This window comes from Providencia sp. PROV122 (genome assembly GCF_028482365.1).
GTDB classification, from domain to species: domain Bacteria; phylum Pseudomonadota; class Gammaproteobacteria; order Enterobacterales; family Enterobacteriaceae; genus Providencia; species Providencia stuartii.
In genome coordinates this window covers 1-115,343 of the sequence record NZ_JAMPQI010000018.1, presented here as the reverse complement: position 1 = coordinate 115,343, position 115,343 = coordinate 1, and the positions used below count along the sequence as shown (strand labels likewise).

The window sequence follows — 115,343 nt, the reverse complement described above, 5'->3', positions numbered from 1 at the left end:
CGTCAAAGTGATCACCCACCGCACGGCCTTCTAGCGCTTTTTCCAAACCTGAAATTAAAGAACCACGGCCATGTAGATAGTCGAGTGGCGCATTTGCCGGGGACTCATCAACTAAAACACCGTCTTCTGTTCTTACTTGATAAGCCAAGCTGACTACCAAATCGTTTGCTACTTTCATGACATCTCCTACTACCCATAGAGGGGGAAAAAATTTTGCTAATTGTACCGGAAAACAAGACGGCTGTATTGAGAATTGACAAAATTCTCTTACTCAGGTGTAAAAATTCCGATAACTTGTTCCTGCTTGCGTACATGAGGCGTTGCACTATCGTCAACTTGGCGCTGCTGATCCCCACAATTCACACATTCGACGACATCAATTTTATCTTCACGCCACATCATAAGAGTGTCTTGTGACTGACATTTAGGGCATGTTGCCCCTGCAATAAATCGCTTACGTGTTGACGACATTGTCCTATCCTTTATTCATCATGATTCCAGCTATGAGGCTGGCGGTGCTCTCTAAGCATCTCTTTTTCGAACAGCTCATTTAATTCTCTACGAGCCTCTTTCACACGGGAAATTTGACCACTATCCCCTTCATTTTCAGGGATAATCTCTCTTAATACCCGCATATCTAAGCTCCTAAAATGCTGTTTTGCACGATAGGCTTTATGAGGGTGCATTCCCGTACTGATTAACGCCTTGCTGCCAAGCTCTAGCGCACTGGAGAACGTTTCACGGCTGAAATCTTTAACGCCGCTTTGCAATAATTCATGGGCTTCAACGCGCCCTTTCGCCCTAGCAATAATATGCAGGTTAGGGAAATTTTCTTGGCATAAATGAACAATTTCCATGACCTCTTCGGGAACATCGCTCGTGATCACAATCGCCTTCGCTTTATCTGCCCCAGCAGAGCGTAGCAGTTGTAATTCGCGCGCATCCCCATAATACACCGTATAACCATAACGGCGCATGGTACTAATTGCCGTGACATCCTGCTCAAGTACCGTAATTTTAACTTTGTTCGCCATCAATAAACGCCCGACGACTTGCCCCATCCGCCCAAAGCCAACCAAAATAACGTGTGGGTCGTTATCTTCCACAAAGGGCTTCTCCGTGGACGTTGGCTGTCGATTATAACGGTAGTTGAGGTAGGCATCTATCAACTGCATCACAAGTGGCGTCGTCATCATAGACAAGGTGACGACGACTAACAGTAGATCCATTTGCCTTTCATCAATCACGCTTGCCCCAGAGGCGGTCGCAAAAATAACAAAAGCAAATTCACCACCTTGGCTTAATACCCCTGAAAATTGAGCTCTCGCGCCACCGCGTAATCTTGCTATCCAACTTAAGATATATAAAACCAATGCTTTAACCGTGACTAAAGCCAACACCCCAAGCAAAACTTGCGGTAGGTATGACCAAAGGACTTGTAAATTTAACGACATCCCTACTGAGATAAAAAATAGCCCCAATAATAGCCCTTTAAATGGCTCTATATTGATCTCTAATTCATGACGAAATTCCGTTTCCGCCAGCATTACACCAGCCATAAACGTACCTAATGCCATAGAGAAGCCAAGGCTTTCCATAATCAGTGCAGAGCCAAGCACCACGAGCAATGCCGCCGCGGTAAAGATTTCATGTACGCCAGATTTTGCAGCAAGACGGAACATTGGGCGTAACAGATAGCGTCCTACAACCCAAAGGCCAGCGAATGCCACCACTTTTATCCCTATACGATACCAATCATTACTTGCTGTATCGCCGGCTAACAGTGGGATCAACGCCATTATCGGGATCACCGCCATATCTTGGAATAGCAAAACCGAAAACCCTAGCTGCCCGCTCTCTTTGTTGGACATCCCTTTTTCGTTCATGAGTTGCAATGCCATTGCGGTTGATGACATCGCCATACCAAGACCACCCACAACGGCAGCTTGCCAAGAGAACTTAGCTAAAAAGAGTAAACCTGCCATTAAAGCAGCCGTCACAACGACTTGAGCCGTTCCTACCCCAAAAATTGAGCGGCGTAGCTCCCACAGTTTGGATGGTTTCAGTTCCAATCCAATCAGAAACATCAAAAAGACAACGCCCATTTCTGAGAAATGGAGAATATCGTCAACGTTATGGATAAAGCCAAATACAAATGGCCCGATCACAATCCCTGCGAGAAGGTAACCCAGTACCGCCCCTAAACGAATTTTTTGTGCGATGGGCACCATCACTACACCAGCACACAAGAAAATAATCACAGATTCAAAGATATCGAGTTGCCCCATTAGGATAGCCCTCCAATTTGTAGCGGCTGTTGAATCCATTCGCGATATCCCGCAATAATCTGTTGTAACTGTTTTTTATCTTGCCGACGTGCTGCATAAATCACACTTGGCTCTAACCATTGCATATCACACATCGCTGCCGTTAATTCAAAAGGCCGTAAAATATCGCTCAAAGGGTAATGGTTATACCCTCCGTATTGATAGGCCTCTTGAGGTTCCCCTGTAGTAATAATGGAACGCCAATATTTCCCTTTTAGCTTTTGATATCCCATATCCGTTGCGAAACGGCGAGTTAATACCCTATCAAACCACTCTTTTAATAAGGCCGGACAGCTATAGGTATAAAGTGGGTGTTGAAATACAATAATATCGTGCTGGCATAACAATTTTTGCTCTGCCGTCACATCAATAAAATAGTCAGGATACGTCGCATACAGATCATGAATTGTGACATGTTCTAAATCCTCAACGGCTTTGAGTAAAGCTTTATTGGCGACGGATTCATCAGGATCTGGGTGTGCATAGAGCACCAGTATTTTCAATTTATTTGACATCTTTCCCTCCTCAAAGGCGTGTCAGACGGATAATTTTCCGTTACCATGCAGCTTTTGGTAAAGCGCTTTTATTTTTACGCCCCGTCATTTTCATATGGCCATACGCTTGTTGAAAATCTGAGGGTATTCATTATTTAATTTAACATATTTTCAACTGACGGCTGCTATGATTGTTTTCTCTTCCTTACAAATTCGCCGTGGCGTACGTGTTCTTCTGGACAATGCCACCGCTACAGTTAACCCCGGTCAAAAAGTTGGGCTCGTGGGGAAAAATGGCTGTGGCAAATCCACACTGCTTGCGTTACTCAAAGGTGAATTACAAGCAGAAGCAGGCTCAGCTAGCTTTCCCAGCACATGGTCACTGGCATGGGTTAATCAAGAAACACCTGCGCTGGATGTTCCTGCTCTAGAATATGTCATTGATGGTGATCGCGAATTTCGTGCGCTTGAACAACAGCTACAACTTGCCAACGAAAAAAATGATGGTAATGCAATCGCGGCCTTGCATGGTCAACTTGATGCAATTAATGCTTGGAGCATCCGCTCTCGCGCCTCTAGCCTATTACATGGCCTAGGTTTTAGCCAAAACCAGTTACAAGAGCCTGTAAAATCTTTTTCAGGTGGATGGCGTATGCGCCTTAACCTTGCTCAAGCGCTGCTATGTCGCTCAGACCTCTTGCTGTTGGACGAACCGACCAACCACCTTGATTTAGATGCTGTTATTTGGCTAGAAAAATGGCTCAAAAGCTATCCCGGCACATTAATATTAATTTCTCATGACCGAGACTTCCTCGATCCTATTATCGATAAAGTGCTGCATATTGAACAAGAAACAATGTTCGAATATACGGGCAACTACTCCTCATTTGAACGTCAACGCGCCACGAAACTCGCTCAGCAACAATCTCTCTATGAGAGTCAGCAGGCTAAAGCGGCTCACTTACAAAGTTATATCGACCGATTTAGAGCAAAAGCCACCAAAGCGAAACAAGCACAAAGCCGTATTAAGATGTTAGAGCGTATGGAAATGGTGGCACCTGCACATGTGGATAATCCGTTTCATTTTTCATTCCGCCAGCCAGAGAGTTTGCCAAATCCATTATTAAAAATGGAGAAAGTCAGCGCGGGTTATGGTGATAAAGTCATCCTAAACTCAATCAAATTGAATTTAGTACCAGGCTCTCGTATTGGTTTATTGGGCCGTAATGGCGCAGGTAAATCGACACTGATTAAACTACTTGCAGGTGATTTGCAGCCTCTGCAAGGCGTAGTATCGCTAGCGAAAGGGATTAAACTCGGCTATTTCGCACAGCATCAGCTTGAGTACTTGCATGCGGATGAATCCCCTTTACAGCACCTAGCACGAATTGCGCCACAAGAGACTGAACAACAGTTACGTGATTATTTGGGAGGGTTTGGTTTCAAAGGCGATCAAGTTACTGATCCTAGCGGGCGTTTTTCTGGAGGGGAAAAAGCACGCTTAGTGTTGGCATTGATTGTTTGGCAACGGCCTAATCTGTTACTACTCGATGAGCCAACCAACCATCTTGATTTAGATATGCGCCAAGCCTTAACAGAAGCTTTAATTGATTTTGAAGGTGCATTAGTTGTCGTTTCCCATGATAGGCACTTATTACGCTCAACAACGGATGATTTGTATCTCGTGCACGACGGTTTAGTAGAGCCTTTTGATGGTGATTTAGATGATTACCAGCAATGGCTAGCAGAGCAAAATAAACTGGAGTTGCAGCAGGTTCGTGAATTGCAAGAAAAAGAGCGACCAACCAATAACGCAACGGTCACTGCGCAAGATAGGAAAGATCAAAAGCGCCGCGAAGCAGAGTTTCGTCAACAAACTCAGCCTATCCGTAAAAAATTGATTGAGTTGGAAAAGAAAATGGAGAAACATTCAACGCTGCTAGCAGAATTGGAAGCAACATTATCTGACACTGCAATTTATGAGCAAGAGCGTAAAGCTGAATTGACCGAGTGCCTGAAAAAGCAAACGGAGCAAAAAAACGCATTAGAAGAGGTAGAAATGGCGTGGATGGAGTTGCAAGAGCAGCTTGAAACCATGACTAGCGAATTTGAGGCCAACGCATAATTGTTTGATTAAGATAGCCCATTTAATATCGGGCTATCTTTTATCGCTTATTCGTCACATGTTTTCACACACATCACATAATATTGGCCATCAATAATTTCTGTTCCTTCTGTTTCATGCTCAAACCCGGGAAATTCACTATCCCATGCCTGTAAACTCCGTAGATAATGAATATGCGGGCTATTTTCATCACCAAAGTTCTCCCCCGATAAGAGCATCGGGATCCCCGGTGGATAAGGAATAATCGAATTTGCAGCCACTCTCCCCATGAGCTGATCAACGGGTACGGCTTCAACACGGTTAGCGACTATTTGTTGATAGGCATCGCGTGGAGTCATCATCACTTGAGGTAATTGCGAATAGGCCTGATTTAATCGTGCACCCGGATTATTTTTTTGTAGATAGGCAAACATTTTATCGCCGAGATCACGTAACCCCATTTCACCATAAATTTCAGGTGCTGACGCCACGACTTCGGGTAACACCTTTTTCAAGGCAGTGTTGTTATCATAATGGCGTTTAAAGGAAAGTAACGTATTAACTAATGTTCCCCATTTTCCTTTGGTGATGCCCATGGAGAATAAGAACATAATTTGGAAATCCGTCGTTCTTGTTGGCACAATGCCATAGTGATTCAGCCATGCTGTCACGAGAGCGGCAGGAACCCCTGTATCTAACAGCTTTCCATCGTCTCCCATACCGGGAGCAAGAATACTCACTTTAATGGGGTCTAGCATGGCCCAATTATCAGGAATATCATTAAAACCATGCCATTTATCTTCAGGGTGCATTACCCAACAACTCTGTTCCCTCATCAATAATTCAACAGGTGCATCTTCAAAGGCGTATCGTTTCCCTGTTGCGGGGTCTTTCACCATCTCCTGATTCCAAGGTTTGAAAAACCATTCATCATCATTGAGAAACTCTTTATATAGGTAGGCTAAAGATTGCCTAAAGTCGATAGATTCTCGGATCACTTCATCCGTCAGTGAACGCCCACTATTGCCATCCATCATGTCGGCAGCAATATCATTAGATGCACAAATAGCATATAGCGGTGAGGTTGTTGAGTGCATTAGATAGGCTTGATTAAAACGATTAAAGTCAATGGCGTTACGCCCGTTACGCACATGAATAAACGACGCTTGAGACAGCGCATTGAGTAATTTATGGGTGGAATGGGTAGCGAAGATAGTCGGCTCGTTTTCTGTCCGCTCTTCGTCACGCATGGCAAAGTGGTTACGATAAAGCGGGTTAAAGCGCGCGTAACCATACCAAGCCTCATCAAAATGAATACGGTCTAAAGAGCCATCGAGCAAATCTTGCACTTTACGTGCGTTATAGCAGACACCATCATAAGTACAGTTAGTCACCACACTATAAGCGGGTTTTTGCTTTACTTTACCTTTCGTTAACGGGTTAGCCGCGATTTTAAATTTAATCGCATCTGGGGTCATTTCTTTTGGGTAAATTGGCCCGATAATACCGTAACGGTTACGACTTGGGATCATATAAACGGGTTTTGCTCCCGTTAAAATCAAGCCCTGCTCGATCGATTTATGGCAGTTACGGTCAATCACCACCACATCATCATCGGTCATACAGGCCTGCATAATTGTCCGATTAGAGCCGGACGTACCGACCACCACGGAATAAGATTGGTCGGCGCCAAAAATGCGAGCGGCGTTTTTTTCACACTCACCAAATGCACCGGTATGATCCAGTAGCGATCCCACAGCCACCCGTTCAATACCAATATCTGTACGAAAGAGATTTTCACCAAAAAAATCATGGTAAATACGTCCAGCAGGCGTTTTGGTAAAACCAACACCTCCTTGGTGCCCCGGCGCTGCCCATGAATATTCATGAACATCACTGTATTTAATGAGGCTTTTCATGAGCGGCGGGAGTAGTTGTGAGCGATAACGTTGGATAGCGGCAAGTACTCGACCCGCAATAAAGTCGGCAGAGTCCTCCAATATCCATGCGAACTCGTCAACTTGCTCCATCATATTGCGGTCAAAGGCGACCAATGCCTCTTCACGGTCACTAAGCAAGAAAACCGGTACATCTTCTTGCCTTCGGTGTAATTGCGTAATTAAGCGATGTGCTTGGATTTGTTCGTCACGATCCGACATATCGCGACCGTATAACAAGCAATCAATACTGGTATTTGAACGGATATAAGCGAGGCCATCTTCAAAGTCACGAATAATGACAGTTTCCACATGCTCATCATTCAACTCACTGGCAAGTCTTGCTACGGCATGGCTAATCACGGAATCTTTATCCGTTAGCTCGGTATAAACAATTAATGCCCTCATTAATAATGCCCCTATAAATTACGTCAAATTATTCACTCACTACATTAGTCTTAACGCAAATAGGTACTTTTTGCAAAAACAAGCGGATTACTAATTGATAAAAAACAGCTTTATTTTTATTCATCTAGCCTGTTGATCATGACTCGCGCATTCATCACCAACATTTTCGCCCGTGCTTCACGTTTTTGTAATAGCGCCATAAACAGCAGATCGGTTAAGGTATTTTGTGCCGTGCGTGAGGAAATCGATGAACTGCGCCATTCATTTTCTTCCGCGATACTCTCAAGCACATAATCAGCTAATTGAGCAAGCGGTGACAGCCGGCTACGGGTGATTGCAATCACATTCGCGCCTTGCTTACGTGCAATACTCGCGGCGGTCAGCATGTCTTTACGTTTGCCCGTAAAAGAAATGACAATCTGTGTATCTTGTGGGGTCAATGTCAACGCTGCAGCAATTTGCACATGATGATCGGATTCCACCAATGTGGTAATGCCTATCTTTTGTAATTTATAGCTTAAATCCTTCGCGGTTAACCCCGAGCCGCCAATGCCAACAATTTGTACACGCTGGGATTTATCAATGGCATCCACAATTTTTTCAAACAGTTTGAAATCAATATGGCGAGTTGTTTCAGTAATCGAATAATTTTTTTCTAATGCTAATTTTTGTGCAACTACCATCAAGTTATCATTTTGCGTGATACGGTTATGCAACGCCGTATGCGGATTGGCCTCATCAAATTGCTGCCGTCCGATGATCTCACTTAACGCTAACTTCAATGCTGGATACCCTTTGACACCGACTTTTTGGCTAAATTTCACCACAGCGGATTGGCTCACATTTAATGTTTCCGCTAACTGCTGTGACGATAAGCTCAGTACACGCTCTGGCTTCTCAAGAATAAACTGAGCGATCCTACGTTGGTTTTCCGCAAGTCTTGGCAGCAAACAAGTGATGGTATCCAGTAAAGTCATCCTTAATTCCTTATTTGTTGAATATAATAAAAAATAAATTATTCCTATTAGAATAACTTCATTACTTAGTTTTAATCCTTTAAATTCAATAAGTAATTTATTTAAGCAATCTAAATTATCCGAAAATATTCTTTCATATTGGCAATTCAGAATAGAGAACGCCGTGATCATTATCACATCACTGGAATAAATAATTCCTTAATATCGCCTCATTAACTGAGGTAGGAGTAATTTATTATGACCATTGACTTAAGCAGAATGGTAACTGAAAGCCGTAACGCCGCGAGCACCAATATCGATCAACTGTCGACCATCGATATGTTGCAAGTCATTAATAACGAAGACAAGCAAGTGCCTTTAGCGGTTGAGAAAGTCCTGCCGCAAGTTGCCCAACTTGTCGATAAGGTGGCCCAAGCATTTCTTAATGGTGGCCGCTTAATTTATGTTGGTGCTGGCACTTCTGGCCGTTTAGGAATTTTAGATGCCAGTGAATGCCCTCCTACCTACGGTACACCTCATGAACAGGTGGTCGGCTTAATCGCTGGCGGTCACCAAGCTATTTTTCGCGCTGTGGAAAATGCCGAAGATAAGCCAGAGCTGGGTGAGCAAGACCTGCTTAATATCCAATTTAACGATAAAGATGTTTTAGTGGGTATCGCGGCAAGTGGGCGTACACCTTATGTACTCGGGGCACTGGCTTATGCGCGCAAGGTCGGCGCAGCTACCGCTTCAATCAGCTGTAATCCGAATAGCCCTGTCGCAAATGCTGCCGATATCGCCATCACCCCTATTGTCGGGCCTGAAGTCGTGACTGGCTCTTCACGTATGAAAGCAGGTACTGCACAAAAACTGGTGCTCAATATGATCACGACTGGCGCCATGATCCGTATCGGAAAGGTTTTCGGTAATTTAATGGTGGATGTCGAGGCAACCAATGCCAAATTGGTTGAGAGACAAGTCAAAATTGTCATGGAGGCAACTGAGTGTGACAGGCAAACTGCGGAGCTAGCACTACAACAATGCCAAAGACACTGTAAGACTGCAATTTTGATGATCTTATCTGGGCTTGATGCTCAGGAAGCGCGTCAATTGCTATCGGACAACCAAGGTTTTATTCGTACAGCTCTTAATGTCGCAAAGTCCGTTTAATACACGGGAACTGATAGGGTAAATGGCATGGCTAAAATAACAAAAGAAATGATGCAGGCAATCCTGCAAAATGTCGGGGGTAGTGAAAATATTCGTCATGCAGGAAACTGTATGACACGTTTACGTTTGACCCTCAACAATGACCAACTTGTCGATAAAACAGCAATTAAACAGATCCCCGGCGTTCTTGGTGTGATTGAAAGTGAAGATCAATTGCAGATTGTACTCGGCCCCGGCAAAGCACAAACCGCCTCTGATCTCATGAATCAGCTCTTAGAAAGCGATGAATCTGGTTTCTTTTCTAACATCGATACATCATTAGAAAATAACTTAAATGCCCTCGCTTCATCCAATAAACAGCAAATGAAGCAAAAGCAAACAAGTGCAATTCATCGTTTTTTATCTAAGTTTGCGACCATTTTTACCCCTCTTATTCCGGGCTTTATTGCAGCAGGCTTATTACTCGGTTTTGCTACGTTAGCAACTCAAACCCTTTACCCTGGGGGTTTACCGAAGTCGCCTGAACAACAGACATTCGCAGTTCATCTGATCCTGTATATGTCAGTGTTTAGTAAGGGGCTATTTAGCTTTTTAAGTATTCTGATTGGTTATAACGCGCAAAAAGCATTCGGTGGAAGTGGCGTCAATGGTGCTATCATCGCTGCACTATTCGTCCTTGGTTATGACCCAAATGCCACTTCAGGGGTCTTTTCTGGAATGACCAACTTCTTTGGTTGGGATATCGACCCGCGTGGTAGCATTATTGGCGTGTTAATCGCTTGTATTTTCGGTGCATCGGTTGAAAAACAAGTCCGTAAAATCATTCCTTCTAACCTCGATATGATTTTAACATCAACCATCACGTTGCTTATTGTTGGTGCTGCCGCTTATGTTGTCATTATGCCACTAGGAAGCTGGTTATTTAATGGCATGTCATGGCTGTTTATGCACTTAAACGGTAATCCTTTCGGAACGGCAATATTAGCGGGTTTATTCTTGATTGCGGTGATGTTTGGTGTACACCAAGGGTTTGTTCCCGTCTACTTTGCCCTAGTGGATGCACAAGGCTTCAACTCCCTATTCCCTATTTTAGCAATGGCGGGGGCAGGACAAGTCGGTGCAGCATTAGCGCTCTATGCGAAAGCGAAGAAAGGCTCTATCTTACGTAATCAAATTCGTGGCGCTATCATTCCGGGTTTCCTCGGTATCGGCGAACCGCTGATTTATGGTGTCACCTTGCCTCGAGTAAAACCTTTTGTAACGGCTTGCTTGGGTGGTGCTGCGGGTGGTTTCTTCATTGGGCTAATCGCTTGGATGGGGTTACCTGTCGGGCTTAATACCGTATTCGGGCCATCGGGTCTTGTCGCCATTCCGCTAATGACATCAGCCCAAGGCGTATTTGCAGGAATGGCTGTGTATGTTGGTGGTATTGCTGTTGCTTATGTATGTGGATTTATTTTCACTTACTTATTTGGCAGCAAAAATATCGATTTAACATAAAGCCAATCAATGCAATGGGGGGTTGTCTATCCCCCCTTTTTTATTCGAGCCAAATTAATGGCACACACGCCGCGGTTAATAGCCCCATCACTAAGTTGAAAATAAACCACGCTCTGCGACTTTTTAGAAAATGGCCGATCAACGCTCCGCCCGCCATCCAGATTAGCCCTGCCACAAAATTAACGGTAACCACCGCAATACTCATGATGATAATGGATTGCACAAACAGTTCTCCGGGTAGACTATAGCTCCCCACAGCACCTAACCCCATCATCCATGCTTTAGGATTTAAAAATTGTAACAAACCACCTTGATACCATTTGATATTTTTTGTTGCTGTCGTTTCTGTTTTTAGTGGCGAATAACGAGCCGTAGCGGTTTTCCATGCTAACCACAATAGGTACGTACTACCCGCGATTTTCATCGCCACATGCAAAGCAGGATAAAGCAATAAAAGCGCTGCAACACCGAAAGCGGAGAGGTAAAGTATTGATTGCATGCCTAACATAATCCCTAATAATAAGGGAATACTGCGACGAAACCCATAATTTGCCGTGCTTGATGTTAATAGCATGTTATTAGGGCCAGGTGTTATTGCTGCAATGAATAGAAATGTAAAAAGAGAAAAAACCAGCCCTAGACTCATTTATAATCAATCCTCAAAAATTGAGCATACTTGCATCATAAAAAAATAACAGTATGTTATGTGCCCTACAAGGGAATTACTAAATTAAATTAAGGCTATGTCAGAAAACTTTCGCCCTATTAATTGGGCTAAAAATCCACATCTTCAAACATTATTGCCAAGAATTTTTCGTAGAACGCCGAAAATCAAACCAATTTGGCAACGGCTAGAGCTACCTGATGGCGACTTTATTGATCTTGCATGGAGTGAAGCTCCCGAACAGGCAAGCAAAAAACCTCGTTTAGTCATCTTTCATGGCTTAGAAGGTAACTTTAAAAGCCCCTATGCGCATGGGATGCTTGAAAGTGCCCAAAAGCAGGGATGGCTGGGTGTGATTATGCATTTTCGCGGTTGTAGCGGCGAGCCTAACCGCCAAAAACGGATCTATCACTCTGGCGAAACCAGTGATGCACGTTACTTTTTGCATTGGTTAAAGCAGACTTGGGGGGATGTTCCGACAGCGGCTGTTGGTTATTCTCTTGGTGGCAATATGTTAGCCTGCTATTTAGCGGAAAATGGTGATGACGCCGATATTGATGCAGGTGTTGTTGTTTCCGCACCTTTAATGCTAGAGCCTTGCTCAATCCGTATGGAAAAAGGGTTTTCTCAATTTTACCAACGCTATTTACTTAATGGATTAAAGCGTAACGCAACACGTAAACTCGTTCGCTACCCGGGTTCATTACCGCTTAATTTGCTACAATTAAAGCAGCTAAAACGTATTCGTGAATTTGATGATGTGATCACCGCAAGAATTCATGGTTTTGAGAATGCGACCGACTATTACCAGAAATGCAGTGCATTACCAAGACTGCCTCGTATTACAAAACCAACATTAATTATTCACGCAAAAGATGACCCTTTTATGGCACCTGAAGTCGTGCCAGATATCTCACGTTTACCTGCTAATATTGAATACCAAATGACAGAGCATGGTGGGCATGTTGGTTTTGTTAGCGGTAGTTTAAGAAAGCCAGAAATGTGGCTAGAGAAACGTATTCCACAGTGGCTAACACCGTATTTGGATAAACAATCATGATTATTCCTTGGAAAGATTTAGCACCTGAAACTTTGGAAAACCTAATTGAAGCTTATGTGCTCCGTGAAGGAACGGATTACGGCGAGCATGAAAAGACGTTACAGCAGAAAGTGGATGATGTGAAACGGCTGTTAGTTTCTGGGGAAATTGTGCTAGTCTGGTCAGAATTGCACGAATCTGTTAATTTTATGCCTAAAAATCAGTTTCGCCCGTAACCCCGTTTCGCTCATGGCTTAAACAGCGTGGACGTAACGCAACACAGGGAGTCCACGATGTCAAAAAAGCACCCCATTATTGCAATTACCGGTTCTAGTGGTGCTGGAACCACCTCAACAAGTCTGGCATTTCGTAAAATATTCCACCAATTAAATATTCAAGCCGCAACCTTAGAAGGTGATAGTTTCCATCGTTATACTCGGCCTGAAATGGACATGGCTATTCGCAAAGCGAGAGAGCAAGGCCGCCATATCAGCTACTTTGGTCCAGAAGCCAATGACTTCGCCTTATTAGAGCAGACACTGTTAGAGTATGGCTTACATGGTAATGGTAAATCGCGTAAGTACCTGCATACCTATGATGAAGCGGTACCGTATGGGCTTCAACCCGGTACATTTACGCCATGGGAGTCCCTGCCTGCGAACAGTGATATTCTTTTTTATGAAGGCTTGCATGGCGGGGTGGTGACGCCAGAAAATGATGTTGCACAACATGTTGATTTATTGGTGGGCGTTGTACCAATTGTTAACCTTGAATGGATTCAAAAGTTGATCCGCGATACGACCGAACGCGGCCATTCACGTGAAGCCGTCATGGACTCCGTCGTTCGTTCAATGGGGGATTACATCAACTATATTACGCCGCAATTTTCACGTACGCATATTAATTTCCAACGCGTCCCCACTGTCGACACATCAAACCCATTTTCTGCGAAAGCGATCCCTTCACAAGATGAAAGTTTTATTGTGATCCGTTTTAGGGGGCTAGAACAAATTGACTTCCCATATTTACTGTCCATGTTAAACGGCTCATTTATATCAGCAATGAATACCATTGTTGTTCCTGGCGGTAAATTAGGCTTAGCCATGGAATTAATTATGACACCTCTCGTTGAAAAATTAATAAAGCAGAAACACGATTAAGCGCCGATGATGCTTATTATTATTTAATAAATAAGCATCATGAATTAAAAAAATTATATAATTAATAAATAAATTATTGATTCTGGATTTCAAAACTGTGGGTAACTTTAACCGCTTTTTCTAACATTAAAGAGACTGAGCAATATTTTTCAGCCGAAAGTTGAACTGCACGTTCAACCGCTTTTTCCGTTAAATCCGTTCCAGTTACAATAAAATGTAAGTTGATATGGGTAAAATAACGTGGAGCTTCATCGCGGCGTTGTGAGGTTAATTTAACTTCACAACCTTTTACGTCATGGCGGCCTTTTTGTAGAATAGACACAACATCCACTGAACTACACCCCCCAACCGCCATTAACACCATTTCCATTGGACTTGGAGCTTTATCACCTGAATTGCCATCCATCATAACTTGATGGCCTGATGCTGATTCTCCTAAAAATGAGAGACCTTCAACCCATTTAACTCTTGCTTCCATATTTAATTCCCCTAGGAAAATATTTTCTAAAAGATAACATTGTTGCATAAATACTTTCAATCAAATAGCTGCTTTAAGATGCTGAACCGATAAAAGCAAGACTTTCTCGGTTGAATATGTTACAAACAAAGTTCCACCTGATAGGGTTAAGATCAAAACTCAAGGTTTCAATTGATAATATTATAGTGTTGGTATTAACTTGCTCTATAATGCGAATTAATATGCTAAGCTAGTGACTTTAAAAACCAGCCGTTCTCGTTACAATTAACTGAATGGCTGTATTAACATACAGAGGATAACGCTAATGGTTCTCGGCAAGCCACAAACAGACCCTACTCTTGAATGGTTTTTGTCACACTGCCATATTCATAAATATCCATCCAAGAGCACTCTGATTCATCAGGGTGAAAAAGCAGAAACCCTTTACTATATCGTTAAAGGCTCAGTGGCTGTTTTAATCAAAGATGAAGAAGGCAAAGAAATGATCCTCTCCTATTTAAATCAGGGAGATTTCATTGGTGAACTAGGGTTATTTGAAGAAGGACAAGAACGTTCAGCTTGGGTTAGAGCAAAAAGTGCCTGCGAAGTCGCTGAAATTTCTTACAAAAAATTCCGTCAACTTATTCAGGTCAATCCTGATATTCTTATGCGCCTTTCTGCGCAAATGGCAAGTCGCCTGCAAACCACCTCAGAAAAAGTCGGTAACCTTGCTTTCCTTGATGTGACAGGCCGTATTGCACAAACTCTGCTTAATTTAGCGAAACAGCCCGATGCGATGACGCATCCAGATGGAATGCAAATTAAGATCACTCGCCAAGAAATTGGCCAAATCGTTGGTTGTTCACGCGAAACCGTTGGTCGCATTTTGAAAATGCTAGAAGACCAGAATCTGATCTCCGCACACGGTAAAACGATTGTCGTGTACGGTACTCGTTAACCGATATTAGTCTCACCACTTTGGTAAGACCGCGATTGCATAATGGCTTTATATCTTTGATATAGAGCCATTTTTGCTTCAACATCACCGAAAAACCAGAAAATAGCATTAATATCGTTATTTTATATTATTCATATCTACTAAAAAATAAAATCTAGAATAATTAATATACTATTATTTGAAGGTTTTATTAAAATGAAAATAAGTGAACATCGTCCATCCCTAAAATATATCAACCAAACAATCACGGCTCATGCAGAGATGCTAAAGCGTGGCAATATGACCCCTGAGACAATCTCTGAATCATGCAGGATAAAAAGAAATAATTTAGAGGCAAAATATAAGTTTCTTAACGAAACAAATAGCATTAAGCCAATATCAATCACCTTACCTACACCAGTAAAATTCGATGACAACGCATTTAAAGAGCGACAAGCTAAAATCGATGCGGCAATGAATATCGCCAATATCCTAAAGGAGAGTCAACTCCCTTCTCTGCCCTCATTATCGTTACCATTGAACTATTCATTAAAATCGAAGCATTCAACAAATACGATTAAAGAGCATGATTGTAATATGAGTGGTAACCAGTCAGCTCATTCGTTAAATATACCTAGACCCACAACGGATCTTCGACAAAAACTTGAGCAGTTGAGATCTAAATGTGAGAGGGTTGCTGCTAATTTAGATGCTAATAGTTATTCTGCTGAATCACTAAAGGTGAATTCAATGATCCACCTGAAAAAATTAGAACTCAATGCAAGCCTTATTGGCACTGACTACTCAGAGCTGGATTTAGTATGGTATATGGATAAAAAAGCACAAACTCAATCCGAGAAAGAGGCAATAATTAAAAATTTCACGCCCCCAAAACCAATCGCACATCAAAAAGGAAGCCGAATTCCCCTCAAGATACCGACTATCACTCAGGAATTAGATCAACCTAGAAAAAAACGTTCCATTCATCAGGCTACTGACATTATTTCATCTCATTCTCAGGGCAAGGGGCGAGTAATTATCAATGGGCAGGTAAAAAGAGACCTGAGTGGAATGGCATTATCCCCTTCGACTGCCGATCCGCGCAAAACAAATATCGATAAAATGCCAAAGAAAGAAATTAGCATTAATCATACAAAAAATATCAATACAAAAAGTGCTAGGGCATGTTGACCTTTGCTGTTTATTTTTTAATAAATCATATAGGGAGCCACATGACTGAACATGCTAAGGCAATCATGTTTTCATAATTGCTTGTTAATTTGTGATACCGAGTTACGGCGGCTCGGTATTTCTAAATTTACAGGAAGGCATTTTCAACTACGTGCCAATATTACTTGTCCACAGCTCCTTAATTGAGACAGCGATAATTAGATTTTTAGCCCGAAAAATATAACGCTTGTTGCCGACATCCAGTGTGTGGGCTGGCTGAATCATGCCAATGAAGTTATTTATTGAATAAGTGAAATCAAATCTCAGTAGATAAAATTAACTACTGGTAACGGATTGAACAGTTAAGGATTTTTAAGTCTATAGTCGAGGCGATTGTACTGTAAAAACACAAACAGCTAAAGAACACGCGGTAAAATCAAGACAGTATACCATGGGGTACTTGCGCCCCCGCCCATAGCTGATTATTAGTGGTCAGTGGCAGAATGAGTTCGGGTTTACGGTAGGCAGTCACTTTCCCCTCACACACCAAGCCGAGTCGTTGACTATCCGGCTGACTGATAATTTCAATCCTTCTTTATCTGCCATTGCGGCAATATCCACATACAGGCTCTTTTGTCACCCTCATATTCATATCTCGACTAACGGTAATAATCTTCATATGCTTACGAATAGTACCAACTTCAGCATGAGCAGAAGCCATATTTCCATTCGATACATATTTGCTAGGATTTTTTCTACTTTAGTTTCATTCTATCGTTAATTAACGTTGGACGATTTTTATCACCTAAAAAATAATCCGGTCTATTTCCTTGGTTAGTCTCTTTAAATATTTCCCCTGTTTCTTTATTTATTAATTCCGCTTTCACCTTCGGAATAGATGTATGTGTAGTGGCATAGTTAATTTGGCCACCTAAATAGAGCTGTTATTATACACTGCATAACTTAACAGGTGACATGTATAACAAAGCAAATTCGACGTAACTTCAGGGCGGAATTTAAACGAGAAGCGGCTCAATCAGTTCACTCGACGGCTGACTAAACTGATCGTTGAAACAACATTAAATATGGAATTGACTGAACACTTTGAGCATGAAAAAATCCCCCTCAATCAGGCTCTAATGATCCTGTGCGTAAAGCCATTTATTTAGCGATTGAATCGGCCTCTAAAAAGTAGAGTATGCCAATTCAAAACGGGAAACAGGCAATGAGCCGTTTTATTATTGTATTTGGTGACCGCCTAAACGGTCACCTTTAATGAAAGGCAAATACCCCAAATTATTTATAGGGTCAAAAAGACTCAAAGAGGTATTAACCTCTTTGAGTGTTAAAAATGTATTTATTTCAGAATACGTTCAATCGCTTTTTCTAATTTCAACATACCACTATTAATTTCTTCTTCCGAAATAATTAACGATGGCGTAAAACGTAATACATTAGCGCCAGCATTAAGCATCATTAATCCTTCATTGGCACAAGCTTGTAAAATATCTTTCGAACGATCTTTTAATTCCCCTTTAAGCTCTGCACCAATTAATAGCCCCATGCCTCTAATTTCAGCAAAAATATTATATTTCTCATTCAGCTTATTCAAATGAGCAACAAATAATTCACGACGCTTTGTCACACCATCAAGTACCTCTTTTGTATTGATAATATCAAATGCTGCATTACCAACCGCACAGGCTAATGGGTTACCACCATAAGTGGTACCGTGAGTTCCCAACCCCATAGCTTGCGCAATTTCATGGGTTGTTAACATTGCACTGATAGGGAAACCGCCACCTAAAGCCTTAGCTGTAGTCAGAATATCCGGTGTCACGCCGTAGTGCATATAAGAGAATAACTGCCCAGTGCGCCCCATACCACTTTGTACTTCATCAAATACCAGTAATGCATTGTTATCATTACATAGCTTACGCACACCTTGCATAAACTCTTGCGTGGCAGCAGTCACACCACCTTCCCCTTGAACAGGCTCTAATACCACCGCACAGGTATTTTCATCTATCACCGCTTTCACGGCATCGAGATCATTAAATGGCACATGAATAATATCAGCAGGTTTCGGCCCAAAACCATCCGCATATTTCGCTTGGCCTCCAACTGAAACCGTAAAGAAAGTACGCCCGTGGAAAGCTTGTTTGAACGCAATAATTTTGGTTTTATATGGGCTGTGCTTGGTAATGGCATAATGGCGCGCTAACTTAAACGCAGCTTCATTAGCTTCCGCCCCTGAATTGGCGAAGAACACTCGCTCAGCAAACGTCGCATTGATCAGCTTCTGTGCCAATCTTAAGGTTGGCTCATTAGTAAAAATATTACTGACATGCCATAGTTTCTCACTTTGCTCACGAACAGCAGCAACTAATGCGGGATGACAATGGCCTAATGCCAATACCGCGATCCCACCAGCAAAATCGATATATTCTTTACCTTGCTGATCCCAAACTCGGCTACCTTCCCCACGGACAGGAATAAATTCCGCTGGAGAATAAATAGGTAAAATAACCTGATCATAAGTTTGCCGATTTACTGCTTGTGGTTCTTTCATACCCCTCACCTGCCTTATCCAATGCCTAAGTGAAAATATAATCATTAAATATGAATAAAAAATCACAAAAGAGCAATAGCAAAGCGAGTGATGGGGATGAATTTATTTTTTTATAGGTACAGTGAGTAACTAATATTTTAAAAAATTATTCAACAATTCATGGCCTTGTTCACTCAGAATACTTTCTGGGTGAAACTGAACCCCCTCAATTGGCAGAGTTTTATGACGTATTCCCATAATTTCATCTACGTCACCGTTATTCAGTGACCATGCGGAGACATCAAAAGACGCTGGTAATGTTTCTGCGGCAATAACGAGAGAATGATAACGTGTAACTGTTAGTGGCCGATTTAAACCTTTAAATACCCCTTGGTGGTTATGATGAATAGCCGATGTTTTGCCATGCATCACTTCTCTAGCCTTCACAACCGTTGCACCAAAGGCTTGACCGATCGCTTGATGACCAAGACAAATGCCTAAGATAGGGATTTTCCCTGCAAAATATTTAATTGCTTCAAGAGAGATCCCTGCCTCATCAGGCGTACAAGGGCCTGGTGAGATCACTAGGTGTGTAGGCGCTAACAACTCTATCTCTTCGATAGAAATTTCATCATTACGTTTAACGAGTACTTCCGCCCCTAATTCACAGAAGTATTGATATAGGTTATAAGTAAATGAATCGTAATTATCAATAAGTAAAAGCATAGTAGCCTATCCGACTGATTTTTATCATTATATGTTATATTCCCATACACAGTTTTTTGCGCTTAGCAATCAGAACTCTGACTAAAAAATAGCAAAAAATAGTCGGGGGCAGGTATCATAACACAGCCGAAGCAGGAAAATAGCCTATTTAAATCAAGTAATCTGATTTACTGAAGCCAGTTTCCATATAAAAATCATGGAATTATATTCACATACTGATAACAAGTTATTCTTAATTAATAAGAATAACAACGTTCCATTCTACATCTATTCATACAATTGCAAGACAACCGCTTAGGGCATGGCGTTTCATACCCTAAATCTGTTTATCGTTGAAAAACCCGCTTACCGTTTACAAAGGTTGCTTGTATTTCGCCTGCTGTATCACAGAGCGTTAAATTCGCTTGCTTGTTGGGGGCGATTGATCCCAGACGATCCGCAATACCTAATGCTTTTGCTGGATATAAACTGCCATGTAACCATGCTTGTGCGAATGATATGTCGCAAGCTTGCTGCAATGTTTTCACTCCTTGTTCGAGGGTTAAGGTACTCCCTGCGAGGCTACCACTTTCTGTTCTGACAACCCCCTTTTTCATCTGCACAGTCATTTCACCGAGAGAGTATTCACCATCAGGCATGCCAGTAGCACGCATCGCATCTGTAATCAGTAGTAACCGCTCCCCACAGCAGCGGTAAACCACTTTGATAGCGGCAGGATGTACATGATGACCATCACAGATTAATTCAACCTGACATTGGTCGTTGGTTAAGGCTGCACCGACCATGCCTGGCTCACGATGATGTAGGCCATTCATGCCGTTATAGCAATGAACAACCCCATCCGCACCTTGATTTAGCCCATCCTGAGTCAATGCATAATCCGCACTGGAGTGGCCAAGCATGACACGGATCCCTTGTGATTTTAACCAAGGTATTAGCTCAAGAGAGGTTGGATGCTCGGGTGCGAGAGCTACACATTTTAAACTTCCTTCAGCAAGTGATATCCATTGCTGTAATAGGGCTTTCTCAGGTTGGTGCAATAAGCTTTCTGGGTGAGCTCCTTTATGTTGGGCCGTAAAAAATGGCCCTTCAAGATAACTTCCTAGAATTTCGGCGCCATCTACCCCTTGCTTCTGGCTATCTTTCACTTGAACCAATGCTCGCTCAATATCTTTATGCTGGGCGGTCACTGTTGTTGCTAAAAATGCGCCAACGCCTTTCGATGCTAAGAAACGAGATATATTATTGAGCGATTCATGGGTCGCATCCATCACATCGGCACCAGCACTACCATGAATGTGGGTATCAATAAGTGCAGGCAATAATGTGAATGGCAATAGCTCTTCAGCAGACTTCGTATTCGGGATAACGTGTTGGATACACCCATTATCATTCAATACGACTAAAACATTATCAGCCCACCCAGAAGGCAATAATGCCCTACGAACATATATCTGTTTATCTGATTTCATCATCTTACATCCTATCAGTGCCTCTTGTATGCGTCAGTAAACACGGCTTACATCATACCAGCACTGCCACAAATATTGATTTTACTTTCAACGACTTTACGCATTGCCTCTTTACCTGGTGTAATATATTTACGAGGGTCATTAGCGTCTGGGTGCTCAGCAAAATGCGCTTTGACAGCATCCGCAAAAGCAATTTTTAAATCTGTTGCCACATTCACTTTGCACACACCAAGTGAAATCGCTCGTTTAATCATCTCTTCAGGGATACCAGAAGCACCGTGTAGGACCAAAGGAATATCGACTTGCTGTTTAATCGCCGCTAAACGCTCAAAATCAAGGTGAGGTTCACCATGATATAAGCCATGGGCGGATCCTATCGCGACGGCCAATGAATCAATACCTGTACGCGTGATATACTCTTTCGCCGCCATAGGATCAGTATAGAAGCTATCTTTGCTATCAACGACTAAATCGTCCTCTTGCCCCCCTAATCGCCCTAACTCCGCCTCAACGCTGACATCATAATTTTGGCAATATTTCACGACTCTACTGACGGCTTCGATATTCTGTTCGAAAGCAAAGTGAGAACCATCAATCATCACAGAACGAATACCGGCACGTACTTTATGGCAAATATCGTCATACTCCTCATGGTGATCAAGATGTAATGCAATCGGTAAGTGATTCACTCGTGCAGCTTCACGACAAATCGATACCATGTATTCCAATCCTGCATAAGTAAACGTGCTCGGTGTTCCTGCTAAAATAACGGGGGATGACATCGCTGCTGCTGTTTCGACAACAACTTGAACAGTTTCAAGGTTATGTACATTAAAAGCGGGAACTGCATAACCATTACGTTGTGCTTTTTTCAACATTTCACGGTTAGAAATTAAATACATATGCTCTCCTTAAATGCCATCATCATGAGCAACAGATTGTTTTTCACGTTGTTGCTCATGCCACAAACTGGTTAAACCCCGATGCCCACACTCCAATGCCATATCGCGGAATTCTGTTACTGACATTCCATCCCTCTCCAGCATCATTTCTGCGACCATTTGCATATTGGTTCCAGTGATAACTTGGTAGTTTTGATTTTCCAAGGCCATCAATGACGCTTGCCGAAATGGTGAGCCACCTAATAAATCTGTTAAAAAAACGACACCATCACCTTGATCACATTGCTGACTTGCCTTTCTTAATGCTTGTTGAAGCGAATCGGTACACATTCCCTCAGGAAAATCTATCGCAACACATTGTTCTTGTGGGCCAATAACCTGTTGTACTGCTTGTAACAGGCCACTCGCAAAACCTCCATGGCCTGTAATGACGACACCTAACATTTGCCATTCCTCTTATAAGAATCCAACTAATTTACCAAGCACGCCAAATACCACGGTGACACCAATTAATTTCACAGGTGAAAAACCTTTTTTCATTAGCCAGTAGACAAGTAACGTAAAGCTTAATGGCAATAAATTTGGCATCAGTTTGTCTAGAACGTCTGTCTGTAAAGCCACTTTTGCTTCACCAGCCGTCATGATTAGTGGTGTAGAAAGATGCACATAAGAGGCAACTAGGGCGCCGATAACCGTCATTCCAACAATAGAAGCGGCATGTGAGATATTTTTGGTATGTGCTTTTAGCATGGCTATCGCTTTTGTTCCCGCGCGATAACCATAATGAGCCAGTCCAAAACGCAATGCGAAATGCACGATATTGAACATAAGCAGAAAAATAATCGGCCCAAATAAACTGCCTTGTAGTGCGAGTGATGCCCCAATACCAGCACAGATGGGCAATAAGGTTAGCCAGAACAACGCATCGCCGATGCCGCCTAGCGGCCCCATTAACGCTATTTTCACTGCACGAATGGTGGAAATCTTCTCCTTGCTACGCTCCATCGCTAGCACTAAACCGGATAAAAATGTCACATCAAATGGATGCACATTGATAAATTCCATGTGCATTTTCATAGAATTAGATAAATCTTCCGGTTTTTTATGAATTTTACGTAACGCTGGGATCAAGGTATAAAGCCAACCGCCAGCTTGCATACGTTCATAGTTAAAAGAAGCTTGTAGTAATAGCGAACGCAGTGCCATAACGTTAATATCACGGTGAGTCAGTGCTGTTGCAGGTTCGCTATCAAGGTAATCATCACGCTCAACCTGACTAGTTGCCATCGCTTGAGCCATTCGTTGCTCCGCTTTTGCTGCCAGAGCTTCATCATTGTCATTAAATGCCATCATTCATCTCCTGAGCAACTTTAGGTGAGCTGCCGTTATCATTGTTGTCATTACGTGTGCGGTTGAAGAAATCAATCAGTGCGATTGCAAACGCGCCAAGTGCGACCGCAATAATGGGCATATTCAGGAAAGTCACTGAAATAAAACCAAGAATAAAATAGGCAACATACGTCTTTTTCATCATGATTTTCATCAGTAGTGAGAAACCAATCGCAGGCATCATGCCACCTGCCACAGCTAAGCCATCCAATAGCCATTGAGGTGCTTTTTGTACCATGGCGCTTGCGGCATCAGCACCAAAGTAGATGGGTAAGAAAGCAACAATAAAGTAGAAAGAAAACAGAATCAGGATCCCAAAATAGTTCACCATCTCAATACCGCGCCAATTGAGCTTTTTCACCATTTCGTCGCATTTATGCATCATGGGTGAATAGAGTGTGAACAGTAATGTGATACAGCCTTGTACCGCGATAGAAAACGGTACAGCAATACCGATAGCAACTTTAGGATCCGCATGTGTCATGATGGCAAATGTCGTGCCAATAATACCGCCAATCACGACATTGGGGGGCTGAGCACCAGCAAGTGGCACCATCCCCATCCAAACCAGCTCTAACGTTCCTCCGACTAATAACCCCGTTTGCACATCACCTAAAATCAATCCAACAATAGGCCCAATAACCACAGGTCGATGGAAGTGTGTCAAACCATTAAATAAATCGACTCCCGCGATCCCAGCAATCAAAGCGATAAGTAGTGCGTCAGTCATCATACTGACCTCCTTAGCTAATTAGCTTAGAGACGGCTTCCCCCGCCTCATCAGGTACACGACGAATTTCACAAGTGATCCCTAATTTTTCTAATTCGCGGAATGCATTAATATCGCTATCATCCACAGAGACCGTTTTATGAATTTGTTTTTTACCTTCGATAAAGTGCATATTGCCAACATTGACAAATTTGATAGGAACTCCACCTTGAACTAGGGTGAGTACATCTTGAGGCGTTTTACAAACGATAAAAATCTTTTGTCGATCCGCAGCCTTATGGATCACATCAATGGTTTTTTGCAGCGTAAAATAGCGAGTTTGTACACCATCGGAAACCACCATATCCATCAAAGATTGAGCAACGGGATCAACAGCGGCTTCATCATTTGCAACAACCACTAAATTAGCACCAAGAGAATTTGTCCAAGTCACGCCAACTTGACCATGGATCAAACGATTATCGATACGAGTCATCAATATATTTGGGGTAGACATACTCACTCCTATTATTATTTTGTTGATTTGTATGGGTATAGCTGAACACCTTTAACAACACGATTCACTTCCCCCGTCGGACAAGGGTTATCCGGTGATAAACCATGATTGAGAGAAGCTTCAAATGACAAAAGCTGTAAAAAGACGAGATAAGGAAATATCAACCAAATATCATTGAGTGGGCTATCAAGCACGACGGCCTGCTCTAAAGGTAAACTACTCAATGCCACAATGTGTTTTGCCCGCTGGTCATGTTTCAGCTCATTGAGCAAATCTATATCATAGTGACGGCAATACTCCTCGGCTGATAACATCACTATTACCAATGTTTCTTTATCAATCATAAATTTAGGGCCATGGCGAACCCCTAATGTTGAATCAAAGCGCGTTGCAACTTTCCCCGATGTGAGCTCTAACATCTTCAGCGCCCCTTCTTCGGCAATCCCCGTAAAACAACTTGAGCCAAGCACAACCATTCGACTAAAACCATTTCCTGTCATGCCTTGGATCATCGGCAACCATTGTGGAATGCCGGTTTCTGCAAGTGTGGCAATCTCTTCAACATAACTACGTGCTTGAGTAAAATCTTGAACACCAAATAGTAATAATGTCGCTAATGTCATACAGCTAAAGCTTGAGGTCATGGCAAAGCTGCTGTCATGAGAACCATCGGGCATGATTAAAGAGCAAACATGCTTTTTCCCTTCCGCATAACGTGCCAAGGCGCCATCTGGATTACAGGTCAACATAAGGTGATAAACATCGTCGAGTAGCTCATCTGCCAGCTCTACGACACCAACACTTTCAGGACTGTTACCCGAGCGAGCATAAGAAACTAATAATGTCGGTTTATGTTTATCGAGGTAATGCCAAGGTGTTGGTACAATATCGGTAGATGCATACGCATGTACGTCTAATCCACAATATTCACGTAACCAAGGTGCCATGGCTTTCCCTGCAAAGGCAGACGACCCAGCACCACATAACACAATTTGTAAATCCGGCTTGGCGAGCAGTTCAGATAAAAACGGTTGCCATTGCTCCGATTTAGCCGCTAACTCCCGATATAATTCACGCCATAAGCGGGGCTGATGAGTAATTTCTTGTGCAGTAAACAGAGCGCCGTGCTGCTCTAACCATGATTGTGAATATGACAATATTTCCTTCATGCCACCGCTCCTTTTGACTGTGATTCACATGCCAACGCATATTGAAGTAATACGCTTCGAACCTTATCCATGACCCACGCTTTTGGGTCATTCTCTAAGTCACCGACTTTAACGGCTTCGGCCTGCTCTGGTAGGTATTGGCTCAGCATCGAAATCGGTACTGGGTTTTGCCGTAAATTGTCCAATAATTTCGCCACTGCTTTTTCAACTTCAGGCTCCGCCCAGTAATAGCGAATACGGTCACTTAAGCTATATTGTCTGTCGATGTATTGCTGATGAGCACTCCCTTTGTAATAAGGGCTCCAACGCTCTGGCTGCTCATTCATAATTTGTTCGAGGGTTGCGTGTAAATGGGCAGCATCACGCTCACCATTCCATTCACGATCTAATTTATCGAGTGCAAATAACCCTTCACGTAAAGCAAACGTTAATGCAGGGCCAACTTTTAAGATCGCAAAATGGTCGCGGACTAACTGACGATACGCCTTTAGTGCTTGGTAATCGGTAGAGTGTGCTTCATAAACAAGATGGGGAACTGATTCGATAAATTGGCTAAGTGCTTTCGCTTTTTCAGGTTGATAATGTTCAACATTGTGATGATCAAATTCGACCCCTGGCTGAACAACCAAGGCAATCACTCGGGGCCACACATCGGCTAACCCATGCTCTTGCCATTTATTTTTATGGATAGACAATGTGGTTTTAGCAGCTTCGGGCGATGTTACTTGTAATCCATCCATCGATTCTTTCGCACCGCCCGGCACAGGAACTTCTGTGCCAATAACATAAACAGGGGCTTCACCACCATGATCTTGCCAGCTACGTTCAGCCACTTGGCATAGCCTTGCCGCACGGGAAGCGACAACGTCATCGCTCAAAGGAATAGGGTCATCAGCACAAGACATTGAACAATCAAGGTGAATTTTACGAAAGCCTGCCGCAACATAATCATAAATGAGTGTTTCTGATAGTTGCATCGCCTCATCAGCGCAACGGTTTTGCCATGCATTAGGGCCTAAATGATCGCCGCCTAACCACACTTTTTCACGTGGGAAAGCCAATCGATCCGCGATTTTCCATACCATTTCACGAAAATCGCAAGGAAGCATACCGGTATAGCCACCGAACTGGTTAACTTGGTTAGAAGTGGCTTCAATTAATACTGAAGAGTTACGTTGTTTAGCAAAACGAATCGCACTTTCTAGAACCCAAGGGTGTGCGGAACAGACAGAGTAAACCCCAACGTCCTCGCCAGATTTATGGCGATGGATCAGCTGTAATAGCGGCTGCATAATATCTCCAAATAACTCAGATATGATTAAAAACGTTGCGTTTTTAATTAAGAATTAAAATAGATATGCCTTATTCATCAACAACAATGACTTCTACACCAAATGCCGTTAAAGCTTGGCGATAATGAAGTGGAATGCGGCTATCAGTAATAAGACGATGGATCAGTCTAGCTTCGCGTATTAAACAAAAACTCTTTCGCCCAAATTTAGTGCCATCTGCTACAGCGATAATTTGATGTGCCACATCACACATCACACGGTTGAGATGCGCTTCTCCGCTATTCGGTGTGGTGATCCCAGCTTCAAGATCAAAGCCATCTACCCCAAGAAACAACGTATCAAAACGGTACTGTGATAACTGCTGTTCGGCGGCAGGACCATAAAGGGAATAAGAATTTTTGCGTACGTGTCCACCAAGAACCATAACATCTACGCTGTCGAAACCGGCCAGTTCGTATGCGATATTGAGAGCATTAGTCATCACGACTAAATCACGGTGGTGTTTTAAAAAAGGAACGATTTCTGCTGTTGTTGAGCCTGAATCAATGATGAGAGAATCCCCATCATTCACAAATTCCGCCGCTTTTTTGGCAATACGAGTTTTAATTTCTCGATCCATGCGACCTTTCACTTGTAACGGTCTATCAAAAGCAAATTTATGATTCACCATTGCACCGCCATAAGAGCGTAAGGCACAACCCTTTTTTTCCAGATAACGTAAATCATTTCGAATAGTGACGCTAGAAACATTAAACTGTTTGCTTAAAGCATCGACACGAACACTCCCTTCTTGGCACAACATATCCATGATGCATTCACGTCTTTTTACGGTATCTGTACTCATGTTTATCACTCCGAAAAACATCACCTTGTTATCACGATTGACCATGCTAACAACATATCTGAATTACAGCAGAGTGAGTCAATCGAAAATGTGATCCTTGTTAAAGTTCATTTTTAGAGCAAAAAACCTCAAAAAACCTTTCGATTCCATTCAAATCGAAAGGAGTAGCTTTCAATTGATTGACTTATTTTTTCATGCAAATGCTTAGCAAAGGCCAATATTTAAGTTAGTAAATGTATTAACAACGAAACACAAAGAAAAAATGTCAAACAAACCGTTTTCAAACCGCGCGGTGAGCAAGATCACAAAATTGAATTTATGTAAAAATAACTAGCAGGTTAATAAGAAGAAAAGAATGAAAAAAGAGAAGGGAAAAAGAAAATAAATTCTAATTAATGGGGAAATATACTCTGTGAGTACATCACTACATAAATAGCACTCACAGTGATACAGCCTTATACATGAAAAATAATATAAGTGGGTAAATACTAGCGACCTACCCACTCTATCTATTATGGCTTTTTAATGACTTCCGCAGAAATAATTGATATTGGTTCAACAGGCACATTTTGATATGGACCAACATTCTCTGTTTTTACTTTAGAGATTTTATCCACTACATCCATGCCTTTTACCACTTTACCAAAAACAGCGTAACCAAAATCACGTTGACCGTGATCTAAGAAAGCATTGTCAGCGACATTAATAAAAAACTGGCTGGTCGCACTGTCTTTATTCGCTGTACGTGCCATAGAAATGGTTCCACGTAAATTGCGCAAACCGTTATCTGCTTCATTTTTAATTGGAGCACGAGTCTGCTTTTGCTGAAGATCTTTGTTAAAACCGCCACCCTGGATCATAAAACCAGGAATAACACGGTGAAACGTTGTTCCGTTGTAATAACCTTCATTCACATATTGTAGAAAGTTCTCAGTGGTCACAGGTGCTTTTTTATTATTCAGTTCTAATTCAATATTACCTGCTGAGGTGACTAATTTAACATACGTTTCACCCGCAGCTAATGCTAGAGAAGATGCGCTGATAGCACAGACCGCCAGTAAAGGCACAAAAATTCGTTTTAACATTCAAGATCCCTTTCGCTATAGCTAAATGACTTAATTATACTCGAAATAGTTCGAGGTGCAGCTAAGCGCATAAGCAAATATGTGACTCATGTGAATAGACATAGCCAACAAAGCTGCAACTGGAAGTATGACGAGTACAATTCACCAATTCTAGAGCTAAGCTGAATATATTGCTAAAGATTTACCTTTATTTACGTCAGATAAGCGAGTAATCATCAAAAACTGTCAGATGACGCCCAATATGTACGTAAAATCGTTGTTTCAAAAGCAAACAGCTACTGCTCTATCGCAATTTTGGCTTTGTTTGTCTGCCACCAGTCGCTATAATCCCTCAGCCTCAAAAGGTCAACTCAGGGAGAACAACCTATGACAATCAAAAACCATAACTACCATATGACAAAATTTGTCATCAGTGCACCCGATATCCGTCATCTACCAAAAGATACGGGTATAGAAGTTGCCTTTGCAGGCCGCTCCAATGCAGGTAAATCCAGCGCACTAAACGCGCTTACACAACAAAAAAGCCTTGCTCGCACCAGTAAAACGCCAGGACGGACACAGTTAATTAACCTGTTCGAAGTGGAAGAAGGCATTCGTCTTGTCGACTTACCGGGTTATGGCTATGCCGAAGTGCCGGAAGAGATGAAACGCAAATGGCAAAAAGCGCTTGGTGAATACCTACAAAAAAGGGAGTGTATTAAAGGTCTTGTCGTATTGATGGATATTCGCCATCCACTAAAAGACCTTGATATGCAAATGATTGAATGGTCTATTGCGATGGAAATTCCTGTATTAGTCCTTTTGACTAAGGCAGATAAACTCGCTTCTGGCGCACGCAAAAAACAATTAATGGAAGTCCGCCAAGCACTCTCTCCATTAGGGGGAGACGTCGAAGTCGAATATTTTTCAGCATTGAAAAAAATCGGTATTGATAAATTGCGTCTCAAACTTGATAGCTGGTATAGCACGCCAATTTGATCCATTTCGATCCTTGTGCGTCACTCGGCGCACAACGGCAAGCACGATAACTTTACACAAAGTTTGGATAAAAAAATGCTCCAGTCAAAATTTTGACTGGAGCAGCTAATATTCAGCTAAATCCGATTACGTGAAGTAAAAGGTCTGAAAGATAGAACATCTTACCTCTGTACCCTACGCCTTATACTTTACTTGATTTTTTACGCGAAAAAAAGCTTTTCTGTAATTTTTTTTCAATGCTTACTACGATTCAGCGAATAAAACATCATAATAATAGCCAAAAAACGTATTTTTATTACATATTTATGAGAGCCAAGTCGCATTAATATGTAATGTAAATTTTTTATCTCATTAGGTAATAACGCGTATTTTGTTCAAATAACAGACAGAAATAAGCTTTATCGCATCTATATGGCAACATGCGATAAAGAAAATAAGAAGAGTGTTTTATCGAATCGGCGAATAGGTTGACGCCATTATTGATGACTCAGAGAATAAGCAAGCTCGCCTCTATTGTTTTATATCCGCTGATGACAATGCGCTTTCGGGAAGTAATGCTCCGCCATCAACGACAATAGTCTGTCCTGTCATATATCCCGCGGCTTGTGAGGCTAAAAATACCATAGCGGCAGCAATATCTTCTGCTTCCCCTAAACGCCCTAGTGGTACAGCACGAGCAATCCTTTGATTCAATTGCTCATCCCCTAAGTTTTCCATCGCAGGTGTTCGTATCATCCCCGGCTCAACGCCATTCACCGTTATCCCAAAAGGAGCCAACTCCAATGCGGCTGACTTAATAAAACCATTAACCCCCGCTTTAGAGGCGGCATAATGCGCAAGCCCTGGGTAAGCGACTTTAGGACCAGTGACAGATGAGGTGATTAAAATACGCCCTCTTCCCTGCCTTTTCATAATCGGTTGAGCCGCTTGAGCCAAATAAAAAGGCGCCATTAAATTAACACTCAGTGTCTGTTGTAATAAAGCCTCATCAATTTGCATAAATTCTGTTAGCGGAAAATAAGCTGCATTATGGATAACAACATCTAATTGATGATATTCGCGATCTATTTTTGCAACCAATGCTGTTATTTGTTGCTGCTTTGCACAGTCACAACCTTCCGCCTGAACGTTAAACCCTTTTGCTACTAATGAAGCTGCGGCTGCTTGCGCCTTTTGTAACTGCAAATCAGCCATAATCACGCAAGCCCCTAATTGAGCAAAGGCTTCAACAATCGCTAAACCAATACCTTGAGCCCCACCAGTAACTAGCACGACCTGCCCTTGAAATGCAGTTGGAGAAAATAAGCGTTCCATGATTAATCCTTTGGCTCTGAGATAAGCCTGTCGCCATAAAAGATATTACGTTACATGAACGCTATATTGAGGTAAAAAAATGTACTGTGACAATCGTTCTTAGGTAGTAAATGCACGTTACGTTCGACAGTAAAATAATCTCATTTTTTACACTAACTTAATCAAGTTAGCTCATATAGCAAAACATATACATTAAATTAAACTTTTAAATGTAGTTTTTTATATTTACATTTTAATAGCTGAGCTATAATTTAATTAAAACCTCTTTCTTAAATCCCATTTAGACTAAACTGTAAAAAATTAATTAGGAATTAATAATAATGAATAAAATAATTAAATTATTTATTTTAATAAGTTCAATAATTATAGGTTATAATTGTAACGCAGAGGATTTATTGCAAGTTTATAAAATAACGAAAGATAACAACCCCACATTAAAAAAAACAGAAAGTGAACGTTATCAAGCCTATAAAAAAATAGATGAAGAGCGTAGCTCATTACTCCCTCAATTAAAATTAAAAGCTAATTCAAACTATAAAAACAATGATGGTACAGATGATAATAAAAATATTAAAAACACCGAATTATCTCTACAAATGACACAATCTATAATTGATATATCTAAGTGGAAATCACTATCTATTCAAGAAAAACATGCAGCTATTTCAGATATTAACTATCAAATAAGCCAGCAAGATCTGCTGTTAGAAACGGCTATCTCTTACTTTAATATATTAAAGTTTATTGATGCCCTCACTTACATAAAAGCCCATAAACTCGCGGTTTATCATCAGTTAGATCAAACCACACAACGCTTTAATGTAGGGCTAACGACCATCACTGACGTACAAAATGCGAGAGCTAACTATGACAGTATCATTGCTCAAGAGGTTCTAGGTTACAACGAATTGAAGAATTCAGTTGAGGTATTAAGAAAAATCAGTGGAGTACGATATACTCAATTAGCAAAACTCAATATTAATAAGTTACAACTCACCAAACCAGATAATATCACATTTCTACTTGAAAATGCGCGAATTAAAAACCTGAGCTTATTAAAAGCTCGCCTGTCACAAGAAATATCAAATGATAAAATATCCCTCGCCAAAAGCGGGCATTTACCTATAGTCACTTTAGATGCTTCTACAGCCATCAATAACACTCGGCTAGATAAGAATAGTATCGAAAGCCAGCATAAAATAAATAACCATTCAGGGAAAAACAATGCAGCCCTCTCGTTAAATTTACCAATCTATCAAGGAAATACGGTTAATTCTCAAGTTAAGCAAGCTCAGTATGGTTTTGAGGCTGCAACAGAGCAACTTGAAAGTGATAATCGAAACGTCACCCAGCAAGTTAACTCTTCATACAATAATCTATTGTCGTCAATAAGTAGTATTAATGCCTATAAGCAACTAATCATTTCAACACAAAGCTCATTAGATGCCACAGAAGCGGGTTATCAAGTAGGAACACGCACTATTGTCGATGTACTATCTGCAACTGCCGCCCTCTATCAGTCGAAAAAAAATTTATCGAATGCCCAATATGATTATTTAATCAACCAATTAAAAATGGAATATTTACAAGGTTCCTTAAACGAAAATAGCATTCAGCGTATCAATAAAATGCTAGGTAATGAAATATCAATTTATGAATCAACAATGCAATAATTAGCATTCGAATTATTTAATATTAAATTATTTATTTTAATTAAAACTTAATAAATTTCATTTTTATCACTCATCATTTTCTATGCCATTATTGATTTTAAAGTAAAAATGAGCTCAAGGAAATAAACAGTGAAAGTAAATGAAATGTATTGCATTAAAAATGGAGAAGCGTTAATCATTTCTCCTTCACCACAAAAAAGGAAAATAACCATTCCAAAATTGATGGCATCGAGTAGAGGGCAAAAAACAAAAGCCCATCACCGTCTAGATATCAATGGAAAGCAAGTTGCAATTGCTGAAGTTGATACACGTTATAATCAATATGGAGTTACTTTAATCAGTATATCATCTTGGTCTGGAATTATTGAGCCTAATACCCAAATGAAAATCATGGCTAGTGAAAGAACATCCAAATATTCATCTGTACTTAGTTATGTATTAGTATTAATAGAATAATATATAATTTCACAATAGATAATATGACTAAATAAAACTGAGTCGAATTAAGCATTATCCGACTCAGTTCAGACTCTAACTAGTGGGCTTCATCCCAGTTATCACCAATACCGACATCAACCTTCAACGGTACATCAAGTTGCATACTTTGTTCCATCAACTCACGTATTTTGGTGGTCACACTATCAAGCTCTGACTCTTTGACTTCGAAAACTAATTCATCATGCACCTGCATTAGCATGTCAGCATGCGGTTTTTCGGTCTGTAACCAAGCATCCACCGCGATCATCGCTTTCTTGATAATATCTGCTGCCGTACCTTGCATCGGTGCGTTAATAGCCTCACGCTCAGCCGCTTTACGACGCATTCCATTACTTGACTTAATGTCGGCAAGATACAAGCGACGCCCTTCTAACGTTTCAACATACCCCTGCTCAGCCGCTTGATGGCGCGTATTTTCCATATAGCGCAGCACGCCTGGATAACGTTCAAAATAGAGGTCCATATAACGCTGAGCTTCACCGCGAGGAATGCCTAACTGTCGAGCAAGACCAAATGCGCTCATACCATAAATCAAACCGAAGTTAATCGCTTTTGCACTACGACGCTGATCACTTGTCACTTCATCCAGTGGTACACCAAATACCTCTGCTGCCGTTGCACGGTGAATATCTTTGCCTTCAGCAAACGCCGTTAATAGCCCTTTATCTTGCGATAGATGCGCCATAATACGTAATTCGATTTGCGAATAGTCCGCGGCCACTACTTTGTAGCCTTTGCGTGCAATAAATGCTTGGCGGATACGGCGACCTTCTTCCGTCCTAACCGGAATATTTTGTAAATTGGGGTCTCGAGATGATAAGCGCCCTGTCGCTGTCACTGCTTGATGATACGAGGTGTGTACCCGTTGAGTTTTCGGGCTGATCATCAACGGCAACTTGTCGGTATAGGTTGATTTCAGTTTTGCGAGACTACGGTGTTCAAGCAAGAGTTTAGGTAGCGCGTGATTTAGAGCCAACTCCTCAAGCACTTCTTCGTTGGTAGACGGTGCACCACTCGGTGTTTTTTTCACTACAGGCAGTTGTAGCTTTTCAAACAGAATCGTTTGTAATTGTTTGGTTGAAGCAAGATTGAACTCTTCACCCGCAAGCTCAAATGCCTCTTTCTCCAATTCCGCCAAACGCGCAGTGATCTCTTTCGATTGGGCCGCTAGTACCGCAGCATCGATTAATACCCCTTTACGCTCCATTCTGACAAGAACAGGCACTAATGGCATTTCAATTTCACGGAAAACGTGATTCAGTTTAGGCTCAGCCTCTAATTGAGGATACAGTGCTTGATGAAGCAATAACGTCACATCGGCATCTTCTGCCGCGTAATTGGCTGCCTGCTCAAGCGCTATTTGATTGAATGTCAGCTGCTTTTTCCCCTTCCCTGCAATCTCTTCAAAAGAGACCGTTTTATGGTTAAGGTGCCGTTCAGCTAGGCTATCCATATCATGGCGCCCCATACCCGCTACGCTATTTAGCACATAGGATTCCAGCATGGTATCAAATGCAATACCTTTCAGTTCAATATCGTAGTTGAGTAAAACCTCAGCGTCATATTTTAAGTTCTGACCTATTTTGAGTATTTTATCATTTTCCAATATCGGCTTCATGGCAGCCAACACATCATTTAATGGGAGTTGCACTGGTGCATCAAGATAATCATGACCTAATGGCAAATAGGCCGCATAGCCGGGTTCAATGGCAAATGACATCCCAACTAAACGCGCTTCTTGTGTATCCAAACTGTCCGTTTCAGTATCAAAGGCAAAGATTGAGGCTGACGTGAGTTTTTCTATCCAGCGGTCTAAATCCGCTTTTTCCAAGATAGTTTGATAGTTTTCCGCACTCAACGTCGGTGCTGCCATGACGGCTTCAATTTTCTTTTCTGTTTTACTTGCCGCTGGCGCACTACTTTTACCACTTTTACCATCCATCCACGTGCCATTCTCAACATCCGCTAACCAGCGTTTAAACTCATAACGGCTAAACAACTGGTAAAGTTTGTCTGTGTCTGGCTCGGAGATCGCAAGTTCTTCGCAGCTTTTTTCTAGCTCCACATCGGTTTTGATGGTCGCTAATTGGTATGAAAGGAAAGCAACCTCGCGATTCTCTTCCATTTTCGGGGCTAATGTTTTCGATCCTCTAAAGCCAAGTGGGGCGATTTTATCTAAAGAGTCGTAAATCTCTTTTAAACTGCCAATGCCTTGCAGCAAAGCAAGTGCCGTTTTTTCGCCCACACCGGGAACGCCTGGAATATTATCGGAAGAGTCGCCCATCAATGCGAGGAAGTCGATGATCAGCTCTGGCGGAACCCCATATTTATCCTCAACTTCTTGAGGGCCTAAAATGGTATTGGTCATGGTATTGATCAAGGTGATATTAGGCTCAACCAATTGAGCCATATCTTTATCGCCTGTGCTGATCAAGACAGGGATCCCTTTTTGACTCGCTTGCCTCGCAAGAGTACCAATGACATCGTCCGCTTCAACACCGGAAACCACCAGCAACGGTAGTCCCATCGCTTCGACCATTTCATGCAATGGCGCTATTTGCTCACGCAAATCATCTGGCATCGGTGGGCGGTGTGATTTATAACTCTCAAACAGCTCATCACGGAATGTTTTTCCTTTGGCATCAAAGACGACAGCCACATGACTTGGCTTATATTGCATAATCAAGCTACGCAACATATTGAGCACACCATACATGGCTCCTGTCGGTTCGCCCGCACTGTTAGTCAGTGGTGGGAATGCATGATAAGCACGGTACAGGTAAGATGAACCATCTACCAATATAAGGGGATTTTCTGCTATCTGAGCCATAATCTGTCATCATCTTTTTGTCAGGAATGAATAATAATAGGATGCCACAATGTGCGCTTAGATACACGTCGAGTTTCAACTTCATCAACAATCCTCCCCCTACTCAATTAAATAAATTAAATCGTCATTTTACTCCTTCGCTACCCTATTTTGACCGATATAACCTGTGGATAACTCTGTGAGCAAAATAATGTTATGCCTTAGATTCAATGACTAAGAAAAGATCAAGGGGTTAAACAAGAAAATAAAATCAATGAGTTAGACGAAAATCGCTTGATCTAGCTCAAAAAAAGGATTTTAAACGTATTGTGGATATTGATTACGGAACGTGAATAATTATGAATGTGGCGGCGAGTCACGCCGCCACAAGGAGAGATTATTTTTTGTCGAGCAGATAGTTCACAACTTTAGAAAACTCTTGCCCATAATCTTCGGCTTTATCGACCGCAATGCCATCATTACGGATTTGGTATTTACCATCAACAAACATCGCTGGCACACCACGTAGTTTTAGATCTTGCGCTGCGTTTTGTTGTTTAGCGACTAAAGATTTTACAACGAAGCTGTTTAGTGCAGCATCATACTCTTCACCACTCACACCTGCTTTAATAAAGGCGTTACGGATATCGTCTACCGTACGAATAGATTGTGTTTTTTGGATACCTTCAAACAGAATTGGCGTCACTTTATCTTCAACTTTTAGAACGATTGCCACTGCCCAAGATTGAGTGAGGTTTTTCCCTAATGGGCCTAAGAAATCAACGTGGTAACGTTCCATTTTGACGCCTTCAGGTAAGTTTTTCTCTACCGTTTGTGGCACTTTATACACATTTTCAAACTGATAGCAGTGAGGGCAATAGAAAGAGAAGAACTCTAAAACTTGTGGTAAGTTTTGTACTGGTTGTTTTAAAGCAACGTACTCTTTCCCTTCTGAATAGTTTGCGGCCGCTGCCCCAAATGACATGGCAATACCAATTAAAGCCAACATGATTTTTTTCATATACTACGTTCTCCAAAAAATACCACTTATTTATTAAAATTGAGGGTTTAACTGCAAAGGGGCTTCCTGCAATCGTTCAATTTGCTGAGCAAATTCGACGGATTGTTTTTGCCAAAAATCATCATCCTGCAACCATGAAAATGCTCTTGGAAAAGCGGGATCTTGCCAGCGGCGAATAATCCATCCTAAGTAATGAACCATTCTCATGGCTCTCAGTGGCTCGATTAATTTGAGCTCTTTTACATCAAAGTCACAAAACTCATTATAGGCTTCTAACAGCGTATCTAGTTGGACTAATTGATCCTGACGCGAGCCATTTAATAGCATCCACAAATCTTGTACCGCTGGGCCATTACGCGCATCATCAAAGTCCACCAGCCAAGCCTCATCACGCCACAAAATATTACCGGGATGGCAATCCCCCTGTAAACGTATTGGTGATGAGATAGTTGGCCAATACTGCTTCACTTGCGTAATCAATCTATCGAGTGATTCAATAATGGAAGCCTGCCACCTTGGAGCGATCAATTCACTTTGTACGATAATTTGGCGAGGTTGCTCAAGATACTCAGCAACACCCAGTGTTGGGCGAAAAACAAACGTTTCTTTCTTACCAATTTGGTGAATACGGCCTAATAAGCGCCCGACGTCTTCAAGCTGAAATAAATTATCGGTTTCATACTGGCGACCACCAATACTTGGAAAAACAGCAAAGATGAAACCACCAAATTCCAGCACGGTTTGCCCTGCAAACTCCAGTGGCGCAGCCACAGATAAACCCGCGTCTTGCAATTCTAATGTGAAATCATGCTCTTCTTGAATTTGTGACCGGCTCCAACGCTCGGGGCGATAGAATTTCACGACAAAGCGTTTTCGGTTTTCATCCTGAAACTGATAAACCCGATTCTCATAGCTATTTAGCTCTGTTAATCCTGATTCAGGGTAAATGCCCGCTTCCATCAACGCATCAAGGATCAAATCAGGGGAAATCCCACTAAAGTGAAAATGAGAGTGTTCGATATTATTCATCTCTGATTAATCTTTTATGATGCCGCGAGCGCGCAATAACGCGGTTTTAAAGTCTTCTTCATAATCTTTTTTCAAGCCCGGTATCGCTTCATCACTGCTTTTTCCACGCATTTTCAGGTGATATATCAACACATCATCTGTTAGCTCAGACAATGGTCCTTTAAAACCTGCCTCATCGGCCAGCTTTTGTAGTAATTCCACTAAGTTTAAGTCTGAGTTGTCTTTCCATACAGGATGCAGCAGCTCAATAACTTCATTTAAGCGATGGCATTTCATGTTTATTCCTTCATCACGAATATTCGGGCTAAATTAATTGCTATCATACAAGAGAAAAAGCGAATTGATGTCAATCTAAGTAAAGTTTAACTTTAATTCGCATGAACATTCGTTGATTTTATAGGAAAATAGAATAAATTTTGGCAAATACTATAACGAAATTTATTTTCGAACATGTTGAAACCTTTTATTGAAGATAGTCAGGAAAATTGAATATGTTAGATACGCAGTCGATTACGGGTGTCATACTCGCAGGCGGTTTAGGTCGGCGTATGGGAGGCGAAGATAAAGGCTTGGTGCCTTTACTCGGTAAGCCACTGTATCAACATATTATTGAACGCCTAATCCCACAGGTAGGCACGCTGATTATCAATGCTAATCGCAACCAAGAGCGCTACCAACAAAGTGGATTTACCGTCATCTCTGACCTCAATCATGATTTTGCAGGGCCACTAGCAGGCATGCAAGCAGGGTTACATCATGCAGCCACAGAGTGGGTACTGTTTGTGCCTTGTGATGTACCTGCTTTTCCACTCACGCTTGCAGCAACCATGTTTCAATACAAAGGTGATAGCTTGGCTTGTTATGCCAATGATACTGAACGTGACCACCCAACTTTTGCCTTACTCCATCGTTCATTAGCCCCCTCATTGGATGAGTACCTTGCAAAAGGAGAGCGCAAATTAATGTTTTTTATGCGGGAAATAGCAGCGAAATGTGTGATTTTCCCTCCACAATTAGGCTCTTTTGCTAATTTAAATACCCCTGAAGATAGCCTCAACTGGGAGCAACAACAAAAATAATCATGAAACAAAAATCTCTACCTCTACTCGGCATCACCGCCTATAGTGGCACCGGCAAAACCACACTATTAAAAAAAGTGATCCCATTATTACGGCAACGCAATGTTCGCGTCGGTTTAGTCAAACATACACATCACGATATGGATGTCGATAAACCCGGCAAGGACAGTTATGAATTACGTAAAGCGGGCGCTGATCAAACACTTGTCGCCAGCCAAAAGCGCTGGGCGCTGATGACCGAAACCCCAGCTCAGGATGACGAATTAGACCTGCATTATTTGGCGAGCCGTTTTGATCCTAGCTCCCTCGATCTGATTTTAGTTGAAGGGTTTAAGCATGAGACGATCGATAAGATCGCGCTGTTTAGATCGGAAGTGGGTAAACCATTAGATGGCTTAATTGACCAACATGTGATCGCCGTCGCCAGCAATCAAATTATTGATACCACCTTGCCACAATTAGATATCAATAACCCAGAACAAATCGCTGATTATATTGTGTCTTGGTGGCAAAAAAGCCAATAGCCCCCTGCCGCTGGATTTTGGGTGCATTAAAAGCAGGGAATCAATATGTTAAAAATGGAAACAGTGCGACTCAATAGTATAGCGGGAGCTATTAAGCATGACACAACGGGATTTAGCCAATAAGTAGAGGCACGGTGAATACGATCCATAAAATAGTATCAGCATAGCCCCTACGCTCAGGTATTTCACTGGCAATGATTTAAATGGATTCGTCGGAGTTTAGTTATTTGGAGTGAAATGTCTGAGGCTGAACGGATAACGTTCAGCCTTTTTAACGTGTTGTGACGGTGACTCTTAACGCATTGTCACAAATTCTTCTGCCGCTGTTGGGTGGATAGCCACAGTATTATCGAAATCTTTCTTCGTTGCCCCCATCTTCAGTGCAACGGCAAAGCCTTGTAAGATTTCATCCATACCAAAGCCAATACCATGAATACCAACAATTTTCTCATCCGTTCCCACACACACCAATTTCATACGGCATGGCTGACGATGAGAAGTGACCGCGGTATACATCGCTGTAAATGAAGATTTATAACATTTAACCTGATCCGCCCCGTATTTTTCGATTGCTTCAGGCTCCGTCAAACCAACGGTACCAATAGGTGGATGGCTAAACACAACGGTTGGAATATTACTGTAATCTAAGTGCTCATCTGGCTTATTATTAAATAAACGTTCAGATAGACGACGACCCGCAGCAACCGCAACTGGTGTTAACTCAACAGCCCCCGTGTTATCACCTACCGCATACACACCCGCGACATTGGTGTTTTGGTATTTATCGACTTTGATATAACCTTTTTCATTCAGCTCAACACCCGCTGCTTCAATATTCAGGTTATCAGTCATTGGTTCACGGCCAATCGCCCAAATCAATGCGTCGACAGTTTGTTCTTTGCCATTTTCCAATTTCAGCGTCAAAGAACCATCGGCATTTTTGACGACCTCTTTTGGTACAGATTCTGTATGCAGAGTTGGACCTTCGGTATTCATCACCTCAACCAAAGTTTCAACAATCAGAGGGTCAAACGAACGTAGCGGAGCATGTTTACGGACAAATAGATGAGCCTCACTGCCTAGGCCATTTAAGACACCCGCCAATTCAACCGCAATATAACCAGCACCAACAACCGCAACACGTTTTGGTAAATCTTCAAGCTCAAAGAAGCCGTCCGATGTCATGCCATATTCTGCACCAGGAATGGCAGGGATCACTGGGCGACCACCTGTTGCAATTAAAATATGATCAGCGGTATAAATTTCGCCATCGACTTCAACAGTATGCGCATCGACAAAACGAGCAAACCCCTTGATCACATCGACCTTGTTATTACCTAATACACGGTCATAAGATTGATGGATACGATCAATATAAGCAGTACGACTTGCAATTAAGGTTTTCCAATCAAAACGGTTAATTGTGGTATCAAAACCATAGTCAGGGCCATAAGCACGGATCGCCTCAGAGATTTGTGCGGCATGCCACATCACTTTCTTCGGTACACATCCCACGTTCACACAGGTTCCACCTAACGCTTTCGCTTCAATTAGGGCACACTTTTGTCCATACATTGCCGCTCGGTTCATAGAAGCTATACCGCCACTTCCGCCACCAATCGCAATATAGTCGTAATGTTTGCTCATAACTTGGTTATTCCCATTTTTGATTAATTAAAAAGCTAATACTTACTATTATGCTATTTATCAATTTGATCACAATAGCAATAAAAGATAGGTATCTCCTCTTAATGAAATAGAGGCTGCCTATTCAGGCACAATCCACTCGACTAAGGTATGCCCTGTTCCTTCTGGAACGAGGGTTTTGTGTAACCAAGGGAGCACTTTTTGCATCTGCTGCTCTAATTTCCATGGTGGATTGATCACAATCATACCTGATGCCGTCATGCCTCGTTGATCGCTATCAGGACGTACAGCTAATTCAATTTGCAATATTTTACGGATCCCAGTCGCTTCCAATTGACTGATCATGCGCTTAATTTGTTGTCTCAATACAACAGGATACCAGATCGCATACGTTCCCGTCGCAAAGCGTTTATAGCCTTCGACGATCCCCTTCACGACAGCTTCATAATCAGATTTCAGCTCATAAGGCGGATCAATCAACATAAAACCGCGACGGCTTGGTGGCGGTAATTTCGCTTTCAGTTGTTGATAACCATCGTCTTTGGACACCTGAGCACGGTTATCGCGAGAAAATTCTGCACGCAATAGCGGGTAATCAGTAGGATGCAACTCAGTGAGCACCAATTTGTCTTGCTCACGCAATAAGTGCTTCGCTAATAGCGGCGAACCAGGGTAATAACGTAACCGCCCATTTTCATTCATGCGACGGACAATATTCATATAAGGAAGCAATTCCTCTGGTAAGTCCGGCTGTTCCCAAATGCGCGCAATCCCTTGTAGATATTCACCTGTTTTTTCTGCATGCTCACTGGTTAACTGATAGCGACCAGCCCCCGAGTGCGTATCCACATACAGGAAAGGTTTTTCTTTCTCTTTAAGAGATTCAATAATAAGGCTTTGAACAGTGTGTTTTAACACATCTGCATGGTTGCCTGCATGAAAACTATGGCGGTAACTTAACATGACACTTTTCTTTCCTGAGGAAATTCAACACTAGCCAAATATGACTATTATCAAATAGATTCTTTAAAGACAGCCTGTAAAATAAAACATAGACCGAATGATTTGTTCTGATTCTGAACCATTATAGCCAAATTTCGTTAAAATTAGCACTATTCCTAATTTGACAAAATGGCATGACTTCAACATGATAAAAAGCTATCCTAAACAAAATTAAAATATAATTAAGGACAAAAAAATGCATAAATCACTCATGACAACGATAACAGCGGTTTTACTTTTAGCAGGGACTTCGGCAACGGCAGGAAATAAACAAAATGGCTGTGAAATTAAAAAGCAGAAAATTGAAACTCAAATAAAATACGCCAAAAAACACGGTAACACTTACCGTGTTGCAGGTTTGCAAAGGGCTCTCGATAACGTTAATACCTATTGCACGCCGACATCGCTTTACCGTGACAGCCAAAAAAATGTGGCTGAAAAACGAGAAAAAGTACAAGAAAGAGAAGCTGAATTATTGGAAGCAAAACAAAAAGGAAATAGCGATAAAATCGCAAAGCGCGAACGTAAGCTAAAAGAGGCTCAAGAAGAGCTAAAAGAAGCACAAGCGGAGTTAGAGCTCTATAAAACAGGCCTATAAATTCTTCGTAACCTTCTATTTTTCCGACCAAATTCAGTCCTCATTTGCAATGAAATAACCGACCTTAAAGCCTATTTTGTAGATAAAAATGGGCTTTAAGGTGAAGAATTTTGCAAATTTACGCTATAGTATGGTGAAAATTAAGTAAAATTAGATACGGAGTCAAAGGGGAACGAATGTCGAATATGCATGAAGAAGAGCAAAAAGACGCCAGTAAATTAAAATCAAAGCTCAATAAAAGCATCGATAACAGTAAAAAAGCACTGACATTTTCTATGCGAGTAGTGAATTTTATTTGTGCAATTCCTTTTATTGCACACCTTATTCGTACTGCTCAACGATTCACTGATCGTATGGGAAACCAGTTCGGTGCTGCGATTACCTATTTTTCGTTTCTTTCTTTAATCCCTGTATTAATGTTTACCTTTGCAGCAGCGGGTTTTGTATTAGCCAGTAACCCAGAATTACTTGAACGGCTAGTTCGCGGTATTTCTGCCAGCATCAGTGACCCGACATTAGCCAATACATTAGAAAAAACCATTGATACCGCAATCCGCCAGCGGACTACCGTTGGTTTAACCGGTTTGGCATTAGCCGTTTACTCGGGCGTAAACTGGGTTAACAACTTACGATTAGCCATTTTGGCGCAATCACGCCCTGTTTGGGAGCGCAATGAAGATGAACATGAAAAAATTTATTTCCGCTATTTGCGCGATTTTCTATCCTTAATTGGCCTACTTATCGCCTTGATCGTAACAATTACGCTCACCTCTGTCGCAGGCTCCGCTCAAGCAACCATTGTTAGAACGCTTGGCCTAGATAATATCGAATGGTTAAAACCGGCTTGGACTCTGATTGGTCTGACGATTTCAATTATCGCTAACTTCTTGCTGTTCTTATGGATTTTCTGGATTTTACCGCGTATGCAGCACCGCCGCTCTTCCTTATTGAAAGGCACTCTACTCGCGGCTATTGGCTTTGAAGTGATTAAATCAATCATGACTTGGATTTTACCAAACTTAGCCTCATCCCCTTCTGGCGCGGCTTTCGGTTCGGTGCTGGGCTTAATGGCCTTCTTCTACTTCTTTGCTAGATTGACTCTATTTTGTGCTGCGTGGATCGCAACGGATGAGCCAAAGAACGCAAAAGAGAACGAAATTCTCACTTCTTAACGCATTGACAGGGTGGCAAAAGATCCATCATTTGCCACCCTTCAAAATTTCTCACATGTTACAACTTTACACATTATTTCGTCATTTCTGATACAAGCGTCTCTACCAATACACTCGCTGGCATCTCTCGCGCTTTCAACGCATTTTGGCCTGCCCAATGTGCGGCAAAATCATCACTCCCCATTTTACTTGCCGCTGCATGCAACTGTTTTCCAAGATCATACGCTATCGGGTAATCCGGTATAGCAGGACAATCATCCGCTTGTGTCATACGAATAAATTGGTTCACAATCCCTCTTGCGGGTCGGCCAGAGATAGCCGCTGTTAATGCCGTATCCGCTGCATTTTGGCTTTTCAGCTTATGACGGTAACCTTCATTTGCTGCTGATTCAGGGCACAAAATAAACGCTGTACCAAGTTGAGCCGCCACGGCTCCTTGCTCTAAAGCTGTTTTAATTTCTTGCCCATCCATCAAGCCGCCCGCAGCAATAATCGGTAATTGGCTATTTTTCACTAATAATTCAACCAAGTGGAATGTTGTTATCGCTTCATCTTCGGCATTAACATCAAACATTCCTCGGTGCCCACCCGCTTCAATGCCTTGAGCGATAATGGCATCAATACCTGCCTGCTCGATCAACTGCGCCTCTCGTAAGCAAGTTGCCGTCGCCATTGTATAGATCCCTTGGGCTTTTAACTGATCAATCACCTGTTTATCCGGAATATTAAAATGGAAACTGACAACTGCTGGCCTCATTTCTAGCAGTAGTGCCAACATGTGAGGATCATCTAAGAATGATGTGTAAACTTGGTTTAATTGCTGAGGTGGCAATACGTTAAACTGAGCTAATTGTTGGGCAAAGTAATGAATCCATGCTTGTTCAATCTCACGATTACGTACGGGGGTAGAATGGCAGAACACATTCACATTAAAAGGTTTGTCTGTTAAAGCATTAGTTTTCTCAATCAATGCTTTAGCTTGAGGTACAGAGCTAGCCCCAAGCCCTAATGAGCCTAGCCCCCCTGCCTCAGAAACTGCCGCAGCCAACTCAGGTGTTGAAACGCCCGCCATAGGGGCTTGAATGATTGGGTAACGTAAGCCCAAACGTTGGAGAAATACTTCAGAATGCTCCATTATCTTTCCTTTATCATCAAGTAGGGTTACACTTATTATTCTGTTATTAAGAATAAATATAGCACCATATTCACGAAAAAAGAAAATGAACTCTGAATCCCTAAAAATATTTTGCATGGTCGCAGAAGAACTCAGTATCACACGCGCAGCAATGCGCCTCGGTAGGGTTCCCTCAAATATTACAACGCGTATTCAACAGCTTGAGTCCGATCTGGGAGAGCCGCTGTTTATTCGTCAAGGTAAGCAGATGCAATTGTCAGAAGCCGGCACACGCTTCCTACAATACGCCTATCGTTTACTGGCGTTAGAGCAAGAAGCCCGCCATGTCACGAGTTTAGGCAGAGAAGGAGGACAACTAAGAATAGGTAGCATGGAGAGCACGGCGGCCTGCCGGTTACCTCAACCTTTGGCAGCCTACCACCAACAGCACCCAACAACCCAATTATCATTATTAACCGGAACCTCACAAGCTCTAATCGAGCAAGTACGTCGTGAACAGTTAGATTGTGCTTTTGTGGCTCTTCCCCAAGATTTGTATGATATTAACCAACTCTGTGATATGGGCATTCAGTCACAAGTCGTTTGGCAGGAGCAGCTAGTCTTATTGCTTCCCGAGCAAGATAAATTAGCAAAGACCGCCTCAGATATTCAAACACGCTCACTTGCTACCTTCGCCCAAGGATGCAGCTACCGCTATATTGCTGAGCAGTGGCTAAATATCCCAAATCAACGAGATTGGCATATTCAGCAACTTAGCTCCTATCATGCGATGGTCGCATGCGTCAGTGCAGGAAGCAGTATCGCGCTACTACCGGCTCAATTATTTCATTCTATGGGGGATGCTTCCTCATTGTTAGCCTCGCTCCCCGTCACAACATGTGATACCTATTTGATTTATCGTACTGGATACCAAGTGCCTGCTTTTATGGCTTTTAAGACATTAATTTTATCGCGTGAGGTTAATTAAAAATTCACCGCCTTTCTGGACACATGGCAAGCTGATTATTCAAGTATGTTATAAGTGAATATGAGCACTCACTCTATCTCTAAAGACCAAATGAGTTGGGAGAAAAATGATAACTACACAATATATTCAGCAGTTAGAAGACTTACCTTGCGGCGTTGTGCTTTACTATCACAACCAAAAAAAGGCGAGTATCAGTACATTTTGTGCTAGAGGAAGCGATCTGGCAGGTCGGCCATTGACAGTTGATACCCCATTACGCATTGCCAGTAACACAAAAACGTTTACCGCAGCAGCCATACTTAGATTAGTTGAAATGGGGAAATTATCGTTAGATGATGCCATTTCACAACATATCACACCTGAATTTAACCAATTACTGTGTGACAGCTATGCCACCGATCATATCACTATTCGTCATCTACTCAGCCATAGTAGCGGGCTTTTTGATCATGCAGATGATCACTACCTCAAGCGCGTACTTGCGAAACCGACACACCAGTGGACTCGGTTAGAGCAAATACAGCTCTATGTGCGTAAAAAATTCCCTATTGTCGCACCTTCAGACACATTTATTTATTCAGATACAGGTTACATACTGTTAGGCGATATCATTGAACGTGTTACGGGCCAATCGTTAGGCCACGCCGTTAGGGAGTTATTAAAATTCAATAAAATTGGATTAGATACCGCTTATTGGGAGTATTTAGAGCAACCTACGACAGATGCACCTCGTGCACGCCAATACCTAAAAGAGATAGAAGGTACACATATTCATGCTTCGATGGATGTGTATGGCGGGGGTGGTTTAATTACCTCATCTCAACAAATGGCTCGATTCCTTGAAGCCTTATTTAATGGCGAAATCTTTGAGAAACCAGAGACTCTACAGACAATGCTGAGTGTGGGTCACCATGTGGGCGCCCAAGAGTACCGATTAGGGTTGATGGCAAGTGTTGTAAATGGCATGACGCTATATTCACACCTTGGTTTTTGGGGATCTGCCGCCTATTACTCACCGGAAACCCAGACAAGTGCAGCCGGCTTTGTCGATGACAGGGATTCCCGAGAAACCTTAATTCGGGTGATTGAAGGGTTACTGACGCAACGTTAAAAAACAACAGGATGAAAAGCAAATAGCCCCTAAGTTGGGGCTATTTAATGACAGATTATTTCGCTGCTTTTGCAGGCTCCGCTTCAATTGCCGGTGTAGGCTCAACCTGTGGCCACAGCACCTTAGTAAATTTCTGGCGGATTTGCTCAGCATCCATCAACTGCTTCTCTTTCGGTTGAACCAACACAAAGGCAGCTTCTTGAGACAATAAACGACGCACTTCCATATTCACTTGATCCAGCGTTTGCCCCGCTAAGAAAGATTGCCTTAGTCGTTGATACTGCTCAGGAGCGATATCAACCACCCCATTTTGTTGAGAGATCAAGCGTTGGCCTGCTAACACATCCGTACTGGTACGAGCATAGGCCGCAAACAATTGTGATAATTGTACCTGTTTTTCATTGAGCATTTCATCAAACAATTCAGGTGAAATCCCATTTTGAACAGCGGTTGATAGCTCATTGAGAACAACATCTGTCACTGCTGCCATTTTTTCTGGCGCTGCTGCAACCGTTAACGTACAGCTAGCCTTCTGATATTGCACTCGGCAATCTAAGTTCGAATTCACTTCATCTTGGTTAAACTTTTGGCTAAAAGTTTTTTGTAATGAACGATAAAGTGCTTCACGGGCTAAATCACTTCCCCAATAGCGCATCAGTACGGCAGAGTCATTAATCGGTTGCCAATCGATATCCCAAATCAGGGATAAGCTATCTTTTGTTTGCTTATCTTGCAGAATGTCGATGGATTGAGGTTTCACCTGCGATAAAACAGCTACCGCAACAGGCTCTGAACGTTTACCTTCTAGTGAAGAGAACGTTTGAGTGATGTAATCAGATAACATGCGTGAATCAACATGACCTGCAACATACAGCGTCATAACATCTGGCGTATACCATTTTTGGTAAAACGAATTCACACTCTCTAAATCTACATTATCCTTAACCTTTTGCCCTGGGTCATAGCCCATCATTGCAGAGCCTTTCAGACGTGCGCGCCATACAGGATCCGTCGCATCAATAGGCAATGTAGCAACAGGAGCATTTGTCACACTCAGACCATTGTGCAGTGTGGTTTCGGTATAAGTTGCCCCAGCCGCGGAGGTTGCTAACCAGTTGAGTGCTTGTTTGAGAAGCTCTGGCTTATTGTGTGGTAAGCTCAAGCTATAGATTGTGTAGTCATATGAGACGACCGCTGGCGGAATGGGAACATCAGGATCGGTTGCCTGACGCCAAAAATTTTGCAACGTTGCGGTTGGAAATGCTTCTGTTTGATGTAACAGCGCCATTTTAGGGATTAAGTAGCTGTAACCTTTTTCATTTGCTTTTTCTGACAAAGACCCTGTTTTAATGGCCAATCTCAGTTGAATTCGGTCATTAGGACGCTGTGGAGTCTGCAATAGCTGCCAGCTAAAGCCATTTTCAAGCTTTCCTTGCTGCCATGCTGGATCAGGCTGCAATGGCTCAGCACTCGCAAGGCCAGCGACTGACAGTAGCACCACACTAAAGATATACCGAATTTTCAAACCCTGCATGTAAACCCCTATGTATTTTCTATCCTTGTATTTAACCGCAAAAATATGACTGATAAATTAACGAAAAACGCTAATTATAGGGTTAAACGATATGGTTTGGTCTCATACACTGTAAGTGACACCAATTATTAACGATATTAGACCACAAAGCTCGCCACATGTTCATGACTTAGTCTGAATTTTGCTGTTTTCTTTGGCGGTTATAATTCTTCGCCAATAAGCCTATCTCGTCATCCTTATGATAACCTGATACTTTGATGTCTTGATCGCCGCCATCTTGTAATTCTAGCGCAATTTTACGTAATGGCCTGACAATCATTCGACTTACACACCATGTCATCGCAATCGCAATGATCAAAACTAACAACAAATATGTCGTTATCATTAATGCCAACGTGTTGAAGGCGAATCGATAAACACGATTTGAATCAACTTGCAGCGTTAAATACCCTTGGGGTTTCGCCGTCAAGACGGTATTCCCATAGGCATACAAAGGTACTGTCATCTCTACTGGAATACCGGCAAATTTCACCGCCCAACTAGGAATTGGACGGGGTGTCGCAAAGTCTAAATGGATAACAGTCGCCCCATCGACTGTCACAATCGCTTTGCCCATAATACCCGATGTTTTCAAGCTCACGAGTAGCCGTTTAACTTCGTTCAGATCTGAACTTAATAATGATTCAGTCAATGGTTTTTGAATTTGTACAACCGCATTACTAAGCTGATTGAGATAGTCACCTTTTCTTTGCTCAAGTAAGTAACTAAATTGAATTGCCAAAAAAAGGGCGAGTGAGCTTAACGTGATCACAAAAAATACGATCATGCTTTTTAACGTTAGAGAACGTTGCACCCTGTTCTTCATGTTTCCGAAACCTTCTTTATCAAGCTTCTTTTGAATTGAATATTTTTCGCTTTAAAAAGCGGCCCTTTATCAACAAAGTCAGATAAACACCGACTAACATCCCCCCATTAACCCAACATATCACAATATTTTTTACCAATATTGCGAAACTGCAACTGGGCGCGAATCATTATTCAAGCCAAATAATCAATAAGTTTGGGTAGCGCGCCCAAAAAGGTAGGTTTTATGGGGCATTGGATGTCACTGAGTTATTCTCAGTATACTTGATTTTATCAATAAAGGAGCAGTTAAAAGTGAAAGTTTATGTAATTAAGACAAAGGGGGGATTTACGGAAACAACAACGTATCACACTGGATAACGGCAGAAAAGCAATATTTCTGCCGTCTTAGTGGGGATTAACTGGCTACAACGCTATTTTTTTCATCTTCATCGACGGCAAAACAGGCAACCAGTTGCCCTCCGTACTCTTTAAGAGCTGGTTGGAATTGCGTGCATTGCCCGAATGCTCGGCGGCAACGAGCTGCAAAAGCGCACCCCGGTGGTGGATTCAGCGGGCTTGGTAACTCTCCCGTCAACTTGATCCTTTCACGCCGTGAATCAGGGTTTAACCTTGGTGTTGCTGATAGCAGTGCTTGAGTATAAGGGTGCAAAGGATTATTAAAGATCTGTTCTTTAGTTCCTTTTTCTACGCAACGCCCCAAATACATCACCATCACTTCATCAGCTATATGTTCAACCACGGATAGATCATGCGAAATGAACACATAAGATAGCCCTAGCTCTTGTTGCAAATCCATCATTAGGTTAAGCACTTGAGCGCGTACGGAAACGTCCAGTGCTGAAACTGGTTCATCAGCAACAACAACATCAGGATCTAACATTAACCCTCGTGCGATTGCGATGCGCTGGCGTTGCCCGCCCGAAAACATATGAGGATAGCGCTCATAATGCTCCGTTTTTAACCCAACCTTAGCCATCATCGATAACACCTTTTCTCTACGCTGCTCTTTAGATAACGAGGTGTTAATCAATAAAGGCTCCTCAAGTATTTGCCCGACTTTTTTACGAGGATTTAAAGAGCCATATGGGTTTTGAAAGACAATTTGAATTTTTTGGCGACGTAGCTTTTCAGCCGCCTTGTCTTTAACCAGTAGGTTTTGGTCTTGATAGTAAAGCTCCCCCTCTGTGGGTTGTTCAATCATGGTCAGTAAACGACCTAGTGTCGATTTACCACACCCAGATTCTCCAACAACGGCGAGTGTTTTTCCTTTTTCTAGCTCAAATGAAACGCCATCGAGAGCTTTGACTAACCTTTCTGCCGAAAATATACCGCTTTTCGCTGAATAATATTTCTTTAAATTAATAGCCTGTAGTAAAGGCTTATGTTGATTTTCACTCATAGTGTCGGCCTCCCCATATCATCCAGCGGCATGTGGCATTTCACCTGCCTATCTCCAACAGAGCGCAATTCAGGCTCCTCAATACGACAACGCTCTGTCGCATAGGGGCAGCGAGGGTTCAACAGACAACCTTGTGGTCGGTCATATTTCCCCGGCACAACGCCCGGTAATGACGCTAACCGAGATTTATTAGTGGCAAACTCAGGCAAGGCACGTAACAGCGCTTGAGTATAGGGATGACGAGGATGTTTAAAGATATCAGAGGCCTTCGCTGATTCCACGACTTGGCCCGCATACATCACAATAATGTGATGTGCCGCTTCAGCAACCAAGGCAAGATCATGGGTGATCAAGACCAAGGCCATATTCTCTTGTTGTTGTAATTCAAGCAATAACTCAATAATTTGTGCTTGGATCGTCACATCAAGTGCGGTCGTCGGTTCGTCTGCAATCAATAACTTAGGCCGACATGCGATCGCCATCGCAATCATGACCCGCTGACTCATCCCACCTGATAGCTGGTGTGGATAAACATCAAGCCGCGATTTCGGGTCAGGGATCCCGACCATCGTCAGTAAATCAATTGCACGTTGTTTACGCGTACTTTTACTACCGCCTTGGTGCACTTTCAGCGCTTCCATTATCTGATAACCCACTGTAAAACAGGGGTTCAGACTGGTCATAGGGTCCTGAAATATCATCGCTACATCGGCACCAACAATTTGCCGACGCTCTTTTTCGGGAATAGACAATAAGTCACGCCCGTCAAATTGCAACGAATTAGCCATCACTTTCCCAGGATAATCTATCAGCCCCATTATCGCTAAAGAGCTTACCGATTTCCCCGAGCCAGACTCACCCACTATGCCAACAACCTGACCTTTTTCAACGCTATAGCTGATGCGGTCAACGGCACGGAACGGGGTACTTTCATCACCAAAGTGTACCGAGAGTTGTTCTACATTTAACAATGCCATTAGATTACCTCATCACTGCTTGAGTTTTGGATCAAATGCATCACGCAAACCATCACCCATCAGGTTAAACGCTAATACAGTTAACAAGATTGCCAGACCAGGGAAGGTGACGACCCACCACGCACTTTGAGCGAATTGCAGCACGTCAGACAACATTGTGCCCCATTCAGGTGTTGGTGGCTGTGCTCCCATACCAAGGAAACCCAAAGCAGCCATATCTAAGATGGCATTAGAAAAGCCAAGTGATGCTTGAACAATTAGCGGTGCCAAGCAGTTCGGTAAAATATTAACAAACATCTGACGCGTAGCACCGGCGCCTGCCACACGTGAAGCGGTGACATAATCGCGATTCACTTCTACCAACACCGCGGCGCGAGTAAGCCGGATATAGTGAGGCAATGCAACGAAGGTCAGTGCAAGTGAGGCATTAACGATTGAAGGGCCAAAGATTGCCACCAATACTAAAGCCAGCAATAAACTCGGTAGGGCTAACATGATGTCAACGATACGCATAATCACAGCATCGACCACACCACCAAAATAGCCTGCAATAACGCCGACCGTCACCCCCATAATCAATGAGAGCACCACCACAAGGCAGCCGACTAACAGAGATAAGCGTGCACCATACATTAAGCGAGATAACAGATCTCGACCAACGTCATCCGTACCTAAGATAAATTGCCAACTTCCGCCGGATTCCCAAACAGGTGGTACCAATAAGAAATCGCGGAACTGCTCATCTGGTGCATGAGGGGCTAAAACACCTGCAAAAATAGCCACTAAGATCATTAAAATGATATATGCCATTCCGGCAACCGCACCTTTATTACGCTTAAAGTAGTGCCAAAATTCTTGGAATGGGGTCATCGGCTTAGGGGCGCTGACAACCGTTGGCTCAGTAGATTGAGACATGTAAGCGCTCCTTATTTTTTATGACGAATACGTGGGTTAACGATGCCGTACAGCAGATCAACCACGAGGTTAACAAAAATAATCAAAGTTGCGACTAATAAAACCCCACCTTGAACCACTGGGTAATCACGACGTTGAAGTCCTTCAATCAGCCAACGACCTAGACCTGGCCACGAAAAAATAGTTTCCGTTAGAATTGCGCCAGCGAGCATAACACCCACTTGTAAACCAATCACGGTGACAACAGGCAGCATCGCATTTCTCAGCGCATGAATAAGAATAACGCGTGCACGGCTAACCCCTTTGGCTCGAGCCGTACGAATGTAGTCTTCCCCTAGTACTTCTAGCATCGATGAGCGAGTCATACGGACTATCACCGCCAGAGGTATGGTTCCAAGCACAATGGAAGGAAGTATGAGATGCTCAACCGCATCAATAAAGTTCCCTTCATCCCCCCAAATTAAGGTATCAATCAGCATAAAACCAGTCAGCGGATAGGAGTCATCCAAAAATACACTGTCGCTAACGCGCCCAGATACGGGGGTCAAATCCAACTGCACTGACACCAGCATGATTAACATGATCCCCCACCAGAAAATTGGCATTGAGTAACCTGTTAGGGATAAGCCAATTGCTGTGTGATCGAAAATAGAGCCACGCTTCACTGCGGCTAAAACACCGACAGGGATCCCCACTGAAATTGCAAAAATCATCGCACAGATTGCCAGTTCCATCGTGGCTTTAAAACGGGGGAAAAATTCATCCCAAACCGCTATCCGGCTTTTCAATGAAATCCCTAAGTCACCATGAAATATGCCATTAATATAGTGAAGATATTGTTTCCACAATGGCTGGTCTAAGCCCAATTCAGCCATTAAATAAGCGTGTCGTTCGGGCGATAAGCCTCTTTCACCTGCCATAATCATCACGGGGTCACCCGGGATCATATGCACAAATGCGAACGTGAGTAATGTGATACCGATAAACGTAGGGATAACTAACCCCAAACGTCGGAGGATAAATTGCAACATATCCTGAATCTCTTTTAATAATGCCTTTGACGGCTCTGAGTCCGTTTGGCTAATCAGAAGAGTGTGACTCTTCTGTCTGCTCACAAAGAACTGAGTTTTCTGTTTCCCTGAAATTCAGAGGTGAAAACGCCCTTCGCTATCAAAAAGATGGCGAAGGGCTGATACAAATTAACAACGATTATTTTTCAATATCGACGTTTTCAAAGTGGTGTTTGCCGAGAGGGTCGACAACATAGCCCTTCACTTCTTTACGGACTGGTTCATATACCGTTGAGTGAGCAATGATCAGGGCTGGTGCTTGTTCATTCATAACAACCTGTGCTTGCTTGTAGAGATCAATACGTTTGTTATGATCTGCTGTCATACGAGCAGGCTGGATCAAGTCTTCAAAGCCTTGATAACACCATTTCGAATAGTTAGAGCCTTGCTCTTTCGCCGCACAGCTAAACAGTGTCGCGAAGAAGTTATCAGGGTCACCATTATCACCGGTCCAACCCATCATTACCGTTTGCGGTTCACCATCTTTAGCACGCTTCAGATATTCGCCCCACTCATAGCTCACTACTTTCGATTTAACACCAATTTTTGCCCAGTCAGCTTGGATCATCTCAGCCATACGGCGCGCATTTGGGTTATATGGACGTTGGACTGGCATTGCCCATAAATCGATTTCGAAACCATTCGGGAACCCGGCCTCAGCCAATAACGCTTTTGCTTTTTCAGGATTATATTCATAATCCTTCACATCATCGTTATAGCCCCACATCGTTGGTGGAATTAAGTTTTTCGCTTTCTGTCCTGCACCTTGATAAACGGCATCGATGATAGCGTCTTTATTCACAGCCATAGATAGCGCTTGGCGCACTTTCTGGTTATCTAGTGGTTTTTTCTCAACGTTGAAAGAGAGATAACCGACGTTCAAGCCAGGTTGCTCCATCAATGTAATATTTTTATCTTGCTTCATGCGTTCCAAGTCTGCCGGATTTGGGTATGGCATAACTTGACACTCATTTTTTTGCAGCTTGGCATAACGGACAGACGCATCAGGTGTAATCGAAAAAACTAAACGATCAATTTTAGGTTTATTACCCCAATACTCTTTGTTGGCTTTATAAAGAATACGTGAATCTTTTTGGTACTGCTGTAGCTCAAATGGGCCTGTTCCAATAGGGTTCAAATCCACTTTTTGCGGTGTGCCCGCTGCTAACATTTTGTCAGCATATTCAGCAGAAAGAATGGAAGCGAAGTCCATTGCCATATCAGCTAAGAAAGGTGACTCTGGGCGAGAGAGTGTGAAACGTACGGTGTAATCATCAACTTTTTCAACTTTATCGATGATTTTATCCATATCCATGCCCATAAAGTACTCATAGCTACCGCCGGAGACTTTGTGGTATGGGTGATTCGCATCTTTCTGACGCATGAAGGTATAAATGACATCATCCGCATTAAAGTCGCGGCTTGGCTTAAATTCTTTATTTGAATGCCATTTTACGCCTTTACGTAAGTGGAAAGTATAAACTTTGCCATCATCGCTTACTTCCCAACTTTCCGCTAAACCTGGCTCTATCTCTGTAGTACCAAGTTTGAACTCAACTAAACGGTTATAGAGTGGAATTGAGCTAGCATCGTAAGTCGTACCGGAAGTAAATAGCTGAGGGTTAAAGCCCTCTGGAGAGCCTTCTGAACAGTAGACTAATGTTTTCGCTTGCACAGAAGCAGAAACTGCAAGTGCTGCAAGTGTTAGCCCAATGGTTAAACCTGTCTTTTTGATTGAGAGCGTCATCTGTATGCTCCTGTGGTGTTCATGTGTTATTTGCTTGATGCCCAAACCCATCCTTGAAATGACAGATAGGGGATCTGTATTTTTTTGTTATTCACTGTGCAATTAATCAACTGTCATCCACTTCGTCAATAGTATCTCTCTTTAAATAGACAACTATCTTATAACATTTTAGAAACATATTAAGAGTGTTCTTAGGTCTTTGTATGGTTATTTAAGTCATATGGCAGACATAATAACCATAAAAATACTACAGGATAGTGTTTTATCTCTGGGTGATTTATTTTTATATTTGTGATTAAGTGCTGAATTACTGAACGAAAATAGTGCAACACCTAAGAGAGTGCGGCATAAAGTTCTGGTGTGTTTAAAACAAATAATTACTTTAGGTTGTTATTATTTTGCTTGTTTTTTATTCATATAAAAAAGTACGGTTCATTAAATTTTAACAATTTATTGATTAGTTAATAACTTCAATAATCGCACGATCTACTTGATTTCATTCTCTCTACGGACCTTCACTATATGACTCTGCTCTCATTCAATGACTCGCCTTTTCCAAAATAAATAATTTACTTTAATATCAATCCATTATAATTATTCACGCCGGAATATCGCTAATCTCATCCCCTTTACTCGCTATATTAATTGCTTTATAAGTATTTCAATGCCTGCACAACAATGCTCAGAGATACCTAAATAGCCGTTATTTGGGGGCTTTATGAGTACAATATAACGGTTTCCTTGAACTCGCTGCTGTGTAACCCTACTTCAACCAGACTTCTGCTTACCTATTTATGTTTGGGCATAAACCATATTCATAGCCAATGAAACTGCGACCAAATAAACTGGCTAATAATCAATACTCACTTTCGCCCCAACATTCACCGCGTTCGTTGCTAATTTCGCCGACTGCCAAAGAGGAGCCTCGATAAAGAGTTGGTAGTTCAAGCGATCAATCTGCCCTCTCACACCAATTTCTGTACCGAATAACCTGTTTTCTCGCCAAATATGTGCGCTTTGCGAAGATGTCGAGGCGAAATCCAATGCACCATATAGCTCATAACCCCGCCATGGGGTAAACCACCCCCACTCATTTTTAAGTTTCAACGTGTTATCTCCCAAATTCTCCGTTAATACGCTATTTGAGACCCCCCTAATCCCAAATTTCCCAGTAGGACTATTTAGCTCAAGCTGCGGATCTAGTGGCGAGCGACTTAATTGCATTTCAAGCTCATGTCGGTGATACATCGATTGGTTGGCTAAATAAAATTGCCGTTGAAAATCTACCGAAAATAGATATATGCCGGCTCGCTCTAACCCTGTCACTTGGCGCCTTGTGGAACCGAACCAATCCGTATCTTGTTTATAACTCAATGAAAATGTCACATTACCTTGTGCAAAATGACGCTGATGCTTTACCCCAAGTAAGAGATAACTTGTAAAGCGTTGTTGGGTTTTCAAACGATATCGCTCTAAAAAGAGATCTAATGTTTGAATTTGAGTCCCCATACTTATCGACGTTGAGTGATATAAGGCTCGATGAAGAACATACTCAGCTTGTAGCGACAGTAATCGGCTTCTCACATCATTTCTAACTTTAATGCTATCAATTAATTGGAAGTTTTGATGAATGCTGTTCTCTTGATAGCCCGCATATAAACTCAATAACCAATAATGGTAAGGAACTGAATACAAAATGGAGACCGATTTCAATTTCTTTTCAGGCTCTTTTCCAATATCACTATCTAAATTTAGAAAAAAGAAATCATTCAGTGCTAATGGATTAGCTAACATAATCAGATTGCTGACAACATGGGTAGGAAATTGCGGTGATTGTTTCGACGCTAAAAGTAGTTTTCCTTTAAAAGCTCTTGCTGCATTACGTTGGATCACTAAACGGTTCATATTGTTCTGTTCGTGATCGGAAACAATATGAATTTGATGTGGGATCAACTGGGTATTGCGTAAATTAGCCAGACCTTGATTTATAGCGTGGATATCTACGACTTGCCCTTTGCGTAATGGAAAAGCGTACGCTAATGATTGGCTAGCACTATCTTGATACTCAATACTACCGAGCTTCCCCGCGACTAATTCAACCTGCAACACACCAAATAACAAAGTTTGCTCTGGGTAGTGAATAGACGATGTGATATATCCTACCTCAGCCAACTGTGCGTTAAGAAAGTCTGCATAGCGCAATAGCCCTTCCTCACTAACACATCTCCCTTCAACGCCCTGTTTCCATTTATTGATATCACTCGAGGTAATTAACGGAAATAGTGCCAATGTTGAGAAATGAACTTGGTGAATCGCAATACAGGGCGTTGATGGTGATTTCACCGCAAAATCAAGCTGCCTATTGGCATAACAAGGCAGATAGTTGAACAGTAAAAATAACAAAATAAACAGTGTTGGTGCTGTTTTCATTAACAGGTTCCTTGTTATGAAAAATCCATTGATAGGTAATAAACAACTCGCGACTACATCATGCTTTTCATTACACTCAAGAAAACAACGTTAATGAACATAACAACAGATTATGACGAGAAAGGACAACAAAGTTACTCTGAAAGCGCATGTTGGTAAGTTAGACAAAAACCATGCCACCAGAATCAGTATTTGGATGATGAGAAAAATTACTGTGTGAAATGTTTGCTGATGTGTAAATGCAAAAAACCCCACCTCATATGAGGTGGGGTTCTGGAATCTGGTCGGCGAGAGAGGATTCGAACCTCCGACCCACTGGTCCCAAACCAGTTGCGCTACCAAGCTGCGCTACTCGCCGAAAACGGTGTGAATCATACTGTTGAGCGCCCTTCCCGTCAACCCATTTTTCACTAAATTTGTTTGTATGCTGATAAAACCATCAACTTGATAGGGTTTTTTAACTAATCGCCCCTATAAGACAACATTAAGCCCTTGCAAGATCTTATCCTGCAAGGGCTTATAAAGATTAATAAATGATATTTTTAGTCAATACCATCACTTGTTCACGATTTATTGTAGCAATGAGATATCTGCAACTTTCAAGAACAAATCACGTAATTGGCTAAGCAGAGTTAGACGGTTAATACGTACCGCTTCATCTTCATCCATAACCATAACATCAGCAAAAAATGCATCCACAACTTCACGTAAAGAAGCCAACTCAACTAAGGCATCTTGATAATTACGCTCAGCAAACATTGGCTCTAGTTTTTCTTGTAATACAACAAGGTGTGTAGCCAACTTCACTTCTTGTGGTGCTTTTAGCACAGATGCGAGAACTTTATCAGCCAGTTTCTCATTAGATTTACTCAAGATGTTCGAAACACGCTTATTGGCTGCCGCTAAAGCTTCTGCATCTTCCAATGTACGGAAGTGAGTCACAGCCTTCACACGTGCATCAAAATCGGCTGGTGACGTTGGACGGCGCGCTAACACCGCTTGAATCGTATCAATACTATAGCCAAGCTCTTGATACCAAGAACGGAAGCGGCCAAGCATAAATTCAACAACATCATTCACTACATTTTTGTTAGTGAGTTTATCACCGTAAAGGCGGACGGCTTCTTCTGTCATTTCAACGAGATCAAGCTGATAGCCTTTTTCAACAATAATGCGTAACACGCCTAATGCAGCTCGACGCAGTGCAAATGGGTCTTTATCACCTTTCGGATGCTGACCGATGCCGAAAATACCGGCTAAGGTGTCCATTTTCTCGGCTAAGGCAAGTGCCGCTGAAACATCAGTAGACGGCAACGCATCCCCTGCAAAACGAGGTTGATACTGCTCTTTCAGTGCTAATGCAACATCTTCTGATTCACCGTCATGGCGTGCGTAGTGCATCCCCATCACGCCTTGAGTGTCTGTAAATTCAAACACCATATTGGTCATCAGGTCACATTTTGCCAACAAACCCGCGCGAGTCGCATGATTAACATCTGCACCAATCTTCGCTGCAACCCAACCTGATAAGGCTTCTAAACGGTCAGTCTTATCACGCAATGTGCCAAGCTGTTGTTGAAACAGAACGGTTTCCAAACGTGGTAAATTATCTTCAAGACGTTGTTTACGGTCAGTTTTAAAGAAAAACTCCGCATCCGCCAAACGAGGACGTACCACTTTTTCATTACCGGAGATAATTTGTTGTGGGTCTGAAGATTCAATATTCGCCACAAAAATGAAATTTGGCATCAGGTTGCCAGCATTGTCATAAACAGGGAAATATTTCTGATCCCCTTTCATGGTATAAACCAATGCTTCCGCAGGTACTTCTAAGAACTTCTCTTCAAATTTTGCAGTTAATACGACAGGCCATTCAACTAATGAAGCAACTTCTTCTAGTAAGCTGTCGGTTAAATCCGCTTTCCCACCAAGGGCGAGCGCGGCTTTTTCAGCATCAGCTTTGATGACGGCTTTACGTTCTTCATAGTCAGCAATGACTTTGCCGCGTTCACGTAAGATCGCCGGATATTGGTCTGCATGATCAATCGTAAACTCTGATTCACCCATAAAACGGTGACCACGGATTGTACGACCGCTCTTAATGCCTAGCACTTCACCGTCAACAACATCGCTACCCAATAATAAGGTTACGGTGTGGACAGGGCGCACAAAATGCGTCTCTTTATCGCCCCAACGCATGAGTTTTGGAATGGGTAACTTAGCCAGAGAACGGCTTACCATATCGACCAACAATTCACTAACTGCTACGCCTTTTACTTGAGCGCGATAAAGTAACCATTCACCTTTATCCGTTTTTAAACGCTCGGCTTGGTCAACGGAAATACCGCAACCACGAGCCCACCCTTCAGCAGCTTTGGTTGGTTGACCGTCAGCGCCAAAAGCAGCAGAAATCGCAGGGCCGCGTTTTTCAACTTCACGGTCAGGTGATGAGTCTGCAAGAGCAGCGACTTTTAAGGCCAAACGGCGAGGTGCTGCAAACCAGCTAACTTCACCGTGTGCAATATCCGCGCTATCCAATTCAGCCGTAAAGTTTGCCGCAAATGATTCAGCTAATGAACGAAGAGCCTTCGGCGGTAACTCTTCTGTGCCGATTTCCACTAGGAAAGTCTGTTGAGTCATGACAGCCTCTTAATTCTTGTGACACATAGGGAATCCGAGCGCCTCACGGGAAGCATAATAAGCTTCGGCAACCCCTTTAGTTAGGGTACGGATACGTAGAATATAACGCTGGCGTTCTGTCACTGAGATTGCTTTACGAGCATCCAGTAAGTTAAATGTATGAGCCGCTTTCAAAATGCGCTCATAAGCCGGTAGCGGCAGTGGTGTTTCTAGTGACAGTAAATATTGAGCTTCTTTCTCATACTCTTCAAAGCATTTGAAAAGAAAATCGACATTAGCATATTCAAAGTTATAGGTTGACTGCTCAACTTCATTTTGATGATAAATATCACCATAGGTCGTTTTACCGAGTGGGCCATCGCACCAAACAAGGTCATAAACGCTATCAACACCTTGAATATACATAGCAAGGCGTTCAAGACCGTAGGTAATTTCACCCGTTACAGGCTTGCATTCCAGCCCGCCAACTTGTTGGAAGTAAGTAAACTGAGTGACTTCCATACCATTTAGCCACACTTCCCAGCCTAGACCCCAAGCGCCTAGTGTTGGGTTTTCCCAGTTATCCTCAACAAAACGGATATCATGAACGGTGGGATCAATTCCCAATTCCTTCAATGAGCCGAGGTAAAGTTCTTGAATATTGTCAGGTGATGGCTTAATGATCACTTGAAACTGATAGTAATGTTGAAGGCGGTTTGGGTTTTCACCGTAACGGCCATCAGTAGGACGACGAGAAGGCTGAACATAAGCCGCCGCAATTGGCTCAGGCCCTAACGCACGCAAGCACGTCATTGGATGAGATGTTCCTGCGCCGACTTCCATGTCCAGTGGTTGAACAATGGTGCAGCCTTGGCGCGCCCAGTAATCCTGCAATGTCAGGATAAGACCTTGGAAGGTTTTGGTATCAAACTTTTGCATGTTAGATCCGCACGCGATACATATGATTTAATGAAAGTATGTCAGTATACCCTTTGACCGCCAGATATACAGCATTGAATCTACGTCTATTTGCCCTATAAATAAAAAAACTTTATTTTGTCTCTTTTAAACTGGACATTTATACAGTATAAATAAGGCATATAAGCCTTTGCCCCCTTGAAAGGAGACAAAATGAATTCATCGCCAATTCGTTGCCATTGGGTAAATCAAGACCCAGAATATATTGCCTACCATGATAATGAATGGGGGAAGCCAACAAAGGATAACCAACAGCTATTTGAGATGATCTGCTTAGAAGGTCAACAAGCTGGGCTTTCTTGGTACACCATTTTAAAAAAACGCCAAGATTATCGCATACTGTTCCATCAGTTTGATCCTGCAAAAATTGCCATGATGAGTGAACAAGATGTTGACAGCTTAATGCAGGATCCTCGTATCATTCGGAACCGCGCTAAAATTAACGCGATTATTGCTAATGCAAAGGCTTATTTAAAAATGGCTGAAAACGGCGAGGATTTCTCAACATTTTTATGGCAATTTGTGGGTGGCAAACCTATCGTCAACCAGTGGCAGTCTCACACTCAAGTTCCCACAGAGACAGAGCTTTCAAAACGTTTATCCAAAGCACTTAAAAAACGTGGATTTAAGTTTATTGGTTCCATTACTTGTTATGCTTTTATGCAAGCGACAGGCATGATTAATGACCATTTAAAAGATTGTTGCCAATATAAATAAATCAGAATGAATCGGCATCACCCCCATTATCAAAAGCAACATTCACCATATTTTAACCAATTTTTACAAATATCAGCCCAGAAGTTAATAAAAAAGCAGTATTTTGTATCAATGCTATATTGATTGAAGCTGTTGAACTCTCTTGTCGAGCAGAGTATGTTTTTAAATTCCATTAACAACCTACTTAACATATGTGAATAAATGAGATGATATTTTCTAAATTCGGTAATAAATTCGCACAAAATTCAGGTATATCAACATTAATGAAAGACTTGAATGATGGCTTGAGAACTCCCGGTGCAATTATGCTGGGTGGTGGGAACCCTGCTCATATCCCTGAGATGGATGCCTATTTCCAAACACTATTAGCAGAAATGTGCGCCAACGGTAAATTAACGGATACTTTGTGTAACTATGACGGTCCACAAGGTAAAGATGCCATGTTGAAAGCGCTAGCAGCAACCCTAAAAGCAAAACTAGGCTGGAATATTAGCGCCAAAAATATTGCCCTATCCAATGGCAGCCAAAGCGCGTTTTTCTACCTATTTAACTTGCTTGCTGGTCGTTTTGAAGATGGCATCACTCGTAAGGTTCTATTCCCACTAGCCCCCGAATATGTTGGCTATGCCGATTCAGGGCTAGATGACGATCTATTTGTGGCAAATAAGCCACAAATTGAATATTTACCGAATGGTCAATTTAAATATCACGTTGATTTTAATACATTAGAAGTAACTGATGATATTGGTGTTATCTGTGTTTCACGCCCAACAAACCCTACCGGTAACGTGATAACCGATGAGGAAGTGGAGCACCTTGATAAACTGGCAAAGCAACACAACATTCCATTACTCATTGATAACGCTTATGGAGTTCCTTTCCCTGGCATTATTTTTAGTGAAGCGACGCCATTTTGGAATGAGAATGTCATTCTGTGTATGAGCTTGTCTAAGCTAGGGTTACCCGGTACTCGTTGCGGTATTATCATCGCGAATGAAGAGATCATTGAAGCGGTGAGTAACATGAACGGCATTATTAGCCTTGCACCGGGTAGTGTTGGCCCTGCATTAGCGTTGGAAATGTTGCAGCGGGATGATCTGATTTCTTTATCAAAAAATGTTATTGGCCCCTTCTATAAACAACGTGTAGAAGAGGTTATCCGCATTATCCGTCGTTATATTCCTGAAGATAAATGTCTGATCCATAAGCCTGAAGGTGCTATTTTCTTATGGTTATGGTTCAAAGATTTGCCGATTACTAGCTTAGAACTCTATCAACGACTAAAAAAACGCGGTGTTTTAATGGTTCCGGGGCATTACTTTTTCCCTGGTCTAGAAGAAAACTGGCCACATGCACATCAATGTATGCGTATGAATTATGTGCCAGAGCCAGAAAAAATCGAGAAAGGTATTGCTATTCTTGCTGAAGAATTAGAATTGGCTTATCAAACTGTCGAATGTTAGATGTTCCTGTCGTTAGCTTGTTGTCATCCTTGTATATCAAGGATGACTGGTTAACTAACACGGTTAATAGATACCTGATACCCTAAAAATAAAAAAAAAGCCCTTCTATGAATTAAAAGGGCTAAAAATTAGCGAGAACTCCGTAATCAAATATTACATTACGAATATCATTCAACTGTATTAAACCATCTTTTTAGATTATTCATCGTTTGAATAAACACCATTTTTACCTCTATATATCTAAATACCCTTCTCGCCCATCATCACTTTTAGCAACTATCGTCACAATGTCCAAAATAAAATCGCCAATAGCTGCGGTGAAATAATGCGTAAAAACATCGCTAAAGGATAGACGGTTGCATAAGAGAGAGCCGGTGCCCCACTGGTTGAATGAATATTGTTAGCAAATGCCAGTGCTGGTGGATCTGTCATTGAACCTGCCAGCACACCACACAGGCTGAGGTAATTCATCTTGCCGAAGATCCGAGCGATAAGACCAGTAATAAATAACGGAACAAAGGTGATTAATAAACCGTAGCCGATCCAAGTTAGCCCATCACCTTTAACTAAGGTATCAATAAAACCACCGCCTGAATTTAAACCGACCACAGCAAGGAACATCACAATACCGAGCTCCCGTAATGCAAGGTTAGCACTAGGCGGCATAAACCAATATAAACGCCCTATGGTGCCTATACGCCCTAAAATCAGTGCGATGACCAATGGTCCACCTGCCAGCCCAAGTTTTAATGCAGCGGGGAAACCCGGAATAAAAAGAGGTATCGACCCCAACACAACACCAAGACCTATACCAATAAACACAGGTAGCATTTGTACTTGCTGTAGTTTTTGTTTGGCGTTGCCAAGCAATGCGCTAACGGCTTCAATAGACTCAGGCCTTCCCACAATATTGAGAATATCACCGAATTGCAGTACTGAATTATTATTCGCCACAAGCTCAATCCCTGCTCGATTTAGTCGAGTGACCACCACGTCATATTTCTGTTTTAAGTTCAGATCACGTAGACGTTTACTCAATACTGAATCATTTGTTACTACTACACGAACAGAGTGAAGTATTGAGCCAGATGTCGATAATGATGCATCCACCTCCTCACCAAGAATTAAACGGACTTTATTAAGGTCTTCTTTTTGCCCAACCACATGCAGTAAATCGCCTAATTGAATTTCCGTTGTAGGCTGAGGCACCATAAGCATTTCGCCTCTTTTCAATCTTGAGCAAACAATATCCTCACTTCCTAATAAAGGAATATCTTGCATCATCAAGCCATCTAAGTTGGTATTGCGAACCGCAATATTCATCGTTTGCAATGTTTCTCGCTGATGCACATTCTGGCTGCTAAAAGCTGCGGCTTCTTTATCAACACTGATCCTAAAAATGATACGGATCAACCACATTACTAGCAAAATACCACATATGCCCATCGGATAAGCCATGGCATATCCCATTCCCATTTGCCCAACCAGCGCAGGGTCCGAGCCTAAGTCAGTGAGTATTTGCTGGCCTGCACCTAAAGAAGGCGTATTCGTGACCGCACCAGAAAAAATCCCCAAAATAATTGGTAACGGAATATTGGCTAATTTGTAGATAACCGCGGTTACTACAGCACCTAATACAACAACTAATAAAGCAAAGCCATTTAGTTTTAATCCAGAAACACGCAATGATGAGAAGAAACCTGGCCCCACTTGAATACCGATAGTATAAACAAACAGGATCAAGCCAAATTCCTGAATAAAATGCAGCATGTGACCATTGAGTTGTAAACCATAGCTTTGTGCGAAATGGCCGACAATAATACCGCCAAATAATACCCCGCCGATCCCAAGGCCAACATTACGGATTTTCCAATTACCTATCCATAAACCAAGTGCAGCAGCTAACGCCAACAAACTCACAGTAAGAGCTAATTCACTCATAGACCGCTATCCTTTTGACGAAAAGTCACTTACAAAGCGTAACGTGAAAGACGATAAAACGTACAACTGAATCGATTATGTCAAATAAAAACAAAGTAATATGTGCATTAGTCCACAGTTCGTCATTTATGAAAAAGAGATTAGCTCACCGATTGATGCCAATACATATACGTATTAAACATTCAATGATATTAGTTAATATTGGTAACAAAATAGATCATTTGTTTAGACAGTTATCAATTTTTATAATACAAATTCAACAATTCATATTATGCTGTGATTGTGAATTTTTGATTTTTAGCTATTATTGTCACAGGGAAAGATAATAAATTTAAAACATAGGTTAAATGGACTATATGGCTGGACTATTGCTAAAAAGAATATTGATATGTTTTACACCATTAATACTTTCAGGTTGTTCAAGCATTATGACTCATGCAGGGCCTTCTGACGGTTATTACCCCGGCTCTAAAAACAGTATCGAAATGATTAAAGATAAAGATACTGGCTGGGTTATGCGCCCACTATTAGCGATTGATTTACCCTTTACCGCGGTAATGGACACATTGCTTATTCCCTTAGATTATGTGAAATCTGATAGTAACTCTGAAGAGAGTTCACCTAAAAAGCGTATTGAAGCACTCGATAAACAAGCTAATACCCAAATAAATAACCACCCAGACTCTTTAGAGAGCAATCTAGAATAGCGTATTTGTTACAAGTAACATATTCAGTTAATGAGTATTAATTTTATAATTAATTACTCTTTGTTTTACTCTTTATTTGCATAATTTTTTCAGTGTTATTCTAATTAACACGATTTAATAATGATTAAATCACCGAATAAATTACTAAGATATAATTAATTAACACTATAAACACTAGCTAATTAATTATATTTCGAGTATTGAGAAGAGGCACTTTCGCCTCTTCTCTCTTACTTTATCTAGGTGGTTACCTAGCATGCGATTTAGCATCCTAAACCTGTTTCTACAATATGAATTTGCCTATACCCCTTTGTGTCATCACGCATAAAAGCAATCAAACGGTCATCAGGTGAAAACACAACGGCGTCCGCAACGGGAGCGGTTGCACTTCGCACCGTCAATCTTTCTAATTCACCTGAAATCACATTGCAACGCATCACGCTGTTATCACAAATAAAGGCAATATGCTTGCCCTGACTATCCCAACTAAAGGCAGATTGGATAGATGAGGAACACTGTGTAATTTGCTTAAGACTTCCTGTCGATGTACTGGCTAACCATAACTGAACAACGCCATTATCATCCTTCATTAAACAGGCAATAAAACGGCCATCAGGCGATGAACGTAACCAGTGCCTTGGTTGTTTCGCCAGCCCTGGATATTGCCGCTCATGGGTAAATGTCAACCTACGTTGTTGAATATTTTTAGGGGGAAAAGGTAGCCGAGAATCCGTGCCTTGCAGCGGGAAATCACCTTGTTGCATAAAAGCATTCTCATCCTCGGGCAGGTCAACGATGAAGATTTCAGGAATAATTTCACCATCAAGCGAGTGAGTATCACCAATAAACGCGATTGCCCTGCTTTGCCACTGCCCATTATCTGATAAATACCCTTTTTGCCCAATCCAACCTTCTTCGTAGGCTCGGCTGATTTGATGACTGCCAAGAATCGGCTCTGGGGTTGTGTGGGAAATAACACAGCAGAAATATTCCCCGCTATACTCACGTTGATGACCTTTCGGCTCCACATTGACTGCTTTGATAGGAACAGCGATAGCAACATTACGTTGATCTAACCGAATATCTCTTTCATGCATAACATGGTCGTTATAAGTAAAACTTAACCACTTACCATCAGGACTAAAGACATGAACATGTGTTCCTCCTCTTAATGCTCCTGCAAGATAAGGTGGAGTAATACACATGGCATCAATTGAATGCGCCTCTCCTAATTTATCATCTCTAACGTATACGCCTCTGCGATGATGAAAATCGTATTGCCACTGCTCATCAGGAAATTCAGGGCCATGAATAAAGGCATAACGAGGCGGCTCTTCAGCACTTACCGTCACAACACCCACATGCGCACCATGATTAGCGCGATAGATTTCACATGGCATCTGACGCTCAATATGAATTTTTTCTATGGTCAACCCAGTAAATGAACTCGGACTAGGGCGAACATCATAAGCTATCCATTGGCTATCCGCTGTCCAAACATTAATATTTGTAAGTTGATGACTTCGCTTATCGTGCGTTATTTGAGTTTCTTTATAAGGTAATTTGCCGTTCAATCTGTTATCCTTTGACATCTCTTAATATGGGCTATCGGATTACTTTAACTAATCTATTTTGTAAGGCACTAGAAAATCTCAGTCGAGAATTTCTATAAGTAATATTACCCTTTAGCAATCACTTTAGTGTCGAATAGAATCATTATGTTATTAAGTGTTCTTTATATTATTGGTATTACCGCTGAGGCCATGACAGGCGCCCTCGCAGCTGGTCGCCGTAAAATGGATGTTTTCGGCGTTATTATTATTGCCTCAGCGACCGCCATTGGCGGAGGCTCTGTGCGCGATGTCTTACTTGGGCACTATCCATTAGGTTGGGTTCAAAACCCCGAATATATCTTGACAGTCGCCGGTGCCGCTATCGTTACTATTTGGATCGCACCAATGATGAAACATTTACGTCGTTTGTTTCTAATTTTAGATGCGATAGGCCTTATTGTATTCTCAATTCTAGGTGCCCAAATAGCCCTTGATATGAATTATAGCCCAGTGATTGCCGCGATTGCTGCTGTAATTACCGGAGTATTTGGCGGTGTCCTTCGTGACATGCTATGTAACACCATCCCCCTCGTTTTCCAAAAAGAAGTTTATGCTGGCGTCTCATTTGCCGCTGCATGGCTGTATATTGGGCTTTTATATACCCCACTACCACAAGACATCGTCGTTATTATTACCCTCATCGCGGGGCTAAGCGCACGGCTCATCGCCATACGTTATCGCTTAGGGTTACCCATTTTTAACTACGAAAGCCAAGACTAACGATTTAGGCCATCAAGCGGTTAGATTGATGGCCCGTTTCTTATCTCATCAATAACCTGAAATATCTCTTTGATATCCGGTGTTGAAAGCCATTGATTAAGCTTTGTTTTTTGTATGATAGACAAACCTAACCCCTCTAAAAAAAGCGTATTATTTAATAGGCTTAATTCTGTAATTAATGATAAATGTTTATCTTTTAAAGGGATCCCTAAGCCTTTTAGCCAATTCATGAGTGGTTGCTGCCCCACCAGCCTAAATTGCTCAATGATTTTCTTGGTTTTTTTAGTATTGGGTAGACTGGTTTGCCAACTTGGAGATAACCATGTTGTCAGCTTATTCAGATGGTAATGTTCTGCCCATTCACGCCAAGTAGCTTCACTAATTCCTTTTATCTTCAATTGCTTGCCTAGCCAATTTAAACGAGCAACAAACTGCTGCTCACACTGAGGAGTCATTACAAAACAGCTTAAAGCGTGAAACTGCTTAAACTGAGATAAGTCAGGGTAGGTGCGTTGTTGAAGGCGCCAAATTACCGATTCAAGTTTTGGAATACCATGCCCCGCTAGTGCCACTTGAATAGTATCACCAACCAGCAGATCCTTTTTCTGCCATGATTTCAATGAGCCTAAATAGAGCCGACTCACCTTTTTACTATCTAGTTCAACAGGTTCAATTTCCGCCACCACACTCACAGCCCCCGTTCTCCCCACGCGAAAATGGAGGTCAGTCACTTTTGAGGCGATTCGAGCATAAGGATGCTTCCAAGCTACAGACCAACTGTTGTGATTCACTTGCCATGCCGCTACCCGTGGCGTTGGAAATGACTTAAGTACAATACCGTCTGTCGCAAAAGGCATCGGCTGTTGATAGTAATAGGACTGCCATTTTTTCACTTGCGCCATAGTCGTGACTTTATGGCTATATTGCTGAGTAAGTGGAAACCCTAAATTTGCCAGTTGCCGCCATTGCTCTTCGGCTTTCCCCACTCCCTCTGGCCATGCCCAAATAAAGACATCAATATTGGCCTCAGGGGTTACAGGCTTACTTTTGCGCATTAACCACCCTGCAACTTGATTTCTGGCATTAACCCCACCACTGGCTTGTTGCCTATGATCTTTTAGCCGCCAAAATAGCTCTCCTTGTAATATAAGCTGTGGTTGTGATGTCGGTAGTTGCTTGGGGATAGCTGGAATAAAATCCGCTTTATCACGCCATTCAAGCCCCTCAATACCATTTCCACGACTGATCATTGAAACCAATTTCCCTTGCTGATAAACCAACGAAATGGCAACGCCATCAACCTTCGGTTGTAGCCAGACCTCCTCCCGTGTATCTATCCATTTTCCAATATCCACTTCATTTAATTTTTTTAAGCCCGTATGCACAATAGGATGCTTGGCTGTGCGCGAATGAGGTGGCAAATGGATAGGCGGTAATTGCCCAGACAAATTTTGGCACTTTTGCCATTGTTGCCATGTATTCAGCAGTTGATCATATGTTTCATCTGTTACGGGGCTACTTCCCGATAAACGGTATAGACGGTTCCATTGCTGCAACTGCTCGCCCAATTTCTGGCTCTCTTTTTTTAACTCATCCTGACTCAATGTTGAGCATTGGTGGGGATAAAAAAGCCGTGTTGCATCGGCTGACACATAGCTACAGTAAAAACTCAGTACCACAAAGACGTATTGAGCAGCCTGCCCTCTTTTTTCCTGAACAAATCCCTTTTGCATAAGCTGTCCTTATTCCTTTAGTTATCCCTTCAGATTGCACATCGATCCTGACGCGATAATCCAAAACTATCAGCTTAATTTCGATACTTCTGCAAAACATTTCGCAAAAAGAGTGTATTTTGCATCAATAAAAAAATATTTTCTGGAACGGCTTCGCAATTCATCTATTTCTTAAATAAATTGCGCTGTATACTCTAGATAATTTGAGATGCAATAAGAAATGAATCGCTATCAGCGCACTGCCGTTTGCCGTTCGCGTTAATGAATATCATCAAGAATATGGCAGCTTAAAGAGAAACAGGCATGCTTCATGCTTGATTGATAACGCTGCATGTTGGTGTAAGTCCGTGTATACTATGTGGGGTTTATCATTATCATTTATGTTTAACCCTCGATTATTCAAGAAACCATCATGATACAAGGCACATTATATATTGTTTCTGCGCCAAGCGGTGCAGGTAAGTCCAGCCTGATCCAGGCGTTGTTGAAAACACAACCGTTGTATGACACTCAAGTTTCAGTCTCTCATACAACAAGAGCTGCACGCCCCGGTGAAGTTCATGGTGAGCACTATTTCTTTGTATCCGAAACTGAATTTTTGGCAATGGTCGAAAATAATGAGTTCTTAGAGCATGCCTGTGTCTTTGGCAACTACTATGGTACTTCACGGCCGATCATTGAAGAAGTCCTCAAAAGTGGGGTTGATGTTTTTCTCGATATTGACTGGCAAGGTGCGCAACAGATTCGTGCCGCCATGCCAGAAGCACGTAGTATCTTTATACTACCGCCATCAAAAGATGAGCTTTATCGCCGTTTGCGAGGTCGTGGCCAAGACAGCGATGAGGTCATTGAGAAACGCATGTCACAAGCTGTTGGCGAAATTGAACATTACAATGAGTACGACTATCTCATTGTAAATGATGATTTCAATACCGCATTGAGCGATTTGCAATCGATTATTCGCAGCGAACGCTTAAGATTGGAGCGCCAAGTCCAGCGACATGATGCTTTAATCAGCAAATTACTGGCAGACTGAGCATAGTTTCAGTATCATATCAGGTCATTTTTTTATTTCTTTTGGAGTAGCACATTTATGGCACGCGTAACGGTTCAAGACGCTGTAGAAAAAATTGGTAACCGCTTTGACCTTGTACTGGTCGCGGCTCGTCGAGCTCGTCAGTTGCAAACTGGCGGTAAAGATCCTTTAGTTCCTGAAGAAAACGATAAATATACAGTTATCGCACTACGTGAAGTAGAAGAAGGTTTAATTAACGGTCACATACTGGATGTACGTGAACGTCAAGAACAGCAGGAGCAAGAAGCGGCTGAAATGCAAGCAGTTTCTGCTATCGCTGAAGGTCGTCGCTAATTACTAAGGTGGGTCTGCCTTGTATCTGTTTGAGAGCCTAAATCAAGTAATTCAGAAGTATCTTCCCGAAGAACAGATTGAATTACTGAAAAAAGCCTATGTTGTCGCACGGGATGCCCATGAAGGACAAACCCGTTCAAGTGGTGAGCCTTATATTACTCATCCCGTTGCTGTGGCCTGTATTCTTGCCCAAATGCGTTTGGATCATGAAACATTAATGGCAGCGCTACTTCATGATGTCATTGAAGATACTCCTGCGACATTTCAGGATATAGAAGAGCTATTTGGCACCATAGTTGCGGGGCTTGTTGAAGGTGTGTCTAAATTAGATAAACTCAACTTCCGCGACAAAAAAGAAGCTCAAGCAGAAAACTTCCGCAAAATGATCATGGCGATGGTTAAAGACATTCGCGTCATTTTGATAAAACTGGCAGACCGCACTCATAACATGCGCACGCTTGGGTCGCTTAGGCCTGATAAGCGTCGGCGCATTGCAAGAGAAACGCTGGAAATCTACAGCCCTCTTGCGCACCGGTTAGGTATTCACCACATCAAAACTGAGCTAGAAGAGCTGGGCTTTGAGGCGTTATATCCAAACCGTTATCGCGTTATTAAAGAAGTGGTCAAAGCCGCCCGTGGCAACCGTAAAGAGATGATCCAAAAAATCCTCTCTGAAATTGATGGTCGCCTTACTGAAGCGGGTATTCCCTGCCTAGTCAGTGGCCGAGAAAAACATCTTTACTCTATTTATCGTAAAATGCACCTTAAAGAGCAGCGTTTCCATTCCATTATGGATATTTATGCGTTTAGGGTGATCGTAAAAGATGTTGATACCTGCTACCGCGTCCTCGGGCAGATGCATAACCTCTACAAACCGCGTCCCGGTCGTATTAAAGACTATATTGCCATCCCCAAAGCCAATGGTTACCAATCACTGCACACGTCATTAATCGGCCCACATGGTGTTCCCGTTGAAGTGCAAATTCGCACTGAAGACATGGATCAAATGGCTGAAATGGGGGTTGCAGCCCATTGGGCATATAAAGAGCAAGGCGAACAAGGCACTACCGCTCAAGTTCGTGCTCAACGCTGGATGCAAAGTTTACTTGAACTACAACAAAGTGCGGGAAGCTCTTTTGAATTTATCGAGAGTGTTAAGTCTGACCTCTTTCCTGATGAAATTTATGTGTTCACACCGGAAGGCCGTATTGTTGAATTACCGACAGGCGCAACCCCGGTCGATTTCGCCTATGCCGTCCACACGGATATCGGTCATGCTTGCGTAGGTGCTCGGGTTGATCGCCAACCTTACCCACTTTCTCAGGCACTCACCAGTGGTCAAACGGTTGAAATTATCACTGCCCCTGGTGCAAGACCGAATGCAGCTTGGCTCAATTTTGTTGTCAGCTCAAAAGCGCGCGCGAAAATCCGCCAATTATTAAAGAACCTTAAACGAGAAGATTCCATCAATTTGGGCCGTCGCCTATTGAATCATGCGCTCGGGGCGGGTTGTAAACTCAACGATGTGCCACAAGCGAATATCGATCTTGAATTAGCACGCATGAAGCTCAATTCAATTGATGACTTACTTGCTGAAATTGGTTTGGGTAATGCGATGAGCGTTGTTGTGGCGCGTAATTTGCAAAGTAATCCACAGACTGCACCTGAAGATGAGCCTGTCGTGACGACACGCAATAAGCTCTCCATAAAAGGGGCTGATGGCGTTCTTATTACCTTTGCGAAATGTTGTCGCCCTATCCCAGGCGACCCCATTGTGGCTCATATCAGCCCCGGTAAAGGGCTTGTTATTCACCACGAGTCTTGCCGTAACATCCGTGGCTATCAAAAAGAGCCTGACAAATTTATGGCTGTAGAGTGGGATAATGATACCGATACCGATTTTATTGCTGAAATCAAAGTCGATATGATTAACCATCAAGGGGCCCTTGCCAATTTAACAGCTGCCATTAATGATGCTAACTCAAGCATTCAGAGCATGAATACCGAAGAAAAAGATGGGCGAGTTTATTGTGCCTTTATCCGCCTAACGACGAAAAATCGCGTTCAATTAGCCAACGTGATGCGTAAGATCCGGATCATGCCTGATGTGTTACGTGTTAGCCGGAACCGTAATTAACGATGAATGAACGCCGCTATCGCCGCATTTGCCAAATGATGGCGATGCGGCAACCCGATCTCACCATATGCCTTGAAGAAGTTCACAAACCCCACAACGTTTCAGCGATCGTACGTAGTGCAGATGCCGTTGGTATCCATACCATTCATGCTATTTGGCCTGACCAACAAGTTAAACTCTCTGTCTCTTCTGCTGCGGGCAGTAACAGTTGGGTCAATGTGATTTCACACCCATCAACAGAGGCTGCTATTAGCCAATTAAAATCACAAAACATGCAAGTGCTTGTCACCCATTTGTCTGAACAAGCCGTCGATTTTCGTGAAATTGATTATACTCAGCCGACCTGTATTATGGTGGGACAAGAGAAAAAAGGGATATCAGCAAAGGCGCTTGAGCTTGCTGATAAGCACATTATCATTCCAATGGTAGGGATGGTGCAGTCTCTGAATGTTTCTGTGGCTTCCGCCTTGATCCTCTATGAAGCACAACGCCAACGGCAGCTTGCGGGAATGTATTCTCGAGAAACCAGCCTTCTTTCTGAGCAAGAGCAGCAGCAGTGGCTATTTGAAGGTGGCTATCCCGTCCTTGCAGAGGTTGCCAAACGTAAAGGCCTACCTCGCCCCTATATTAATGCACAAGGGCAAATAGAGGCTGAAGAGTCTTGGTGGGCACAGATGCAGTTAACCGAAAAAATGAAAAAACGACAGTTAGGTTAAGGAAGAAATAATGAACAGTGGGCTGCTTGATACCATTTCACTGACGACTCTACACGGCGTAGGGGCTAGCCAATCGGAAAAATTAAGCAAGATAGGCCTAAATACCGTTCAAGATTTATTGCTGCATCTTCCACTTCGTTATGAAGATCATACTCGCCTTTACCAAATCCGCGATCTTTTACCGGGCACAACCGCGACTATCGTTGGTGAAGTGCTCCAAACAAAAGTGGTGTTTGGTCGTAAGCGAATGATGACCTGCTTAATTACCGATGGTACAGGGAATTTAACATTACGTTTTTTCAATTTTTCTGCTGCCATGAAAAATAGCTTAGCAGAAGGCCGCCATGTTATTGCATATGGTGAAGTCCGTCGTGGCAATACTGGGCCTGAAATTATTCATCCTGAATATAAAGTGTCCCAAGATACCTCAAATATCTCACTGCAAGAAAACCTAACGCCCGTTTACCCTACAACCGAAGGGGTAAGACAAGCAACATTGAGAAAGTTAATTGAACAGGCTTTGAAGCTGTTAGAAGGGGGGCAGATCAAAGAGTTGCTACCGGAAGAGCTTAGTCGTGGCTTAATCAGCCTCCCAGACGCGATCCGCCTTTTGCATACTCCCCCCCCTGATGTGGCATTAAGTGAGCTTGAGAAAGGGCAGCACCCAGCTCAAAAACGTTTGATATTAGAAGAATTGCTCGCACACCATTTAAGCATGTTAGCCATTCGAGCCGGTCACCAACGCCTCTATGCTCAACCAATGGTGATCACAGGTCAATTAAAGAGCCAATTTTTGGCAAGCCTACCGTTTACCCCAACCCATGCACAAACACGGGTTGTCGGCGAGATAGAGCAAGATCTGATTAAAGATGCACCGATGATGCGCTTAATTCAAGGTGATGTTGGCTCAGGAAAAACTCTGGTCGCGGCTCTCGCTGCATTATCTGCCATTGAAAATGGCAAACAAGTGGCTTTAATGGCTCCCACCGAGATTTTGGCTGAGCAACATGCCAATAACTTCAAATTATGGTTTGAGCCTTTAGGCATCAATGTGGGCTGGCTTGCAGGGAAACAAAAAGGTAAAGCGCGCGAGCAGCAACAAGAGGCTATCGCCAAGGGTGAAGTGAGTATGGTTGTTGGTACACATGCCCTGTTCCAAGAGCATGTGACGTTTAAAGCTCTTGGACTGGTCATTATTGACGAGCAGCACCGATTCGGTGTTCACCAGCGCCTCGCTCTACGTGAAAAAGGTGAACAACAAGGTTTTCATCCTCACCAACTTATCATGACCGCAACGCCTATCCCTCGCACACTGGCGATGACCGCTTATGCCGATATGGATACCTCTATCATTGATGAGCTGCCTCCTGGACGAACTCCGGTAACGACAGTCGCCATTCCAGATACACGGCGTAAAGATATTATTGAACGTGTCAGGCAAGCTTGTATTGATGAAGGACGCCAAGCCTATTGGGTATGTACTTTGATTGATGACTCCGATGTATTAGAAGCACAAGCGGCACAAGCGACGAGTGATGAATTAGCATTAGCGCTACCTGAATTGAAAGTGGGATTAGTACATGGACGCATGAAACCGGCGGAAAAGCAAAGCATTATGGCGGCATTTAAAAATAATGAGATTCAGCTACTGGTTGCAACTACCGTTATCGAAGTGGGTGTTGATGTTCCAAATGCGAGCTTAATGATCATTGATAACCCTGAACGGCTTGGCCTAGCCCAATTGCACCAATTAAGAGGACGTGTTGGTCGCGGCGCAGTCGCCTCCCACTGTGTGCTTCTCTATAAAACACCGTTGACCCATACGGCAAAACAGCGGTTACAAGTACTGCGTGATAGCAATGATGGTTTTGTTATTGCTCAAAAAGATCTGGAAATTAGAGGCCCCGGGGAGTTATTAGGTACTCGGCAAACGGGGAATGTCGATTTTAAAGTCGCCGATTTGTTACGTGACCAATATATGCTGCCTGAAGTACAACGTATCGCGCGCCATATTCAGCAGAACTATCCTGAAAATGCCAAATTAATTATTGAAAGATGGCTACCTGAACGCGAGCAATACAGCCAAGCTTAATTCAATCATAACTCGATAAATACCTTCATATTTATTGTAAAAATTAAAAGTCATAGCAACAAGGGATAGTGGAACATGAAGATACAAATCTTAATTGGTAGTGTTCGACAAACACGAATAGGACCTCAGATAGCACGCTGGGTTAAGGATGTCGCCGAGAAAAAATACCCTACTGAAATCCTTGATCTCAGAGATTGGCATTTACCAATGGATGATGAGCCCTATCTCCCCGCCGAAGGAATATATACCCAAGAGCATACCATTGCTTGGAGCAAAAAAATCGCTGAAGCCGATGCTTATATTTTTGTTTTCCCACAATATAACTGGGGCTATCCCGCTGCACTAAAAAATGCGATAGACCATTTGTATAAAGAGTGGAACAACAAACCCGCCTTAATGGTCAGTTATGCCAATAGAGGTGGAGGAAAAGCTGCGGAGCAGTTGCAACAAGTGTTGCAAGGCATTCATATGCGTACTACAGAATCTCATTTAGAAATTAAACTCTCTGAAGTTAATTTCTCACCTTCCAACAGTGATGCCTCTTACCCTGAAACACTTTGCCACTATGAAAATGCGCTAATTTCAGCGCTAAATCAGCTGAGCCTGTTACACGCATCACGCTAATTGCATCATTTTGTACCCTATAAACGAAAATTGCCGTGAATAAATTCACGGCAATACCTGCTATTTACCTTTATATATTTTTTATCTGTTATCCAGCCACTGATGGGAATACGGGTAACATTAGATATAGTTTGATCACAATCGCGTTAACGATATCAATAAAGAATGCGCCAACCATTGGAACAACTAAGAATGCAAGGTGTGATGGACCAAATTTGTCCGTGACCGCTTGCATGTTCGCGATTGCTGTTGGCGTTGCACCTAGGCCGAAACCACAGTGCCCTGCCGCCAATATCGCCGCATCATAGTTTTTACCCATCACGCGGAAGGTAACGAAAATAGCATAACCCGCCATCACACAGGCTTGGACTGCCAAAATAATCAGCATAGGAATCGCTAAAGATGCCAGTTCCCACAACTTCAGGCTCATCAGAGCCATCGCAAGGAATAGGGAAAGGCTAACGTTACCAACAACAGAAACCGCGCGGTCAAACACGCGATAAAAGCCCGCTAAAGATAGGCTATTACTTAAGATAACCCCAACAAATAACACACAAACGAATTTAGGAAGTGCAAAGGCAGTATCTGCCAGTAAGCCAGCAATAAAACTCCCCGCCATCAAACAAATCGCAATTAATGCAATAGTTTCAATCAACACCATAGAGGTGATCATTCGGCCTGATTGCGGCTTCTCAAATGCTGTTGGTACATCTTTATCATCTTCAGCAGTGCCTGGCGTTGGAATATTACGGATTAAGAAACGTGCAACTGGCCCACCAATGAGCCCGCCAAGCACAAGACCGAATGTTGCACATGCCATCGCAACTTCAGTCGCACTCTGGAAACCATAGCTATCTGTAAAGATTTTACCCCAAGCAGCCCCTGTACCATGACCACCAGATAAAGTGATAGAGCCAGCAAGCAGCCCCATTAGCGGGTCAAGGCCAAGTAATTCGGCTAAGGCAATACCAACCGTATTTTGTACTAATAGTAAACCTACAACGACAAAAATGAAAATAAACAGTGCTCTACCACCAGCTTTCAAGCTGGCTAAGTTTGCGTTTAAACCAATCGTGGCAAAGAATGCCAACATCATAGGTTCTTGTAATGAAAGGTCGAAAGACAAGCTCCAATCAAATACTTGCTTGATCACCAATAAGCTAAAAGCGACCAGCAACCCGCCTGCAACAGGCTCCGGGATAGTATATTTTTCGAGGAAAGGAACTGATTTTACAAGCTTACGTCCGAGCAATAGCACAAGGGTAGCAGCCACAAGCGTACCGTAGACATCGAGATGATACATTTATGTACCTCGTCTGTTGTTAATATTATTTAAAACTAGTAAGACGTTAATTTCTTCCTTAAAACGCCAAAAGCAGGTTCCTGAATTAGAAAAAAAATCGGAGATAAACACAAGTTAAAACATATAAAAATGTGACATTCCTTATCTAACTATAAAGAAATATTTTTCGCGCAAACGATTGCTTTTTTACGTGGTCGCTTTACAATGCGTTTTTTGTTGGCAGAGAAATACCAAAATGACCACCGAAGCATCTCAAAGACAGGCCGTTGAAGTCGAGCCAAAAAGTGAACTCATTTACCGTTTAGAAGATAGGCCACCACTCCCTCAGGCGTTGTTTGCTGCGGGTCAGCACCTTCTCGCCATGTTTGTGGCCGTCATTACCCCCGCAATGCTTATTTGCCAGTCATTAGGGCTACCCGCCCATGATACACAGCGCATTATCAGTATGTCACTGTTTGCTTCGGGTATTGCTTCCTTAATTCAGATCCGTGCTTGGGGGCCTGTTGGCTCCGGGCTATTATCTATCCAAGGCACCAGTTTTAACTTTGTTGCACCTTTAATTATGGGGGGTGTTGCACTCAAACAAGGTGGCGCTGATATCCCCTCAATGATGGCGGCACTGTTTGGCACACTGTTGGTCGCAGCACTCACTGAAGTTGTTTTATCGCGTTTTCTGCATTTAGCTCGTCGAGTGATTACCCCATTAGTATCTGGCGTGGTAGTCATGATCATTGGGCTGTCACTGATCCAAGTCGGTCTGACTTCTATTGGTGGCGGGCACAGCGCAATAACTGATAATACCTTTGGCTCCCCCGATTATTTGCTACTGGCAGGTATTGTGTTGGCTGTCATTATTTTACTCAATCGCCAAAAAAACCCTTACTTACGCGTCGCCTCTTTGGTGATAGCTATGGCAATCGGCTATCTTGCGGCTTGGTGGATGGATATGCTTCCCACAACCCAAGACACCGATAGCACACAATCCGTGATCACCATACCTGAACCTTTCTATTATGGATTATCCTTTGATTGGAACTTGCTGATCCCACTCATGCTCATTTTTATGGTGACCTCTTTAGAGACAATTGGCGATATCACCGCGACCTCCGATGTCTCCGAGCAACCTGTGCGCGGCCCCATTTATATGAAGCGAATTAAAGGCGGAGTGTTAGCAAATGGTTTGAACTCCATGGTATCTGCTGTATTTAACACCTTCCCTAACTCCTGCTTTGGCCAAAATAATGGCGTGATCCAGCTTACTGGCGTGGCAAGCCGCTACGTGGGTTATATCGTTGCTTTAATGTTGATCCTATTAGGGGTATTTCCTGCTGTCGCCGGCTTTGTTCAACAAATTCCTGAGCCTGTTTTAGGCGGTGCCACCATTGTGATGTTCGGTACGATTGCAGCTTCTGGTGTGCGTATTGTTTCCCGTGAACCCCTCAACCGCCGTGCAATTATGATTATCGCCTTATCGCTTGCGGTCGGTATGGGGGTTTCACAACAGCCACTTATTTTACAATTTGCCCCTGATTGGCTGAAAACACTCTTTTCATCCGGTATTGCCGCAGGGGGTTTAACCGCAATTGTTCTGAATTTAATTTTCCCTCACGAAAAGTAACCTGTCATTTACCGCCAGAGTTGAATACACTGGCGGTTATTCTGTATTCTATCTTGATAATTTATCCATCAGCGCATTTACCCATCAGTCCAATTATGGAGGGGCAGATAAACCATGAGGTGGTTAACCAAGCTCATCATAGCGCTTCTGCTACTGTTCTTACTCGCCGTGATATTCACCTATGCAGGGTTGCAAACACGCTGGGGTGCATCCTACGCTAGCCATTTTTTAAGTAAATTCACCGATTTTGATATTGATGTTGGTATCATGGGGCATGAGTTTTCGAATGCGGGTGAATTTGTTTTCCAAGACGTAAAAATCGCTTCGCGTAATCAAGACATGACACTGGATGCGAAACAAATTGTTGTCGATGTTAATTGGCGGAATCTGTTTAGCGGTACCGCAATTCGTCGCTTCGTGATCACGCAAGGTAATTTAGCGGCGACGACCTCAGAAACGTCAACGCCAATTCCATTGAGTGCAAATATCCTCCAGTTTGAAAATAGCAATATCCAGCTAAACCAAGCAGAAAATCGCCTTCAAGTTTCTGGGTTCACAGGTGGCATCACACCATGGCAGCCAACCACAAACCATCCGTTTGGTTATGGTGATTTCCGCTTCACCACTAAACAGTTAGATATCAATGAATTGCCCTTAAAAAATGTTGCAATCACAGGGAAGCTTCAAGAGAATCTCACTGAATTTACCGATGCCAGCGGCTATCTTAATAATGGCTACATCACAGGCTCAGGAAAAGCATTAGCAGACGGTTCTATCACCATTAATTCTTTAGCGATGGATAAAGTTGGCTGGCAAAATAGCATTCCCTTTGACTCATTGCGTGAAGCAATCGAGAGCCAACGCACTATCTCATTAAAAAATGTTGCGCTAACTAATGTTGATCTCCAAGGTAAAGACTGGGCAATCTCAGGGCTTAATACTGAAATTGACCATATCAACTGGGTGAGGGGAAGTTGGAGCAGTCCTAAGAGCCATATTAACTTTACTGTTAATCAATTGGTTATCAAGGATCAACAGGTCGATACACTGATTGGTGATCTCAATATTCAGGGCGATAACCTCAACATTGAAAAGCTTTCAGGTTATTACTATAAAGGGGTATTTAGCCTTAATGGTGTGTGGCAACGTAACGACCAAACCCTTACCCTCAATGACGCAAAACTAGCCGGTATTTTATACACTCTGCCTGAAAATTGGCTGCAATTTTTCAGTCAACCTTCTCCTAATTGGCTATCAGGGCTGACTATCAAACAATTTACCCTATCTCAATCATTGCTTATGAATATCGACTCTCGTTTCCCATTCGAATTGACTGCGCTCAGTGGCAACGTAGAAAATGTGAGTCTTATTAAGCAAAAACAGTGGGGAATTTGGAGTGGTAAAGCCTCATTCAATGCAGATAGCGGAACGGTTAATCAAGTTATGATACGCCGGCCTTATATGGATTTACGCCAAAGTGGGCAAGCCTCTGCTGCGGCTTCATTAACTGCCAGCACTGATAAAGGGGTTGTGAAGGTAGGTCTATTGGTGAAGCAGTCACCTAAAAAAGTGCCATTTTTACTGCGAGCTTCAGGTACGAATGTCGACCTTTCCGTCCTAAATCAATGGGGCTGGCAAGGCTTTCCACCTCAAGTCATTGGCGATTTTGATACATCACTACAAGGGGATTTATTAGCGCCATCCTTAGCAAAAAGCGTAAATGGTGAATTAGTCGCTACTCCACTGCAAGGGAAGCAAATGTATCGGACTGTGGTGAACGGTGTTGTTACCTCTTCTGTTGAGAGTGATGCGCCCCCTACCGAGTCACAACCTGTGGGCTCTCTACCAACGAACGATCAGCTCCCAGCGCTACTTACGCAATAATAGAAAGGCAGGCCAATCATCTCATTGGCCTGCCTCTCAATCGCTATCATCAAGATGATTTTATGGTCTTTTCCACCGGTAAAACCATATAGACACCACTAAATACTGCTCCAACCTCACTGTTCGCGCCACTGACGGCTACCTCAAGTTTCACTCTCGCTTTACTTCCTCTTGCGAGACGGTCAAGGTCGCCACTCATATGTGACATATCGGCAACGGCTGTTGGCCTGCCACTAACAGGCTTGCTATAACGAATGCTGGCATCCACTAAGACAATATCACCACCGAGTTGGTGCTCTTGCATGAGTAGCCAAATCAAACCCCATCCCGTTAATGTTGCCAGTGAAAATTGGCTACCTGCAAAAATTGTTTCATGGGGGTTTTGGTTACCCGCTTCAGGCATCGTGGTAATAAATTTTTTCCCTGTATATTGTTCAATACGAACACCCATTTTTTCACTTAACGGGATATATTTATACCACGCTTGTTGCAGTTCGCCGCACCAATCGGGTCGATGGAGGATTTGATCGAGGGTTTCAATCGGTTTAATCATTAAATAGTGGCGAACGGGTGTTTTCAGTTCACCAGCGATAAGGCCACGACTTTCAAAGCCGATCTTACTAAAGAAAGGAACGGCCTCTTCCCGAACACTCGATACAATGCGTTTTACACTTTCTTGTCGCGCAATGGACTCTAGGGCCATCAAGATGAGTTTACCTAAACCTTTACCTTGCATCACAGGATTAACAGCAAGAAAGCGGATCGCACCTTCATTATCGGCATTAATATAAAGCCGCCCGATCGCTAAAATACGGTTTTTATCATCAACGACCATTTGATGATAAGCAGTAAGATCATAGCCATCTTTCTCAGAACCAAGAGGCTGATTAAAGGGTTTACGTAACATCTCCCAGCGGAACTGGTAATAAGCATCAAACTCAGCGTCATCTTTAGGTGCACGCAGATGGTACATAGTCTCCCCCTAAATAGTTGAATCAGACTTGCAACCAGAAAGTCACAGGACCGTCGTTGGTCAGGCTGACTTGCATATCCGCGGCAAATTGCCCTGTTTCAGTGATCACACCTTGTTGGCGACTCTGTTCAACAAAATATTCATATAGCTGTTCAGCGCGTGCAGGCTCTGCTCCCCCTGAAAAGCTGGGTCTCATCCCTTTTTTCGTATCTGCTGCCAATGTAAATTGCGAGACAACTAACAAATGACCGCCAGCTTGTTGAACATTCAGGTTCATTTTTCCCTGTTCATCACTAAAAATTCGATAACCAAGTACTTTCTCACACAGCCGTTTTGCTTTTTGTTCGTCATCATCTTTTTCAACGCCGAGTAAAACAAGTAACCCAGAACCGATTTGACCAACAACTTGCTCATTCACAACAACTGCTGCATGAGCGACTCTCTGTATTAATGCAATCATGGTAACTCTATAAAAATATGGAGTAACGGTTTAGGTTACTCCACGGTGATAACTCATTAATTATTCGACTTCAGCGTTGAAGTCATAAGTACGAAAATATTCAGGTACAGTGTCTTTGTTAACGACATGAACACCTTTGATACCTAGCGCTTCGGCAGCCTTAATATTGTCCTCAACATCATCAAAGAATATGGCATCTGCCGCGTCAAACTCTTCAGATTCCAGAACATATTGGTAAATGGCTGGATCAGGTTTGCGCATCCCCAAGTCTTGAGATAGGTAGAGGAAATCAGAGGAGGCTGCAATTTCAGGGTAATGTTCAGGCCAGTAATCAAGGTGTAGGCGGTTGGTGTTAGATAAAACAACAACACGATGCCCTTGCTCACGTAGGCGCTCCATTATATCAATAACTTCTGGGCGCACCGACATAAAGATAGCGTGCCAGCCTTCCGCAAACTCTTCAAAACTGAGTGTAATGCCGAGTTCTTCGCATAGCATTTCAGCAAATTCAATATCTGAAATTTTGCCACACTCATGTTGTTGGAAGATATTCCCAAAAGTAAACCGTGATTTGATCTGCTCAGAAGGCGTACCGCTCAGCTCTGACCATTTATCAAAAACACGATTAAAGTCGATATCAATAATCACATTACCCATATCGAAGATATACAGCATACCGTTTCCTCGTTGTTATTAACTAAATTCACTTTAATCATAATTCATACAACTGAACAGCCCTAATTGCAGATTATTTGTTGTTTTTTTATTAATAAAGGGTGCCATCGTCTCTATCATGACAATAGATTCGAAACAGTCGAGCTAGATGCTCCCCTGCTGGCGACAAGGTATGATCCCGCCGTTGCACCAGCGCAAAAGTTGCATAAGGCAATTTTTCAGCCAAATCTAGTGCGATAAATTGCTGGTCAAATAAAGGGTCATCAATTGTATCAACAGAGACAATCGTCAAAAAATCGCTTTGTGCCACCAAGCTCATGCAGCCAATTAATGTTTCACATGTCACACTAAAGCTCATTGGTCTCTCCATTCTGGAGAACACTTCAGAAAGCTGCTTATAATAAGTGCCTTTCGGTGTCGGCATTGTCCAGTCACAATTTGCTAATTGCTCTAATGACGTAGCATGCCTCATCGGGTGATCTTTACGCATGATCACCTTATATTCTTTGCGCATTAACCTTTCAAAATTAAATTCAGCATCCAAACTACCGGGGTAATAAGTATTCACCGTAAAATCTAATTCACCTTGGCGTAATTGCGGCAACATCGTCAATAATTGCCCTTCCATGATACGGATCTTGATATTGGGAAAGTCACGATGAAATTGAATAATGACTTTTGGCATCACTGAACGTGCAATACTCCCTGCGACACCAATATTAATCGTACCGCTGGATAATCCAATGCGCTGCTGTATTTCCTCTTGCCCTACACGTAACTCTTCCAAAATAATACTGGCACGACGTAAAAAACTTTCTCCACAATCCGTTAAATAGATCCCTTGATTACTACGAATAAATAATTTTGCTCCCAAAGAGCTTTCTAATTCACGAATGGATTTGGTCAGTGCTGGCTGAGAAAGCTGTAAAAAACGGCTTGCTGCCCTAATGCTGCCATGGCGACTCACTTCAACGAATGCCCTCAATTGATTCAACTTTATTGGCAAAGCCATATTAGCCCCTGATAACCATTAGTTATATAGACAAAGATAATCGTATCTTTTTTACCCTATTTTGATTGTGTACAGTCAACTTTTGACAATAACAAATAATTAACATAACTACTTATTAACTATTTTTTAATTATTAAAACAATCAAATGCAGCATATTAAATTAGTTTAAAAATATTAAATAAAATTTAATTTTATTTAAATTGAATCGTTCTGGGTATTTATACCGAGCCACTCCCACTTTATCGTGATAACTAAAAGAGATAACAATTATGGAGATTTCTTTAAATAACGCTATTGGATCCATCACACATCAATTACAAATTTGGCGGCGTGATTTTCATCAATATGCCGAATCCGGTTGGTTTGAATTTCGAACTGCAACATTAGTTGCTGATGAGCTGGACCGCCTCGGCTACCAATTACAACTAGGAAAGGAGGTCATCAACGCTGAAGATCGCATGGGGCTTCCCTCACCACAGCAATTGGCAGAGCAAGAAAAACGAGCCATTGAGCAAGGCGCGCTAACCAAATGGCTTCCCTATTTTTCAGGAGGATTTACGGGGATCGTTGCGACGTTAGATACGGGTAAACCGGGGCCTACACTGGCGTTTCGTGTTGATATGGATGCGTTAGATCTGAATGAAGATCTCACTGAACAGCACCGTCCACACGCAGAAGGCTTCTCTTCTTGTAATGCCCATATGATGCACGCCTGTGGTCACGACGGTCATACCGCCATTGGCCTCGGTTTGGCACATATCTTGAAGCAATTTCAATCACAACTGACTGGTCGTATCAAAATTATTTTCCAGCCTGCCGAAGAAGGAACCCGTGGAGCAAAATCAATGGCAACCGCTGGCGTTGTGGATGATGTCGATTTCTTTGTCGCCATACATATCGGCACTGGAGTGCCTAAAGGGGAATTAGTGTGTGGCAGTAAAAGTTTTCTTGCGACCACTAAATTTGATGTCACTTTTCAAGGGAAAGCCGCACATTCAGGAGCAAGACCAGAAGATGGCAAAAACGCATTAGTTGCCGCCGCTCAGGCCACACTGGGTCTATATGGTATTCCTCGGCATAGTGAAGGTAGTTCTCGTATCAATGTTGGTGTACTCAATGCAGGAATTGGACGTAATGTCATTGCTGATCACGCATTAATGAAAGTTGAGACACGCGGCGAAACGAATGATATTAATGAGTTTATGTATCAAAAAGCCCTCAATATCATTGAAGGTGCCGCCAAAATGCAAGATGTTGAGTTCAACATCAAATTAATGGGCGCTGCACAAAGTAGTCATCCTAGCCCGCAATGGGTCGATTTCATTATGCGTCTAGCACAGAACAATATTCCTGAGCTGACTTCCGTTATTAAAGATAAACCTCAAGCAGCAGGTTCAGAAGATGCAACCTACTTTATGGAGCGCACCAAAGCACTTGGTGGGCAAGCAACCTATATGATTTTCGGTACTGAGCTTAGCGCAGGGCATCACAATGAACGTTTTGATTTTGATGAAGATGTTATGCCTGTTGCCGTCAAAACCTTAGCCACTATTGCGCTTTCGCTACCTGAATTTGGAGATCACCCTAATGAGTAACGCATTCACATCATTCATCAATCATTATATTGAACAGAATCGCGCACGTTTCACCCAATTAAGCGATGCGATTTGGGATCATCCAGAAACCCGTTTTGAAGAGACCTTCTCGGCTGGGCTACTCGCTGATGCACTGGAGCAAGAGGGCTTTACTGTAGAAAGAGGGGTGGGCGATATTGATACCGCATTTATTGCCAGCTTTGGCTCCGGCGCCCCTGTGATAGCGCTGCTGGGTGAATTCGATGCGCTTGCTGGTTTAAGTCAGCACTCCGCTTGTAGCCATCCTAGCCCCGTTATTGAAAACGGTAATGGTCACGGTTGTGGGCATAATTTATTGGGAACTGCCGCATTAGCTGCCGCCTTTGCCGTAAAAGCTTGGATAGAGGAAAACCAACTACCAGGTACAGTACGTTTCTATGGCTGTCCGGGTGAAGAAGGCGGCTCAGGTAAGACTTTTATGGTAAGAGAAGGCTTATTTGATGATGTAGATGCGGCGGTAACATGGCACCCTGAATCATTTAGTGGTGTTTTCAATGTTCAATCCCTCGCCAATATTCAAACTGCATTTCGCTTCAAAGGCATTGCAGCACACGCGGCAAACTCTCCACATTTAGGCCGTAGCGCACTTGACGCGGTTAGCCTAATGAATGTTGGTGTTCAATTTTTACGTGAACATATTATTCAAGAAGCGCGCATCCACTATGCAGTCACGAATACGGGGGGCGCTTCCCCTAACGTCGTTCAAGCAGATGCCGAAGTTTTGTATCTGGTTCGTGCACCACAGCTAGACCAAGCTCAAGATATTTATCAACGAGTTATTGATATCGCTAAAGGCGCAGCTTTAATGACTGGTACACAATTAGAGATCCGACTCGATAAAGCATGCTCAAATTATGTTCCTAATCGCACTATTGAAAAAGCGATGTATCAGCATATTACCCATTACGGTATTCCTGAATACAGCGAGCAAGAGCGCCAATTTGCAGAAGAGATCCATGCCACCTTAACCAAAGATGATTTGCACAACGCAAAACTGAATGCCGCGCGTAGTGGTGGTGAACAAGCGATAAAATGGGGTGAGCGCCAAGGTAACAAGGCTCTGACGGATGAAGTTTTACCCTATGTTGAATCAAAAGAACTGATGTATGGCTCAACGGATGTGGGGGATGTCAGCTGGGTCACACCAACGGCACAATGCTTTAGCCCTTGCTTTGCATTCGGCACACCTCTGCATACATGGCAATTGGTTGCGCAAGGAAGAACATCTATCGCCCATAAAGGCATGCTATTAGCAGGGAAAATTATGGCAGCTACCGCCGTTGATCTACTCACAACACCGAACTTACTCGCTCAAGCAAAAAGTGAGTTCCAACGTCAACGTGCTCAACAACCTTACCACTGCCCAATTCCCCCTGACGTTAAGCCGTCTAAGTTGCAGTAATTTTGTATTGGCGGGTCAATAACAATCACAAATCCCGCCATCAAGACCATAAAAATAACAATAATTGCAAATAAATAGGAAAAACATCATGAGCCAAACCACAACATCAATGAATAAGAGCCCAGGTGCTATTTTTCGTTGGATAGAGCGTGTTGGGAATAAAATACCAAACCCTTTCATTCTTTTTGTCTATCTTCTGGCGATCTTAATGGTCGCTACGGCTATCCTTTCTTGGTTTGATTTATCGGTAAAGAATCCAGCTAACGGCGAACTCGTTTCCGTAAAGAACCTATTGAGTGTCGAAGGCATACAGTGGATTTTACCTAATATTGTCAAAAACTTCAGTAGCTTTGCTCCATTAGGCGCCATCTTAGCGCTCGTCATCGGGGCAGGACTCGCTGAAAAAGTGGGTTTATTACAAGCCTTAATGTACAAAATGGCATCAGGGATTAATAAACGTTACGCCAGCTATATGGTGTTATTTATCGCCTTTTTCAGCCATATTTCATCAGATGCCGCTTTGGTGGTTATGCCCCCTTTAGGTGCATTAATTTTTATTGCGGTTGGTCGTCACCCCGTCGCGGGTCTACTCGCGGCTATTGCTGGCGTAGGCTCCGGCTTTACCGCTAACCTCCTGATTGTTACAACGGATGTTTTACTCTCTGGGATCAGTACGGAAGCCGCCATGATCATCGACCCTAACTTACATGTTAGTGTCATTGATAACTGGTATTTTATGGCTACATCCGTCATCGTCTTAACGATTGCAGGTGCCATCTTAACGGATAAATTTATTGAGCCACGATTACCAAAGTGGGAAGGCACTTCTCATGACCGCTTAGAAAAATTAACCCCATTACAAAATCGTGGGTTATTAATGAGCGGGCTCTCGGCATTAATATTTATTGGACTCGTCGCATTAATGGTTGTACCTGAAGGTGCACCACTTCGTGACCCACAGACAGGCTCGGTGATCCCTTCACCATTTATTAAAGGTATTGTGCCTGTCATCATTATTTTCTTCTTTGTCGTCTCAATTACTTATGGTATTTCGACCAAGCAAATTAAAAAACCAAATGATATTCCTGACCTATTAGTTGACCCCATGAAAAGCATGGCGGGCTTTATTGTCATGGTTTTCCCTCTGTCTCAGTTCGTTGCGTTTTTCAACTGGAGCAACATGGGGAAATTTATGGCGATTGGCTTGACTGATTTACTCGAAAATTTAGGAATGACAGGCGTGCCTGCCTTTATTGGTTTGATGTTTTTATCTGCATTCTTATGTATGTTTATTGCCAGTGGCTCCGCAATTTGGTCTATTTTAGCGCCAATATTTGTGCCAATGTTTGTGCTGTTAGGCTTCCACCCTGCTTTTGCACAGATAGTCTTTCGTATCGCTGACTCCGCGGTACTCCCACTTGCACCGATGTCACCATTCTTACCTCTATTTTTAGGGTTTCTACAGCGATATTACAAAAATGCCCAACTTGGTACTTATTACACCTTAATTCTGCCTTACCCACTGGTTTTCTTTGCAGTATGGATATTGCTGCTCGTCGGTTGGTACTATGCCGGTTTACCAATAGGGCCAGGGGTTTATCCTCAACTGACACCTTAATAAGTCACCCATTACCTTTAAAATTTACTGTATCAATAGAAGGTGGGATAGCTTCCCGCCATCCTCTTACCCTACCGTACATACAGCGCTGTATGCACGGTAGTTTGTACTTATTCCGCTCAGGTCGTCACACATGTGTGTCGCTAATAATTTCGTTACTGTTCGTTTATTGCGACTAACAAAATTAAGGTGATTTTGGGAAGTGCTTTCCTTCTCCACGCGCGATGACTGATTATTCGTTATATCTACTCAAGTTGCAGTGTGATAATAGATATCACTCAGAACTGATTGATTTTACGAACGTAAATATCCTTCCAAAATGTGTTTATCTCGTGCGATAGCTTGGAATTAATATGATGGGAATGAGAGGCTTTGAATATGTCGGCTAGCTCACTATTTATACTAGCCCCATAACAGCAAAGTCCTAACCTTTTAGGCTAGGACTTTGTTAGCAATCTGAAAGCGCCCAATGAGCGCCTTCAGCAAGAAGAATAACTAAAAATTAGTCTTCTTTTGAACGGTTCGCACGGCGACGATCGTTTTCAGTTAAGTGACGTTTACGCAGACGGATAGACTGTGGAGTCACTTCAACTAATTCGTCATCATCAATAAACTCTAGTGCTTGTTCCAAAGTCATTTTAATTGGTGGTGACAAGGTTGTCGCTTCATCCGTACCAGACGCACGCATGTTAGTCAGTTTTTTACCTGTTAAGCAGTTCACAGTCAGGTCATTTGAACGTGAGTGAATACCAATGATTTGGCCTTCATACACTTCTGCACCATGACCTAAGAATAGCTTACCGCGGTCTTGTAGGCTGTACAGGGCGTAAGCAACTGCTTTACCTTGACCATTCGAGATCAATACGCCATTTTGACGACCACCAATTTCGCCTGGGCGAACATCATCGTAGTGGCTGAATGTTGAGTACAGCAAACCCGTACCTGACGTCATCGTCATAAATTCAGTACGGAAACCGATCAAACCACGGCTTGGGATAACATAATCAAGACGTACACGGCCTTTACCATCTGGCATCATGTCACGTAGGTCACCTTTACGCTCACCCAACGCTTTCATGACATCACCTTGGTGCTGCTCTTCAACGTCTAAAGTCACTTGCTCAAATGGCTCTTGTTTACGGCCATCCACTTCACGGAAGATAACTTTTGGACGAGAAACACCTAACTCAAAGCCTTCACGACGCATGTTTTCGATCAGAACTGACAAGTGCAATTCACCACGACCGGAAACTCGGAATGCATCTGGATCTTGAGTTTCTTCAACACGCAATGCCACGTTGTGCACTAGCTCTTTGTTCAAACGGTCAAGGATCTGACGCGAAGTCACATATTTACCTTCACGACCACAGAATGGTGAGGTGTTAACACAGAAGAACATGCTCACGGTTGGTTCGTCGACCGCCAATGCTGGTAACGCTTCAACATTACCCACATTACAGATAGTGTCTGAAATGTTTAGTTCACCTAAACCCGTCAGAGCAACGATATCACCTGCTTCTGCATGTTGAGAATCAATACGTTCTAAACCTAAGTGAGTCAGAACTTTACCGATTTTACCGTTACGTGTTTTGCCTTCGCTATCGATAACTGTCACTTGTTGGTTTGGTTTAACAGTACCACGTTTGATACGACCAATACCGATAACACCTAAGTAGCTGTTGTAATCTAGTTGTGAAACTTGCATCTGGAAAGGCCCTTCCAGATCAACTTTTGGTGGCTCAACATATTTGACAATTGCTTCATAAAGCGGGGTCATGTCTTCTGCCATATCTGTATGGTCAAGACCCGCGATACCGTTTATTGCTGACGCGTAAACGATAGGGAAATCAAGCTGTTCATCCGTTGCGCCTAAGTTAACGAATAAATCGAATACTTGGTCAATAACCCAATCAGGGCGTGCACCAGAGCGGTCAACCTTATTGATAACAACAATCGGTTTTAAGCCATTATCGAACGCTTTTTGGGTAACGAAGCGTGTTTGTGGCATAGGGCCATCAGTGGCATCAACCACCAGCAGAACGCTGTCAACCATTGACATAACACGCTCAACTTCTCCACCAAAGTCGGCGTGACCTGGGGTATCTACGATGTTGATGCGATAGTCATTCCATTTGATAGCGGTATTTTTGGCAAGGATAGTAATACCACGCTCTTTCTCCAAGTCATTGGAGTCCATAACACGCTCATCCACAGTTTCACGTTCACCGAACGTGCCTGATTGCTGCAATAATTTACCAACCAGTGTTGTCTTGCCATGGTCAACGTGAGCGATGATGGCGATATTTCTTAAGTTTTGAATTGACAAGGATTTTTACCGTTTAATTGACAGGAAAGGAATATGCTTTATAGAGCCTAACTATAAAACTGCAAAATAGGAAGCATACTTTCTACGTTAATTTGCTGTTATTTTACACGTTTTTCCGCGCAAGTGGAATAAATGTGAATTTCATCACTGTATAAAAAGTTTTTAACTAAAAAACATTTAGTTGCGTAACAACTACGGAATATCTCAAAAAATAACTGGTATCAATACTGAGAAATCACAAAGTAACAGAATAATACGCTATATTTTAAATTTTAACAGCCGTAAAAAAGAATAAAAAATAGAAATTCTTCTACTAACTCCCTCTTTCACGCTTTTTTCTGTAATTTAGATATATCTAAATTGACCAATTAGATATATCTAATTATATTTGATCTCGTAAATTCGATATATCTAATCAAGGAGAATTATATGCGAATTCATTGTTGCCGTCATGTTTATCATTCACGCCATGAAGACGGTCATGGACACCAATGTTGCCACGGCGAAGGTCGTCATGGTCATGGCGAAGGTTGCCATGGTCGCGGTGAGGGACGTGGGCAGGGTGGTGGTCGCCATAGAGGTCGTGGATTACGCCGTTTATTTGATCATGGTGATTTGCACATTATGGTACTTTCATTAGTGGCTAAAAAACCTAGCTATGGCTATGAAATTATCAAAGATATCCAAGAAGCCTCAAATGGCCTTTATGTACCAAGCCCAGGTGTTATTTATCCGACGCTAACACTACTCGAAGAACAAGGTTTCCTTGAGTCAGAAGTGGTTGAACGTAACCGTAAAAGTTTCAAAATCACGGCAGAAGGTGCAGCACATTTAAAAGCGAATCAAGAGACAGAAACCATTATTTTCCGTAAATTAGCCAAAGCGCGTGATATGCAGCACGGCGGTAATTTATCTGAAGAAATCGAAATGGCTGTCAGCCGTTTTAAAGCGCTCTTGCGCCATAAAATGGTTTTAAAACAATTAAGTGAACAACAAACTCGTCAAATTGCGCAAATCATCAATGATGCCGTACAGCAAATTGAGCAAGTCAACATTTTATTAACTGATAACATTGATGAATAAAAAGCGGGTTGGTTAATCATTTATTTTATCTAAATGGCCTTGTGTTTTGACGTCAAGCACAGGGCTAACGGTCAAAGCTCCCCCTCTCTACTAACCATTAATAATGACTTTACTTTGGTACGGCAAAACCTTTGTGTAGCCGCTAATCCTCGCTTTTTATCACTAAAGCACCAATATGGTGCACTCCACACAGAAAATGCACCATATTGGTGCAATGATTCACATGTACTCTCCTACTAATTTGTCATAACGGCGTAACACTCCATATTTAGGCTATTTTAAAAAGTTGGCACGTTTTTCGCTTATACTTTTATGTGAGAAGTTACACCTTGATTAACTGATGCTGAAAAGCCAGAAATAATTGCAAAAAGTAACGCAACTGTATGTGGTTATTTTGCAGACCCGACCTGACCAGGAGAGCCGACGATGTCCGCAGAACACGTTTTATCGCTGATAGAAGAGCACAAAGTAAAATTTATTGACATGCGTTTTACTGATACCAAAGGTAAAGAGCAACACATCACCATCCCTGCTCATCAAGTCAACGAAGACTTCTTTGAAGAAGGTAAAATGTTTGATGGTTCATCAATTGGTGGCTGGAAAGGCATTAACGAGTCTGACATGGTGCTAATGCCAGATCCATCCACTGCAATGCTCGACCCATTTTTTGCCGACCCAACTTTGATCATTCGTTGCGATATTCTTGAACCAGGCACAATGCAAGGTTACGACCGTGACCCGCGCTCTATTTCTCAACGTGCAGAAGATTTTTTACGTGCCAGCGGTATTGCTGACACCGTGCTGTTTGGGCCAGAGCCTGAATTCTTCATCTTTGATGATATTCGTTTTGGTAACAGCATGCACAGCAGCTACTATCACATTGATGATATTGAAGCGGCTTGGAATACTGGTACAAAATATGAAGGCGGTAACAAAGGCCACCGTCCGGGTGTAAAAGGCGGTTACTTCCCAGTTCCCCCCGTCGATTCTTCACAAGACCTCCGTTCTGCGATGTGTACCACCATGGAAGAAATGGGCTTAGTCGTTGAAGCTCATCACCATGAAGTGGCTACCGCAGGTCAAAACGAAGTGGCATGCCGCTTTAATACAATGACCAAAAAAGCAGACGAAACACAGATTTATAAATATGTCGTGCACAATGTTGCCCATGCTTACGGTAAGACGGCGACCTTTATGCCTAAGCCATTAGTCGGTGATAACGGTTCAGGTATGCACTGCCATATGTCACTGTCAAAAGATGGTATTAACCTATTTGCAGGCGATAAATACGGTGGTTTGTCAGAAATGGCGCTTTACTACATTGGCGGCATTATCAAACACGCACGCGCACTGAATGCCTTCACTAACCCAACAACCAACTCGTATAAACGTCTGGTTCCGGGCTTTGAAGCACCAGTTATGTTGGCTTATTCTGCACGTAACCGCTCTGCATCTATTCGTATCCCTGTGGTTGCAAGCACCAAAGCGCGTCGTATTGAAGTGCGTTTCCCTGACCCAGCAGCCAACCCATACTTAGCGTTTGCTGCGCAATTAATGGCGGGTCTTGATGGCATTATCAATAAAATCCATCCGGGCGATGCCATGGATAAAAACCTATACGACCTGCCACCAGAAGAAGCAAAAGAGATCCCAACAGTGGCTGGCTCACTAGAAGAAGCCTTGGCTGAGCTCGATAAAGATCGTGAATTCTTAATTCGCGGTGGTGTATTCACCAACGATGCAATTGATGCCTATATCGAACTACTCCGTAGCGATATTCAACGCGTTCGCATGACCCCGCATCCATTAGAATTTGAAATGTACTACAGTGTGTAACACGCCGTTCCACTGCTAGTCTTTGTTGCCGTGAAACATTTGCCCCATCTCTGATGGGGCCTTTTCTCCTACTTTCAGTGGTATCATTTTATTTACGGCACCGTTATTCAAATTGCAGCTTTGTTGGGTAAATCAAGTATAATGCACCAAAATAGTGCAGGAGCAGAATTACATGAAAGCCGAACATTTGCCAGCACCGGAACATATTCTTGATTCACTGTTAAACAGCGTCTTAATCGTTGATTATGACCTTGTGATCCATTATGCCAATCATGCGGCTTTACAAATACTTGCCCAAAGCCAACGTAAAATATATGGCACCCCATTACCTGTACTTTGCAATTATTGCTCCTTAAATGATGAGCTAATGTTAAATAGCTTAAAAGAGGGCCATAGCTTCACCGATAATGAAGTTACGCTCGTTTTTAATAATCATTCCCATGTCATGTCGTTAAGTGCACAACCTTTCTCTGCTCAGTTTATTTTGTTGGAACTGTCTCAATTAGATAGCCAACGCAGGCTCAGCCAAGAGCAGGTACAAAATGCTCAGCAATTGGCAGCAAGAGAGCTGATCCGGGGTTTGGCTCATGAAATAAAAAACCCATTAGGCGGCTTAAGAGGCGCTGCACAGTTGCTTTCAAGGGCATTACCTGACCCAAAACTGAATGAATATACGCAAGTTATTATTGAACAAGCCGACCGATTAAGGGCATTAGTCGATAGATTACTTGGCCCTCAATACCCTGGGCCAAAAACACAACAGAGTATTCACCACAGCGCTGAAAATATCGTGCGCCTTGTGTCATTAGAGAAGCCCGAAAATATCACGTTAATACGCGATTATGACCCTAGTTTGCCTGATCTTGAGTACTATCCCGATCAAATTGAACAGGTTCTACTCAATATTATCCGTAATGCGTTACAAGCACTTTCCGATACGGGTGGCACAATAACGCTACGCACTCGCACAGCATTTCAGGTCATGTTACAAGGGGAGCGTTATCGCTTAGCCGCTCGTATTGATGTTGAAGATAATGGCCCAGGTATTCCACCCGCTATCCAAGATACGTTGTTTTATCCTATGGTAAGTGGTCGCGAGGGCGGAACAGGATTAGGCTTATCTATCGTTCACAGTTTAGTGGATCAGCACGCTGGGAAAATTGAATTTACCAGTTGGCCCGGTCATACCGAATTTTCTATTTATCTACCAATTAAAAAATAGGGGATAACAATGCAGCAGGGAAAAATCTGGGTTGTTGATGATGACAGTTCTATTCGTTGGGTGCTTGAGCGCGCCTTAAATAGTGCCTCTTTTCATTGCACCTGCTTTGACAGTGCCGATGCTGTTCTTGCCGCTTTAGAGCATGATTGCCCTGATGTTTTGTTATCAGATATTCGTATGCCGGGTATTGATGGTTTAGCCTTACTTAATCGGCTAAAGCAGTCGCACCCATCGCTTCCCATTATTATTATGACGGCACACTCTGATCTTGATGCAGCGGTAAATGCTTATCAATCGGGGGCTTTTGATTACCTACCTAAGCCTTTTGATATTGATGAAACCGTCGCTTTAGTCGAACGCGCCTTGAGCCATAGCCGAGAACAAAACCACCTCGAACGTGATTCTAAACAGAAAACGGAGAGTGTCTCTTCCACCATGATAGGTGAAGCTCCTGCTATGCAAGAGGTTTATCGGATCATAGGTCGCCTCTCTCGCTCATCCATTAGTGTGCTGATTAATGGTGAGTCCGGTACAGGTAAAGAATTAGTTGCACATGCACTGCATCAGCATAGCCCTCGTGCCAACGGCCCTTTTATTGCTCTCAACATGGCGGCTATTCCTAAAGATCTCATTGAGTCAGAGCTATTTGGTCATGAAAAAGGGGCCTTTACTGGCGCCACACAGGTTAGGCAAGGCCGTTTCGAGCAAGCTAATGGCGGCTCACTATTTCTTGATGAAATTGGCGATATGCCTCTAGATATACAAACACGACTATTGAGAGTTCTTGCGGAAGGGCAATTTTATCGTATCGGCGGTTATACTCCGGTAAAAGTCGATGTGCGTATTATCGCAGCAACACACCAAAATCTAGAAAAACGTGTTAAAGAGGGGCTATTCCGTGAGGATTTATTTCATCGCTTAAATGTCATCCGTGTACAGCTCCCACCATTACGTGAAAGAACAGAAGATATCCCACGTCTTGCCCATTATTTTTTACAAAATACTGCCAAAGAGCTCGGTGTCGATAGTAAGGTACTACATCCAGATAGTGAACATATTCTGCAACGCTATCATTGGTCCGGTAACGTGAGGCAATTGGAGAACGTTTGTCGCTGGTTAACGGTTATGGCGGCTAGCCAAGAAATTCTACCGCAAGATTTACCAGAAGACCTGTTGGATAGCCCACAACCGGACGATGCTAGCGAGGAGCCAGCAGCACGTCAGTCTGTCACAAGTCATCATCCATCATGGTTTGAACTGCTCGAGCAGTGGACACACAGTGCATTAGCTGAAGGTAAAGAAAACTTATTAGCTCAAACCGTTCCTCTAATGGAGCATACCATGCTAAATTGCGCCCTCAAATATACGAATGGGCACAAACAAGAAGCGGCTCGTTTATTAGGTTGGGGGCGAAATACTCTCACCCGCAAATTAAAAGAGTTGGGTATTGAGTAAATCACCACAGGCTTATTTCTGCACCTCTGCAAGTAGCCAATGACGAAAAATAGCCATTGCAGGGGTTGTCGGTCGTGATTTCAATCGACTCAGCCAATATCCCCCTAAAGTGACGCTAATATCAAACGGTTGAACCAATGTACCGGCGCTCAATTCGTGCTCGAACATACAACTTGGAGCCAGCGCCACGCCATCCGTTAACAGCGCAGCTTCAACCATTAAGCGCGAAGAGTCGAAAATTGGCCCTTTCACTCGCCATGGCTCAAGCTCTGCTGCTATCTGCCATTTTTCCCATTCGTCTTTACGATAAGAGCGCATCAAACTGTGATCTTTTAAATCTAATGGATGAGTTAACTTATTGGCCACTTTTTCAGAGCACAGTACGGTATGAGCCGCTGAAAATAGCGCCGTATTTTCTGCTAATGGCCACAATCCTTCCCCAAAACGGATCGCAAAATCAACCCCCTCAGCTGCTAAATTAACCACGTTATTGTGCGTCATGATGCGCAAATCGATATAAGGATACAATGCAGCAAAAGCGGGTAAGCGTGGTAATAACCAACCTACTGCAAACGTACCGACAACGGAGACACTCAAGACTTCATGGTAATGCCCATCTTCAAATTGTTGTAACAATGACTCTATTTGGTCAAATGAGCGGCTGAGTACAGGAAGTAAAGCCAACCCTTCATCGGTCAGAGCCAGCCCCCGAGGTAAGCGAATAAATAGCTCAAGTCCAAGCTGCTCTTCCAGCAAACGTACCTGCTGACTCACAGCGGCTTGGGTCACATTCAACTCCAGCCCTGCTCTTGTAAAGCTTAGGTGCCGCGCTGAAGCTTCAAATGCTCTCAACGCATTCAAAGGGAGACGATGACGATAATTCCCTGACATAAGTTTTTCTTTTACCTCATCGAATTTTATATCGTTTCAAATCAGAATTTAAAATAGGCATACTCTTTGCTCATCATCGGACAATACGGTATTAATCAATGCCTCAGCATCTAAGGCATGTGGAAATTAGAATACCTGAATTTTAATTATCAATAACTAAAACTTTTACTTTAATGGATAACTCTATGAAAAATATTTTTCGTCAGGGGCGGCTTTTTATCGCCTTAAGTTTAGCAATGACATCGATTTCCGCCTTTGCCCTTACACAGCAAGAGGTCGATGACATTATCAAGCCCCTGATGAAACAAGAACAGATCCCGGGTATGTCTGTTGCCATCTCAGTGAATGGCAAACAAGCTATTTACCATTACGGTGTTCAGTCAAAACAGACCCAAATTCCTGTTTCTGATAGGACGCTGTATGAAATTGGCTCCTTATCAAAAACCTTTACCGCAACACTGGCAACTTATGCGCAAATTCAAGGAAAACTCGACTTTAGCCAAAGTGTCAGTCATTACCTACCTGAATTAAAAGGCAGTGCTTTTGATAATCTTAGCGTGATGAATTTAGCCACCCATACATCAGGGTTATCGCTATTTGTACCTAGCGATATCAAAACCAACGATCAATTAATGGCGTATTATCAAAAATGGCTTCCTGACAATGAGGTTGGACAATATCGTTCTTATTCAAATTTAGGGGTTGGGTTACTTGGTATCGTGACGGCAAAGCAACTTAATATGCCTTTTTCTCAGGCTATGGAAAAATTGATGCTGCCTTCACTTGGCTTAAAACATACTTATATCCATGTTCCCAAAAGCCAAGAGAAATATTACGCACAAGGCTACAATAAGCAAAATCAGCCTGTTCGCTTAAACCTAGAAATCCTTGGTCCAGAGGCTTATGGCCTAAAGTCCAATGCCAAAGATTTGATCCGTTATTTAGAAATCAATATGCAATCCATTAAAGTGGCGAAAACTTGGCAAGAAGCGATTGAAAACACCCATACTGGCGTTTACCTAACCGATTCGTTTGTGCAGGATATGATGTGGGAAAGCTATCCATGGCCGGTGTCGCTTTCACAATTACTGCAAGGCAACCGTGATGATATGGCTCTCAAACCACAAAAAGTGGAATTGATTAAGCCAGCCATGGCGCCAGAAGTACGCGCTTATTATAACAAGACTGGCTCTAGCAATGGCTTTGCGACATACGCGATATTTATTCCAGAAGAGAAGATTGCCATTGTTATGCTATCCAATAAATGGATACCTATTCCTCAGCGCATTACAGCGACTTACCAGTTACTAGAGAAAATCGAACGCTAAATACTCAAACGGCTCCATTGTAATATGGAGCCATGTATTTAAATAACACGAGAAAATTGGCGTTGACGCATTTGATTACGCAAATAGACATCAAAGCACATACAGATATTACGGATCAGCAAGCGCCCTTGAGGAGTCACCTTAATCGCGGTTTCTGTTATTTCGACTAAGCCATCTTCTTCCATCGGTTTTAACAGCGCTAAATCCTCTGCAAAATAGCGTTTAAACTCGATAGGATAAAGCGCCTCAATTTGCGCATAATGAAGTTGGAAATTACAAATCAGTGTCTTTATCACATCTCGGCGTAAGCAGTCATCATTGGTTAACACTAACCCACGCCACAAAGCATGCCCTTGCTCTTCTACTTGCGCATAATAGGTTTTTAAATCTTTTTGGTTCTGCGCATAACTATCACCCAACATACTGATCGCCGATACGCCCAATCCTAATAAATCACAATCCCCTTGAGTGGTGTAGCCTTGGAAGTTGCGATGTAAAATCCCTTCACGCTGTGCAACGGCTAACTCATCTTGTGGTTTGGCAAAGTGATCCATACCAATAAACTGATAGCCTTCTGAGGTTAAGGTCGCGATGGTTTCTTGCAAAATATCCAGTTTTTGCTCAGCACTTGGCAAGTCTTCATCTTTAATTTTACGCTGTGCCGCAAACAAGTTAGGCAAATGAGCATAGTTAAACACGCTCAAACGATCCGGTGACAGTTCAATCACTTTTTTCAAGGTAAAAGCAAAGCTTTCTGGGGTTTGCTTTGGTAGACCGTAAATCAGGTCAATACTGGTTGATGTAAACCCCGTTTCTTTTGCTCGATTAATGAGCGCAAAAATAAAATCTTCATCTTGTTCGCGGTTAACTAAAACCTGAACATCTTTATTAAAATCTTGCACCCCCATACTCAGGCGGTTGAACCCTTCGCTGCGCAAATGATCTATCATATCCAGTTCAATTTCACGGGGGTCTACCTCTATCGACATTTCAACGTCATCAGAGAAATGGAAGTGTGTTTTGAGCAAAGCGACCAAATGGCTAACTTGAGCCTTATCGAGATAAGTAGGTGTGCCGCCGCCCCAATGCATCTGTGTAACGGTTCGCCCTTTTAATAAGGCTGCACGTTGAATAATCTCTTTTTCGATGACCTGCAAGTATTCATCTGCTTTATGCTTTTGCCGTGTCACCAGTTTATTGCAGCCACAAAAATAACAAAGCTTATGGCAAAAAGGGATGTGAACATAGAGCGATAATGGGTTTTCAGGGTAGCGTTGAGTTGCAGCCACAAACGCACTCTCATCATACTCTTGGTTAAATTCCAAAGCTGTCGGGTATGACGTATAGCGTGGCCCTGAATAATTATATTTTTGGATGAGAGAGAGATCCCAAACGATATTTTGCTCTGACATTAACATTCCTCAATTGCGCCGAATACCTACTTACAGGCTGTATCTTATGTTTTTTTATTGGCGAACTTATATACACGACATAATAACATAAAAGAAATTATAACTTGTGATTGGCAAGAGAGAGTTGATGCAGCACCAAAAGTCGCATGACTTGAATGAATTTTAACCAAAACCTCCTCCGGCAGTGCACCGGAGGAGATAGAAAAACGATTATTTACTTTTCAGGATACGCATAATGTCATCCAGTTTATCTTCGTCTTCTTCTTCATCGTCGTCGGTCAGTTCAATACCTAAAATAGACATCAGCTCATCAATGCGGTCTAAACAAGTATCAATATACGCCTGCTCTTCCGCTGTCACCGTTTCACCATCTTCTAAACGCGCCAACAAGCTATCTAAACGATCGTCCTGCTCAAGCATTTCAAGCTCTTGCTCTGGTGATAATTTAACTTTTACTGCCGGCTCTTTAGCGGGTGCTGGGCGTGTTACCACCGCATTATCATCAACAACCAACGGAATCGGTTTTTTGCTACCCACACGTGGGTCTAGGGCCTGATTTTGATTTCCAGACTTGCTATTCGTTGATTTTTCTTGATAACGCGCCCCTGATTTATTACCACGATGCTTTTTCTGGCGTTTGCGCTCACGCCCTTCTGCATTAAGCTCTTCTTTTGTTTTACGGTACTTTTTCTTGGTTTTGCTGGCGGTTTTACTTGCCGGTTTTTTTGGTGAATTCATGGTCTGATACCTTGATAAGTCAGTTTCTGCTGCGGAATCTAGCAGAATCCCTCAAGCTGTGAAAGCACTTGAGCAGCAATTAAAACGGTTTTTTGCATTTTGCTTGTCAGTCTTATTGATTATAGCTCGAATTGATAGCAATTAAGAGTATTTGATGACAAAACGGCTCCAAGAAGGGAGCCGTTAGATAAGGAAGGTGATTAGGCGTCGACTAAAACCATTTTTAAAATAAATAAAATGGAAACTAAAACAACACATAACCCTAAGTCGCGCCAACGACCAGTACCGATCTTCATTGCACAGTAAGCGATAAAGCCTAATGCAATACCTTCTGTAATCGAAAAGCTAAATGGCATCATGACCGCAGTAATAAATGCAGGCACCGACTCCGTCAAATCATCCCACTTCACACGCGTTAAACTGGATGTCATCAACACGCCAACATAAATCAGCGCGCCTGCGGTTGCATAAGCAGGAACCATACCCGCTAAAGGAGAAATAAACATGGTTAATAGGAATAACACCCCAACCACAATGGCAGTCAGACCAGTACGCCCACCAACAGATACCCCCGAAGAGCTTTCGATATAAGCGGTTACCGATGATGTTCCCATTGCAGAGCCGGCAACAGAACTTAAGCTATCCACATAGAGTGCTTGCTTCATGCGCGGGAATGTTCCGCGAGCATCAGTAATGCCAGCTTTATCCGTAACCCCAATCATTGTGCCGGATGAGTCGAATAAGTTAACCAACATAAAAGCAAAGATGACCCCAGACAGCGCCAAGTCCAGTGATCCCAAAATATCGACTTGCCCCACTACACTGGTGATGCTAGGTGGCAAAGAGAAGATGCCGTTGAACTTCACATCGCCTAATGCAAGGCCAATCAAGGTAGTGACCACAATGGAAACTAATACTGCTGCATGAATATTACGGGCAGCTAAAATTGCAATAATGAAAAAGCCCAGAGCACCTAACCAAACGTTATGTTGGGTGAAGTTACCAATGGAGACTAAAGTGTCTGGATTCGCCACGATAATACCTGAATTTTTCAGCCCCATCATGGCAATAAATAGACCGATACCGCTGGTGATCCCCACACGCAAACTCAATGGAATATTTGCAATGATCCAGTAGCGGATACGAAAGAGTGTTAGAATAAAGAGACCCACAGCGCCCCAGAACACAGCGCCCATCGCAACTTGCCATGAATACCCCATCGCCCCAACGACGACAAAAGCAAAAAAGGCATTTAGCCCCATTGCTGGTGCCACCGCGATAGGTAGATTTGCTAATAACCCCATCAAAATACTGCCGATAGCCGCAATTAAACAGGTCGTTACGAATACGGCTTTAATGTCCATCCCTGCGACAGATAAAATTTGAGGGTTAACAAAGACAATGTAGACCATTGTGAGGAAGGTTGTAAAACCTGCAACGACTTCAGTTTTCGCCGTTGTTCCGTGTTCTTGTAATTTAAACACGCGTTGGAACAGACCCTGTTGTTGCACAGAGCCAGAAGATTGATTACTCATTAGATATTGCGCCCAAAAAAAGTTTTTTTCGCCCTATCCTACAACAAACAAATCGAGAGTGTTACCGTTAAAATGAAAAAAAGAAAACGTTTGCGTGATGATAATACTCAAAAGTGCGTTAACTTACTGATACAGCAAGATGAATTGGAATTTACAGAAAAAAGAAATTTTTGCGTGATCGTGGCGGCGCCATTTGCACCGCCACATTATGATGATTACGATAAGGCGAGTAGCTTCTGCCTGCGCCAAAAGAGTAATGACCGCTTCGCAGCAAATGGTTTAGCCCCACGATGATGACTTAAACGTTTTGCTATCAAGTTGGCGACAACTTCTAATGTCAGACAGATGACAAAGTAAATAAACGCGACAAATAAGAAAATTTCGAGTGGATAAACCATTTCACGGTTATTCACCTGTGTTGCCAAAAATGACAGTTCAGCAACGCCCACAATGTAAGCCAAAGACGTGTCTTTAATCAGCGCAACCCATTGGTTAATAAACGATGGCACCATCATGCGTAATGCTTGGGGTAAAACTATTTGCCAAAGCACTTGCCAACGGCTAAAACCTAACGATAAGCCAGCCTGCCATTGCCCTTTGCCTATTGCTAAAATGCCCGCCTTAACCGCATGGGCCAAATACGCCGACGTGATTAAGGCGAGAGCGCAAATCACTGAGGCGATACCCGGTATTTCGGTTCCGAGCACAACGGGCAAAAAGAAATAAGTCCAAAAAATCAGCATAATGACGGGAATGGCGCGGAAAAAGCCTAAAACAGCAGCGAACAGGTTCATCCAGAAACCACGTAACATCGCTAAGGCAACACCACCAAGCGTACCGAATACAATCGACATTGCCCCCGCGACCAAGCTGATAATTAATGTTAATGCGGCACCTTCAATAGGGCCATCTGGAAACGCACCAAACAAAAGGTACTGCCAGTTTTGCTCAATGACTGAAAAATCCATCTTACACACTCTCCACTAAATTACGTTGCGCTCGCCACTGCCCCCAACCTTCCATTACCGCGATAATCGCAATATACAGCACAGTGGCTAGGCCAAATGCCGTAAATGTCTGTAGTGTTTGGCTTTCAACCTGACGTGATACATAAGATAGCTCAGCCACACCAATCGCCATGGTTAAAGAGGAGTTTTTAACGACATTCATGTATTGCCCGAGAAGAGGTGGCATGGCTATTTTAACGGCCTGGGGTAGCACCACATGTTTCATCGCTTGCCACCCTGTTAAACCCAGCGCAAAAGCGGCATATTTTTGGCCTTGTCGTACACCACGGATACCGGAGCGTATTTCTTCGGCAATAAATGGTACGGTATATAACGTTAAGCCAATAAAACCTGCTAAAAATTCAAACGAAGGCCAACTGAGCGTCATCCCCGCAAATGTGATTTCGTGGGGAGTATTAAGCCACGCCATCATATCCGATGATAAAATTTCACCGGAAGCGAAATACCAGAAAAAGAGTTGAACCAACAACGGGGTATTGCGAAAAACGGAAACATACACTCCGACAATCCAGCGTAGCGGAGCAATTTGGCTATCCCTTGCCGCAGCAACCACAAAACCTAATAACGTTGCAGCGATAATGGTACAAATGGAGATCCAGAGGGTCAGTAAAAAACCATAACCAAACCATTCCAAATACTCGGGAGCTAAAAAATGCTCAGAAAGAAACTCGCCGCTCGTTAATTTTTCAAACATAAGTGCTGCCTTTTATAACTAAGAACCCCGCGATAATATGCGGGGCTATTTATTCTATGCTTATCGACCAGTGAGCATGGAATCGGCGAAATAGAACGCCTATTATTTTTGCTGATCCAGTGGTGCAAATTTGAACTCACCGCGAGGTTGAGCGGCCTTTGTATCAGGGCCAAACCAACGGTTATAAATCTGTTCTGCTTTGCCTTCTTTTTCAAGCTTCAACAACGTGTTATTCACATTTTCGATTAAACGTGTTTCACCTTTAGCGGCAGCAACCGCTTGATATTCGCGAGTGATGCTAAATGGAGAGATTTCAAAATCTGCTTTGACTTTCTCAGGTAAGTTACCAAGTAATCCCACTAATTTTGCATCGTCTTGGGTAATTGCTTGTACGTTACCATTGCGTAAAGCCGCAAATGCCTGTGGTGTATCATCATAAGAAATGACTTTTGTATTCGGATAACGTTCACGTAATGTCACTTCTTGCACGGTACCTTTGTCGGCACCAATACGTAAAGGTGCGATATCATCAGGCGTCTTCAATACCCCTTTGCGCGCAATAAACTTTTGCCCTGTTGCAAAATCAGGAATAGAAAAATCCACCTGCTTAGCACGTTCATCAGTGATAGTGAAATTTGCCCCAATTAAATCGACTTTACCTGAAGTCAGTAGTGGAATACGGTTTGCTGGGTTGGTTGGACGCAACTCTAACTTGACGCCAAGGTCATCCGCTATCGCCTGTGCGATATCAACATCATAGCCCGCGAGTTTTTTCGTTTGTGGATCAATAAAACCAAATGGTGGGTTACTGTCAAAAACAGAGATACGGATCACACCCGCTTGCTTAATATCATCCAGATTATCTGCATTGGCGACATTGGCCACCAGCGCAAGGCCTGCAAGTAGTGCGGTAGTTAAAACGCGAGCTTTCATTGAACACCTCTGACGGTAAACTTATGTAAATTGACCATCCCAAATTATCAAGGAACGCTTATTTCTTGAAATACTATTAGTTAATATATTTATATCAAAAAAGAATATATAAATGCGGATATAAAAAAAGGGCAAACACCATCGGAGACGCCCTAAATTATGGTCTAAACCATGAATAGCCTTTTCTTATAACGAAAAGGAAAAACGGAAATGTTTAAAGGTTGACTAGAGCGGGTATCACCCCAGACGAAAAAGAAAGTTTGTACCAAGGAGTCACCGTGAGGCGGCCCCTTGGCGGCATTACCTCGTTATTCCTTCTTAGTGATCATCTTTTCTAAGCGATCACCACCTACATGACGGAAGTCTTGGCCTTTGACATAGTAAAAAATAAATTCACAGATGTTTTGGCAACGATCACCGATACGTTCAATAGAGCGAGCACAAAACAGCGCAGTCAGTACACTAGGGATAGTCCTTGGGTCTTCCATCATGTACGTCATCAGTTGACGCACGATCCCTTCGTATTCTTGGTCTACCTTTTCATCTTCTCGATAAATCCGAATGGCTTCTTCCAAGTCCATGCGTGCAAAGGCATCTAAGACATCATGCAACATTTGCACAGTATGACGACCTAATGACTCGAGGCTCACCAATAACGGCTGGTGCTGGTGAGAAAACTTTTCCAATGCAGTTTGGCAAATTTTATCGGCAACATCACCAATACGCTCAAGTTCGGCAATCGTTTTAGAAATTGCCATAATCAGTCGCAAATCGCTCGCTGTCGGCTGGCGTTTTGCGATAATTTTCACGCATTCTTCATCAATAGCCACTTCCATCATATTGACTTTATGGTCATTTTCGATAACTTCGCGCGCAAGAGCCTCATCCTGATTATGCATCGCTGTGATAGCTTTGGTGAGCTGTTCTTCAACCAGCCCTCCCATTGTCATCAACTCTGTATGGATATGTTCCAGTTCAGCATTGAACTGCCCAGAAATATGTTTGTTGTGGTTCAGCGTATCCATAGTCGGCTCCATATCAACCGTAACGACCAGTAATGTAGTCTTCAGTTTGTTTCTTTTCAGGTGTGGTGAACATCTTGTCTGTATTATTAAACTCAATCAGCTCACCCAAATACATAAAGGCCGTATAATCAGAACAACGCGCAGCCTGTTGCATATTGTGAGTTACGATCACCACGGTGTATTCAGATTTGAGTTCGCTGATCAACTCCTCAATGCGCCCTGTTGAAATTGGGTCAAGAGCTGAACACGGCTCATCAAGCAATAACACTTCAGGGCGGATAGCAATACCACGTGCGATACATAGACGCTGTTGCTGACCACCAGATAGGCTATAACCACTTTGATGTAATTTATCTTTGGTCTCATTCCACAGAGCCGCTTTGGTTAATGCCCATTGAACGCGCTCATCCATCTCTACACGAGAGAGTTTTTCAAACAGGCGTACACCAAATGCAATATTATCGTAGATTGACATTGGGAATGGCGTTGGTTTTTGGAATACCATTCCGACCTTGGCACGTAACAGAGCGATATCCTGTTTGTCTGTCAGAATATTTTGACCATCAAGTAAGATTTCACCTTCCGCACGCTGTTCACCGTACAGCTCATACATTTTATTGAAGGTACGCAGTAAGGTCGATTTACCGCAACCAGATGGGCCGATAAAGGCGGTGACTTTATTTTTTTCGATATCTAATGAGATATTTTTTAATGCGTGGAATTTCCCGTAATAAAAATTAAGGTCACGTACTTTAATCTTACTGTTTGCAATATCATTTGCATTAATCATGGCAACTTCTCTCTATAAATCTTTATTCAATCCGGGGTTAGTGTTTTTTCTGAGCAAACACAACACGTGCGACGATGTTAATTAACAAGACACATAGGGTGATTAATAGAACCCCTGCCCATGCCAGTTGTTGCCATTCGGAGAACGGGCTCATCGCAAATTTAAAGATAGTGACGGGTAAGTTAGCAATTGGCTCATTCATATCCGTACTCCAGAACTGGTTCGACAGTGATGTGAACAGTAATGGTGCGGTTTCCCCCGCAATACGAGCAATAGCCAGCAAAATACCTGTAATGATCCCGGAGACAGATGCTTTAAGCGTAATCGATAAAATCATTTTCCATTTTGGCGTACCTAGCGCATATGCGGCTTCTCGTAAGCTATCCGGCACTAACTTCAACATGTTTTCAGTGGTACGGATAACAATCGGAATTTGCAACAACGCCAATGCGATAACGCCAGCCCAGCCAGAGAAGTGCTGCATTTGCGCCACCACAATGGTATAGACGAATAGCCCCACCACAATCGATGGTGCTGAAAGCAAAATGTCATTAATAAAACGCGTTACAGAAGCTAGCCATGATTTACGGCCATACTCTGCCAAATAGATGCCTGCTAAGATCCCAAGCGGTGTACCCACGACCGTTGCCCACAAGATCAACAGCCCACTACCTACGATAGCATTAGCAAGGCCGCCCCCTTCCGTATTCGGTGGAGGAGTCATTTCTGTGAACAAGTTCAATGACATGCCATCGAACCCTTTGGTAACGGTTGAGAACAAAATCCAAATTAACCAGAACAGCCCAAATGCCATCGTTAGCATCGAAACAAACAGAGCGATTCGGTTAACTTGGCGTCGCCATGCCTGACGACGGGCTCGTTCTTTTTGATTAACGACAATATTATCGGATGTCGACATATTAACGGCCCTCGTTCTTCGCTAAACGCATAACCATGAGTTTTGATATCGCCAGAACAATAAAGGTGATAACAAATAGAATTAACCCAAGTTCCATCAGCGCAGCGGTATGTAGACCACCTTCCGCTTCGGCAAATTCATTCGCCAATGCAGAAGTAATACTGTTACTCGGCATAAACAACGAGAAACTATCCAGTTGATACGTATTACCAATTACAAAGGTCACCGCCATTGTTTCACCAAGCGCGCGCCCTAAACCTAACATTACCCCACCTATCACGCCGTTACGTGTATAAGGCAGAACAATATTCCAGATCACTTCCCATGTGGTACAACCGATACCATATGCTGACTCCTTCATCATGACAGGTGTTTGTTCAAACACGTCACGCATGACAGAGGCAATATAAGGAATGATCATAATGGCGAGGATAATACCTGCTGCCAAAATACCAATCCCGAATGCAGGACCTGAGAAAAGCTCACCGACAATTGGGATACTCGACATCACATTGCCGACAGGCTCTTGAAAATATTCCGCAAACAGCGGCGCAAAAACAAACAGCCCCCACATACCATAAACGATACTAGGAATGGCAGCGAGAAGCTCAATCGCAATCCCTAATGGGCGTTTTAACCAATTAGGTGCAAGTTCAGTTAAGAAAAGAGCAATACCAAAGCTCACGGGTACTGCAATAATCAGGGCTATCAGTGATGTGACGATGGTGCCATAGATAGGCACAAGCGCACCAAACTCCTCAGCGGGAGCATCCCATTCTTTAGTCCATAAAAACGAAAACCCAAATTTTTGCATACTCGGCCACGAGGCAAAAATAAGGGAAATAATGATGCCACCAAGCATTAACAAAGTGATTAGCGCGGCAATTTTGACTAATGCGCCAAATATCACATCGCCTGACTTGCTCGGTGCTTTAAATGCCGTTGTTTTTTCGGCCATGCGCTTTGTCTCATCCTACACCTACTTTATTTAGTAGGATTTAGTTACTACGTCAGAAGGCGGATGTTAATCCTAAGCATCCGCCTACCATTACCAACCCGAGGCTCACTGATTAGAACAGTGGTTTGCCTTGGCTATCTTTGACTTCTGTTTTCCATGCTGCACGAATTGCTGTCACAACTTCTTGAGGAAGGATAGCATAATCCAATGCTTCTGCTTGCTGACCACCTTTCTCATAAGCCCAGTTAAAGAAATCGAGCACAGCTTTTCCTTTTTCTGCATTCGCTTGATCTTTGTGAACTAAGATAAACGTGGTTGAGGTAATTGGCCATGCGTTCTCACCATTACGGTTAGTCAGGTCTTGAGCGAATGACTTAGACCAGTCAACTTTCTTCGCTGCTGCGCTGAAGCTTTCACCTGTTGGGGAAACAACCTTACCATCTGCGGAAATGAGTTTAGTATAAGCAAGGTTATTCTGTTTCGCATAGGCATACTCCACATAACCGATAGAGCCTGGTAAACGCTGGACGAAAGCTGCAACGCCATCGTTACCTTTACCTGCGACGTTGTTTTTCGGCCAGTTTACTGTAGAGCCTGCACCAATATCATTTTTCCAGCTTGAGCTGACTTTTGATAAGTAGCTCGTAAATACGAACGTCGTACCTGAGCCATCAGAGCGTCTTACCACTGCAATGTTTTGATCGGGTAAGTTAACACCTGGGTTCAATTTAGCGATGGCAGGATCATTCCATTTGGTGATTTTACCAAGGTAGATATCACCTAATGTTGTACCGTCTAATGTCAATTGACCTGACTGGATACCTTTTACGTTAACCGCCAGTACCACACCACCGATTACGGTTGGGAACTGGAATAGGCCATCTTCTTTCAATTTTTCATCGGTTAATGGCGCATCAGACGCACCGAAATCAACCGTTTTTGCATTAATTTGTTTAACACCACCAGAAGAGCCAATCCCCTGATAGTTCACTTTATTACCTGTTTCTTTCTGATAAGAGTCCGCCCACTTAGCATAAACTGGAGCAGGGAATGTTGCACCCGCGCCAGTTAAACTTGTGGCAGCAAAAGAAGACATTGCAGTCATTGAAAGGGTTGCTGCCATTACGCTAGCTAAGGTTGTACGCATCATTTTCATAATCCCTCCGGGGATGTATAGAAACAATTAAGTAGTAAATTGTTGGTGAAATGTCACGGTAGGAAAAATAGGACAATTTGATGACAACAACATGTCTGATTTATGACAGTTTTATGACAATTGACGACTTTCGTCTAGCTATCGAAAAAAAACAGCAGCTTAAAAAACAAAATTGACCATAAAATCAATAAATAATGAAATACAGAGCAGAATATCTCTATATTGAGACCACCATGACAAACTGTCATAAAAAAGTCGTAAAATCCTTTTTTACTGCTTCTCTATTTTGATAATACGGTTTAATTCACCGTTTCAAGGGAGAAACATGCGCTTGCCATCAAGGGATTAAAATCAGCAATTTGCGTATGCGGTCAGACTACCATCACAAAATGGTCATCTCGCGTGGTGCCTGCTTTATGATAAAGCAGGCAGATAATCAGCGAAAATTGAGCCTCACGCCAGCTACGCAAACAACAAGCAAATATTCATTATTCTTTATTTGACTTGAAAACCGGATGTTGTTTGAGCTGAGCGATTACTTGATCCATCCCCGTTTTATCATGAGTGGTCTGCGATGATGCCGCTATAGTGTTGCGAAGACCTGCAAATTTTGCCATCGGCGGTGGAGGTGGCGGTGTATTTGTCGACGTCGGTTGCTCCGTGGCTGCGGCTTGGTATTTCTGCGCATTGGCTTTAAATACTGGGCTATTTTTAAGTTCAGCAATCACTTGATCCATCCCCGTTTTACCATGAGTGGTCTGCGATAATGCCGCTATATTGTTGCGAAGACCCGCAAATTCTGCCATCGGCGGTGGAGGTGGCGGTGTATTTGTCGACGTCGGTTGCTCCGTGGCTGCGGCTTGGTATTTCTGCGCATTGGCTTTAAATACTGGGCTATTTTTAAGTTCGGCAATCACTTGATCCATCCCTGTTTTTCCGCCATCTCCTGTTTGAGCGGGCTTAATATCAGGCTTTGGCATAGGGGGTGGCATAGGAATAGATAATGCCCCTTTCGATGCTAAGGGTTGATTTGGAGGTAGTTGTATAACGGTTGCCAGTTGTTTGCTCCATTTCACCTGCTTAAAGGCCTTTTTGGGTTCTTGAAACAGCCCTACGACTGTGTTTTTGATATTAATTATTCCCGTGGAGAGTGTAGCCTGCTTTTGCTTTCCCTCTATTCCAGCGAAAGCTAATGCCGCTTTACTCTGAAAACAGCAAATAGGTTTAGAAAAATTGATATGCATAAATTCACCTGAGTTATTTTATTTATGTTTATTATCTAAATAAAATAACTATCAGATCTTTTATATAACGATGGTATTACTTATAGAGTAAGTTATTTTTTATATGATGACTGGCGCGTAAGATAGGCGTTAATACCGAAATAAAATAGAAGGTAGGTCGTTTTATACGACCCACTACCGACAATGGTTACTCTTCTTTTTCTTTCAATGGCAGGAGTGCACGAATGGCGAAACCGCCGCGTTCACTTTTATGGATTTCGATACTACCTTCATGGGCATCGACAATACGGCGGATAATTGCCAATCCTAGCCCTGTTCCCTTATTGCTACGGGCTTTTTCACCTTGCACAAAAGGTTGGAAGAGGCGTTGAATATCTTCTTCTTTGATACCTGCACCATCATCTTCCACTTGGAACCAAACCGAATCCTCATTTTTGCCACTGCTCACTTTGATCCAGCCGTTACCATAGCGATAAGCGTTAACAATCATATTGGTGATGGCGCGTTTAATGGCTAATGGATTCGCATTCACGATCAGACTACCCGGCTCCAGTGCCGTTTCAATTTCACCAGTCACGCTCGTTTCAGCGGTAACTGCCTCATTGAGGATGCTATTTAGGTCACAAAACTCCATATTCATTTCCTGACCCGTTTTCAGGTAGTCCATAAACTGACCAATAATCGCATCACACTCTTCAATATCCTTATTGATGGATTCTGCTAGGTAGCCATCTTCAGGGCTCATCATTTCCGTCGCCAATCGGATCCGTGTCAGTGGGGTACGTAAGTCATGACTGACCCCCGCCATTAAAATTGTCCGATCATTTTCAAGCGTCTTTATGCCCGCAGCCATATGATTAAAGGAGCGGATCGCGGCTCTTACCTCAGTTGCCCCTTTTTCTTGCATGGCGGGTAATATGACCCCTTTCCCCACTTGCCCTGCATGGTATTCAAGTTCAAGTAATGGCTTGTTTTGGTAACGAATATAGAGCCAGACCCCTGCAAAAATAGACAGGAAAATGGCTAAAGTATAACGGAATACTAACGAAAATTGGTTTTGCCCAATTTCAGTTAATGGCACACGCACCCAGATATCAGGCGCAAGATAGGAGGTTAACCAAAGAATAGGATATTCGCGGCCAAGCTCAAGACGCACTTGGGCTTCGCCACCAATATATTCCGACATGTTTTCGCTGAGAAAATCGTATTCTTTCGCCCAGTTTAAGCCTTCTTCCATCGCGGCTGATTGAGCATAAAAGGTGATCCCCAACTCATTGTAGATTTTTTTACGTAATGCGGGAGAGACCCGTACTGTGGTTCCATCTTGCAGCACCATCCGCTCCGTCATTAATGTTCGCACTTCATAAGCCAACACTTTGTTGAATTGCTGCAAACTTGGCATAACAACAAAATTCAGCACCACCATATAGCTGGTGACAAGGCTGGCAAACAGTAATGCAACAAACAAAAATAACGAACGCGAAAATGTACTACGGCGAGAGAACCTCAGTCGCTTCATGCTTTACTACCGTCCGGCACAAATACATAGCCCAAGCCCCAGACTGTCTGAATGTAGCGAGGGTGAGCTGGATCTTCTTCAACCATACGACGTAAACGTGAAATTTGAACGTCAATTGAACGTTCCATCGCACTGTATTCACGGCCTCTCGCTAAGCTCATCAGTTTATCACGAGATAATGGTTCCCTTGGGTGCGAAACCAATACTTTAAGTACAGCAAACTCACCGCTCGTCAAAGGCATATTTTCTTCGCCTTGGAACATTTCACGGGTGCCTAGGTTCAGTTTAAACTTACCGAAGGTAATAATCGCATCATCCTGAGATGGTGCGCCTGGCAATTCGTTTGCTTGGCGACGTAATACAGCACGAATACGTGCAAGTAATTCACGCGGGTTAAAGGGTTTAGGAATGTAATCGTCGGCGCCAATCTCTAAACCAACAATACGGTCAACCTCTTCACCTTTAGCCGTTACCATAATAATCGGTATTGGATTGTTTTGGCTGCGTAAACGACGACAAATTGACAGACCATCTTCACCTGGCAACATCAAATCTAAAACGATTAGATGAATCGACTCCCTCGTTAGGATCCTATCCATTTGTTCAGCATTCGCGGCACTACGTACCTGAAATCCTTGCTCTGTGAGGTAGCGTTCAAGCAAGGCACGCAAACGCATATCATCATCGACGACAAGAACTTTATAGCTTTCTTGCATTTTGTAGCCCTCAAGATGTGCAATCTATCGAAATTATTTTTAAAATAAGAA

General features: G+C 42.7%; 101 protein-coding genes, 1 tRNA gene and 1 pseudogene (1 of these 103 running past the window's edge). 38 read left to right on the top strand and 65 right to left on the bottom strand.

Going from position 1 to position 115,343, the window contains the following annotated elements; all coding sequences use genetic code 11:
• From slyD to kefG, 4 genes are all read right to left on the bottom strand, one after another.
• A protein-coding gene (slyD, locus tag PSE69_RS14235) for a peptidylprolyl isomerase (RefSeq protein WP_004923903.1) crosses the window boundary here: on the bottom strand, window positions 1-178 show its beginning. Its footprint begins 425 nt before the window's first position; only the first 178 of its 603 coding nucleotides appear in the window; the start codon lies at window positions 176-178; the stop codon falls past the left edge of the window.
• Between the two features lie 89 nt (window positions 179-267).
• Complete coding sequence (locus PSE69_RS14230) at window positions 268-471, bottom strand: YheV family putative zinc ribbon protein (protein WP_004923902.1); 204 nt, start codon at window positions 469-471, stop codon at window positions 268-270.
• 11 nt (window positions 472-482) lie between these two features.
• Window positions 483-2,288 (bottom strand): glutathione-regulated potassium-efflux system protein KefB, encoded by a 1,806-nt coding sequence (kefB, locus tag PSE69_RS14225; protein WP_121875169.1) that lies wholly within the window; start codon window positions 2,286-2,288, stop codon window positions 483-485.
• Window positions 2,288-2,842, bottom strand: coding sequence for a glutathione-regulated potassium-efflux system ancillary protein KefG (gene kefG, locus PSE69_RS14220; RefSeq protein ID WP_004923894.1), 555 nt, complete (start codon window positions 2,840-2,842; stop codon window positions 2,288-2,290). The genes kefB and kefG overlap by 1 nt, the downstream gene beginning before the upstream one ends.
• A gap of 166 nt (window positions 2,843-3,008) precedes the next feature.
• Here kefG and PSE69_RS14215 point away from each other — a divergent pair, with 166 nt between their 5' ends.
• The gene (locus PSE69_RS14215) at window positions 3,009-4,946 is read left to right on the top strand and encodes an ABC transporter ATP-binding protein (protein ID WP_121875167.1); all 1,938 of its coding nucleotides are present in this window, start codon (window positions 3,009-3,011) and stop codon (window positions 4,944-4,946) included.
• A gap of 47 nt (window positions 4,947-4,993) precedes the next feature.
• Here the strand turns inward: PSE69_RS14215 and adiA are convergent, their stop codons facing one another.
• Together adiA and PSE69_RS14205 are read right to left on the bottom strand one after the other, a co-directional pair.
• Complete coding sequence (gene adiA / locus PSE69_RS14210) at window positions 4,994-7,270, bottom strand: arginine decarboxylase (RefSeq protein ID WP_004923888.1); 2,277 nt, start codon at window positions 7,268-7,270, stop codon at window positions 4,994-4,996.
• A gap of 116 nt (window positions 7,271-7,386) precedes the next feature.
• Complete coding sequence (locus PSE69_RS14205; RefSeq protein ID WP_014656964.1) at window positions 7,387-8,247, bottom strand: MurR/RpiR family transcriptional regulator; 861 nt, start codon at window positions 8,245-8,247, stop codon at window positions 7,387-7,389.
• 237 nt (window positions 8,248-8,484) lie between these two features.
• On the opposite strand from PSE69_RS14205, the gene murQ reads away from it, so the two are divergent.
• Complete coding sequence (gene murQ, locus PSE69_RS14200; protein WP_004923882.1) at window positions 8,485-9,396, top strand: N-acetylmuramic acid 6-phosphate etherase; 912 nt, start codon at window positions 8,485-8,487, stop codon at window positions 9,394-9,396.
• 27 nt (window positions 9,397-9,423) lie between these two features.
• Entirely contained in the window at window positions 9,424-10,896 is a 1,473-nt protein-coding gene (murP, locus tag PSE69_RS14195) for a PTS N-acetylmuramic acid transporter subunit IIBC (RefSeq protein ID WP_004923877.1), read from the top strand.
• Between the two features lie 40 nt (window positions 10,897-10,936).
• Here the strand turns inward: murP and PSE69_RS14190 are convergent, their stop codons facing one another.
• Window positions 10,937-11,542, bottom strand: a complete 606-nt coding sequence (locus tag PSE69_RS14190) for a LysE family translocator (RefSeq protein ID WP_004923874.1) — start codon at window positions 11,540-11,542, stop codon at window positions 10,937-10,939.
• 97 nt (window positions 11,543-11,639) lie between these two features.
• Between PSE69_RS14190 and PSE69_RS14185 the strand changes: the two genes are divergently transcribed.
• The 3 genes from PSE69_RS14185 to PSE69_RS14175 are packed head-to-tail and all read left to right on the top strand — an operon-like array spanning window position 11,640 to window position 13,759.
• Entirely contained in the window at window positions 11,640-12,620 is a 981-nt protein-coding gene (locus PSE69_RS14185; protein ID WP_004923872.1) for a hydrolase, read from the top strand.
• On the top strand, window positions 12,617-12,835 hold the full coding sequence (locus tag PSE69_RS14180; protein WP_004923869.1) for a YheU family protein: 219 nt from the start codon (window positions 12,617-12,619) through the stop codon (window positions 12,833-12,835). The genes PSE69_RS14185 and PSE69_RS14180 overlap by 4 nt, the downstream gene beginning before the upstream one ends.
• Window positions 12,836-12,892: 57 nt before the next feature.
• Window positions 12,893-13,759 (top strand): phosphoribulokinase, encoded by an 867-nt coding sequence (locus tag PSE69_RS14175; RefSeq protein WP_004923866.1) that lies wholly within the window; start codon window positions 12,893-12,895, stop codon window positions 13,757-13,759.
• 73 nt (window positions 13,760-13,832) lie between these two features.
• Here PSE69_RS14175 and PSE69_RS14170 read toward each other — a convergent pair whose 3' ends face one another.
• Complete coding sequence (locus tag PSE69_RS14170) at window positions 13,833-14,237, bottom strand: OsmC family protein (RefSeq protein WP_014656965.1); 405 nt, start codon at window positions 14,235-14,237, stop codon at window positions 13,833-13,835.
• Window positions 14,238-14,541: 304 nt separating this feature from the next.
• Here PSE69_RS14170 and crp point away from each other — a divergent pair, with 304 nt between their 5' ends.
• Together crp and PSE69_RS14160 are read left to right on the top strand one after the other, a co-directional pair.
• The gene (gene crp / locus PSE69_RS14165; RefSeq protein WP_004923862.1) at window positions 14,542-15,174 is read left to right on the top strand and encodes a cAMP-activated global transcriptional regulator CRP; all 633 of its coding nucleotides are present in this window, start codon (window positions 14,542-14,544) and stop codon (window positions 15,172-15,174) included.
• A gap of 195 nt (window positions 15,175-15,369) precedes the next feature.
• Window positions 15,370-16,344, top strand: coding sequence for a hypothetical protein (locus PSE69_RS14160; protein WP_040132704.1), 975 nt, complete (start codon window positions 15,370-15,372; stop codon window positions 16,342-16,344).
• Window positions 16,345-16,918: 574 nt separating this feature from the next.
• Here PSE69_RS14160 and PSE69_RS19920 read toward each other — a convergent pair.
• The gene (locus PSE69_RS19920; RefSeq protein ID WP_419177201.1) at window positions 16,919-17,044 is read right to left on the bottom strand and encodes a cytidine deaminase-like fold-containing protein; all 126 of its coding nucleotides are present in this window, start codon (window positions 17,042-17,044) and stop codon (window positions 16,919-16,921) included.
• Window positions 17,045-17,458: 414 nt separating this feature from the next.
• Here PSE69_RS19920 and PSE69_RS14150 point away from each other — a divergent pair.
• Window positions 17,459-17,599, top strand: a pseudogene (locus tag PSE69_RS14150) (IS256 family transposase); the annotation flags it as partial.
• 81 nt (window positions 17,600-17,680) lie between these two features.
• Here the strand turns inward: PSE69_RS14150 and argD are convergent.
• The 12 genes from argD to ppiA all read right to left on the bottom strand — a co-directional run bounded on the left by argD (window position 17,681) and on the right by ppiA (window position 28,979).
• On the bottom strand, window positions 17,681-18,895 hold the full coding sequence (gene argD, locus PSE69_RS14145; protein WP_121875216.1) for a bifunctional acetylornithine/succinyldiaminopimelate transaminase: 1,215 nt from the start codon (window positions 18,893-18,895) through the stop codon (window positions 17,681-17,683).
• A 129-nt stretch (window positions 18,896-19,024) separates the two neighbouring features.
• Window positions 19,025-19,600, bottom strand: a complete 576-nt coding sequence (locus tag PSE69_RS14140; RefSeq protein WP_004923848.1) for an aminodeoxychorismate synthase component II — start codon at window positions 19,598-19,600, stop codon at window positions 19,025-19,027.
• Between the two features lie 326 nt (window positions 19,601-19,926).
• Complete coding sequence (nagA, locus tag PSE69_RS14135) at window positions 19,927-21,075, bottom strand: N-acetylglucosamine-6-phosphate deacetylase (protein ID WP_081368639.1); 1,149 nt, start codon at window positions 21,073-21,075, stop codon at window positions 19,927-19,929.
• A gap of 44 nt (window positions 21,076-21,119) precedes the next feature.
• Window positions 21,120-21,974 carry a tagatose bisphosphate family class II aldolase gene (locus PSE69_RS14130; protein WP_036942171.1) on the bottom strand — a complete coding sequence of 285 codons (855 nt, stop codon included), beginning with the start codon at window positions 21,972-21,974 and terminating at the stop codon, window positions 21,120-21,122.
• Between the two features lie 9 nt (window positions 21,975-21,983).
• Window positions 21,984-22,418, bottom strand: coding sequence for a PTS galactosamine/N-acetylgalactosamine transporter subunit IIA (gene agaF, locus PSE69_RS14125; RefSeq protein WP_004923836.1), 435 nt, complete (start codon window positions 22,416-22,418; stop codon window positions 21,984-21,986).
• Between the two features lie 12 nt (window positions 22,419-22,430).
• Window positions 22,431-23,324, bottom strand: a complete 894-nt coding sequence (locus PSE69_RS14120) for a PTS system mannose/fructose/sorbose family transporter subunit IID (protein WP_036942174.1) — start codon at window positions 23,322-23,324, stop codon at window positions 22,431-22,433.
• Window positions 23,314-24,096 (bottom strand): PTS N-acetylgalactosamine transporter subunit IIC, encoded by a 783-nt coding sequence (gene agaW, locus PSE69_RS14115; RefSeq protein WP_004923830.1) that lies wholly within the window; start codon window positions 24,094-24,096, stop codon window positions 23,314-23,316. The genes PSE69_RS14120 and agaW overlap by 11 nt, the downstream gene beginning before the upstream one ends.
• Window positions 24,097-24,106: 10 nt before the next feature.
• The gene (gene agaV / locus PSE69_RS14110) at window positions 24,107-24,589 is read right to left on the bottom strand and encodes a PTS N-acetylgalactosamine transporter subunit IIB (protein ID WP_014656972.1); all 483 of its coding nucleotides are present in this window, start codon (window positions 24,587-24,589) and stop codon (window positions 24,107-24,109) included.
• A 14-nt stretch (window positions 24,590-24,603) separates the two neighbouring features.
• The gene (locus tag PSE69_RS14105; RefSeq protein WP_004923826.1) at window positions 24,604-25,758 is read right to left on the bottom strand and encodes an SIS domain-containing protein; all 1,155 of its coding nucleotides are present in this window, start codon (window positions 25,756-25,758) and stop codon (window positions 24,604-24,606) included.
• Window positions 25,755-27,050, bottom strand: a complete 1,296-nt coding sequence (locus PSE69_RS14100; RefSeq protein WP_004923825.1) for a D-tagatose-bisphosphate aldolase, class II, non-catalytic subunit — start codon at window positions 27,048-27,050, stop codon at window positions 25,755-25,757. Before PSE69_RS14100 ends, PSE69_RS14105 begins: the two co-directional genes overlap by 4 nt.
• 70 nt (window positions 27,051-27,120) lie before the next feature.
• Window positions 27,121-27,894 (bottom strand): transcriptional repressor AgaR, encoded by a 774-nt coding sequence (gene agaR / locus PSE69_RS14095; RefSeq protein ID WP_014656973.1) that lies wholly within the window; start codon window positions 27,892-27,894, stop codon window positions 27,121-27,123.
• Between the two features lie 512 nt (window positions 27,895-28,406).
• Entirely contained in the window at window positions 28,407-28,979 is a 573-nt protein-coding gene (gene ppiA, locus PSE69_RS14090) for a peptidylprolyl isomerase A (RefSeq protein ID WP_014656974.1), read from the bottom strand.
• Between the two features lie 366 nt (window positions 28,980-29,345).
• Here ppiA and yihA point away from each other — a divergent pair, with 366 nt between their 5' ends.
• The gene (gene yihA / locus PSE69_RS14085; RefSeq protein WP_004923816.1) at window positions 29,346-29,957 is read left to right on the top strand and encodes a ribosome biogenesis GTP-binding protein YihA/YsxC; all 612 of its coding nucleotides are present in this window, start codon (window positions 29,346-29,348) and stop codon (window positions 29,955-29,957) included.
• Between the two features lie 112 nt (window positions 29,958-30,069).
• Here the strand turns inward: yihA and PSE69_RS19915 are convergent, their stop codons facing one another.
• Together PSE69_RS19915 and PSE69_RS14080 are read right to left on the bottom strand one after the other, a co-directional pair.
• Window positions 30,070-30,117: a hypothetical protein gene (locus PSE69_RS19915; RefSeq protein WP_438361642.1), complete on the bottom strand. Its 48-nt coding sequence runs from the start codon at window positions 30,115-30,117 to the stop codon at window positions 30,070-30,072.
• A gap of 350 nt (window positions 30,118-30,467) precedes the next feature.
• Window positions 30,468-31,271: an SDR family oxidoreductase gene (locus PSE69_RS14080; protein ID WP_004923813.1), complete on the bottom strand. Its 804-nt coding sequence runs from the start codon at window positions 31,269-31,271 to the stop codon at window positions 30,468-30,470.
• Between the two features lie 320 nt (window positions 31,272-31,591).
• Here PSE69_RS14080 and tolC point away from each other — a divergent pair, with 320 nt between their 5' ends.
• The gene (tolC, locus tag PSE69_RS14075) at window positions 31,592-32,944 is read left to right on the top strand and encodes an outer membrane channel protein TolC (RefSeq protein WP_060561264.1); all 1,353 of its coding nucleotides are present in this window, start codon (window positions 31,592-31,594) and stop codon (window positions 32,942-32,944) included.
• 129 nt (window positions 32,945-33,073) lie between these two features.
• On the top strand, window positions 33,074-33,400 hold the full coding sequence (locus tag PSE69_RS14070; RefSeq protein ID WP_004923806.1) for a hypothetical protein: 327 nt from the start codon (window positions 33,074-33,076) through the stop codon (window positions 33,398-33,400).
• A 79-nt stretch (window positions 33,401-33,479) separates the two neighbouring features.
• Here the strand turns inward: PSE69_RS14070 and polA are convergent, their stop codons facing one another.
• The 4 genes from polA to PSE69_RS14050 all read right to left on the bottom strand — a co-directional run bounded on the left by polA (window position 33,480) and on the right by PSE69_RS14050 (window position 38,577).
• Window positions 33,480-36,272: a DNA polymerase I gene (gene polA / locus PSE69_RS14065; RefSeq protein WP_121874928.1), complete on the bottom strand. Its 2,793-nt coding sequence runs from the start codon at window positions 36,270-36,272 to the stop codon at window positions 33,480-33,482.
• A 376-nt stretch (window positions 36,273-36,648) separates the two neighbouring features.
• Window positions 36,649-37,272 (bottom strand): thiol:disulfide interchange protein DsbA, encoded by a 624-nt coding sequence (gene dsbA / locus PSE69_RS14060; protein WP_004923800.1) that lies wholly within the window; start codon window positions 37,270-37,272, stop codon window positions 36,649-36,651.
• 33 nt (window positions 37,273-37,305) lie between these two features.
• Entirely contained in the window at window positions 37,306-38,301 is a 996-nt protein-coding gene (locus tag PSE69_RS14055) for a serine/threonine protein kinase (protein WP_004923797.1), read from the bottom strand.
• A 6-nt stretch (window positions 38,302-38,307) separates the two neighbouring features.
• On the bottom strand, window positions 38,308-38,577 hold the full coding sequence (locus PSE69_RS14050; protein WP_004923794.1) for a YihD family protein: 270 nt from the start codon (window positions 38,575-38,577) through the stop codon (window positions 38,308-38,310).
• Window positions 38,578-38,792: 215 nt separating this feature from the next.
• On the opposite strand from PSE69_RS14050, the gene mobA reads away from it, so the two are divergent.
• Both mobA and mobB read left to right on the top strand, forming a co-directional pair.
• Window positions 38,793-39,380, top strand: a complete 588-nt coding sequence (gene mobA, locus PSE69_RS14045) for a molybdenum cofactor guanylyltransferase MobA (protein ID WP_121874927.1) — start codon at window positions 38,793-38,795, stop codon at window positions 39,378-39,380.
• A 2-nt stretch (window positions 39,381-39,382) separates the two neighbouring features.
• Window positions 39,383-39,904 carry a molybdopterin-guanine dinucleotide biosynthesis protein MobB gene (gene mobB, locus PSE69_RS14040; RefSeq protein WP_004923791.1) on the top strand — a complete coding sequence of 174 codons (522 nt, stop codon included), beginning with the start codon at window positions 39,383-39,385 and terminating at the stop codon, window positions 39,902-39,904.
• Window positions 39,905-40,198: 294 nt separating this feature from the next.
• Here the strand turns inward: mobB and gorA are convergent, their stop codons facing one another.
• On the bottom strand, window positions 40,199-41,551 hold the full coding sequence (gene gorA / locus PSE69_RS14035) for a glutathione-disulfide reductase (RefSeq protein WP_004923788.1): 1,353 nt from the start codon (window positions 41,549-41,551) through the stop codon (window positions 40,199-40,201).
• A gap of 120 nt (window positions 41,552-41,671) precedes the next feature.
• The gene (locus tag PSE69_RS14030; RefSeq protein ID WP_004923787.1) at window positions 41,672-42,514 is read right to left on the bottom strand and encodes a 23S rRNA (adenine(2030)-N(6))-methyltransferase RlmJ; all 843 of its coding nucleotides are present in this window, start codon (window positions 42,512-42,514) and stop codon (window positions 41,672-41,674) included.
• A gap of 235 nt (window positions 42,515-42,749) precedes the next feature.
• Here PSE69_RS14030 and PSE69_RS14025 point away from each other — a divergent pair, with 235 nt between their 5' ends.
• Together PSE69_RS14025 and yhjD are read left to right on the top strand one after the other, a co-directional pair.
• On the top strand, window positions 42,750-43,151 hold the full coding sequence (locus PSE69_RS14025; RefSeq protein ID WP_004923780.1) for a DUF1090 domain-containing protein: 402 nt from the start codon (window positions 42,750-42,752) through the stop codon (window positions 43,149-43,151).
• 176 nt (window positions 43,152-43,327) lie between these two features.
• Window positions 43,328-44,323 (top strand): inner membrane protein YhjD, encoded by a 996-nt coding sequence (gene yhjD, locus PSE69_RS14020; protein WP_121874926.1) that lies wholly within the window; start codon window positions 43,328-43,330, stop codon window positions 44,321-44,323.
• Between the two features lie 73 nt (window positions 44,324-44,396).
• Here yhjD and PSE69_RS14015 read toward each other — a convergent pair whose 3' ends face one another.
• Entirely contained in the window at window positions 44,397-45,458 is a 1,062-nt protein-coding gene (locus PSE69_RS14015) for an NAD(P)H-dependent flavin oxidoreductase (RefSeq protein ID WP_036942188.1), read from the bottom strand.
• Window positions 45,459-45,543: 85 nt separating this feature from the next.
• On the opposite strand from PSE69_RS14015, the gene PSE69_RS14010 reads away from it, so the two are divergent.
• Entirely contained in the window at window positions 45,544-46,425 is an 882-nt protein-coding gene (locus PSE69_RS14010; protein ID WP_121874925.1) for a LysR family transcriptional regulator, read from the top strand.
• A 106-nt stretch (window positions 46,426-46,531) separates the two neighbouring features.
• The gene (locus tag PSE69_RS14005) at window positions 46,532-47,536 is read left to right on the top strand and encodes a serine hydrolase domain-containing protein (RefSeq protein WP_014656982.1); all 1,005 of its coding nucleotides are present in this window, start codon (window positions 46,532-46,534) and stop codon (window positions 47,534-47,536) included.
• A 55-nt stretch (window positions 47,537-47,591) separates the two neighbouring features.
• Here the strand turns inward: PSE69_RS14005 and PSE69_RS14000 are convergent, their stop codons facing one another.
• The 11 genes from PSE69_RS14000 to glyQ all read right to left on the bottom strand — a co-directional run bounded on the left by PSE69_RS14000 (window position 47,592) and on the right by glyQ (window position 62,033).
• A complete protein-coding gene (locus tag PSE69_RS14000; protein WP_014656983.1) occupies window positions 47,592-49,070 on the bottom strand; it encodes a M16 family metallopeptidase in 1,479 nt (492 codons plus the stop codon).
• A gap of 169 nt (window positions 49,071-49,239) precedes the next feature.
• Window positions 49,240-49,935: a HAMP domain-containing protein gene (locus PSE69_RS13995; protein ID WP_004923758.1), complete on the bottom strand. Its 696-nt coding sequence runs from the start codon at window positions 49,933-49,935 to the stop codon at window positions 49,240-49,242.
• Window positions 49,936-50,331: 396 nt separating this feature from the next.
• On the bottom strand, window positions 50,332-51,336 hold the full coding sequence (gene dppF, locus PSE69_RS13990) for a dipeptide ABC transporter ATP-binding subunit DppF (protein WP_004923755.1): 1,005 nt from the start codon (window positions 51,334-51,336) through the stop codon (window positions 50,332-50,334).
• Window positions 51,333-52,313: a dipeptide ABC transporter ATP-binding protein gene (gene dppD, locus PSE69_RS13985; RefSeq protein WP_004923750.1), complete on the bottom strand. Its 981-nt coding sequence runs from the start codon at window positions 52,311-52,313 to the stop codon at window positions 51,333-51,335. The genes dppF and dppD overlap by 4 nt, the downstream gene beginning before the upstream one ends.
• 12 nt (window positions 52,314-52,325) lie before the next feature.
• Window positions 52,326-53,228, bottom strand: a complete 903-nt coding sequence (gene dppC, locus PSE69_RS13980) for a dipeptide ABC transporter permease DppC (protein WP_004923748.1) — start codon at window positions 53,226-53,228, stop codon at window positions 52,326-52,328.
• Between the two features lie 11 nt (window positions 53,229-53,239).
• Window positions 53,240-54,259: a dipeptide ABC transporter permease DppB gene (gene dppB / locus PSE69_RS13975; RefSeq protein ID WP_040132698.1), complete on the bottom strand. Its 1,020-nt coding sequence runs from the start codon at window positions 54,257-54,259 to the stop codon at window positions 53,240-53,242.
• Window positions 54,260-54,437: 178 nt separating this feature from the next.
• The gene (gene dppA / locus PSE69_RS13970) at window positions 54,438-56,045 is read right to left on the bottom strand and encodes a dipeptide ABC transporter periplasmic-binding protein DppA (RefSeq protein WP_014656985.1); all 1,608 of its coding nucleotides are present in this window, start codon (window positions 56,043-56,045) and stop codon (window positions 54,438-54,440) included.
• Between the two features lie 849 nt (window positions 56,046-56,894).
• Window positions 56,895-58,475 (bottom strand): ShlB/FhaC/HecB family hemolysin secretion/activation protein, encoded by a 1,581-nt coding sequence (locus PSE69_RS13965; protein WP_121874924.1) that lies wholly within the window; start codon window positions 58,473-58,475, stop codon window positions 56,895-56,897.
• A gap of 281 nt (window positions 58,476-58,756) precedes the next feature.
• Window positions 58,757-58,833 (bottom strand) — tRNA-Pro (locus tag PSE69_RS13960).
• 212 nt (window positions 58,834-59,045) lie between these two features.
• Window positions 59,046-61,115, bottom strand: coding sequence for a glycine--tRNA ligase subunit beta (gene glyS, locus PSE69_RS13955; RefSeq protein ID WP_004923731.1), 2,070 nt, complete (start codon window positions 61,113-61,115; stop codon window positions 59,046-59,048).
• Window positions 61,116-61,124: 9 nt separating this feature from the next.
• Window positions 61,125-62,033 carry a glycine--tRNA ligase subunit alpha gene (glyQ, locus tag PSE69_RS13950; protein WP_004923728.1) on the bottom strand — a complete coding sequence of 303 codons (909 nt, stop codon included), beginning with the start codon at window positions 62,031-62,033 and terminating at the stop codon, window positions 61,125-61,127.
• A 192-nt stretch (window positions 62,034-62,225) separates the two neighbouring features.
• On the opposite strand from glyQ, the gene PSE69_RS13945 reads away from it, so the two are divergent.
• Entirely contained in the window at window positions 62,226-62,789 is a 564-nt protein-coding gene (locus PSE69_RS13945; RefSeq protein WP_004923725.1) for a DNA-3-methyladenine glycosylase I, read from the top strand.
• 206 nt (window positions 62,790-62,995) lie between these two features.
• Window positions 62,996-64,252, top strand: a complete 1,257-nt coding sequence (locus PSE69_RS13940; protein WP_004923720.1) for a valine--pyruvate transaminase — start codon at window positions 62,996-62,998, stop codon at window positions 64,250-64,252.
• A gap of 282 nt (window positions 64,253-64,534) precedes the next feature.
• Here PSE69_RS13940 and PSE69_RS13935 read toward each other — a convergent pair whose 3' ends face one another.
• Window positions 64,535-66,193, bottom strand: a complete 1,659-nt coding sequence (locus PSE69_RS13935) for a putative transporter (RefSeq protein ID WP_004923717.1) — start codon at window positions 66,191-66,193, stop codon at window positions 64,535-64,537.
• Window positions 66,194-66,540: 347 nt separating this feature from the next.
• Here PSE69_RS13935 and PSE69_RS13930 point away from each other — a divergent pair, with 347 nt between their 5' ends.
• The gene (locus tag PSE69_RS13930) at window positions 66,541-66,900 is read left to right on the top strand and encodes a YceK/YidQ family lipoprotein (protein ID WP_004923714.1); all 360 of its coding nucleotides are present in this window, start codon (window positions 66,541-66,543) and stop codon (window positions 66,898-66,900) included.
• Window positions 66,901-67,163: 263 nt separating this feature from the next.
• Here PSE69_RS13930 and PSE69_RS13925 read toward each other — a convergent pair whose 3' ends face one another.
• Window positions 67,164-68,492, bottom strand: a complete 1,329-nt coding sequence (locus tag PSE69_RS13925; protein WP_041705106.1) for a DUF3748 domain-containing protein — start codon at window positions 68,490-68,492, stop codon at window positions 67,164-67,166.
• 126 nt (window positions 68,493-68,618) lie between these two features.
• On the opposite strand from PSE69_RS13925, the gene PSE69_RS13920 reads away from it, so the two are divergent.
• A complete protein-coding gene (locus PSE69_RS13920) occupies window positions 68,619-69,233 on the top strand; it encodes a trimeric intracellular cation channel family protein (protein ID WP_014656991.1) in 615 nt (204 codons plus the stop codon).
• A 20-nt stretch (window positions 69,234-69,253) separates the two neighbouring features.
• Here the strand turns inward: PSE69_RS13920 and ligB are convergent, their stop codons facing one another.
• Window positions 69,254-70,966: an NAD-dependent DNA ligase LigB gene (gene ligB, locus PSE69_RS13915; RefSeq protein WP_121874923.1), complete on the bottom strand. Its 1,713-nt coding sequence runs from the start codon at window positions 70,964-70,966 to the stop codon at window positions 69,254-69,256.
• 412 nt (window positions 70,967-71,378) lie between these two features.
• Between ligB and gmk the strand changes: the two genes are divergently transcribed.
• The 6 genes from gmk (at window position 71,379) to PSE69_RS13885 (ending at window position 77,904) form a co-directional block, all read left to right on the top strand.
• Window positions 71,379-72,002, top strand: coding sequence for a guanylate kinase (gmk, locus tag PSE69_RS13910; RefSeq protein ID WP_004923701.1), 624 nt, complete (start codon window positions 71,379-71,381; stop codon window positions 72,000-72,002).
• A gap of 57 nt (window positions 72,003-72,059) precedes the next feature.
• Window positions 72,060-72,335, top strand: a complete 276-nt coding sequence (gene rpoZ, locus PSE69_RS13905; RefSeq protein WP_004262665.1) for a DNA-directed RNA polymerase subunit omega — start codon at window positions 72,060-72,062, stop codon at window positions 72,333-72,335.
• Between the two features lie 19 nt (window positions 72,336-72,354).
• Window positions 72,355-74,472: a bifunctional GTP diphosphokinase/guanosine-3',5'-bis pyrophosphate 3'-pyrophosphohydrolase gene (gene spoT / locus PSE69_RS13900; protein WP_004923698.1), complete on the top strand. Its 2,118-nt coding sequence runs from the start codon at window positions 72,355-72,357 to the stop codon at window positions 74,470-74,472.
• 2 nt (window positions 74,473-74,474) lie between these two features.
• Window positions 74,475-75,188 carry a tRNA (guanosine(18)-2'-O)-methyltransferase TrmH gene (trmH, locus tag PSE69_RS13895; protein ID WP_040132696.1) on the top strand — a complete coding sequence of 238 codons (714 nt, stop codon included), beginning with the start codon at window positions 74,475-74,477 and terminating at the stop codon, window positions 75,186-75,188.
• Between the two features lie 10 nt (window positions 75,189-75,198).
• Window positions 75,199-77,280 (top strand): ATP-dependent DNA helicase RecG, encoded by a 2,082-nt coding sequence (recG, locus tag PSE69_RS13890; protein WP_040132695.1) that lies wholly within the window; start codon window positions 75,199-75,201, stop codon window positions 77,278-77,280.
• Window positions 77,281-77,355: 75 nt separating this feature from the next.
• Window positions 77,356-77,904 carry an NADPH-dependent FMN reductase gene (locus tag PSE69_RS13885; RefSeq protein WP_061064616.1) on the top strand — a complete coding sequence of 183 codons (549 nt, stop codon included), beginning with the start codon at window positions 77,356-77,358 and terminating at the stop codon, window positions 77,902-77,904.
• Window positions 77,905-77,992: 88 nt separating this feature from the next.
• On the opposite strand, the gene gltS is transcribed toward PSE69_RS13885, so the two are convergent.
• Window positions 77,993-79,207: a sodium/glutamate symporter gene (gene gltS, locus PSE69_RS13880; RefSeq protein WP_004923688.1), complete on the bottom strand. Its 1,215-nt coding sequence runs from the start codon at window positions 79,205-79,207 to the stop codon at window positions 77,993-77,995.
• Between the two features lie 235 nt (window positions 79,208-79,442).
• On the opposite strand from gltS, the gene PSE69_RS13875 reads away from it, so the two are divergent.
• Together PSE69_RS13875 and PSE69_RS13870 are read left to right on the top strand one after the other, a co-directional pair.
• Window positions 79,443-80,825, top strand: coding sequence for a uracil-xanthine permease family protein (locus tag PSE69_RS13875; protein WP_004923685.1), 1,383 nt, complete (start codon window positions 79,443-79,445; stop codon window positions 80,823-80,825).
• 114 nt (window positions 80,826-80,939) lie between these two features.
• Entirely contained in the window at window positions 80,940-82,709 is a 1,770-nt protein-coding gene (locus tag PSE69_RS13870) for an AsmA family protein (RefSeq protein WP_040132693.1), read from the top strand.
• Between the two features lie 49 nt (window positions 82,710-82,758).
• On the opposite strand, the gene fabY is transcribed toward PSE69_RS13870, so the two are convergent.
• From fabY to PSE69_RS13850, 4 genes are all read right to left on the bottom strand, one after another.
• Complete coding sequence (fabY, locus tag PSE69_RS13865; protein ID WP_004923676.1) at window positions 82,759-83,682, bottom strand: fatty acid biosynthesis protein FabY; 924 nt, start codon at window positions 83,680-83,682, stop codon at window positions 82,759-82,761.
• A 22-nt stretch (window positions 83,683-83,704) separates the two neighbouring features.
• Entirely contained in the window at window positions 83,705-84,142 is a 438-nt protein-coding gene (gene dtd / locus PSE69_RS13860) for a D-aminoacyl-tRNA deacylase (RefSeq protein ID WP_004923673.1), read from the bottom strand.
• Window positions 84,143-84,202: 60 nt separating this feature from the next.
• Complete coding sequence (yihX, locus tag PSE69_RS13855; protein WP_004923670.1) at window positions 84,203-84,817, bottom strand: glucose-1-phosphatase; 615 nt, start codon at window positions 84,815-84,817, stop codon at window positions 84,203-84,205.
• A gap of 91 nt (window positions 84,818-84,908) precedes the next feature.
• Window positions 84,909-85,829, bottom strand: a complete 921-nt coding sequence (locus tag PSE69_RS13850) for a LysR family transcriptional regulator (RefSeq protein ID WP_014656999.1) — start codon at window positions 85,827-85,829, stop codon at window positions 84,909-84,911.
• Window positions 85,830-86,099: 270 nt separating this feature from the next.
• Between PSE69_RS13850 and PSE69_RS13845 the strand changes: the two genes are divergently transcribed.
• The 3 genes from PSE69_RS13845 (at window position 86,100) to abgT (ending at window position 90,484) form a co-directional block, all read left to right on the top strand.
• The gene (locus PSE69_RS13845) at window positions 86,100-87,425 is read left to right on the top strand and encodes a M20 family metallo-hydrolase (protein ID WP_004923662.1); all 1,326 of its coding nucleotides are present in this window, start codon (window positions 86,100-86,102) and stop codon (window positions 87,423-87,425) included.
• Window positions 87,418-88,866 carry a M20 family metallopeptidase gene (locus PSE69_RS13840; protein ID WP_004923660.1) on the top strand — a complete coding sequence of 483 codons (1,449 nt, stop codon included), beginning with the start codon at window positions 87,418-87,420 and terminating at the stop codon, window positions 88,864-88,866. The genes PSE69_RS13845 and PSE69_RS13840 overlap by 8 nt, the downstream gene beginning before the upstream one ends.
• 88 nt (window positions 88,867-88,954) lie before the next feature.
• Window positions 88,955-90,484 carry a p-aminobenzoyl-glutamate transporter gene (gene abgT / locus PSE69_RS13835; protein WP_014657002.1) on the top strand — a complete coding sequence of 510 codons (1,530 nt, stop codon included), beginning with the start codon at window positions 88,955-88,957 and terminating at the stop codon, window positions 90,482-90,484.
• Window positions 90,485-90,986: 502 nt separating this feature from the next.
• Here abgT and typA read toward each other — a convergent pair.
• A complete protein-coding gene (gene typA, locus PSE69_RS13830; RefSeq protein ID WP_004923655.1) occupies window positions 90,987-92,810 on the bottom strand; it encodes a ribosome-dependent GTPase TypA in 1,824 nt (607 codons plus the stop codon).
• 429 nt (window positions 92,811-93,239) lie between these two features.
• Between typA and PSE69_RS13825 the strand changes: the two genes are divergently transcribed.
• The 4 genes from PSE69_RS13825 to glnG all read left to right on the top strand — a co-directional run bounded on the left by PSE69_RS13825 (window position 93,240) and on the right by glnG (window position 98,406).
• Entirely contained in the window at window positions 93,240-93,893 is a 654-nt protein-coding gene (locus PSE69_RS13825; protein WP_225829616.1) for a PadR family transcriptional regulator, read from the top strand.
• A 426-nt stretch (window positions 93,894-94,319) separates the two neighbouring features.
• Window positions 94,320-95,729 carry a glutamate--ammonia ligase gene (glnA, locus tag PSE69_RS13820; protein ID WP_004923644.1) on the top strand — a complete coding sequence of 470 codons (1,410 nt, stop codon included), beginning with the start codon at window positions 94,320-94,322 and terminating at the stop codon, window positions 95,727-95,729.
• Window positions 95,730-95,901: 172 nt separating this feature from the next.
• Window positions 95,902-96,951 (top strand): nitrogen regulation protein NR(II), encoded by a 1,050-nt coding sequence (gene glnL, locus PSE69_RS13815; RefSeq protein WP_004923641.1) that lies wholly within the window; start codon window positions 95,902-95,904, stop codon window positions 96,949-96,951.
• Window positions 96,952-96,960: 9 nt separating this feature from the next.
• Window positions 96,961-98,406 (top strand): nitrogen regulation protein NR(I), encoded by a 1,446-nt coding sequence (gene glnG / locus PSE69_RS13810; RefSeq protein WP_004923638.1) that lies wholly within the window; start codon window positions 96,961-96,963, stop codon window positions 98,404-98,406.
• A 12-nt stretch (window positions 98,407-98,418) separates the two neighbouring features.
• Here the strand turns inward: glnG and PSE69_RS13805 are convergent, their stop codons facing one another.
• Entirely contained in the window at window positions 98,419-99,297 is an 879-nt protein-coding gene (locus tag PSE69_RS13805; RefSeq protein ID WP_014657004.1) for a LysR family transcriptional regulator, read from the bottom strand.
• A 194-nt stretch (window positions 99,298-99,491) separates the two neighbouring features.
• Here PSE69_RS13805 and ampC point away from each other — a divergent pair, with 194 nt between their 5' ends.
• Window positions 99,492-100,625, top strand: a complete 1,134-nt coding sequence (ampC, locus tag PSE69_RS13800; protein WP_076914665.1) for a class C beta-lactamase — start codon at window positions 99,492-99,494, stop codon at window positions 100,623-100,625.
• A 38-nt stretch (window positions 100,626-100,663) separates the two neighbouring features.
• Here ampC and hemN read toward each other — a convergent pair whose 3' ends face one another.
• From hemN to ompR, 14 genes are all read right to left on the bottom strand, one after another.
• On the bottom strand, window positions 100,664-102,037 hold the full coding sequence (hemN, locus tag PSE69_RS13795) for an oxygen-independent coproporphyrinogen III oxidase (RefSeq protein WP_040132691.1): 1,374 nt from the start codon (window positions 102,035-102,037) through the stop codon (window positions 100,664-100,666).
• Between the two features lie 210 nt (window positions 102,038-102,247).
• Complete coding sequence (yihI, locus tag PSE69_RS13790; protein WP_004923620.1) at window positions 102,248-102,775, bottom strand: Der GTPase-activating protein YihI; 528 nt, start codon at window positions 102,773-102,775, stop codon at window positions 102,248-102,250.
• 200 nt (window positions 102,776-102,975) lie between these two features.
• Entirely contained in the window at window positions 102,976-104,310 is a 1,335-nt protein-coding gene (locus PSE69_RS13785; RefSeq protein ID WP_004923617.1) for an NCS2 family permease, read from the bottom strand.
• A gap of 215 nt (window positions 104,311-104,525) precedes the next feature.
• Window positions 104,526-105,278 (bottom strand): amino acid ABC transporter permease, encoded by a 753-nt coding sequence (locus PSE69_RS13780; protein ID WP_121875213.1) that lies wholly within the window; start codon window positions 105,276-105,278, stop codon window positions 104,526-104,528.
• Window position 105,279: 1 nt separating this feature from the next.
• The gene (locus PSE69_RS13775) at window positions 105,280-106,032 is read right to left on the bottom strand and encodes an amino acid ABC transporter permease (RefSeq protein ID WP_014657009.1); all 753 of its coding nucleotides are present in this window, start codon (window positions 106,030-106,032) and stop codon (window positions 105,280-105,282) included.
• Window positions 106,033-106,134: 102 nt separating this feature from the next.
• Complete coding sequence (locus tag PSE69_RS13770; RefSeq protein ID WP_121875212.1) at window positions 106,135-106,965, bottom strand: ABC transporter substrate-binding protein; 831 nt, start codon at window positions 106,963-106,965, stop codon at window positions 106,135-106,137.
• 308 nt (window positions 106,966-107,273) lie between these two features.
• Window positions 107,274-107,990, bottom strand: a complete 717-nt coding sequence (gene phoU, locus PSE69_RS13765) for a phosphate signaling complex protein PhoU (protein WP_014657010.1) — start codon at window positions 107,988-107,990, stop codon at window positions 107,274-107,276.
• A 13-nt stretch (window positions 107,991-108,003) separates the two neighbouring features.
• Complete coding sequence (gene pstB / locus PSE69_RS13760; protein WP_004923601.1) at window positions 108,004-108,780, bottom strand: phosphate ABC transporter ATP-binding protein PstB; 777 nt, start codon at window positions 108,778-108,780, stop codon at window positions 108,004-108,006.
• A 37-nt stretch (window positions 108,781-108,817) separates the two neighbouring features.
• Window positions 108,818-109,699, bottom strand: a complete 882-nt coding sequence (gene pstA / locus PSE69_RS13755) for a phosphate ABC transporter permease PstA (RefSeq protein WP_004923598.1) — start codon at window positions 109,697-109,699, stop codon at window positions 108,818-108,820.
• Window position 109,700: 1 nt separating this feature from the next.
• Complete coding sequence (pstC, locus tag PSE69_RS13750; protein ID WP_004923595.1) at window positions 109,701-110,657, bottom strand: phosphate ABC transporter permease PstC; 957 nt, start codon at window positions 110,655-110,657, stop codon at window positions 109,701-109,703.
• A gap of 112 nt (window positions 110,658-110,769) precedes the next feature.
• The gene (pstS, locus tag PSE69_RS13745) at window positions 110,770-111,813 is read right to left on the bottom strand and encodes a phosphate ABC transporter substrate-binding protein PstS (protein WP_004923592.1); all 1,044 of its coding nucleotides are present in this window, start codon (window positions 111,811-111,813) and stop codon (window positions 110,770-110,772) included.
• 488 nt (window positions 111,814-112,301) lie between these two features.
• Window positions 112,302-113,057, bottom strand: coding sequence for a hypothetical protein (locus PSE69_RS13740; RefSeq protein ID WP_154610530.1), 756 nt, complete (start codon window positions 113,055-113,057; stop codon window positions 112,302-112,304).
• Between the two features lie 187 nt (window positions 113,058-113,244).
• Window positions 113,245-114,576 carry a two-component system sensor histidine kinase EnvZ gene (gene envZ, locus PSE69_RS13735; protein WP_071599669.1) on the bottom strand — a complete coding sequence of 444 codons (1,332 nt, stop codon included), beginning with the start codon at window positions 114,574-114,576 and terminating at the stop codon, window positions 113,245-113,247.
• Window positions 114,573-115,292 (bottom strand): osmolarity response regulator transcription factor OmpR, encoded by a 720-nt coding sequence (gene ompR, locus PSE69_RS13730; protein ID WP_004923581.1) that lies wholly within the window; start codon window positions 115,290-115,292, stop codon window positions 114,573-114,575. The genes envZ and ompR overlap by 4 nt, the downstream gene beginning before the upstream one ends.
• Window positions 115,293-115,343 lie beyond the last annotated feature (51 nt).

Coding starts and splice junctions, on each gene's coding strand:
- PSE69_RS14230 (WP_004923902.1), bottom strand. CDS start 471: ATGTCGTCAACACGTAAGCGATTTATTGCAGGGGCAACATGCCCTAAA.
- kefB (WP_121875169.1), bottom strand. CDS start 2,288: ATGGGGCAACTCGATATCTTTGAATCTGTGATTATTTTCTTGTGTGCT.
- kefG (WP_004923894.1), bottom strand. CDS start 2,842: ATGTCAAATAAATTGAAAATACTGGTGCTCTATGCACACCCAGATCCT.
- PSE69_RS14215 (WP_121875167.1), top strand. CDS start 3,009: ATGATTGTTTTCTCTTCCTTACAAATTCGCCGTGGCGTACGTGTTCTT.
- adiA (WP_004923888.1), bottom strand. CDS start 7,270: ATGAGGGCATTAATTGTTTATACCGAGCTAACGGATAAAGATTCCGTG.
- PSE69_RS14205 (WP_014656964.1), bottom strand. CDS start 8,247: ATGACTTTACTGGATACCATCACTTGTTTGCTGCCAAGACTTGCGGAA.
- murQ (WP_004923882.1), top strand. CDS start 8,485: ATGACCATTGACTTAAGCAGAATGGTAACTGAAAGCCGTAACGCCGCG.
- murP (WP_004923877.1), top strand. CDS start 9,424: ATGGCTAAAATAACAAAAGAAATGATGCAGGCAATCCTGCAAAATGTC.
- PSE69_RS14190 (WP_004923874.1), bottom strand. CDS start 11,542: ATGAGTCTAGGGCTGGTTTTTTCTCTTTTTACATTTCTATTCATTGCA.
- PSE69_RS14185 (WP_004923872.1), top strand. CDS start 11,640: ATGTCAGAAAACTTTCGCCCTATTAATTGGGCTAAAAATCCACATCTT.
- PSE69_RS14180 (WP_004923869.1), top strand. CDS start 12,617: ATGATTATTCCTTGGAAAGATTTAGCACCTGAAACTTTGGAAAACCTA.
- PSE69_RS14175 (WP_004923866.1), top strand. CDS start 12,893: ATGTCAAAAAAGCACCCCATTATTGCAATTACCGGTTCTAGTGGTGCT.
- PSE69_RS14170 (WP_014656965.1), bottom strand. CDS start 14,237: ATGGAAGCAAGAGTTAAATGGGTTGAAGGTCTCTCATTTTTAGGAGAA.
- crp (WP_004923862.1), top strand. CDS start 14,542: ATGGTTCTCGGCAAGCCACAAACAGACCCTACTCTTGAATGGTTTTTG.
- PSE69_RS14160 (WP_040132704.1), top strand. CDS start 15,370: ATGAAAATAAGTGAACATCGTCCATCCCTAAAATATATCAACCAAACA.
- PSE69_RS19920 (WP_419177201.1), bottom strand. CDS start 17,044: ATGGCTTCTGCTCATGCTGAAGTTGGTACTATTCGTAAGCATATGAAG.
- argD (WP_121875216.1), bottom strand. CDS start 18,895: ATGAAAGAACCACAAGCAGTAAATCGGCAAACTTATGATCAGGTTATT.
- PSE69_RS14140 (WP_004923848.1), bottom strand. CDS start 19,600: ATGCTTTTACTTATTGATAATTACGATTCATTTACTTATAACCTATAT.
- nagA (WP_081368639.1), bottom strand. CDS start 21,075: ATGATGAAATCAGATAAACAGATATATGTTCGTAGGGCATTATTGCCT.
- PSE69_RS14130 (WP_036942171.1), bottom strand. CDS start 21,974: ATGTATTTAATTTCTAACCGTGAAATGTTGAAAAAAGCACAACGTAAT.
- agaF (WP_004923836.1), bottom strand. CDS start 22,418: ATGTTAGGTGTCGTCATTACAGGCCATGGAGGTTTTGCGAGTGGCCTG.
- PSE69_RS14120 (WP_036942174.1), bottom strand. CDS start 23,324: ATGGCATTTAATGACAATGATGAAGCTCTGGCAGCAAAAGCGGAGCAA.
- agaW (WP_004923830.1), bottom strand. CDS start 24,096: ATGATGACTGACGCACTACTTATCGCTTTGATTGCTGGGATCGCGGGA.
- agaV (WP_014656972.1), bottom strand. CDS start 24,589: ATGTCTACCCCAAATATATTGATGACTCGTATCGATAATCGTTTGATC.
- PSE69_RS14105 (WP_004923826.1), bottom strand. CDS start 25,758: ATGAAGGAAATATTGTCATATTCACAATCATGGTTAGAGCAGCACGGC.
- PSE69_RS14100 (WP_004923825.1), bottom strand. CDS start 27,050: ATGCAGCCGCTATTACAGCTGATCCATCGCCATAAATCTGGCGAGGAC.
- agaR (WP_014656973.1), bottom strand. CDS start 27,894: ATGAGTACAGATACCGTAAAAAGACGTGAATGCATCATGGATATGTTG.
- ppiA (WP_014656974.1), bottom strand. CDS start 28,979: ATGTTAAAACGAATTTTTGTGCCTTTACTGGCGGTCTGTGCTATCAGC.
- yihA (WP_004923816.1), top strand. CDS start 29,346: ATGACAATCAAAAACCATAACTACCATATGACAAAATTTGTCATCAGT.
- PSE69_RS14080 (WP_004923813.1), bottom strand. CDS start 31,271: ATGGAACGCTTATTTTCTCCAACTGCATTTCAAGGGCAGGTCGTGCTA.
- tolC (WP_060561264.1), top strand. CDS start 31,592: ATGAATAAAATAATTAAATTATTTATTTTAATAAGTTCAATAATTATA.
- polA (WP_121874928.1), bottom strand. CDS start 36,272: ATGGCTCAGATAGCAGAAAATCCCCTTATATTGGTAGATGGTTCATCT.
- dsbA (WP_004923800.1), bottom strand. CDS start 37,272: ATGAAAAAAATCATGTTGGCTTTAATTGGTATTGCCATGTCATTTGGG.
- PSE69_RS14055 (WP_004923797.1), bottom strand. CDS start 38,301: ATGAATAATATCGAACACTCTCATTTTCACTTTAGTGGGATTTCCCCT.
- PSE69_RS14050 (WP_004923794.1), bottom strand. CDS start 38,577: ATGAAATGCCATCGCTTAAATGAAGTTATTGAGCTGCTGCATCCTGTA.
- mobA (WP_121874927.1), top strand. CDS start 38,793: ATGTTAGATACGCAGTCGATTACGGGTGTCATACTCGCAGGCGGTTTA.
- mobB (WP_004923791.1), top strand. CDS start 39,383: ATGAAACAAAAATCTCTACCTCTACTCGGCATCACCGCCTATAGTGGC.
- gorA (WP_004923788.1), bottom strand. CDS start 41,551: ATGAGCAAACATTACGACTATATTGCGATTGGTGGCGGAAGTGGCGGT.
- PSE69_RS14030 (WP_004923787.1), bottom strand. CDS start 42,514: ATGTTAAGTTACCGCCATAGTTTTCATGCAGGCAACCATGCAGATGTG.
- PSE69_RS14025 (WP_004923780.1), top strand. CDS start 42,750: ATGCATAAATCACTCATGACAACGATAACAGCGGTTTTACTTTTAGCA.
- yhjD (WP_121874926.1), top strand. CDS start 43,328: ATGTCGAATATGCATGAAGAAGAGCAAAAAGACGCCAGTAAATTAAAA.
- PSE69_RS14015 (WP_036942188.1), bottom strand. CDS start 45,458: ATGGAGCATTCTGAAGTATTTCTCCAACGTTTGGGCTTACGTTACCCA.
- PSE69_RS14010 (WP_121874925.1), top strand. CDS start 45,544: ATGAACTCTGAATCCCTAAAAATATTTTGCATGGTCGCAGAAGAACTC.
- PSE69_RS14005 (WP_014656982.1), top strand. CDS start 46,532: ATGATAACTACACAATATATTCAGCAGTTAGAAGACTTACCTTGCGGC.
- PSE69_RS14000 (WP_014656983.1), bottom strand. CDS start 49,070: ATGCAGGGTTTGAAAATTCGGTATATCTTTAGTGTGGTGCTACTGTCA.
- PSE69_RS13995 (WP_004923758.1), bottom strand. CDS start 49,935: ATGAAGAACAGGGTGCAACGTTCTCTAACGTTAAAAAGCATGATCGTA.
- dppF (WP_004923755.1), bottom strand. CDS start 51,336: ATGAGTGAAAATCAACATAAGCCTTTACTACAGGCTATTAATTTAAAG.
- dppD (WP_004923750.1), bottom strand. CDS start 52,313: ATGGCATTGTTAAATGTAGAACAACTCTCGGTACACTTTGGTGATGAA.
- dppC (WP_004923748.1), bottom strand. CDS start 53,228: ATGTCTCAATCTACTGAGCCAACGGTTGTCAGCGCCCCTAAGCCGATG.
- dppB (WP_040132698.1), bottom strand. CDS start 54,259: ATGTTGCAATTTATCCTCCGACGTTTGGGGTTAGTTATCCCTACGTTT.
- dppA (WP_014656985.1), bottom strand. CDS start 56,045: ATGACGCTCTCAATCAAAAAGACAGGTTTAACCATTGGGCTAACACTT.
- PSE69_RS13965 (WP_121874924.1), bottom strand. CDS start 58,475: ATGAAAACAGCACCAACACTGTTTATTTTGTTATTTTTACTGTTCAAC.
- glyS (WP_004923731.1), bottom strand. CDS start 61,115: ATGACTCAACAGACTTTCCTAGTGGAAATCGGCACAGAAGAGTTACCG.
- glyQ (WP_004923728.1), bottom strand. CDS start 62,033: ATGCAAAAGTTTGATACCAAAACCTTCCAAGGTCTTATCCTGACATTG.
- PSE69_RS13945 (WP_004923725.1), top strand. CDS start 62,226: ATGAATTCATCGCCAATTCGTTGCCATTGGGTAAATCAAGACCCAGAA.
- PSE69_RS13940 (WP_004923720.1), top strand. CDS start 62,996: ATGATATTTTCTAAATTCGGTAATAAATTCGCACAAAATTCAGGTATA.
- PSE69_RS13935 (WP_004923717.1), bottom strand. CDS start 66,193: ATGAGTGAATTAGCTCTTACTGTGAGTTTGTTGGCGTTAGCTGCTGCA.
- PSE69_RS13930 (WP_004923714.1), top strand. CDS start 66,541: ATGGACTATATGGCTGGACTATTGCTAAAAAGAATATTGATATGTTTT.
- PSE69_RS13925 (WP_041705106.1), bottom strand. CDS start 68,492: ATGTCAAAGGATAACAGATTGAACGGCAAATTACCTTATAAAGAAACT.
- PSE69_RS13920 (WP_014656991.1), top strand. CDS start 68,619: ATGTTATTAAGTGTTCTTTATATTATTGGTATTACCGCTGAGGCCATG.
- ligB (WP_121874923.1), bottom strand. CDS start 70,966: ATGCAAAAGGGATTTGTTCAGGAAAAAAGAGGGCAGGCTGCTCAATAC.
- gmk (WP_004923701.1), top strand. CDS start 71,379: ATGATACAAGGCACATTATATATTGTTTCTGCGCCAAGCGGTGCAGGT.
- rpoZ (WP_004262665.1), top strand. CDS start 72,060: ATGGCACGCGTAACGGTTCAAGACGCTGTAGAAAAAATTGGTAACCGC.
- trmH (WP_040132696.1), top strand. CDS start 74,475: ATGAATGAACGCCGCTATCGCCGCATTTGCCAAATGATGGCGATGCGG.
- recG (WP_040132695.1), top strand. CDS start 75,199: ATGAACAGTGGGCTGCTTGATACCATTTCACTGACGACTCTACACGGC.
- PSE69_RS13885 (WP_061064616.1), top strand. CDS start 77,356: ATGAAGATACAAATCTTAATTGGTAGTGTTCGACAAACACGAATAGGA.
- gltS (WP_004923688.1), bottom strand. CDS start 79,207: ATGTATCATCTCGATGTCTACGGTACGCTTGTGGCTGCTACCCTTGTG.
- PSE69_RS13875 (WP_004923685.1), top strand. CDS start 79,443: ATGACCACCGAAGCATCTCAAAGACAGGCCGTTGAAGTCGAGCCAAAA.
- PSE69_RS13870 (WP_040132693.1), top strand. CDS start 80,940: ATGAGGTGGTTAACCAAGCTCATCATAGCGCTTCTGCTACTGTTCTTA.
- fabY (WP_004923676.1), bottom strand. CDS start 83,682: ATGTACCATCTGCGTGCACCTAAAGATGACGCTGAGTTTGATGCTTAT.
- dtd (WP_004923673.1), bottom strand. CDS start 84,142: ATGATTGCATTAATACAGAGAGTCGCTCATGCAGCAGTTGTTGTGAAT.
- yihX (WP_004923670.1), bottom strand. CDS start 84,817: ATGCTGTATATCTTCGATATGGGTAATGTGATTATTGATATCGACTTT.
- PSE69_RS13850 (WP_014656999.1), bottom strand. CDS start 85,829: ATGGCTTTGCCAATAAAGTTGAATCAATTGAGGGCATTCGTTGAAGTG.
- PSE69_RS13845 (WP_004923662.1), top strand. CDS start 86,100: ATGGAGATTTCTTTAAATAACGCTATTGGATCCATCACACATCAATTA.
- PSE69_RS13840 (WP_004923660.1), top strand. CDS start 87,418: ATGAGTAACGCATTCACATCATTCATCAATCATTATATTGAACAGAAT.
- abgT (WP_014657002.1), top strand. CDS start 88,955: ATGAGCCAAACCACAACATCAATGAATAAGAGCCCAGGTGCTATTTTT.
- PSE69_RS13825 (WP_225829616.1), top strand. CDS start 93,240: ATGCGAATTCATTGTTGCCGTCATGTTTATCATTCACGCCATGAAGAC.
- glnA (WP_004923644.1), top strand. CDS start 94,320: ATGTCCGCAGAACACGTTTTATCGCTGATAGAAGAGCACAAAGTAAAA.
- glnL (WP_004923641.1), top strand. CDS start 95,902: ATGAAAGCCGAACATTTGCCAGCACCGGAACATATTCTTGATTCACTG.
- glnG (WP_004923638.1), top strand. CDS start 96,961: ATGCAGCAGGGAAAAATCTGGGTTGTTGATGATGACAGTTCTATTCGT.
- PSE69_RS13805 (WP_014657004.1), bottom strand. CDS start 99,297: ATGTCAGGGAATTATCGTCATCGTCTCCCTTTGAATGCGTTGAGAGCA.
- hemN (WP_040132691.1), bottom strand. CDS start 102,037: ATGTCAGAGCAAAATATCGTTTGGGATCTCTCTCTCATCCAAAAATAT.
- yihI (WP_004923620.1), bottom strand. CDS start 102,775: ATGAATTCACCAAAAAAACCGGCAAGTAAAACCGCCAGCAAAACCAAG.
- PSE69_RS13785 (WP_004923617.1), bottom strand. CDS start 104,310: ATGAGTAATCAATCTTCTGGCTCTGTGCAACAACAGGGTCTGTTCCAA.
- PSE69_RS13780 (WP_121875213.1), bottom strand. CDS start 105,278: ATGGATTTTTCAGTCATTGAGCAAAACTGGCAGTACCTTTTGTTTGGT.
- PSE69_RS13775 (WP_014657009.1), bottom strand. CDS start 106,032: ATGTTTGAAAAATTAACGAGCGGCGAGTTTCTTTCTGAGCATTTTTTA.
- PSE69_RS13770 (WP_121875212.1), bottom strand. CDS start 106,965: ATGAAAGCTCGCGTTTTAACTACCGCACTACTTGCAGGCCTTGCGCTG.
- phoU (WP_014657010.1), bottom strand. CDS start 107,990: ATGGATACGCTGAACCACAACAAACATATTTCTGGGCAGTTCAATGCT.
- pstB (WP_004923601.1), bottom strand. CDS start 108,780: ATGATTAATGCAAATGATATTGCAAACAGTAAGATTAAAGTACGTGAC.
- pstA (WP_004923598.1), bottom strand. CDS start 109,699: ATGTCGACATCCGATAATATTGTCGTTAATCAAAAAGAACGAGCCCGT.
- pstC (WP_004923595.1), bottom strand. CDS start 110,657: ATGGCCGAAAAAACAACGGCATTTAAAGCACCGAGCAAGTCAGGCGAT.
- pstS (WP_004923592.1), bottom strand. CDS start 111,813: ATGAAAATGATGCGTACAACCTTAGCTAGCGTAATGGCAGCAACCCTT.
- PSE69_RS13740 (WP_154610530.1), bottom strand. CDS start 113,057: ATGCATATCAATTTTTCTAAACCTATTTGCTGTTTTCAGAGTAAAGCG.
- envZ (WP_071599669.1), bottom strand. CDS start 114,576: ATGAAGCGACTGAGGTTCTCTCGCCGTAGTACATTTTCGCGTTCGTTA.
- ompR (WP_004923581.1), bottom strand. CDS start 115,292: ATGCAAGAAAGCTATAAAGTTCTTGTCGTCGATGATGATATGCGTTTG.